The sequence below is a fragment of the Paenibacillus sp. FSL H8-0315 genome, from assembly GCF_038005365.1.
Lineage (GTDB): Bacteria > Bacillota > Bacilli > Paenibacillales > Paenibacillaceae > Paenibacillus_AQ > Paenibacillus_AQ odorifer.
Window position 1 is genome coordinate 3,171,930 of record NZ_JBBOTA010000001.1, and the last position, 115,343, is coordinate 3,287,272.

Consider the following 115,343-nt stretch of genomic DNA (forward strand, 5'->3'; position numbering starts at 1 on the left):
TTATAGTTAGCGGAAACAGACAGCTTCCCGGTCCCATTAATCGTTAAATCCGCTTTACTGAAGATAGCCGCACTCGGTTCATCTGTAGTTTCATCGGCATACACGTAAGTTGCTCCATCAGATACGGAGTTCTCCGTCCCGTCTTCCAAGGTAATGATCACTTTCCCCGCTTCTTTAATATCAATTGCTGCACTATCGCTGTTCGTGATGTTCACACCGTTCAGTACCAAGTGCACAGTACCTTCATCCTGATTATTAACTACAATCTGTCCATCACTCAACTTACCAGACAGCACATAAGTTCCTGCTGCAGTAATTGTCACTGAGCCATCCTTGGACTCAGCCCCGGTGCCGTCAACAAGCGCACTTGTTCCAGCCAAAGCAATTTCCGTCGATTGGTCAGCCGTCCAAGTTGTATTAGAATCCTCTTCATCGAACGTCACCAGATCGGACAATTTGGCGCTTGCCAGTTGTACTCCCGTAGCAGCCCCATTCTGAGTTATCGTTGTTCCCGAGGCTGCTACTGTACCCGCCGCCGCTTCAGACTGTGTTGTTGTGGCATTGGTACTGCAAGCCGACATAAGTAATGCACACAATAGCAAGATTCCTACTTTACTTCCGGTTATATATTTATCCATTTTTCATCCATCCTTTCGTTATCTTAATAGTCATTAGCAGTTGGAGTCATGGTCAGAGACAGGTCTAAATTACCGTTCCGGGTACGAATCGCATCCAAAAATTCCTTCTGGTTTATAGCCTCACCCAGCGTTACAGCGTAGACCAGTTCATATAAACTGCCAAGCTCAGTCGTTCTAATCTTTTTAAGCTCATACCCAACGTTATATTTATTGAATACTTCAGCGAAGGCTTCCTCATATCCCAGACTCTCCGGGATGGTTACCTTTAATGTTTTTTGCGACGTTGTTCTTACACCAAAGTTAGTCCGGTTAAGGATAAACATAAGGGCGCATAGGATAAGGGTGAAAAAAACTGCATATCCAAAGGAACCCACTCCACAGGCAAGTCCAGAAGCCATGGTGAACAGAACAAATGTGATATCCTTCGGATCGCCCGGCGCACTTCTAAACCGAATGATGGAGAACGCCCCGGCAAGACTGAAAGCTCTGGCAACATTACTTCCGATAAGCAAAATGATGATGGCCACAATTACGGGCAGCAGTACCATTGTTAGTGTGAAGCTTTGCGAATAGCCGCTTGCATTGGTCTTCATATAGGTGTAGCTAATGATCCCGCCAAGAGCAATAGCTATAAAAATAGTTAGCAGTGCGTTGGTAAACGTTAACTCTGTACTAGTTGCTACGGTAAATAATGAATCAAGCATAGAGGGCACTCTCCCGTTCTGTTTTACTGTTCTTCAGCATTTTTTTATATTCGTTGCCGTACTTGGAGAAGCTTGTACGGTACATTTGATGCTCTGAGAGCATTTTGGCCAGCCAGACCGGAATCGTGTTCTCAGCCTTTACTTCCATAAGCCACTGCCCCGGCTCCAGCAAGGGTTCGCCATGAACACCGTGCTCCATCTTCAGATCGTACCGGCGGCTGCGAATATTTGTATCGAATGTAATTCTTAGATCGCGATTGTTTTTACAGAACAACGCTTTTCGGTCATAAGACAGATACACCTTGGGCTGCAAATCATAGCGTGTCAGAAAATATTTGATCTCTTCAATCACCTGTTTATTCATGTAATCCTTGAATTCCGGTTCCATGCCGGTGGCGACAAAATCATAAGCCTCGTTTAATTTGAGCGACGTTCTTCTTTTATTAACAAGACCAAATACCTTCTTCTTGATTTCCAGATACACCTTCGTATCTTGATTTGGAACACCGTAAGCTCTTAAACGAAGCTTCTCTTTGTACTTGGGCTTCGCAAGACTGTTACGAATCAGGGTGTTGTGCTCCGTGTCATAATATAAGTTGGTTATGGAGTAAAACTCATGTTGCTTGTTGAAATCGTCTAGTTCCATGTATTCAAGCAATTGGTTATAAAATTTATAGTAGGCTTCGTTGTCCAACAAATATTTGTTCTCATAACGGTTGAATACCTCAATCGCCATATGTGATCAATCCTTTCTGTTTATCGTTGTCTCGTGTGCTTATGAATGTATCTTAGATCCCAAACCTTTAATGAATCTTAAATGGTTTTACAAATTATTGATTATCTTTTACATTCCCTTAACACAGGTGTAAATCGTAACTGCGGTGAATGTTGTTCTTCCGGCCGCTGTTGTCTGCAGATTTCTTGATTTCAAACTGCTGTTCGCAGTCACTTCTATCTCAACCTTCATTAAGGTTCAATAAAGGTAATCCTGATATAATGACCTCAATAACAAATACTGGTTCTATGTAGGGGATGGCAAAACCATGAGAATATTAATAGTAGAAGACGAGCTTCATCTCGCTGAAGCCTTAACTCAAATATTAAAAAAACATAATTATTCGGTGGATGCAGTCCATGACGGCAGGTCGGGTCTGGATTACGCACTGAGTGGAATCTATGATTTGCTGCTGCTCGACATCATGCTGCCTGAGATGGATGGGGTCAGCGTCCTCAAGACGCTGCGGAAAAAGGGGATACCCACTCCCGTTATCCTGCTTACCGCAAAGGGTGAAATTACAGATATGGTCACTGGGCTGGACTATGGGGCTGACGATTATATCGCCAAACCTTTTTCCTCGGAGATCTTATTGGCAAGAATAAGGGCTGTACTAAGACGTAAAGGCGAGGTGATACCAGATGATGCTTTAAAGTTCGGGGATATTGAACTGAATACATCCAATCTGAAACTTACCGTGGGTGGCAAAGAGATCAAGCTCAATCTAAAGGAATGCGAGCTATTGGAGCTTCTGATCTTGAGGAAACAAGCTGTAACCTCCAAAGAACAAATTATTGAGAAGCTGTGGGGCTTTGATTCAGATGCTGAGCACAATAATGTAGAGGTGTATATTTCTTTTTTGAGAAAAAAACTGACCTTCTTAAATTCGACCGTACGCATTAGTACGATCAGAAACGTAGGGTATGTATTAGAGGTGACGACCTAATGTTCACAAAGCTCAGAAATCGGTTTCTTATTGTTAACTTAGTCACCATCTCGGTGATCATGCTTGTGGCCTTCATCTCCATATATGTAATTACGTACCGGGATGTCCAAAACGATATTCAGATGGATCTTCACAGAATCATGGAAAACTACAAGTCTCCCGGTGGTGACACAGGACGATTAGGCAATACCAAAGGGGGAGCCACGTTACCACGTGTGGATAATAAACGTACGGATAACGGAACACCTCCTCCAGAACGCTCAATCTCATTTATGCTGAAAATAGATACAGCGTCCAACCTTACGGGGAAAGATTCCAAATTTACTATGGACGATGAATTTTATAATACGGCTCTGCAAGAAGCACTAAGCGCCGGTAAAGATACCGGAAGGTTCACCTTGGATAGCAGCAAATGGATCTTCAACATCCAGCATACGAATGATGGGGCGATGCTTGTATTTCTGGACATCACTGCAGAGCAAAAAATCCTCACCAATCTAATCTATACCTTCTCTGTAGTTGGCTCAGTGATGCTGATTATCTTGTACTTCGCTAGCCGCTTTTTTGCTAATCGTTCAATTGCGCCGGTAAAGGAGGCTTTTGAGAAACAGAAACAATTTATTGCGGATGCTTCCCATGAGTTAAAGACGCCGTTGACTATTATTAACACCAATGCGGATGTTCTCCTGTCCAACAGTGATGACACCATTCACAATCAGTCCAAGTGGCTGCACTATATCAAGTCGGAAACAGAAAGAATGACCAGCCTGACCAATGATCTGCTGTACCTGACCGAGATGGACGATTCCAGATCGAGAATGATTTATTCGAAATTCAATCTGAGCGACGTGGTTGAAAATATCATTTTAACGATGGAAGCTGTAATCTTTGAGAAGCATATCTCCCTTGAATATGACATCGAGCCTGATCTGACAGTGCTAGGCAATAGTGAACAGATCAAACAAGTGATTATGATCCTCTTGGACAATGCTGTAAAATATTCGAACCCTAAAGGTTCAGTCACCTTATCCCTTAAAAAACAACATAATGACATGGTGTTAGCGGTCACCAATACGGGGGAGGGCATTGCGCCGGAGCACTTAGCGAGCATCTTTGACCGATTCTACCGTACAAATGCTTCCCGGGCGCGTAAACAAGGGGGATATGGCCTAGGGCTGGCGATTGCCAAATCGATTATTGAACAGCATAAGGGAAAAATTTATGCCAAAAGTTTTGTCGGCGAGTCCACCACGTTTTACGTACATCTTTCATAACTACAAGTAAAAAAGACTCAAACCCTGTTATCTCTAAGGTTTGAGTCTTTTTATTTACTTTACACTTCGCCCCAATAAATTTCGGTCTTATAATCAAAAAACACTTGCCCACCCTGGTTATTTCGTTCAAAAATATTCCGCAGCTCGGCCATCATATTCTCATAGCTTGGATCTCCGGGGACCGGAGTGTAGGAAGACGATCGAAGCCGACCGCTTAAGCCCTCCAAATCAAATACCTGCTGATTGCTAAAATGCGCTACTTGCATCTGTCCTTTCTTGAAAAAGGAACTAAGAATCTCAGGGGTAATGTTCTTATGATTAACTTGAGTGTAGTTCGTCCCGAAGGTCTGCAGCAGCTGCTCATATTCCTCCAGAAATGGGGTACCGTAAGTAAGCCGGGAATTCCATATCAGAATAACTTTTCCACCCGGTTTTAGAATCCGCTTGAATTCCAATTGCGTTGCGTCCCTATCAAACCAGTGAAACGCTTGGGCGCATACGATAAAGTCCATGGACTGGTCGGATAATTGTGTATGTTCAGCAGACCCCGGCGATACAGAGAAATGGTTATCCTTTGCGAAATTCTCTTCCGCAGCTCCACGCATTTCCGGATTGGGTTCAACGGCAGTCACACGACTCCCGCGCTCCAGAAGTAATGCTGAGAAGATTCCTGTTCCTGCACCAATATCAGCAATATCACAATTGGGTTGGAGCCCAATAGTATTGTACAAATAATCAATGGCTTCTCCAGGATAGCTCGGCCGATATTTTACATACGAATCCACCCGATTAGAAAATATTTCTTTGCTATTCATCCTTCGTCTCCTCCTAGGCGCTCAGGTTCATATTCACTTAATTTACCTTGGTAAACCAAACGCAGCCGATCACTTTGGCGAAAATCATCCGGAGTAACGAGTGCGGGCAGCTTATTCCATAACTTAATGCCCGACCGCTCTAGAATTTCCGCTACAAATTGCGAACAAAAATAAGAGTTGCTGAATTCGACAGGCTCCTTCAGGGCAATGCCAATTACGCCGAGAATATTATAGAGATACTTTTGACGGCTTCGGATAAAGACTTGCAAGACCCGCTCCATTTTCTCCACTTCGCGGGCTGTAACTTGAAGTTCATATAGGACACATGTTGTATTAGGGTATTTGCTGAACGTACCTGTCTTAATATCCTCCTTCACAAACCCTCCATTCAGGGGGTTGCTCGGATGCTTTCTGCCAAAGCTATACAGCTCGGAAAGCTCCCGATTAAAGGAGATCGAAGCATGATTATAGGGTGCTTTTGTATAGCCTTGAATGAGCTTCGTAAAAAGCGTCCCGGTATTCGTCAGTAATATAAAGACCGATGGATCTGCTGCCATTTACAATTTTCCCCTTATCAAGTTTGAGCGTTTCCTTCATAATAACATATGAACCCATTAATGGAATCTACTCTAGGACAAGTTGGTGATCAATTATCGACCGCTCTTTATTAACTATAATTCTTATCTTTGCGGCCTTATCGGCCATTCACTTGATGTATGTAGTTATAGGGAAGCTACAGCCAAATAAGGATTATACGGGCATTGGCTTTCGTATCAAGACGTGGTGGGGAATGCTTTTTATCTTTTGCCTAGCTACCCTATTTAATCCCGTCGTCTCTCTGCTGTCTCTCATGGTGCTCTGCTTCTTTGCACTGAAAGAGTATTTCTCTATGATGAAATCACGAAAATCCGACCGCAGGCTATTTCTGTGGGCGTACTTATCCATTCCGTTGCAGTTCTACTGGATTTATATCGAGTGGTACGGAATGTTTATTGTCTTCATCCCGGTATATGTATTCTTGCTCCTACCGCTGCCCAGAATGATTAATAAAGGCACGGTTGGTTTTATGCGTAGTGTCAGCTCCACCCAATGGGGGCTTATGCTGATGGTATTCGGACTTAGTCACTTGGCCTACTTTCAATTTGCTACACCGGAGTATGGAGCGGGGCTTGTGCTTTTTCTAGTAGTGCTAACGCAGCTCAATGATGTGGTCCACTATCTGGCATCACTCTATGTAGGAAAGCGGAAAATAGTTCCCACCGCCAATCCGTATTTGACTTGGGAGGGTTTCGCTTTTGCATTTGTCATCACGACAGGAGTTTCCTATCTAATCTATCCCTACCTGACGCCGCTCAACCCAATCTTCGGGTTATTGTCAGGCATGTTGATCAGCTTGAGCGGCTTCTTTGGCAGTTTAACGGTTTCCGTGTTAAAGCGGGATCTGCTAATCGGCGATGGCGATAAATTCGTGGCATTGAAGCAAAGCCATTTAAGCCGGATCGATAGCTTAACCTACACTTCACCGGTCTTTTTTCATGTCATTCGTTATTTTTTCGACTTCATGTAGATCATCTGATGGGAAGCTTGAATCAGCCCCTCCATGAATGATTATGCAGTATCTTCACCATTTGTTCTTGCTGGCTGGCGAACTGCTTATATCGATGTCCGTTGGCGCCCGAGGGGTGGGGAAATCCCCATAAGCAGCGTTGTTTATCAAGCTCACCTGCGGACACAAGGAGTTGAAGTATACTTTCCACTGTTTTTCCTAAGGGAATAATTAAGGCCCGGCTCAGTATGTTCAGCTCCTCACGCAAGGAAGATAATGCCTGCGCCCTGAGGAATGAATTTGAAAGTAGCTTGGGCTGGGCCCCACTATAATTTTTCTTATCCACGAACACGGGAAAATGTAATAAAGAGCTGGTGTGCAGGATCGTCTGCTGCTGCTGAAATAGTTCTTCACAAGAGGTTAGGTTCAAGTGTTGATGCAGTTTAAGTGTATCTAACATATGAATTAACGTGTTCCGCATGGAGCCTGCGAATCTCGCCGCTTCCTTCGCTGTCCTACATACCTCTTCATCTGACAAACCAGCCTCCAGACCTATGATCGCTTCTTGTATCGCTATGCCCATTTGTGTGAACCCGGGCGTTAACCCTATAATGATCACCTTAGCAGAAGGATTAATGTACTCATTATGGGGGGCATAATACATTTCCACCTTGCCATTACGCTCCATTAGAAGCTTATCCACCTGCAGATCCTGTTTAGTTAGCACTGTACCCTTCGGGAGTGAGAGGATCGCCGATTTATACTGTTGCAGATAGGTAGAGAGGAGCATATCATCTGCCTCACAGGTCTCTATTTGTTATCGAACCACTCACCAGTCGGCCTTCGTACCAGACGGCTTGGCGCTGCGCTCTTCGGGCTACTGCTTCAGCCGAACAGCTGGCATGCAGCAGCACAAAGCTAGCAGTGTCGCCAACCTTTGGCCATACCTGCTCGCCTTTTGGATCAAGGGGTGTTAATCCTCCTGTTATAAATCTGAGAGATTGAGATAATGCCAATTCATCATTGCAGCCGTACAACTCCGCGTAACGCCCTGCCTTCTCCAGTTGATCTCCATTTCCAAAAGGGGACCAGTGATCGGTAAGGCTATCTGTTGCCAGCTTCACTTTTACCCCTTGGCTGTGCAGCATCGGAAGTGGCATCATCATTCTTCCAATAGGCACTGTGGATGCAATAGTCATACCCAGTGATGCCATCCGTTTAGCTACCTCTTCTGCCTCTTGCTGCTGAGCTCCTGCGAACCAGAACGCATGACTGACCGTGACCTTTCCTTGCAAGCCAGCTTCTTCCGTCAGATCAGCTAACCGCGTCAGTGTTTTCTTTCCCGCTTCTTTTCCATCATGTAAATGAATATCAATGCCGGCATTACTCATCACTGCTAATTCCACCATCGTCTGAAGTGACTTCTCGATATCTCCATCCACCGTATAAGGATCTACTCCGCCTACAAAGGTTGCTCCCTCTGCCAGAGATTGTTTTACCAGCTGTACAGAATCCGAGCGCAGCAGGCCATGTTGCGGAAACGCCACAATTTCAGATGAAATTTTACCCGCGAATGCATTTAATGCTTGTACAGTCGCTTCTAATCGTTGCAAGCCGCTGACAGGCTCAATATTGCAATGGCTGCGCACATGTGTGGCACCAAACCCCTGAATAAGCGTCAGGATGCTCTCTGCTTGTTGTCTCGCCATGGGCAGCAGCTTAGGCAATAATACCTTCTCTTCCTCAATCCGTTCGAAAACACTGGACGCAGGCTTTACCGCTCTCCAAGGTCCATCGAAATATGTTTTATCTAAATGGATATGTGCTTCTTCGAAAGAAGGCAGCATCAACAACTCTTTACAGTCATATTTCGGGAGCTGGCTCTGAAGCTCGATGTCTGCTCCAACAACTTCTGAAATCTTATCCCCGTCAATGCGGAGATGACAAACCTTCGTATTCGTACCCGCTACTTGCCCATCCTCAATAACATAACCTTGTTCTAATCTTATATTGGTTAACCAGTAAGAAGCATTCAACATGCTACCCCATCCTTTTCTCAACAATTTATATAGGTACGGACCGCTTTACTCTAAATGTTACCATAGCCCTTGCCATATAAAAAATGATTGAGAAATTTCAATAGCTACAGATCAATCTGACCCCGATGTTTGACTCTGGATCTAGCTTCTCTACTATAACTAACTTCCTTGTTCAGCAGTTCATCTATCCGCAGACACTTCAGACCCTTTTTATCCATTTCTTTTAAGACTTCTTCTAATCCAGTGATCATATTCAAGGGCGCTTCTTCATCTGCCCACGGTGTATCTCCGCTGTCGTGTAGAACAATGATTGAGCCTGGTTTTATTTTTTTTATTAAGGCATCCTTTAATTGCTCTGCACTCAGTGACGCTTTCCAATCTCCGACCATAACAGACCACAATACGATTCGATAAGATTCTCTCAGCAAAAAGAAATCCCCTAGATTAAGAAGCCCCCAAGGTGGGCGGTAAAAGATAGGCCGCTCTCCTGTAATTCGCTCAACAATGTCTGCGGTGCGATCTACTTGCTTCCGTCTATTGGTCCAGGGGAACTGGATCCAGTTGGGTGTATGAGTATAATTATGAATGCCGATTTGGTGCCCTTCTCTGTGCATACGCTCGATCAGTTCCGGATATTGCTGCGCCTTTTTGCCCAATACGAAGAAGGTCGCTTTTATGCCATGCTCTTTTAATAGATCTAGAAGTTCAGGTGTATAACAAGGATCCGGACCGTCATCGAACGTAAACGCAATTTCTTTCTCTGCACCTACCTCCGAGTGAACCCCCCATCCCAATATTCGGGTAAGCGCAAAAGGAACGATCATATAAAGAACAATCACATCCACTGCTAAAATTATGAAGGCCCACATTAGGAAGCCGCCTCTGTCTTACGCGGGGCAAACCGCGCTTTCAAGGACTGCTTGCTAAGCACAAGCATCATGGGAGATAACTTCTCTGTGCTGTCCTCTACACGATGTTTCCCTTCCGGATGTAGCATGCGAAGTAAAAAACGAAGGTATATCCCGAACCAGTGCCGCTGCCATTTGGACTTGATGGGGCGCTGCTCAAAACCTATTCCATGAATAATCCCCCGGTGAAGCAGTGTAATCCCGGTTAGCGCGTTTACTTTGCTTAGTTCCGGATTGCTGTCTAGATCACGACTGATCTCCTTCATAGCCTCGCGAAGCATGCGTGCCGTACGAATTCCGGCCCGATCTGCGCCAAGCGTACGTGTCAGCTGCACAATCTGGCGATTGTCCAAATGAAGCTCACCCACCCAATCTCCCGGAAGTATCCGTTGCCCATCTTGGCAGACCAAACTTTCTCCGTGATATTTCAACACTACCAACTTACATATCCCATATCTACGCACGGACTGACTACGAAATTTGGTGATGACAGCAAATATGTTCTCCCACATCATCCAAAGGGATTGTGAGAATAATTTTATAAATGGAACTGAGGTTACCATCATTTTTCCTTCTTCCTGTTTAAGTTTATCTTCTAGCAAAATCCTTCACTAAACGCCGCGTATACCTGCCGATCATCTTTACCAGACTGTTTCCGAGATAAGCACCTATCCATAGAGACACTGCACCTAACAACATGAAGAAAAGTGAGATGTTGAATGTTTTATTTTCAATCCCAAATAGCGATATAGAGGACACATCTAATAAATACAGGACAGGTGACAACAAGAGAATAATAGGGGTCAAGTAAAAAAGAGTGGCACAAATGAGACTGACCATGCCGATTCCAAACTGCAACATCAACCCTAAAATCGCTCTCCAGTTATGTTCATCCAGAAACTCTGCCTTAACCCTTTCCCACAAGCTGCCTTCTTCTTGAGATCGGGTTGGGAGCGTGCGAACCGAGATATCCGTATAGACTTTAGTTCGAATTCGCTCATGCTGTAAAAAAGTCTCGGTAGAACGCAAAACATAATAAAGGATCGGGATCCCCACTAAGGTGAAGGACATCGAAACTCCAAAGGTAATGCCCACCAAATAAAAACAAAAGTAAAATAGCCCTGTGGCAAAAGTAATTAATAAGAAACAAAAATTTCTCACATGTTTCCGGATTATTTGATTCATGTTTTTCTCTCCCTCTCTGCAATAAAAATTGTTCATTTCTAAGTAACTCCTATGCTAGTGCTTTTGGTGTAAAATCGACCAGTGCCATAATGTCATATGACAAAAAAAACACCCTACTGCCTACTCCCACAAGGGAAAGCAAACAATAAGGTGCTCATCAACTTCAAATACTTCGGTCAGGATTAATCCGAAATGCCAAAAGCCTTCTCGACTGCCTCCTCACGGTTTCGTACCCCGAGCTTGGCATAGATGGTGGACGCGTAATTCCTCACCGTTCCATCGGACAGATATAGTTTAGCGGCAATAGATTTATAACGCATTCCCTTCGAGAGGCATTCTAGAATCTCCAGCTCACGCGGAGTCAGTCCATATTCATTACTCTTCTCTGTCGGTGGCGCCTCTGAAGCTGGATGCATCTCATAGTGATCAATTAATACATTCGTAATATCGGGTGTAATCATCTTTACGCCCCGATGTACGAGACGTATTCCTTCGAACAGCTCCTGCGGCTCGGTAGACTTTAACAAGTAGCCATCTGCCCCGTTTTGCAGTGCTTCGACTGCCATATCTGCTTCTTGAAAAGTAGTCAGGATCAACACTCGTACCCCTGGCCACTTTTGCTTAATAAGCTTGGTCGCTTCCGCACCGTCCATGCCCGGCATATTTAAGTCCATCAGCACCACGTGAGGTTGTTCCTGCTCGCAGAAGCTTATCGCTTGTTCACCATTCTCAGCTAACCCATTGATCACAAAATCCGGCTCCTGCTCTAGAATAATTCGCAGACTATCCCGGATATAGGGTTGGTCATCTACCAGCAATAAACGAATCGTTTCCTCCTGTATCTCTTCAAGCCTTGGTAAACTGCAGGTCACTAAGGTCCCTTCCCCTGGCTTAGAGTAGAAATACACTTGTCCTTGCAAGTTGGAGGCACGCTCCTTCATCGCATTCACACCAAATCCTGCTTTTAAATCTTCAGTGCCTAATCCATTATCCTGCACATCCAGCCGAATCAGCTTCTCTTCATAATGTAAGCTGATGACAATTTCACTGGCCTGACCATGACGTACAGCGTTGGTTATCGACTCCTGCAAACATCTGTATAATGTCATTTGGGCCTGCTTAGATACTGTATACGGCTCTCCGAATGTTCTTAAGCGAATCTTAACCTTGGAGAAGGTCTGGAAATCATCCACTAATTTCTGCAGGGACTGCATTAGCGTCAATGAATCCTCCGAAGCGCCCACATGGTGCAAATATCGCCGAACATCATCCAAGCCATTGCGGGTTAACTTTAACAAGGCATCTATTTTGTGCTCCCCTTCAGAAGTATTCACCTCCGAACGTAAAGTCTCTAGCCCCATAATAATTGAAGTATAAGAATGCCCCACCGTATCATGCAGATCTTTGGATAAACGATCTCGTTCTTCCAGAAGTGTCATACGTTCAACTTGCGAGATGTACTGCTCTAAAACAGCATTTTGCTCCTTAATAATTCTGCCCTGCTTGTGATTCACCACCAGTAAATGAAAAGCGAACCCAAGCGTATACACCAAACCCATGTTAACAATCATCGATACAGCATCCATTTGTTGTGACAATCTAGATAACATAATTGGAATCAAAATGACCGTGATCGGAGCTGTCCAACGATAGGACTTCTGTGCACTATTGCTGGCGATCATAAAAGCGATAGGCAGAAAAGTTACGTACGATTCAGGAAACAAAGCAGCCAAATATAAACAAAGCCCACCCGAAAAAAGGATCTCCGCTATCAGATAATACTTGTAATGCAGCTGCAAACAAAACCAAGGCACAGAAAAAGAGACCACGCCCCAAACAAACGCGATCCAGAAAGGAATCGTAAAATCCTCCGAAAGATAACACATGGTGACCAAAAAGGAAGTAGAAAAACAAATCCGAAACAGGAGGACGAGCCAATCGTACCAGAACCACTGTTTGACCAGATTAAACAAGGCATTTCCCCCTATATACTCTGCTGACTTAATCTTTATTATAGTGTAACCCCTTAAGGGCTCACTAGTTACAAAAAGTCATGAGTTGAGATGACATTTTTACTAATGGTGTAATTAGTGAATAGGTAGCCTTGTATACTTAGCATTAACGTAAAAAGGATGCCAACCCATTTAGGGAGGCATCCTTGATCAATCATATTCTTTAATACCAAGACTTAAAACTTAATTCTTGAAAATCCTTTGTCTGTCTTTACATATCCCACGCTATTCCCCACATAATTGAAATTATCCTTCAGCCTGAAAGTATAATCTACTGCGAGCGTTTTAGGATTTAAAATATATGTTGCAGAACCAGGAAAGCTAAGCTCAATATTACCATCCTGTAATTGATATAACGAAACAAAAAATTCCGTCTCATCTTGTAGGGCTACTGTCTTAACCAATCCTTTTACATTATATAAGGACAGCTTACCATTGGCATAAATCCCATATACCTCTCCCAGGGATGATATGACAGCATTACCTGCGACATCTCTACCCCACAGCAATTTACCTTTAGAGTCAAAACCAAATAGTCGGTTCCCTGTTTTGGGAAGATTAGCCCGAATTAGTACGGTCCCATCGGTGAGCACCTCGTTGTAATCGACTTCTGTATACGAATCCGCAGGCAACTGGTATGTAAATACTGAATTTAGCGAAGAATCAAGAGCCTGGATTCGCGAGCCTTTCCCACTTCCGTAATTTGTTTGAATGAGGATACGATTCCCTTTCCCTGCTACCGTCCCTTTGTAAGTTACGTTTTTTATTTTAGTTCCATTTTTATTAATTAAGGTTAGGGACCCAGAATAATTACCGGAACCATCAAACTCTCCTCGAGATGCAAAGACTAAATTGCCGTTATCAAGTCTATACAAGTATCCCTCTGCTTGAGATAAATTCACCTTCCATTTCCGTTTCCCGTCAGCTCCCACCGCGTAGATTTGAGTTGCGTCAGGAGAAAGATTATCTGTAAAAGTTATGTATACCGTTCCATCTGGTGACACTAAATATTCTTTGGATTCACGAAACATCGATGTACCAGGGTCTGCAAAATTAACCGACCACTTCAGCTTTCCAGTCTGTGTGTCATATGATTTCAGCGTATCCACTAACCATATCTTAGTTTGAGTAGCATGCTCTTCTTTGGTGTGTAGATACACTGTGTTTAATTTAGTAACCTCCATAGGATTGCCTTCCACACTCTCCAGCTCTCCCACAACATTCAGCTGACTCCATTGGGCATTCGGTAATTTGGTTACTGCTGCTGCAGCTTCTACAGTGCCAGAGGTCACCGTACTTGTAGTCATCAACAAGAGAGCAACCAACCCTGTAAATATTCCTTTTTTCAAAAATATCAACCTTTCTTTCCATATATAGTATGCATTCTGTTACTTTACTACCTTTTCTAAGGGACAACAAGATTATATTAAGCAGCTTTTTAAATCAAAACACAGACTGTATGATAGTACATATTATTTGTCCATAAAATTGTAGTAAACCAATTGAACCAATAGGACAGCCAATTCTATAAAGTATGAACACTATCGGAGGAATAATAAACTATGTTAGCCGCACTACTTCATGGCATTGCACTGGCCTTTGGATTAATTCTTCCACTTGGCGCACAAAATGTCTTTGTATTTAACCAAGGGGCCTCGCAGCCACATTTTAAAAAAGCCATTCCCGTTATTGTTACAGCCGCTTTATGCGATACCCTGCTTATTCTATTAGCCGTATTAGGTGTTTCAGTCCTTGTGTTTGCCATCCCCGTTCTGCAGACCGCTTTATTTGCTGTAGGACTTTTATTTCTTTTGTATATGGGATGGTCTATCTGGAAAAGTACACCTACATCGTCAGCGCAAGACGCAACGCCTCTATCCTCCAAAAAACAAATCCTGTTCGCGCTGTCCGTTTCTTTATTAAATCCTCATGCGATCTTGGATACTATCGGCGTTATTGGCACTAGCTCGCTTAGTTACACAGGCGTAGACAAAGTTGTATTTGCTGGCGCGACTATCCTAGTGTCATGGATTTGGTTCTTTGGGCTGGCTGTAGCCGGAAAAACCGTAGGACAAATCGACTCAAGTGGCAAAATCATGCGGATTATTAATAAGATCTCCGCGATCATTATTTGGATCGTTGCTGCTTATATTGCCTTCAAGCTTTTTTAAGTGGAGGAAAAAGAATGCTGTACACCAATTTGCCGTATAATTATGTCCAATTTACACCATAATGTACTAGAATTTTGACTTACGGCGCAGAATGAGGTACATTACAATTTGGACGAACAATTAACAAACCAAAATACTATAATGTTCGCATTTAGAGGTGTAAATTATGAAAGAAGTATTCGATTATGAAGATATTCAATTAATTCCTGCAAAATGTATCGTAAACAGCCGTTCGGAGTGTGATACATCAGTCACCCTCGGTGGGCATAAATTTAGATTGCCGGTGGTACCTGCCAACATGCAAACCATCATTGATGAGAAGATCGCTATCTCCTTGGCGCAAAATGGCTATTTCTACATTATGCATCGTTTTGAACCGGAGAAACGTACGTCTTTCATCAAAGACATGCACTCCCGTGAATTAATCGCATCCATCAGCGTCGGAGTTAAAGAAGAAGAGTATGATTTCGTCGAACAATTATCCAAAGAACAGCTGGTTCCGGAATTCATTACAATTGATATTGCACACGGCCATTCCGAAGCAGTTATTCGGATGATCAAACATATTAAACAATACCTGCCTGCTAGTTTTGTTATTGCAGGAAATGTAGGAACACCTGAAGGCGTTAGAGAATTAGAAAACGCTGGAGCTGATGCTACTAAAGTTGGGATTGGACCAGGGAAAGTATGTATCACTAAGATCAAAACTGGATTCGGTACAGGCGGCTGGCAGTTAGCTGCACTACGCTTGTGTGCCAAGGCTGCAAGCAAGCCAATTATTGCCGATGGTGGCATTCGCACACACGGTGATATTGCTAAATCCGTACGATTTGGCGCTTCTATGGTCATGATTGGTTCACTATTTGCCGGTCATGAAGAATCTCCGGGTGAAACCATTGAAATCGCTGGGAAGCTCTATAAAGAATACTTTGGCTCCGCTTCAGAATACCAAAAAGGTGAAAAGAAGAACGTCGAAGGTAAAAAAATTGCGGTTGAGCATAAAGGGGCTTTAGCAGAAACCCTAAGAGAAATGGAGCAGGATCTTCAATCCTCCATCTCTTATGCAGGAGGCAATAAGTTAGAGGCTATCCGTAATGTGGATTACGTTATCGTTAAGAACTCCATTTTTAATGGAGATAAAGTCTATTAATTGAACAAACAGGTGAGCAGGATGACTTAGGTCATTCTTGCTCATCTTTTTTTATGAGAACGAGTTCTGCCGGTCTACTTTGGGGTAATGGTAAGAATAAACTCCTACTAGATCACAATAGAGAGGATTATCCTTATGCGGCAAGCTATGATTATTATTAACCCCTCCTCCGGCAAAGAAGAAGCCAGCCAATATGTCAGATATGCAACAAGAGTTCTAAGTGATAAAGACTACTCCGTTACGATCAAGGAGACGGCAAAAGAACTAGACGCCACTCGTTATTCCATCGCTGCTTGTGAGGAAGGTTATGATCTGGTGATCTCCATCGGCGGGGATGGCACGCTTCACGAGACCATTAATGGTCTTATCGATCAGGAACACCACCCAAAGTTAGGTGTGGTTCCTTTAGGAACGGCTAATGATTTCGCCCGTGCATTACAAATTCCACTGAATCCCGAAATAGCCATTCAAACCCTTGCCTCCTCAAATTTAAAAACAGTAGATATCGGTCGCTTAAATGACCGCCTATTCGGCAACGTGGTTGCTGTAGGTTCAATTGCCGGAGCATTATCCTCTGTATCCTCCGAAGATAAAACCAAACTCGGCTCATTGGCATACTTAAAAGAAGGTCTTAAACAACTTACAAGCCCTACAGCCCACCCCCTTGTCATTCACCATGATGGACAAATGTGGCAAGGAGACTCCTTACTCTTTCTCGCCGTATTAACCAACTCAGTCGGCGGGTTCGAGAATCTAATACCGGATGCTGCGGTTGACGACGGTCTGCTTCATTGTTTTATTATTTTGGACCTCAGTATATTCAATACCATTACAGCCAGTATATCTTTACTGCTGGGTACCCTTAAGGATCATAAAGACGTTGTCTATTTCACAGCCCACAATGTAAGTGTAAGCTCTCCAGAAACCGTAAGAACCAATGTAGATGGCGAAGAAGGTCCAACTTTGCCTATTACGCTAAGTGTTCTCCCTCGTCATATCCAAGTCATTGTGCCAGAAGTGGACTAACAAACAAAAAGCAGTCCGGAACTCAAAAAGTTCCAGACTGCCCTTAATTTATGGACGCCCCGATCCATATCTTACTAATCAAATGACTAAGAAGTTATTTCTATTCCACTACAATAAATTTTTTGCCTAATAACCACATTCCGCCGCTAATCCCTAAGAAATAAATAGGCATCGTCAGTAATGAACCATTATGGAGAGCGCTCATTCCCCACGTCGCCAAGCTAACAAGCAAATAATAGCCCAAGCTGAATATCGCACCTGCTGTTCCTACAACATCCTGAAATTGAACAAGAGCAAGACTTAGACAATTAGGTAAAGCAATCCCTGCACCCATTAATAGGACAAACAGCGTTATTAGAATACATACGATCACTATCATATCCGGCAGCGAGTCAAGACTGCTTGCGATTGTTAATAGCAAGGCTCCGCTCGCCATTACAAGGCAGCCGATATGGATTATTTTTTCTGGGGCATAGAGGGTTAATAATCTTTTGGAGATCATTGCGCCTACAATCGACGCCAAAGCCACAATAATGCCGAGAAAACCATAGACTCCTGGCGAAATCTGAAAGTGTTCAATAAATATAAAAGGAGCTTCAGCATAATAGCTGAACAAGATTCCGTTAATGCCTCCAATTAGTAATCCAAACACCAATACACGTGGCAATGCGAGCATTTTTTTGACTATAGGCAGAATAGCCACCTTTTTTCTCATGGAAACATCAGTGGTTTCTGGCAGCTTCCAAAAAGCATACATAAATAACAACACACTCATCATTACTAATGTAAAGAAAACCGCTCGAAAACCAAAAGCTTGATCCACCCATCCGCCAATTAACGGACCTACTGCGGGAGTAAAAGCAATGACCGCCGAGATTTGGGCAAACATAACATGCCGTTTATTCCCGGAGACACTCTCACGAAGAATGGTTTGGGTAATAATCGAACCTGTTGCTGCTCCAAACGCTTGTATAAACCGGCTGACTAACAGCAAATGAATGGATTCTGAGTAAAAACACATCAAGCTTCCCATACCGTATACAAGAAGTCCAGCCAGCATGGAAGATCTCCGCCCGATGAAGTCAGACAACCAACCCCAGCTAAAAACTCCTAAAGCAAATCCAATAAAATATATACTTAACGTTAACTGTACATAACTATTGGTGGCCCCAAGTGCTACTGCGATATCTGGTAACGATGGGGTGTAAATCGTCTCACTAATTTGCGGAAAAGCCACAAGAACAATCATTAAAAGTAACGATGGTGCTGCATATTTTTTCATCTTATTTTCGCCCTCCTACAAGCTTATATCCTCGAACAACTACAAGAATATGAGCCTAGCTAGGGAAATGGGGGCATCATTATAGCAAGACGACTATAGATCATCATGTTAGAAAATCACCTTTCATTGTTATGCTTTCATTGTTATATAGGAGGGCTTACCCGAAAGATATCGGGCAAAGATTTGAGTTTCAATTATTCAACCAAAACATCATTATACACGGTAATAGAAAAGCTCTCAAACGAATCGCTTCGCCTGAGAGCTTATTTAGGTTAGGAATTTTGTTCTGATAATCCATGTATAGTTACGCCAACAGCGCTGGATTTCTTTTTGTCCTGAGAAGCATGTAGCTTTACCATCACAAATCTTGCAAACGGCTGTATCAATATACTTTCAGCGAACAGTGCAATCAGGAAATTTCTTGGCCAATTGGCTAGGAAGTGATTAAACGTTTGAGAACTCAACCCGTTTCCGATAATGTCTCCAATAAACGTCATACAAAATGACATTCCTAGTACGGTGAATAGGATACGGAATAGGATTTTGGCGTTGAAGCTATCTGTAGGTTGTGTGAATGTAGCTGTCAGCTTTTCGGCAATACGGCCAATAACAACAGGCTCAATAATCATGACAATTACCCAAATGATCGGAAACACCTTAAGAATCGTTAAGGCAACCTCACCATTAAATTCTCCAACCCCTAAAATGATATTTATTGAGGACATAAACAGTACCGTCAGTGTACAAATGATTGCACCATATAATGCCCCCTCCTTGCCGTTTCTTGGTAATCTTGCTTCTTGATTCATGATGTACTTCCTTTCAAAATTGTCGGTAATAGTTTGGCGATAGTTTTTAAGGGAGTTGTGGATTTTTGCGTTAGGCACAACATCATCGCGCCTTCGATCGAAGCCGTCATCCACAATGCCATCTCGGAGGCTGATTCCTGCGAATAACCTTCAGTTACAAGCTTATCGCAGTAAATTCGTTCCATGTTCTCATAGAGCAAGCTACATGCCTGGCGAACAGGTTCACTCACCGTAGCCATTTCACTGACAATACTGCTAAAGGTATATCCGGTAATCGTGCCCTCGGTTTCTAAGTTGTGAATCAACTTGTCGATCATGGATTGTATAGCTTCTAACGTCGATGGATGCTTTTTAAAAATATCCTCAATATCTATCGTAATTGCTTCATTTAAGCCCTTTAAACAAGCAATTAATAGTTCTTCTTTTCCATTTGGAAAATGATGATAAAGCGCTCCTTTGGTCACATTACAGGCTTTTAAAATTTCATTCACGCCTACATTTTTATATCCTTTTTGCTGAAAAAGAAGTGTCGCCGTCTCAATCATTAGCGATTTTGTATCCACAATAACGTACTCCCCCTAACATACCAACCGGTCTGTTTGTTATTATAACAATATAAAAATGAATAATGTAAGTCTTTTTTTGCTTTTTTTCAAAAAATATTTCATTATTTTCATTTATAACTGAAAACAGGATATGATCTAGTAAGTCTAGAAGTTAATGTGGAGTTCAAAACATAATTGTCGTTATGAATACAAAAGAATAGGGTGTATATATGAAAAAAAACGCCTTAGTAATTATGCTGATAAGCTTGATTACTTTAATCTTTATCGCAGCTTGTAATGGTAATCAGAAAAAAGATGACTTTTTGACGCCATACCTTACTCAAGAAAATAAATCTTTTTCAATCCTAATTTTATCGGAGAACGATCGTTTTTTTGAGCAAACTAAAGAGCTTGAGGATATTTACAAGGAAAATATGACTTGTATCAGCAAAGCAGGTGTTATCAAAAAAGATTCGAAAGAGGGCGACCGCTTAAAAGAGGATTTGAAGATCAACACTTATCCTTCATATATCCTATTGGACAATAAAAAAGTGCTGCTTATAAGCGAAAATATTGAGCAGTTTAAAACAGAGTCAAAACAAATCATAGAAGAAATTCTCAACAAATAATGCATAGATATTTAAGTGCCTACAGCAAAAAGGGCTCAGTTTCCTGAGCCCGCAAATACTTACCCTACTATGTTTTTATATCTGAAGAATTGTCCCAACATTCCACGTTCTCCAAACCCTCTATGCTATCTTTATAAAAGACAGGGTCCTTCCCTGCGCGCTTCTGGCGCTTATAATCCTGCAGGGCGGCAAAGGCCACTTTAGATAACAAAAGGATAGCGATCAAATTCACGATGACCATGAAGCCCATAAATAAATCAGCCAAGTCCCATACCAATTGAACCTTAGCTACGGAGCCAAAAATAATCATCGCCAAGACGCTGTATCTATAGAATAGTAATACTTTTTTATTGGAGTTCAAGAATTCTATATTGGTCTCACCATAATAATAATTTCCGATTAACGTACTGAAAGCAAACAACAAAATCATGATCGCTAGAGATCCAGAAGCCCACGAACCAATATGTTCGCTTAATGCCGCTTGTGTCAGCTTAATTCCATCCAGCCCTGGCTGTTTATACGCATCGGATAACAAGATAATAAAAGCAGTACTCGAACAAATAAGTAACGTGTCTGTAAGTACACCCAGCGCTTGCATCAGCCCTTGTTTCACCGGATGACTAGTTGTTGCAGTTGCCGCAGCATTCGGAGCACTACCCATTCCCGCTTCATTGGAGAATAGTCCCCGTTTCACCCCTTGCAGAATAACTGCCCCAAAAGATCCCCCCGCGATTTGTTCAAATCCGAAAGCACTTTTCACAATAAGCGCCAGAATCGCCGGTATTTCCGTAATATTAATTAACATAATAATAACAGCAGCCCCAATATAGATCCCTGCCATAACCACTACAATATACTCGGACATTCTAGCAATACGTTTAACCCCACCAAAGATAACAGCCGCAAAAGCAGCAGCGACTACAAGTCCAAGAATCACCCGATTAGTGCCAAATGAATTCTCAAAGGCCACTGTAATCGTATTGGATTGAACTGCATTAAATACAAGACCAAAAGATAACGTGATCAGAACCGCAAATACCGCGCCCATCCAACGTTTTTTCAGGCCTTGCTCCATATAATAGGCGGGACCCCCACGAAATCCAGTCTTGTCCTTCACTTTATACACCTGTGCCAGAGTACTTTCAATAAATCCGGACGCTGATCCAATAATAGCTATGACCCACATCCAAAAAACAGCCCCTGGTCCACCTATTGCGATAGCAATTGCGATCCCTGTAATATTCCCTGTCCCAACCCTTGCTGCCATACTGATACAGAAAGCCTGAAATGACGAAATGGAATCTTTTGACCTTTCATTGGACTCTTTAAGAACCCTAAACATTTCTTTAAACATGCCAAACTGAACAAACTTCGATCGAATGGTGAAATAAATTCCACAAACAATAAGCAGAACCACCAAAATTTTCGACCAAAGAAAGTCATTTGTTGCACTAATCATACTGTCTAACATTTGTTGCATGTAAATCCGCCTCTCCATTGTGTCGATACCCAGTTGCTGAACCTTAAGTTACATAGTATTTTCAAATATAACAGCCCTTATTTCAAAAGCCAACAAAAAAAATTAGCCAGCAACACCATACCTTACACCGGTGTGAGAGCTATTTCCCCATCTTCATCTGAGCTCATAAGCTCCTTTAGATTAATCTAGGTATTATAAAAAAATGAAAAAGCATCCGGTGGAAGAAATGTATGACAACAATGTATGCGCGTATTTATATCGTGGAGAACATTTGGTTTGATTTGATTTCAAGACGAACGAGGAACGAAGCTATAACATCAGCAGCACAACTAGTGCCCTTATTAGCCGCAAAAGATATTGAAGAAATGGCTGTCCTCTATCATGAGCTAGCCAGCAAAAATAAAATCGTTCTGGCTAGTCAAAAAGATAAGGATCCCACCGTTGTTTTGGACCATCCAACTATGGGATCGCTTGAGACATCCATTCCCCGGGTTATCTCGAATAATCATAGGCAGATATTTTCGAGGTATTAATTAGCCACAGCTTTAAAATATTGGTAAACCTGATTTAACTTCTTATCATGTTTCCCTTTCGGACTCTCCATATTCCCAAACTCGAAAAACTTCACTTTCTTGATGCCACAAAATTGAAATAATGCTTTTCTCATCAGCACTTTATGGGAATTATTCAGCCAATATAAAGGATAAAGGGTCGGCCCCTTCATGCTGGAAATGCAAACCACAGACTTTCCTTTCAGCAGCCCTTCGGGGATGAGGCCACCCTTTTCTCTGTAAGCGAAATTAGAAGCAAACATTTGGTCAATATAACCGAGCAACATCGCGGGAGGACGTCCCCACCAGATTGGATACACAAACACAATTTTATCGGCCTGACGAATCTGCTCCCGATACTTCTCGAGCTTGGGATCGATATGCATGTCTCTTCTACGTTTATTCTCATTAAAGACCAGCACAGGATCAAATTGCTCTTCGTAAAGATCAAGGACCTCTATCTTCGTGATCTTTTGATTCTCATTACTTCCCTGAATGACTTTATTGAAAAAAGCATAACTTAAACTTTTATGATTCGGATGTGTATAGATGACTAAAACGTTCATTGCTCCACCTCTTTAATTATCATTTGATAACAAAATGGTATCACAACCCTCATTTAGTTGTCAAATGATAATTGTATTATGATAATTATTTTGTTAAGGTTTACAATAAGAGGTGATCCTTATGGACAAACAAGCGTTTTTTCAGAAAATTGTTACCTTTACGACAGCAGTCCATGAAGTAACATTTGACTTTACCAAAGATGTAAGACCGGAAGGCATTACGCCCGTTCAATATAGTATTCTGGAATATATTGCGGTTAGCCAGCCTGTTACCCTCAGCCAAATCAGCGATTGTAAAAATATCTCTATGCCGAATACCAGCCGTGAGCTCAAGAAATTAACAGAAAAAAACCTGTGTGAGAAGCTTGATGTCGCCGAGGACCGGCGTAAGCAAATGATCCGGTTGTCTGATGCTGGACAAGCGATGATGAACGAGGCTTTTGAGCAGATCGGTGAACGTTTTCTGAACCGGATTAAAGAGGTTCCCCCAGAGGAATTAGCCGAGATTAACCATGCCCTCGATATCCTGCAATCTAAGGTGTTTAACACCCAGCAATGATCCGAGAAAAAGACAGCAGAGCAGCAGCGGTTCCCCATTAATGGGAGCACCGCTGCTCTGTGTTTTGGGTCGATGATTAGCTGACTCAAGACCGATTATTGGCTAGTTAAAGCCTAACGAAATCGAATCAGCCTCACTTCAGCTAAATCGCCAAATCGCACTCGTCCACTGAGGCTTTCGGACCCAGATGACGTTATTGGCATGTTTTTAGCCTTTTGTGCGTAGTTTCGGACTCCAGCGACGCTATTCCTATGAATCGAGTTCATATTGGGTGTTTTTTATGCCAATAGCTGCTATGCGGTCCGTTGGCATTCCAAATATGCGAAAAAGCTACATTTAAGGTCAGCTGAGTCCGAAAGACGCTTCCCTAATAATCCCCTAATAGAAATAGGCACTCCTCTTAAGGAATGCCTTGATTGGATTATAAGTATTCTTAGCCAGCGAAATAGACTATTTCACCAGTCCGCTGATAAAGGTCTCAAAATTGTCAGCCAAACGTGTGATTTTGTATTTGTTATCCCGATCTACATGAATAACCTCAGGTTCGCCATCATTCCCGAATTCACGGTAATCCAGCATCACCACTTCATTCTCAGAAGGACAATCACAAATCACCACACCAACTTCAGGATAACGTCCATTTTCAATCACAGTCCGGCTGCCTGAAGCCCCACACAGCGACTTATTCTTATCTCGTCCAATTCCGAGGATACCAGAAATCGTAATAAATTCTCCTGTTCCCGGAATCGGATAACGATTGTTATGAGGAATTCCCCCATTATGTAACTTCATCATATCCACATAGGAAGCAGGCAGCTTGAAGACCAGCTCTTCTTGTACAGAAGTAATCAATGCATCTGAAGGCGGGTCAGAAATATATTCTGAGAACGCATACTCGCTGTCATCCCAGAAATTAGTGGTATCCAACGCTATTACAGGCTTCTTAGCAGGTTTGTTTACAGGCTTTTTCGCAGCTTTTTTAGCCAATTTACGTTTGATCCAGCCCAGAAACTCCAATGTGTCTTCATCATCAGGTTCCAGCTGATCGGCAATCGTAAACGCTTTTAAAGCTTCGTCATATCTTTTCAGATAATAATAAGAAACCCCGATACGGTAATGCCAGAGCGGGTCACCTTCACCCTCTTCTTCAATGCTCAAATACTGCTCTAAAGCCTCTTCATATTGCCCGAGATTATTAAGCGCCCTGCCCAAATGACTAGTTAGAACATAATCTCTTTCCTCTTCAGGAATTTCCGTGATTGCATCCACGATTTCTTGAAATTCATCTTCCTCATGCCATTCATCCAATTTTGCCAATAACTCATCACTCATCATTAATACCTCCTATTAACGATCACTCAAAATACCTATTAGAAATTATACCATTTCTAACCTATGCCCAGCCAATAACGCATGTCCTAGCCCTATCAATCAAAAAGCAACTTCCCTTTTTGCTGTGAAAAACAGACCGCAGCGTTTATCTGCGGTCTGTTTTTCGTATACAGAAAACCATTTTAATTATGGTAACTATAATTGCTGCTTTCTATCCTGCCTTTACGACTGCATCCCGTTTTCGATCCTCTGCAGGAACTCTTCAACGGCACTATAGCCAAGCTGTTTAAGGTACCAATTGTTCGCAGCCGCCTCGATCAGGCCAGCCACGTCGCGGCCAGGCTGAAGCTGAATTTCAATATGCGGAATTTGCACGCCAAGATATTCTGTGAACTGGGGTTCGATTTCGAGCTCATTATTCAAGGAATTCTCCCGCCATGGTGACAACTCGATGTCGAGTACAATTCGTGTCTCTTCCTGAAAAGCTCTACGCCCGTACTGCCGTACAACATTGATCAGACCAATACTACGCAGCGCTAGGAATTCACGGGTCGTTTCATTATGCGTGCCGAGAAGCGTCGCCGGTCCCAGCTTCTTAAGCACAACTACATCATCGGCCACAAACCGATGGCCTCTTCTAATGAGCGTGTGAGCGGTTTCGCTTTTTCCGATCCCGGACTTGCCTCTCAATAGGACACCTATGCCAGACACGTTCACACACACTCCATGAATTGAAAGTTCTGGCGCCAGCGCCTTCACCAGATAAGTATCAATCTTTGCGATGAACTCTGACGTCGTCTCTTCCGTCCGAAGTAGTGGTATACCTTCTTGGTCGCAGAATAAAGTCAAATAGGGAATCTCCTGCTGACCCGTCGTCACAATAAAGCATGGGGGATGGTACTTAACGATATTGCCAATATGTAACTTGCGTTGCTCAACGCTTAGCTTTAGCAGATAATTGATTTCTTTACGACCCAACACTTGTACTCGCTTCATGGGGAAAAAGTCGAAGTAACCCACGAACTCCAGGCCAGGTCTATGTGTCTTAGAGCGAGTGATCTCGCGGTCCATGCAGCTAGCACCCGCAAGCACTTCCAGCTTAAACGTTTCCGTAAGGCTTTGAACGGTAATCGATTTCAATGTTGTTCTCCTCCTGTGGCTACGTATTTTGAATACGTAATACGGTTACCGGGATATATTCAACGACGAATAGAATGATTCCTGCAAAAGAAATAGACAGATCATGAGATATTAACAACTATGTTCCTTCAAGAAAATTAATGAGGTATATCTCCGGTTGCGTGAGAAAATCTGCAAAACTACATAAATCCGCGTACGTCTGATGTTCCACGTCGTAACAGCCTATCAGGCCTTTTTTCTTCGGATTCCACATAAGCAGCAGATCAGAGTAATTATCTATGTCGGCTGACAGACGGAGCAGCTTTTGCCGGCCGATTTTTATTTCAATGGTATCAGTTAATGTGAAAAAGTCGATATATCTAATTTCATATTCATTTTGTGTTAGCTCAAGACGCAGTTTTGTTCCAGTAAGAAAGCTAACCAATTCATCAGACAATTTATATTTTCTCAGCTCAAACTTCTTATTCTCGATATCATGAAATTCAGCCGGCTCTAGCGATTTCAAAAAGTCAGCCAAAGCTGTATTCTTATTGCTTACTGCAATGGTGTAAGGACGATCACCATCTTTTTCCGCCAAGGTAACGTCTGCGCCACGTTCAATCAAATATTGTACCATCGCTTGATTACCCATTCTTGTGGCAACTGTTAACGGAGTGGCTTGATAAGGATAGACCATATCGGAATTGTTGTAATTAATGTCCACCCCATGATCCAGTAAATAAGCAACGGTCTTAAGGTCGTGATCTGACACCGCTTTGCGTAATACAGCCCCACCATGCTGCTTAATATCTAATCCTAGCTCATGTATGAGCGGGATATTGTTTTTGTTGCCATAGTAGGCCTGCGAATATGCACCTGACTTGACCTGATTAAGCTTGTCCAGTTTGGCCCCTTGTGCTGCAATATAGCGGACGATATCTTCTTTGCAATAGCGGACCGCGAACAAAAAAGCCGGATTATTCTTCACATTCAGATTTACACCGTGCTGTACCAGCAGCTTTATGACATCCATTCTCTCTGATATAAGCGCCAAAGCTAACGGGGTTAACGTAGTATATTGGCTAAGGACGATTCCCTCTTCAATATCCCAGCCTGCTCTAATGGCAGCCTCTAATTCCGGAATATTTCCATTGTAAATATGCATGGCCATTTGCGGCAGTTCCTCGAACTTCCCTATATCCTTCAGACGGATCATCCATTATCCACTCCTACTTCAAGTATTATGAAGAGTATAGAGAACCGTATAGTAAAAAACAATCCAAACTAAGGATGTTGTTCTAACAAATAGTCCTCATAATGTTCAGATCCGCAAGATTATTGCTGCTATTTCAAAAAAATAAAAAGAAGCTCCGTAAATTCACGAAGCTCCTGTTTACAATTTATGATGGTAAGTAAAGTTGAAGCAGCCTGCTGTTCTCAGCGAGAAAGCTGGATATATCCCTCTTTACCCTTGGATGTCCCGTCTCGCCTCTTGCTCGGCAAGAATCTCGTTATCTTCCGCGTTATCCCGCGTCACTTTCTGAACGCCAATAGCGCTATAAGAAATCAAGAGAATAACAGCTATGTAATACCCCTTTACATTTAATTCAAATGGAGCATTGTAAAGGCCAATAAAAAACATCGCATACCCGATAATCAAACCCACAAAAGCCATAATTGTGAAGGCCCCTGTGTTTCTCATCCTGTGTTTAGGGTTATCCAAACGAAATTCTTTATCCTCTGTATTGTCCCTGACCACCTTTTGCACAACGATACAGGAAATCGTAATTAACACCATACAGAGCAAATAATACCCTTTTACGTTTAGCTCCCAAGTGTCGTTGTACACTCCCAAACAGAATAGAAAAAGTCCTGCCCCCAATGCAAAATACGATGCCCCCGTAAAAGCAGCCGTGTTGCGTTTGCGATATCTCTGATTCATCTGATAATTCCTCTCCCACTACAGACTTGAATGATGATATATCCTTCTCCACTATACCGTGGAACATCGGTAAAATTCTACCATGAATCAGGTTGTTTTAGGGAATTTCAGGAATTTTTTTACTATACAAATATAAAATAACGCAAACACCGAAAGGACGGCCTCAGTCCCATACAATATAGGACAAAAACCGCCTCCCGTGATCTCTGCAACATAAATTAGAAAATGCTACTGCCTTTCCTGATCCACCAATTGCTGCTGTGCGAGACGAATCATTTCGCGGACCATCGATCCACCAATTTTACCGCCGATCTGGCCCACCGATTCTGTGCTCAAATGACCATTTTGACCGTGCTCCAAAGGGACACCCAGTTCTTTTGCGACTTCGTATTTCACATCATCAGGCCGCTCTGGATCTACATCATACCCCTCGCGCCGCATCACTTCCGCTTTAAAAATTTGCATTCCGCGGCTGGCTCCCGGCACTGCATATTTCCTGTTCCTTCTAGACATCCTTATCCCCTCCCAAACCTGTTTTAAATAACATGCCCGGAAAACGGAACCTCCACCCTTATGGACTTGCCCCGATTATTTCCAAGCAGGGCGCCGTTGCAACGCGGCATTCGTAGCACGCAAGGTTAAAGCCCAAAATAAAAAAGCCACAGCACTAACAGAAGCTCCAAGCCAACATACCCCGTTCCAGCCATAGTGAGAATAGATTTGAGTGGAAGCAATCGATCCGGTAGCACTTCCAATGGAGTAAAAAACCATATACCCTGCGGTGAGCCGACTACGTGCCTCCATGCGCAAGGTAAGTATTATACTTTGATTGGTGACATGCACGGCCTGCACAGCCAAATCAAGCAGAACAATACCAATAACCAATGCCAACAGCGACTGCTCGGTAAAACTGATAAACCACCATGAAATCAACAATAGAAGTAAAGCTATGCCTGTCGTTCTCTGTCCATGACCCTGATCCGCTAGCTTTCCCGCCCGCGCAGCAGCTAATGCTCCCACAATTCCCGCCAGACCAAATGCCCCAATTGCAGTATGTGAAAGTGATAACGGCGGAGCACTAAGAGGCAAGACCACAGAAGTCCACAGAATACTGAAAGCAGTAAAAATCAGCAAAGCCAGAATAGCACGGATACGCAATACTCTCTCTTGTACAAACAACATAAACACTGAGCTAAGCAGCTGAGCGTATGACAGTGTTTTTACCTCACGTTCCACATTTGGCAACACTCTAAATAATGTACATACCATACAAAGCATTAAAGCAGCAGAAAAAAGGTATACGGAACGCCAACCTGCAAGATCTGTAAGTATTCCTGAAATGGATCGCGCAAGAAGTATTCCAATCACAATTCCACTTGTGACCATGCCTACGACTCGCCCGCGTTCGGCAGGGGCAGCCATTGTCGCCGCGAACGCAACAAGCGTCTGCGTTACAACAGCGAGTAGTCCCACTGAGGCCATACCTACGAATAGTACCGTGCTGGAAGAGGCAGTACCCACGATAATCAAAGCCACCACAGATAATAACATCTGGCCGATAATCAGGCGGCGCTGATTCAGTAAATCTCCTAGTGGCACGAGCAGTAACAGCCCCACTGCATAAAAAATCTGCGTGATAGTAATAAGAATACCAATGGTTGAATAATCAATACCAAATTCTTTCGACAAATGATCAAGCAACGGTTGAGCAAAGTAGATGTTTGCAACCGACATCCCGCAGACAACGGCAAACAAAAGTGTCATATACCGAGGCATCGAGGAAGCATGAATAGAATCAGATGGCGTATGCGTCTCTTGTGACGAAAGCTTCTCTTTAGTCCCCTGCATTTTGGATACACCCTTTCTCTGTTAAATTTAAATCGCAAACATATTTCATACTGATCAGTATGTTATTGTGCTCAGTAAATTTATCTTACAAAATGGTGTGTGTCAACATAAATATTTGATTCTACCGATTTTGATTTGACAATATAGACGACTAGTTTTAGTATTATAAAATACTGTTCGGTAATAAATTATTGAAATCAAATATAACGAGGGGTGTTAATAATGGCTCGAACCCGCGAATTTGACGAAGAAAAAGTATTAGAATCAGCTATGGAGCTATTTTGGGAGAAGGGATATGAGGCTACTTCATTAAGCGATTTAACTTCCAGAATGGGCATTCAACGCCCCAGTATATACTCAGCTTTTGGAGACAAAAAAGAATTATTCGAAGCTGCGCTACGTAAATACACGATGTCCCATGCTTCCCGTGTCCGAGCCCAACTTCAAAGCAATCCATCCGCGAAAAAAGCCTTTCGTAGTTTTTTTGAAGATGTGGTGGCGGAGGAGTATGCAGGCAGTGTGAACCGAGGATGTTTTTGCATCAATACAATGGTCGAGCTGGCACCTCATGATGAGAAGTTCGAGATTCTTACAAGAGAACACCAAATGTATCTATCGGTTATATTTCAAGAAACTATTGAACGCGGTATACAATCAGGTGAGCTTAAGGGTGGTGTAAATGCGAAGGCCTTGGCACAAGCACTAATCGTATCGCTAATAGGGCTTACTGTACTCTTGAAATCCCGCCCGGAGCGATCCTTTGTTGATAACGCAATAACAGTGATACTTACTTCGCTTGATTAAATTCAGAGTCTTGATTTAAGTCAATGCCCGCCATAGTACTCCTAATTACAATGAAATAAAAGTCCTTTAGGAGGCTATCTTATGGCTATCTCAGAAAAAGACCTATCGAACCAGCGTAAGTCCGCTTTAACAGCTGGAATATCACTGATCATCATGACCCTCGCTTCATTTTTTTCATATGGCTTTGTCCATGGGACTCTTGTTGTGCAAGGCGATGCCCGTGCCACATTTATTAACATTGTATCTTCCAACAATCTTTTCAAAGGGGAAATCTTGGGCTGGATCATCATTATGATTACTGACATTCTGGTCGCCTGGGCGTTTTATGTGTTTCTAGAACCCATCAACCAAAATCTTTCATTACTTGGCGCATGGCTCCGTCTAACCTATTCCGCTATATTGGCAATCTCTATATTAACTTTGATATTTGTGCTGCTGCTCACGGGAAACACAAATGGCTTTTCCTCATTAACAATCGAACAAACTCAAGCATTAATGATGTTATTTCTGGATGCATTTCAATTCATTTGGTCTATGGGGCTGGTCGTTTTTGGCGGGCATTTGTTAATAGTGGGCTATGTGGCTTTAAAATCCGATGTCATTCCTAAAGTAATCAGCATCTTGCTGCTGCTTGCTTCAATAGGCTATATTATCATTCATCTAAGCAAAATGTTTCTCCCACAATATGAGGCAGTCATTACAACACTTAATTTTATTTTTACTATTCCTATGATTGTAGGAGAACTAGGCTTTGGGATATGGCTACTGCTTAGAGGTGGAAAAATCCCCAAAAGTGTATAACGATTTTGCTATTCATCACCGGAATGAACCCGCTTCTTAATTCTACTTAATGACTCTGGCGTAATCCCCAAATAACTGGCTAATTGATGTTGGGGGACACGGGTAAGTAAATGAGGTCTTTTTTGTAACAAGGCTTTGTAACGTTCTTCAGGATTGGAAGCAATAAAGGAAGTCAACTCATCCTGAACCTCACCCAAGTTTTCCTCTACCATTTTGCGTATCATGGTTTCCAGCTGAGCGTGTTTATGGAGCATATCCTGTTCCGCATTAAGATCACCAACCACCAATATGCTGTCTTCTAGGCAGGTTAAGGTGTACGCTGAGGGTCTACTCTCTTGATGCCGATTAAAAATCGAAACCGCTTGCTCTTCCGTATAAAAATTAGATGTGACTTCTTTGCCCGATTCATCTACCGAGGACTGCCTCACACATCCCTTTAACACAAAAAAACATTTTGAGGGAACGTCTCCTTGTCTAAGGAGTACCGTTCCCTTCTTGTATTCCTCAATAGGAATACCTTCAACAATATCCTGCTGTTCCACTTCGTTAAGAGATGTAAATTTACTCATATACTTATACAATATGCTTTTCATTTATCTCTCCAATCTCATTGCACGACCTCATATGAAAATCCCTCTAACGGCTGAATAAAGTGTGACCAATCACCTGTTGTGTACAGCAGAAGCCGATGCATCGCACGCGTACAGGCTGTATAAAAAAGCTTGCGTTCGCTTTCCCGATCATACGTCTGTGTGGAAGCATCATAAATCAGTACGGCGTCGAATTCAACCCCTTTTGCGAGATAAGCGGGAATTACTAAAATGCCCTTCTCAAAAGTGAGCGTCTCCTTCGTAATAAGCCGCAGAGCTTCGCATCCTTGTGACTTTAATTCTTCATAGGCCGCACGGCTTTCAGCTGCAGTCTTGGTAATCACGGCAATAGAGTCAAGCCCTTCAGCCATCAGCGCCGCGAGATCTTCTTTAATTCTTTTCGCCCGCTCTACATCGCTACTAGCGTTCACTAGGAACGGCTTCTTACCCTCTCTTTCAAAAGGTACGATCTCCTCATTAGGCAGTAATGCCTTCGTAAACTCCACAATCTGACGAGTTGAACGATAACTTCGAATTAGACGGATCAGGCTCGTTTCCTCTTCACCATAAAGCCGGATCAAAGGTGAATCCACCTCGTGCAAATTCGTTGCTTGAGGGAAAATCGCTTGGCCGAAATCGCCGAGCACAGTCATGCGCGCGCGGGGAAACAGCTGTTTGAGAAACGCGTATTGGAACGGCGAATAATCCTGGCCTTCATCGATAAACAGATGCCGCACCTCAGTGTTCACACGAGTGCCCTCGACAAGTTCTTTTAAATACAGGAATGGAGTGGCATCCTCGCAAAAGAGTTCATCGCGGCTCAGCTTTTCCTTTGTTTGCTTACAAATTTCCTGCCACTGAGCAGGCACCTCAGTCTCGTTCGTCATTTGCCGATAACTGGCGTCGGCACTAAACAACTGATCGTATAACCCAATCGTATCTATGAACTTGAACCGTTTGACATCGCGTCTCAGCGGTTTAAAGTGCTCCTTCACAATCATGCGGCGCAGCAGTTCTTCTTCCTGCAGACCAAAGTCAAAAACATTCTCTTCCCCTTGATCCTGATTAGGAAAATCCCCATAGTTCTCAAGATACTGAGTCGTAAAATCAAAGACGGCTTCCTCCCGCCGATATTTCTTAAGTATCTCACTGTAGGCTTCGGCATACTGATCGGTATCGAGGTAATCGAGTTCATCTTGAACCCAGAATGCCTCCTGTTCCTGACGCTCCAGCGAAGCCAACTGACGCAGTAGCCATTCACGCAATAAAACGATGCGATTAGCCAAGCGAATGGAGCTATCATAGCTATAAAATTGCGATTTCATCTGCTCCGCAGTAATCAACTCGCGATCCCGAAAACGGATACTATGAAACAACATCCCTTCCTTCCCTAACCACAACGCATAGTTTTGCAAAGCATGCAGAAAAGCTTCTGAAGCTTTATACTGCATTCCAGTTAGCCGTGCTTCATACTCTGGAGAAGCTTTGGACGTCAGTACATATTCAATCTGCTCGAACGGATCCTCTAGACTAAGCGTAGATCCAAGCCAATAATCAATATACTCCTGAAAGGTTGTTTGCTGCATATTCTCCTCGCCAAGCTCGGGAAGCACCGTAGATACATAACTGTTAAACATCGGATTAGGCGAAAAAAGAACAATCTGATCCGCTTTGAGCCTATCGCGGTGTTTATATAGCAAATAGGCTACCCGTTGCAGCGCTGCGGATGTTTTTCCGCTGCCCGCCGCCCCCTGCACAATGAGCATACGGCTACTATCGTTGCGGATAATAGCGTTCTGTTCCTTCTGAATAGTCGCCACGATGCTCTTCATTTGTGAATCCGCACCCTTACCAAGCACCTGCTGAAGTAATTCATCACCGATCGTTAAGCTCGTATCGAACACGTTCTGAAGCTGACCCTGACGGATCTGGTATTGCCGCTTCAGCATCATCGTTCCTGAGATTTGTCCTCCCGGTGTATCGTAAGTGGCGGGGCCTGGCGAATGGTCATAATACATACTTGCAATAGGTGTCCGCCAGTCATATACCAGAAAGTTTACACCTTCTGCATCGATGAAAGACGCCACCCCGATATAGATTTGCTCACTGGAGATCAACCCATCTTCTTGAAAGTCCATTCGTCCAAAATAGGGTGACGGCAGCAGCCGTTTCATGTTTTTATAACGCAGCAGCCGTTGGCGGTGGCTACGTTCCCGTTCAGACAACAACGCTTCTTGCTGTTTTATACTGTAAAAGGTCTCCTCGAAATCCTCATGTGTGCTCGTATTGACCGTAACTTCCTCCCAAAACTGCTTGCGGATGTCCGTCACCTGTTCACGTAATCCTGTCACTTCCGGTTCCAGCTCGCCAATCTTTGATTGCAATTCTTCCGTGACCGAATCTAGCCGTTTCTGTTCTCCCTGCCAATCTTTTTCGTTTAACATTTTTACTAACACGCTCCTTTTCAAGGTTGTTATCAAGAAGCAAAAATACAAATTTGACAAACTGCCAATCCGCGTGGTATTATTAATGTATAAATAAGATGTAATAAATCTGTCTGAAATACGCAGATTAACAGTGGTCTTCTCATAATATCACGTTATTTCATTGCGCGCAAATTATATATTAAGAAGAACCGGCAGCTCATGCCGGTTCTTCTTTTTTATTCCTTTCTGCAAAGAGTAGCCGTTCTCCCTAAGTATCCATCTCCCTAGCAAAAGGGTTGCTGCCTTTTGTTTCTGGTCTGCCTAACGGACCGAGGTGACTTTATTTACTGATTTTCAGCCTTTAAAGCAGACTTTCGGACTCCAGTGCAGCTATTCTTTATCCTGAGCCTCATTCTAGGCGTGTTTTAGGCTAATAGCGACTATGAGGTCCGTTAGTATTCCAAAAGTGCGATAATGCTGCTATTAGGGTCAACTGTGTCCGATAGCGGCTTCACCCGCGGATGAGCCCAATTAAACAGGGAGACCTAACAGCCATTTGATGACTGTTAGGTCTCCCTTATTCTGTAGCTTATTTGTTTGCCAAGAAAGCATCGATTTGAGTTTGCAGTTCGGTTTGGATTTTATCAATGCCCGCGGATTTCAGTTGCTTGTTCAGATCTTCAAGACCTTTGTCGATATCTTTGATTACGCCGTATTCGAGCGGAATCGCATAACGGAGCATTACGTTACCAACGTTGGCAATTTCCGTTTTCACTTTGCTGTTATCGAATACGAAGGTTTCAAGCGCGTAGTGATAGACATTTGCTTCCCAGCCTTTAGCCAGATCGTTTGCTTCTTGCGGGAATGCTTCATTGTCACGGTTAAGTGGCGAGTTGAAGTTCCAGTTAGAGAAGCCAGTATAGTTCGGATTCTTTTCAAGGGCTTTATATTTGTCATCGCCAACCGCTTCGTAATGTACACCGCTAAGGCCGTACATCATCAGGTCGTGCAGTTCTTTATCATTTTGCATCAGATCGAGGAACATCAAGGAACGTTCCACATTTCTGGAAGTAGCGTGGATCGAAGTACCGTTTTGGGTGGAAATCGCCACTGATTTCTTCTTGCCTTGGTTGATGTCAGCCAATGCTACTTCATAAGGGGAATTCTCTTGGCGCATCAAAGCCATAAGTGCTCCAAGTGTTCCGTTGTTGTGCGTAATCGATGCTGTTTTGCCTGCTTTAAAATCGGCCTGATGATCATTTTTACTGTTTAGAACGTTTTTCGACCATGCATTGTTATCAGCGAGATCTTTGTAATATACGAGTAGATCTTTAAACTCTTGCGTTTCATATACGTTAAATACTTGCCCTTTTTCATCCGTCAATTTGAAAGCAAACGGAAGGTCGAGATCAAACATATTCCATTCGTTTTGTTGCTTCAGCAATACACGGTCCAAATTATGATATTTCCAGTCTCCTGTTTCCGGGGTGAACGGTGTAATTCCTTTTTCGTTTTGTGCTATGGTTTTCAAGTAAGTGGCATACGCTTCTGGGCTGTTGATCTCCGGAAGATTGTATTTCTTACGCAAATCCTCGCGGTACAAAATCAGTTTTTCAACGGATTCCCCTCTGTTTTGCGGAACCATATACAGTTTGCCGTTTACCTTAGCTTGATCCCAGCTCACATCAGACATAGCTGCTAAAGTCTGCGGCATATATTTGGTAAGCAGCTCATCGGTCAATTCCAGGAATCCGCCTTTCAGCGCCTGGTCATTGTAACCAGCCCAGTTTGCCGAATAGATGAGGTCAAAATCCTCATTTGCTGCCAGCTTCAGCGGATATTTTTGCGCCCAGTCCGACCAATCCAGGAACTCGCCCTCTACAGTAGCATTGATTTTTTCTTTCAGCTTTTTATTAATCTCAGCAAAAACGCTATCATAGTCTATCGGTTTAGGGCCAACAAAAATCATTTTCAGCTTCACTTCTTTAGAGGTATCAAGGGTGTCTGAGGTAGTTGCAGGTTCTGAGGTGTTCGTAGTGTCGCTTCCTCCCTCTGACGCATTATTTGTAGCCTGTGCAGACGTATTAGCATTGTTATTGCCACCACCACATGCACTTAGAATCATTACGAAGGTTAAAACGAGCGCTAGCATCATCAATCTATTTCTCTTCAGCATCTCAAGCCTTCCCCCTTGTGTTTAATTATATTGATAAACCGAGTTTCCCCGGGTTCATCCTTTCACAGCACCAATCGTCAAACCTTGGACAAAATACCTCTGCACGAATGGATAAGCCAGCAAAATCGGGCCAGTGGCCACAACTGTCATCGCCATTTTCAAGCTCTCGGTTGGGATCGATGTCGTTACGACTGCCCCTGCACCCATCATCGCTTTGCGCATGCCATCCATATTGCCTAGCATTTTATACAAATAATATTGTAGCGGCATCAAGTTTTCATTCGATACAAACAGCAATGCATTGTACCAGTCATTCCAGTAGGCCAGCGCTAGAAACAATCCAATGGTAGCTAACGCCGGCTTGGACAGCGGCAGGATTAGACGAGCATAGATCTTAAAGTCGCCTGCGCCGTCAATTTTTGCTGATTCTACAATTGCTTCCGGAATGCTGCCCATAAAAGACTTCATAACAATGATATAAAAGACATTGAGCATCATTGGAACCACTAAGGCCATCAGCGTATCCTTCATATGAAGGTAGTTGACCATAAGCAGATACCACGGAACCAAACCGCCGCTAAACAAAGTCGTAAAGAAAAAGAAGAATGAAAATTTATTGCGCCACTTAAAATCTTTTCGGGATAGCGCATAAGCAGTCATCGAAGTCAGAAACAAGCCAAGCACCGTGCCGAGTATAGTAACTCCTATTGTCACTATATAGGCTTGAATCATCTGTTCGGGATACTTAAACAAAATGCTGTAGGCCTCAGTTGAGAAGGCAGTCGGTATAAATTGATAACCATCCGTTAGGATTTTGGATTCTTCCGTAAAGGATGAAGATACGACAAGTATAAAAGGAAAAATACATAAAACTGAGAGAAAAATCAGGGATACATAACCAATACCTGAAAATATTTTACGATCAAGCTGCTTCATATCGTTACCTCCATTATGAAAGACTTAACTCCTGATACGATTAGAACAGAGCGCGGTCTTTGTCGTATTTACGGACAGCATAGTTCACTGACATGATCGTCGCGAAGCCAAGAACGGACTGGAAAACACCAGCTGCAGCTGACATGCCGATATCATTCGAAGTAATCAGTGACCTAAATACGAAAGTGTCGATAACGTCTGTCGAGGAGAACAACAAGCCGTTGTTGCCGATCATGTTATAGAACATCCCGAAATCACCACGGAAAATGTTCCCGACTGCCAGCAGCACCAGAATAATAATCGTTGGATACAAATTCGGAATGGTTACTTTCATAATTCGCTGAAAAATATTAGCCCCATCGATTTCGGCTGCTTCATACATTTCTGTATCTATCCCCGTAATCGCGGCCAAGTACATCACCGTTCCGTATCCGAGACTTTTCCATGCAGAAACTATAACCAGAATATACGGCCAATAGGAAGGTGTATTATAAATATCGACAGGCTGGAGTCCGATACCTCTGAGCAAAGCATTCACGGTGCCAATATCATAATTGAGCAGGTTATAAGCAATCGCTCCGACAACGACCCATGAGATAAAGTAAGGCAGGAACAACGCCGATTGTGTGATTTTGCGGAACCATTTACCACCGACCTCAAACAACATAATCGCTGCAAAAATTTGCAAACTGTTATTGACGACGATAAACGCAATGTTATATAGTGCTGTATTTCGTGTTACCCGCCAAGCATCGCCTGATTCAAAGAAAAAGCGGAAGTTGTCGAGCCCGTTCCAGGCACTTCCAAAAATACCGCCCGCATAATCATAATGCTTGAAGGCAATAATAATGCCCGCCATCGGGACATAGGCAAACAGAAGGAAAAAAGCAACCGCCGGAGCCAGCATCAGCAAGAGAACCCTATAATTCTTTAAATCGCTCCAAAATGTATGCCCTTTCATCTTTGCACCCCTCTCTTCTCTATATCTCTTATTATAAAAGGGCACAGGCGCTTAGATAATTCAGCGAAACAACTAAACATAATACTAATTCAACGATTCGACAAAAAAAGGTTAGCCGGCAGACCAAAAACACCCGGCAGCGATTCTCCAATAACCGAAAAATCATCGCCGGGTTTTCATTTTCACCGCTTTTTTGTTAGATTTTATTTTTCTTCCGGTACTCACCGGGTGACATGCCCATGTATTGCTTGAACTGTCTGTTGAAATAAATAATATTTTTATATCCGGCTTGTTCTGCAATCTCATAAACTTTCTTAGTCGGATCTTCGAGCAGCTCACATACCCGTTTCATCCGTAATTCACTTAAAAAATCGCTGAATAAACTGTTGGTTTCAACCTTAAATAAATGACCGAGATAGTTAGGCGTAAAATCGAAATGGGAGGCCACTTCGTTCAGCGTTATTTTTTGATCTAATCTTTCTTTCACATATTCCGTGATTTCATCAATTAACTTCCGCTTTTGTCTTTGCCGTTTCAAATAAAGCAGCTCCGACAACTCAAAAAATCTTCTTCTCAGCCAAGAGAGAATATCATGCACCGTTTCAAACTGAAACAGCACAAAGGGATGATGTGAATCCCAATTCAAAATCTCGTATAGATGCTCGTTCATTTGCTGCAGATCGGCATGAAGCTTGGAGGTAATTCGAATAATGATATCGTAGATGTCATTTTTCTGGGAGAGCGGACTGTCCCCGGCAAACAGCTGCAGCAAACAATCATCAATGGTGGTAAGGTCGTAATCAAGCATCGCTTTAAGCATCCGGTCCACAATAACCTCTAAATCTGAGGCGATTTTTTCCTTCGGGCTCCATTCCGAGGCATCTTGGATGATTCTATTTTTCCCAACAATCCATTTAATACTTAAAGCAGCCTGAGCCTGCCGATAGGAATCATGCAGCTTACCCAGTTCTGTTGTGTACATCCCTCTTCCAATCGTAATTGAACAGGAAAACTCCTGATAGAATGACCGAATGAGCTCTTCCATCAAAGCGGTAAAATATTGTTCCTGAACCGCAGCAAGGATCACAAAATGATAGTCATAGGTTGTGATGACCATGCCTAAATTTTGATCTTGCGCGAACTTCCGGATAAAATGATTGGCTGTGCTGCTCCATAAACTCCGCTCTTCTTCCGTCCAAGTTTGGATTTTCCGTGCCATATCGTCAATCTCGACGATGGCGACCGCCGACGCGCCTTGTAAGTAAGACGTAAGAACGTTGTGAATATGCGTCTCCACCTGCCCCGGGGCAGTCTCATTAAACCAGCGCAGCAGCAGCTCCTGATTCACAAGCGTCAGTGTTTCCGATAAGGAAATATGCTGCTTCCTCTCCTTCTCAATCTTGGCGCAGAGTTCAGTCAGTGTCTTATTTAACTCGTCATCATCGACGGGTTTAAGCAAATAACCGGAGGCATTTAATTGAATGGCCTCTTTGGCATAGTTGAAATCCTGATGTCCGCTAATAAAAAGCAGATGGACCTCAGGGTTAATCTCCTTCGCTTTCCGGGCAAATTCCACGCCCGACATAATCGGCATGCGGATATCGGAGAGAATGATGTCAATGCGGTGCTGCTCCATCATTTTTAAAGCGGCAAAACCGCTCGTTGCCGTTCTCACGCTATGCAAAGGCAAATGATCACTGCCCGCCACCCGCCGTCTAAGCCATTCCAAATCGATCACTTCATCATCCACCAGCAGAACGTTAATCTCCATCGCCATACTATTTACTCCCCCATAACTTCCCGGATTTCCGCATTATCCACCGGTAAGATAATTTGAACGGTCGTTCCTGCCCCAAAGTAACTGCCGATATGAATACCGAAATCATGGCCGTATCTCAGCTTGATTCGTTCCTCCACGTTTCTCAGTCCATAGCTGCTCGAATGGAATGAGCTCGAACGCATATTTCGCAGTGTATCCGCCCGCATACCAATTCCGTTATCGATGACCTTCAGCTCGATGCGTTCACCCAGCCGTTTTCCGGTAATCCGGATCGCAATCGTCTCCCCAAACCAAGCATGCTTGAATATATTTTCTACAAATGGCTGCAAAATCAGCTTAATGATGGGAACCTGTAAAATATCAGGATCAATATCATAATAAACCTCAAACGCATCGGCATACTTTACCCTCTGAATTTCAAGGTACATCCTTACCTGCTCCAGCTCTTTTTCAAGAGAGATATAGACATGTCCTTCATTCAAGGTGAGGCGATAGAATTTAGAAAGACCTTGTACCATCTGTGTAACCTTCTCAACTTCGCCCAAATTGGCCAAGCTGCCAATGGTCGACAATGTATTGTACAAAAAATGCGGACTGATCTGAGCTTGAAGCACATCCAGTTCTGCTTGCTTTTTCTGAATCCCTTGCTCATAGACGTTCTGGATCAGGTCCTGGATACTAGTCGCCATCTGATTAAAACTATTAGCAATGTAGACAAATTCATCATTCCCGGCAAACCCAATTCTTTTATAAAAATTCCCTTCCTGAAAGGACCGGACCAAATATACGATCCGTTTAATTTTTTTGCCTGATATGCGGGCAACGAGGAAGCCGATCACCGCCATGACTAAAAAGCTGATCAGACAAACGGTGGTGATCACCTTCTGCATTCGGCTAGCATCTTTATTCAAGTAGGCATGCGGCACCCGTACCTCGATAGCATAGTCAGACAACGGAATATCTTCACTAATGATCAGATAAGCATCTTGCTTCGCATGTTCATCGACAATACCTTGTTCATAAAGCGTTAATCCACTAACCCGATCCACTAGACGAAGGTCTATGCCCTGTTCAATCGGAAAGGTATCGAAATTGCCAAAAAGCTCGTCAATTCTCGCCGTGACGCGAATATAACCAATAATCGATGGGCCTCCCTTAGAAGAAACCAGCTTGCGGAAATACGAAATATTGCTTAGTTCACTGTCGCTGTCCGCCTGAAGCCACAAGCTGTCTTTGTTATTGGCAACAATCGACTTGAACCATTCCTTATCTTCAATAACCTGATCAGAAAGAATATAATAATCGCTTCTACCGATAGGTACAGACATATCATCACCGGGGATTTCAAGCATCGTCTCATTTGCGGTATAGAGCACAAGTCTCAGATTGTTCCCATACAATTGCAGAGGGGCTTTCATATAAGGAACGATATCATCCCTCATTTTGAGCATGTTTTCCAATGCATCTCCCCTAAACTGCAGAGCATTCTGAAAATTCGTATTGAGAAACAGCGAGTTAGTCATTCGTTTGATTTCATCTGTCTGATATTCGATATTGTTCCTCGTCTGCTTCAAAGCTGTCCGGACATTCGTTTCCGCCATTTCCGTTCTGGACTCTACGAGCATCGTATAAGCTATATAACCCACCAATACATCTGTCAGCAATACTAGAATGAGGTACGGTATCATCATCTTATAGGTGAACGGAATATACTTTTTACTGAATAAAAACCTCTCCATACCCATGCTCCCTTGTATCCGAGTTAATGCTAACGTTGTTTTCATCCATTCTACAATGGAATGAAAGCGGTTACTAGATATTGTGTTTGGAAAATGGGCTTTAGAGCAACACCCTGCTTTCCAATATATTTTTTAGACTGATATGAGATTTTGAAGGTCCAAACTTTATAAGGTTGTCTTGGAATTCAGCTAACTCCTCAATCGACGCGGTTTGCACCTTTATGAGGTAATTATATTCTCCGCTAATCCGATATAAATCGGTAACTTCCTTAGCATTTTTGCAAAAATCCGTAATCTCTTGGCAATGTTCTGTTTTTAATAGAATAAACGTAGTTGTGCCCCGATCCAGATCTCGTAAATTAAAAGCTGTATGATACCCAGAAATGATATTCCTTTCCTCCAGCTTGATCATTCGTTCTTTAACAGAGGGTTGTGACATCGAAACCTCTTTACTGATTTGTGAAATGGACATTCGGGCATTGTACTGAAGTAATTGCATAATCTTTTTATCAATGTCATCCACAAGTTGTTCCATAGCAAGCGCCTCCTAAACCCATTTTATAAAATAAACTTATTCCACTAAAATACCTTAAATTTAATAACCATATTACTACAAAACACTTATCTTATATATATATCTCATATTTTAATACAACTATAATATGTATATATTAAAGTTGGGAGCGATTATAAATGAGTGTAAAAGGCCTTGCACATGTAGCGATTCAAGCCAAAGACTATAAAGCAACTATTTCTTTCTATATTGACGTTTTAGGATTCAAGCTAGGTCATCATTGGAGTCTGCCATCCTTTCAGATCAAAGAAGCCTCCATGCTGATTTCACCTGACCGCAGAACCTGTATTGAGATTTTTGATAATGATGCAGTCATCGCCGCTCAAGGAAAAAAAGCCTTGTCTGATGAAGATATAGCACACGGAGCGTTATTACATCTTGCCTTCTATGTGGATAATGTAGAGGAGATATATCAAAAAGCCCTTGCACATGGGGCAAAGGCTTTTATAGCACCGGACTCTCTGTCTCTGGGCGAACCGCCTCTTCTAATAAAAAACGCGATCATTCATAGTCCCAATGGAGAAGTTATCGAATTTCTTGAAGAGGTTGATTTTGATATGTCCAGTAAAGTTCATGTAGAATAAACGCTAGGGAGGGTTATGAATTATAAAACATACCATTCTCAGTAAAAAGTCGCTTTTCCTCTTAATTTTTTTGATATTTCTTATAGGAACCTACTTTTTATTCTTTGGACTTCCGTGGAAGTCTCTGGCTTTAAAAAAGCAATTTGAAGTCTATTTAGAAGATAAATATCAAATCGATTTCCAGCTGGGTAAGATGGACTTTGATTTTATACATCGCACTTATCTTTCTTATGCCCATCCAGCAAATGATCCCAGTCTGATTTTTTATGTAGGTCAAGATATTGAAAGCAAGGAAATTCAGGATCTTTATCAATATGAAGTTAATAAACGAAATGCTGGGAGAAAGTAAGAGAATTGAATCCTGCTTCTAGCAGATGAAGAAGGAATGATAGTATTGATCGTGATTCAAGTCATCGCTTGGCTCATCGCCTTCGCAGCCTTGTTATCCATGGTGTCGATTGTGCTGGTGAGCTGGAGGAACGGGATATCGCCGATGCCTACGTCAAAATCTGTACGCTCGGCTGTTGCCGTTGAGGTGAATCGGATTCCGGGATATAGCAGCATTGTGGAGGCGGGATCGGGTTGGGGAACACTTGGCATGGATGTTATTCGCCAATGTCCAGGCAAAAGGCTGACAGGCATTGAAAATTCCAGTATTCCCTTGTGGACATCCCAGCTGCTTGCTAGGTTCGGCACACGTATGCTGCGAGCAGACGAAGGCCAGAATCTGCTCCACGGAAGGCTTCGTTATGTACGTGGGGATATCTATAGCAGCTCTTACGAGCATGCGGATATTGTTCTTTGTTACTTATTTCCCGGAGCGATGAAACGGCTGGGGGACAAGTTCAAGCGTGAGCTACTGCCGGGCGCGGTGGTCATTAGCATTTGTTTTGCCCTTCCAGGCATGCAGCCTGTCCGTACCATAACATGCACGGACACACTGCGTACCAAGGTATATGTATACACTTTTTAATTCAGGATTACCCCACTACTTCTCTTCTGATAAGGTGGTAATTCCTGAATTTATTTCAGTTTATCCACTTGAAGTCCCCCCCTTTCTATTAACCTCTCCATCTTTGCCAAAAACAATGAATTGCATGGATTTTATACTACTACCGAGGTAAGTGATTTGTGTAGGAGAATGAATTTTATCCTAAATATAACTTTTTGGATGTCTTCTCCATCTAATTATACAGAGGGCCCTCAAGGAGGAAAAATCATTTGCTGGAAAACGAACTGGATATCAAAAAAGCGCAGAAAGGCGACCACGAGGCGTTTACCCGTCTTTTCAGGCAACTGGAATCCCAGTTGTACAGATTAGCCAAAACCATTCTGCTAAAAGATGAAGATTGCGCGGATGCTCTTCAGGAAACAACACTGAAGGTGTATAAAGGGTTGGCCAACCTTAAACAGCCTAAGTTTTTTAAAACCTGGGTTATACGCATCCTGATTAATGAATGCAATCAGTTACTTCGTATGCGAGAACGAACTATAGCTGTGGCGGAAATTCCCGAGGAACCGGTCGTTTCCTATGTGCATTTTGAAGATTCAGGCAACGTAGACCTGCAAAGCTTCATTAATCAGTTGGACGAATCCCTGCGGCTTGCTATCGTGCTTTTTTATTATGACGATTTATCCATTAAGCAGATTGCAGATGTGCTCGACATCTCCGAGGGAGCGGTCAGGGCACGACTTCATCGCGCACGGAGATTGTTGTCCAAACAGATACATCCTGTGCGGGAGGAGGGTCTTGCTAATGAATAATAACAATTTAGAAAAGCAGATCAGGGAGCTAGGGAAAGCTAATATACAGGAGCTTCCTCCTTTACTACGATCACGGCAGGATTCGATTTATGCATCGCTGGCCACCATTGTCCAGGATCCTGTGGAAAAGGAAAAGAAAAAGCGGATATATCCAAAAATCACAGCTGCTGTGACTGCGGCGATATTGTTAAGTGTTATGCTAACGGCTATCTATCCGCCTACGTTGGCCAATGCGCTCAAGCAGCTTCCCTTGATAGGCGGTATTTTTGAACGGGCAGATGATATAGGGTTACAAGCGGCCCAGCGTCTGGGACTGACTTCCCGTCTAAACAGTAGTGATACGCATGAAGGGATCACCTTGTCTGCCGAAGAGGCTGTATTTGATGGCAGCCGGTTGGCATTCTCGGTGAAGCGTGAGGGAGAAGAACTGGAAGGTAAGCTAGCCGGAGTAACGATTGGAGCGGATGGGAAGCCTTTTTTAGCGAAAGGTGCAATAACCTCTGCAGAAGTATTGATCGACGGCGCTTCCCTGGAGCAATTTTCTGATGGTCTCTGGAAAGCTATGCCGTTTCTAAGCTGGATAGAAGGTGCGGAAAGCAACACAGCTATTTTTAGACTAGTGGATTCCTCGAATTCCGGAATCTCCAACAAACCTTTTCCTGATCGATTTGTATTGACTGTAACCCTTGGCTTAAACGGTATGGATGAACCGTTTGTTCTCCAAATTCCTGCGCGGAAGGCTACGATTAATAAAATTTCCACACCTGATATACGCGCACAAGTTGGAGGATGGAGTTTGATCCTGAAAAAGCTGGAATATAGTCCATTAACGACACGCCTGTCGCTCATGCTGGAACAGGATACAGACGAAGATCATGCAGCATTGAGTTTAGTGGGCTTTGAAGTAAAGGATCAACAAGGACAGGTGCTGAAAGATATTTCACAGAAAGTCCTCTCGACTTCCAATAGGTCACTTAATGTCGATTTGCTTACTGAGCCATTTGAGAAACACCCTAATATGCTCACAATCCGTGGCTATCTTTATGAGTTTGAGAACCCACAAAGTAAGAATGGAGCATTTAAAACAGACAGTTCTGGAAACCCAGTGAAGCATTATATTGACGGTCTAGAGATAAACGTGCTAGTTAAATAAAAATTAAGGAGCTTGATAATATCATGAAAAAAATGACTAAGAAGATGTCTGTAATTTTAAGTGCTGCTGTATGCCTAGGAGCGTTGGGAATGCCAGCTTTAACCCAAGCATCCAGTGCCCAACCCGCTGTTGAAGCTTCCCTGAATACAACAAAAGTGGCCGATTCACACGATCAGCTTACTTTAAAGGGCAATGCGCAGTTTGATGGTAACTATATTAAGATCGACCTGAGCCGTGAGGGATCGCTATTTTCAGGAATGCTCGCAGGAGTAACTTTAAATGATAAAGGTGAGCCCTATCTTGCAGAAGGTACTATTGTGGGAATAGACGCTAAGCTCACTCAACCAGGAGGCATTGATTTAAAAACACCACGCTGGATCAGTGACGGTGATGCCAACAAGGCGGTTGTTGTATTGCAGACCGGATGGTTAACTGAGCAACAAAAGGCAAACCTGGCTTCCTCTGAATTGAGTATCCATGTGAAACTTAACGGAATCGAAGACCCGTATGTACTTAAATTTTCTCTCAAGCAAGCAGGATTAGTGCATAACATTCAGCTGCCTGCTATAAAGAAAGACAACCAATTTGAAATCAAAACCACCCGTGTTGCTGCGGGAGAGACTTCTGTGCGTATCGCTTTAGCGGTTAAAGGGGTTGCCACCCAAGCACAGGCTTTAGGATATGACATTTATGATAATCTGGGAAATGAATTAGAATTTATTGCAAGGGATTCTGTTGCAGCAACTCAAAATACGGTTTCTGAAGATTTATTGTTCGAAGCACCTAGCTCAGCGGCAGAATATCTGATTATCAGACCGTATCAAGCCGTATTTGAAAAAGGCAACACCGGGGCTTATAAAGTAGATGCCAAAGGCAATGTAGTTAAAAATTATAACAAGCAACTGGAGATCAAAATCCCTCTAAAATAATCGTTAGCGCAGCAAACATAAACATATTTATCTAGGAAAAGGGGATTACCTCTCCGGCCGAAGGCTTGAGGTAATCCCCTTCTTTCAACGGAAAGAATGTTCCGTTTTACTGGTCATTTATAGCTAAAAAGCGGATAGTAGCTGTTGTCCCCTTACCTACAGAACTACTATAATAAATTTCGCCGCCGTACTTTTCTACGATATTAAAGCAAATCATTAATCCTAAACCTGTTCCATTACTTTTTAATGAATAAAAAGGAGTCCCTAGCGACTTAACCTCAGCTTCCGACATCCCGCTTCCTTCATCGATGATTGTTATCTCAATAAAATTATTGTTCCTATTCGCCATAATAGAGACAGATTTACCAACATCCGAAGCCTCTAAAGCATTTTTTATTATATTAATAAGCAGCTGCTTAAATTCAATTTTATTAATAGAGATCTTGCAGTCTTCTTCTACATAGGTAACAATTTGATTATCAGATAACATTGCGTAGGAATGGAGCAATCCTGTGACACTCTCAATAACATCCTTCACATCTACTTTTTCTAGTTTTTGTTCTCCATTTGGCTTTGAAAGGGTTAGAAATTGCGAGATAATCTGTTCTACTGTGTTCAATTCATCAATCATTAATTTAAATTTTCTTTTCATAGGATCATCAAATGAAGGATCCTCATCAAAAAACTGTAAAAAACCTCTAACCACTGTCACTGGATTTCTAATTTCATGCGCAACGGCAGCTGTCAATTGTCCAACCATCTTTAAGCGCTCAGATTGCTGTAATTGTTCATAATAAAGCTGCTGTTTTTTCATCCGTTTAAATGATATTTGAAAAATGAAAAATAATAACACTTGAACCGCTATTATATTAATGAAATTCCCTAGAATATCATAATGTAAATATGTATATAGATCCCCTCTATCAATCAAGAGGATATAGCCAAATGTAATTACCATCAGTATTCCATTTATAATGAAGGAAAAATAGAACAATTTTAAATCAAAAAATAGAATAGAGAGTGCAGGAATAAGACAAATGAGGATATAGGTAGTCCAAGTTTGAGGATATAAAAAGAATAGCGTATAAAAATACGCAAATCCAAATAGAATGATAATCTTTCTAAAAGTATGTGTCTCATGCTTAGGGTAAATCCATAAACAAACCGTTAGAAACGTCACACATAAAAAATGAATGATATAACCAAAATCAATTCCATCTAACTCTAGAGTAGATAGTATTAATCCAGACATCATAAGAACGATGATCATTAACATTAATATGTAATAGGTTTTTCGATTCACCCGACTGTAGAACTCTCTCATGAATTCACCACTTTTAAATTGATTGTCGAAATAAGAATTATATCAGCTGAAATAGTAATAAACAATAACTGAAAAAAACTGTAAACTCGATGATATTATAGTTTGTAAAAAACTAAAAAACCGGGAGATACCATTTTAACAGTATCTTCCGGTTTTCTGTTTAACTTTGCATATTCTTTAAGCAAACGTCCATGTAGGAACGCTTGAAACCGGCAAGGGCTCCCTGCCCAGTCGCGGTTGAATATAACCACGGCTTCTGCGCCGGTTAAAGCTTTCCTCATAAACTAGAGAGGTGTTTCGGTCCTGATTATTTTATTATCTCTTTCCCTCTTTCTTCTATTTATCGAATACAAAACAAATAATAATATAAACCATAAAGGCGTCAACAATAAGGCCGGACGAGTTTCATCAGCAAATAGCATAATTATGAGTATGATTGCAAACAAAGCTAGAACAACATAATTCACAAAGGGTGTAAACGGTGCTTTGAATTTTGATTTGGCCTGCAATTCCGGCTTCGTCTTTTTATATCGCAAATGGCAAATTAGAACGACGCCCCAAACCCAGATGAAACAAATGGCACTAATTGTTGTCACGATGCCAAAAGCCGTCTCCGGAATCAGCTTACTCAACAAAGCGCCTACAGATAAGACAAGCGTGGATATGAATAAAGCATTACTTGGTACATGATTTTTATTAAGCTTTGCAAAGTTGGCTGGAGCCTGGTCATTTCTGCTTAGATTGTATAGAATCCGGCTTGTTGAGAACATCCCGCTATTACAAGCGGACGCAGCTGAAGTTAATACAACGAAGTTAATAACCCCCGCGGCAATCGGAATCCCCACTAAACTAAATGTTTTAACAAAAGGACTTTCTGCCGGGTTTAGTTCTGTCCAAGCGTTGATGCATAATAAGGCAATAATAGCACCCACGTAGAAAAATAGAATTCGTAAAGGTATTTTATTAATCGCCGATGGGATAGTTTTTTCTGGATTGGAGGTCTCTGCTGCCGATACGCCCACCAATTCCACACCCACAAAAGCAAACACAACCATTTGAAATGAAAGTAGGAACCCTGAAATGCCGTTTGGAAATACTCCCCCATGTGCCCAAATATTACTGAGCGCAACGGTTCCGGTAGTTGTTTTGAATCCAATCACCAGTAAGACTACCCCGATAGCAATCAATGCGAGAATAGTGATTACCTTAATTAAAGCAAACCAAAATTCCAATTCGCCAAAGCTTTTTACCGTTAATAAATTGAGTCCTAATAAAATAATTAAACAAATGACTGCGGGTATCCATTGCGGGATATCAAACCAATATTGTACATAGACCCCAACAGCTATAATATCGGCCATAGCCGTCATGATCCAACAAAACCAATAGGTCCATCCGGTTACAAACGCCGCCCGCGGTCCAAGATAGTCTTCGGCAATGTCTGTAAAAGATTGATAACCTGCTTTAGACAACAGAAGTTCTCCTAATGCCCTCATCACAAAAAAAATAGCGATACCCACAATTAAATAAGCAAAAATGATGGATGGTCCTGCCAGCTGTATAGCTTTACCTGATCCTAAAAATAATCCGGTACCGATGGTTCCACCAATCGCAATGAGCTGAACATGCCGATTCTCTAAATCTCTCTTTAATTCTTGTACTGCCATTTCAAACTCCCCCTTATGTGAAAAAATGTACAAGTAAAAATGATAACAAAAAAGAGATTGGATACGCTCCAATCTCTTAGGTCTAAGAATAATAAATAAAATACATTCCTTTATTCTGACGATGATCAGAATAACAAATGAATTATCTAGTACTCTTCTGTCCTTTTGCCTGAGATTGTGAACCCTTCGGCGCCGGGGGAATCCCCCACGGTCTCTCCAGAAGCTGCTCCTGCTATAGTGTGATCCATAGCAATCATAGCTTGCGAATTATTTAATTGTTATGCCGCTAACTTCATTTTTAATATTTTTCAATACTAATCATTGTCAAATATTTTGTCAATAACATTAATTACCGCTTTATTATTGTTCCATTAACTTTTATTGCACTCAATTAAGGGCTTGTTAGCCAAGCTGCCAATTCTTCTGTCTGCAGGCACAACCTTCAATAGGCGCTCCTTAGCACTCCATGATTGACTAACACCTTACATGTTTTCGTTTGAAGCCGAGCTGCGATTTATCAACTGCCTTTTGAATATTAATTGAAGCATTCAAAATCTTGCTTTTTGCACTACCGGTATGGACTTCCACCGGGCCAACTTCCTTTGCAATCTCAACCGCTTTATCATGAAGCGGCAGATAGGATACGCCCACAGTGTAGATGAAATTGTTCATTGCGTATTTCGTTCGCTCAGGAGCATCATGAATCGTGTTTTTTGCAAGCTCCAACATAGCGGCCAATTTTTCTGCGGAAAATTCACTGTCCGGGCGATTTCCGAGCAGCCAGCAGTAACAGTTCCAGCCCGCCGACATTTTCAGCTCTATCTCACTTGCAATCCATTTATCAGAAACCTCTTGCGCAATATCCGTCTCCGCCAACGTTACTGCCACCACAAAGTCCGATAGCATATAGAAATAAGCCCCAGCAATCCACCGCTCAAAATCCGACTCGGTCATTGCTTTAGGCTCCGCGATCACCCCGGCAAAATACATAGCGTCGTAATTTCCCGTAGCATAAAGCTGCTCGGCCAAGGGTTGATTATGTTTTATTTTTCTGAAGATGGGCTTCATCTGGCCTGTGGCCACACCAAAAAGCGGTTCGTGCGCGCCATTGGATAGATATATTTTCTTGGTGCGTTCCTTGCCGAGAGCTTCAAGCTCTTGCATGACCGTTTCTAAATCCATTGTTCGCACTTCCTTTTTAGATTATTGGCTAGGGACTCAAACTTTACTTGAATATATCATAAAAGCCCTTATAAATACCTTCTTTTATACATCAAGGTAATTTGCCCCGCTATGTATTCAGCGCTATATTGGTTGCCATCCTTAATCCACCACATAATAATCCCCAGTAGTGAGGCTGCAATAATATCAACGGAGACTACCTCCTTAGTAAGGTCAATGTTCCTCGCGTTTCTTCGTTTTTCGACAGTACTTTTTAACAGGTTGGTCAAGTGTTTTTTGAAGCCTTTATGCTCAATCAATACAGCAAAAACTTTCCGGTATTCAAAAAAATAATTTAAAAAGGTGACCAGCTGCTCCTGTTCGTTGTTGCTCTTCATTTGTAATAGCGGTTCAACCTTCATGGACAGGTCATCGAAGATTTCATGTACGATCTGGCGCAATAAATCGTTAATATCCTCATAATGCAAATAAAACGTTGCACGATTTAGTTCCGCGCGGTTGGCGATTTTTTGGACGGTCAATTGCGAAATCTCCACATTGTCGGCCAATAATGAAAAAACAGCGTTCTTAAGCATCTTTTTTGAGCGAATAGCTCGTGGGTCAACTCTTTTATGTTCAGTCATTTCATCCCTCTATTATCGTTTAAATGGCATTTCATCAACTAATTTACCTATTCTGTCGATTAGTCGACATTTTCAATAAAATTGCAAATAGGAATACTTTTTAAATCCTGATATGATTTATTTTATTGACACTATGTCGAAAAAGCAATGAAGAGAGGACTGCAACATGCAAGAAGACACTAAGAAAATAAATAAAGGGATCTTACTAACCATCTTAATCTTTGGTTGTTTCTTATCCACACTCAATCAGACGCTTTTAAATGTCGCCTTAAGTAGTCTGATGGATGTATTTGATGTCACGGCAACAACCGTACAATGGATTTCAACAGGATTTATGCTGATCAACGGGATTTTGATTCCGATTACGGCCTATTTAATGAAACGTTTTACAACACGGCAATTATTTATAAGTGCCATGTCATTTTTATTAATCGGTTCTATAATTTGTGCAGCAGCGCCGAGCTTTAGTCTACTCTTAATCGGACGAATGATCCAAGCTGCCGGTGCTGGCATTATAATGCCGCTCATGATGAGTGTTGTGCTGGCGATCTTCCCCGTTGAAAAACGTGGCAGCGCTATGGGACTGCTTGGACTGGCGATGATATTCGCTCCGGCTATTGGGCCAACACTGGCGGGATTTGTTGTCGAATACCACTCTTGGCGCTGGTTATTTATCGGGCTTATTCCACTTGTCCTCATTGTTATAGCGTTGGCACTCAAGTATTTAGTGAATGTATCTGAGACGTCTAAGTCGAAGCTTGATGTCATAAGTGTTCTTTTATCAACCGTCGGATTTGGCTTAATTTTATACGGCTTCAGTAGTGCAGGCAGTAAAGGCTGGGATGATGTAATCGTGATCCTGACCTTAGGGATTGGGGTCGTGGTAACAGCCGTATTCTGTCTTCGACAAATCAAATCGGATGATCCGCTGCTAAACCTGTCGGTCTTCAAAAATAAAGTGTTTACGATGACGTCTCTTATTAACGTATTAATCACGATGATGATGTACGCAGATATGATCTTATTGCCTATTTATCTGCAGAATGGCCGCGGGTTTACAGCATTTGATGCAGGACTACTATTGTTGCCGGGCGCACTCGTAAATGCGTTCATGTCACCCGTCACCGGTAAACTATACGACCGTTTCGGTGCGAAGCCGCTGTTCATCATTGGTCTATTGTTTATTATTCCATCTATGTGGGCGGTAACAGATTTATCTGAATCAACTACGTATACGTATCTAATGATTCGTACCATTGGCCTGCGAATTGGATTAAGCTTCATTACTATGCCACTCAATACAGCCGGGCTAAATGCGTTGCCCAAACAACTTGGCACTCATGGTACAGCTGTGAACAATACCGTTCGCCAAATTGCCGGGGCCATTGGTACTGCTGTCGTAATTACAATTTATACAGTGCAGGCAACAAGTCATGCAACTACAGTGATGCTGAACAATCCCTCCACTACTCCTGAGATTCTTAAATCCCTTACATCAATTCTTGGGGCAAGTGACGCCTACTACTTCATGATGATTTTATCCATTGCCGCATTTGTTATAACCTTATTTATGCCCACGAAAAACAAGCTCATGATTGAAAAGAAAGCAAACCTAGTTAGCAAGGAAGAACCTCAGTTGTAACTAGTAATTACAGAGTAAATGAAGAAAAGCCATTCCTTAGCGGAGTGGCTTTTGTTATGAATGGCTTGCTTTGGATCATTGGAGCACGTATTCCTACGAGCATCAATATTTCCTTATCCATATCAATATCCCCCTCTCCATATCAAATGTGTAGACTCTATTATAAAAACGAAAAAATATTTAAACTTTACACATAAGTTAATATATGGTATTTTAATAGTGTTATTAAAAGGAATATTAATCCATAATAAGGAGCTGATTCCATTCATGAAATTATCTTTAAAAAAGAGATTGATGCTTGTTGGAACCTTTGTTTCAGTCTTTCTTTTTTCTTTTGTTTCCCAAGCATATGCGACTAATTTAATTGGCTACCCTACAGCTACACAAGCTAAGAATAATTGGTGCTGGGCTGCGACTAGCGTTACCATACTTCAATATTACGGAATCTCTGTAAGCCAATGTTCTTTTTATGATCATGTGAAGGGAACCTCCGGCTGTACAACAGACGAGAGTGAATCTTATGGAACTGTTCAAGAAGGCATTCATGATTATGGTGTCTCCAGTTGGAATCATACAGGAGCACTATCTTACAGCGATGTAAAAAACCAGATTGATAATGTTGGCAGTCCTATATATGTAAGCTGGAAATGGAATAGTGCTACCGGTGGCGGGCACGCAGTAGTTATCTATGGGTACGACACATATAGTGGAAATGATTGGATTCAACACATGAACCCGAGTGGGGGCACAAAAACCTCCATGTTATACACCAACGTTAAAGGTGGCTCCAGCTACGATAGAACCTGGAGATGGGGACTTCATGGCTTCAACAAATATATTTAAGGAGGGCTTCCCATTAAGAAAACGCTGCTGTTAACTGTAACTTCATTCGTTTTATTTCTGACTTTTTTCTCACCTGTATGGGCTCAGACCGTAACTGAAGATGTTGTTTCTTTTGCAAATACAGAAGGATTAACATTGATTAAAGAAGGGCTATCTAAAGATCCTGAAGGGTATGGTTACAACAATGAAGCAGAGATTAGTGAAATTACCGTAGGTCAAGGAATGCAGATTCATTTTATTGATGGCGCTAAGCTTAGGGCGGCTTCCGATAGTCTGATTGAAACGGTCACACCCCAAGACAACTGGGAGTTTCTTATTTTATCGGGCGGAATACCCAAATCTAAAATGATCATTCAAAAGGATTCAAACGGGTCCTATCAAGTTACTGAGTTTGGAGGAAATCCTAATACTTTGGCCTATGCTATTCATTCACTAGAAGCTGAGGGTGAAGTGAGTGAGCCTACACTTATCCGTGAGCGGGACGAATATATAGCTGCCTTCAAGAAAGACAATCAGGAACTAATCATCGCCCCACAACAAGCCTCATCAGCAGAAACAAAAGGACTAAGCAATATTTCGGAGCCTCAAGCACCCGGGCATTTAATTGATGTGTTACAAACGATGCAGAACGATTCTTCCGATGACGAGCAGGATGGGTCGGGAACCATTGCTTCCGCATATTATGCGGACGATAATAATCATCTAACAAGGTCTATCACCATTAGCGCCATTATTGCTCTAGTAGCGGTATTTGTGTTCTGGGCCTATCTCAGAAGACGTAAACAACCTAAATAAATGTAAAAATAAGTAGGCCGCCCTCCTTCATTGGATTGCGGCCTACTTTGATAGATAGTACCTCTAAAAAGCCTCCCTCTCCCCATATGATTAGGACATAAAGGCTGCCAAAGACCTCGTTAGCATAACACCATTTGTAATGGTATCTTGCGGCTAAACATCTCGTCCAGTACCCATGCCCCTTTTATACATTTTTTCTGCTTCAATAGGACTTTCTTTTGCCGTGATATGATACGGAATTACCCGATAAACTTGAACCGGACCGCCAAATACAGCCGATCTATACTTTTCCACATGCTGCTTGGACAAGGGGCGATTATAATAACCCGGTACGTATTTATTGATCAATTCCTGAAGTACGTGTGTGGCTTCATCCAAATCTGAAATTGGTTCTGCTTGTCCAAAAATCATTACGCTCATATAAGCTGTATCCGTTTTGGCTGGTACCGGATCTGTAATAGTTCCATATTCCTCACATACCGTAAAACATACCTCCGGATTATCACGCATGACCTGATTACGTCTTCCATCTCCAGCCCCATGAATATACAGTTTCCCTTCAGTCCATACATAATTAAGTGGCACAACATAAGGGAGGTTCCCATCAACCAACCCCAGATAACCTAATCTCGTTTGGTGAAGGAACCTTTCAATCTTCTCTTGATCTAGGCATTCCCTGGTCTTGTAACGAACCGAATTCATATCGAATCTCTCCTTTTATTTAAATTGCGGATACCTGCGTTGTTACGGTAGTATATCAATGAATGGATTGCATTAAAATATCCATAATTCGCTGTTTAGAGCAATCCATAATCAGCTTTTTATGATTGGAGTTTCTATTTGGAGGTATGTACGATGATGAAAGTAATTCGTAATGATAAGAGACCGATCTGGCAGCAATTGCTTGATCAAGCGATCCATAATATTACTAGCGGAGTCTGGGCACCAGGAGAACTACTGATTCCTACCCGCGAACTTGCGCACATCGTAGGTGTCTCCCGCTCAACTATACAGATCGTCTATGAGGAATTGTTAAGTCGGGGTTATACAGTTACCTCCCGCCGGGGAGGGACGCGAGTTAGTACATGGAAGCAAGTCGCTATATCAACGAAGGAAATAGAAACAGAGGGCCCCACACCTCCTTCACTCTCCTTGCTAGACTCAGCTGTTGATCAATTACATGACTGGTTCAGAGGTAAAGAGCCGCTAGAAGTGGATATTGATTTCAGTCCCCATGAACCCTATTTGGACGAACAATTCCAAAAAAACTGGCGGCAATCGCTGCTCCAGGCATCCGCTGAAATGGATTTATCAAGCTGGGCTTACGGTAACTGCTACGGGTACACACCATTACGTGAGCAAATACAGCGTTATTTATCACTTGAACGGGGCATACATGTCCAAACCAATCAGATTCTGTTGACCTCAGGAGCTCAGCATAGTATTGACTTAATCGCACAGTCACTTTTAGCTGATGGGGACACTGTCTCAGTAGAAGATCCAGGTTTCCCAGCTGCTTGGATGGCAATGAAATACCGCCGTATGAATGTGGTACCCGTTCCTGTTGATGAGTATGGTCTAGTGGTTGAGCATATTCACCCGCAATCCAAACTGGTCTTTGCCACCCCTTCCCACCAGTGCGCAGTAGGGGTCGTTATGTCGGAGCCCCGCCGGCAACAATTGCTGCATAAGGCCGTTCAAGAACGATTTTGGATCATTGAAGACGATTATGATAGTGAATTTCGATATCGTGGGGAGCCGCTGCCAACGCTGTTTAGTCAGGCATCTAATAATACTTTGTATCTCATGAGTTTCTCTAAAATGATTGCACCAGGCATTCGTATTTCGGCTATTGTTGGATCAGTCGAGGCAATTGCTCAGCTAGCGAAGGTGCAGGAGCTGACTTACCGTCATCTTCCGATTATGGATCAGCTAACACTAACCCACTTCATTAAAAATGGTCATTTTATGCGCCATATGCGAAGAGTCAGAAACGTGTACCGGCGAAGACACGAGGTCATGGCAAAAGCTATTATGGCTAGCGGTTTAGGGGAGCGCTTCACGCTCAGTGGAGTAGAAACTGGATTACATATGTTATTAGAAGCTGAGGAAACATTCGACGAAGAAGCTGTGACAAAGTTAGCCCTACAACATGGAATACGTGTGTACCCTCTTGGACCCTATTGTTTGGATAGCAAAAGAAAAGGATGGGTATTAGGGTTTGCAAAAGTAGATGAGGCAGCGATTGAGCAGGGCATTTATCGTCTTGCGGAGCTGATCCTATAAAATCATCTCCGCAGCACTCACAAAATTTGTTGAACAGTCCATAGACTATTTTAGATTTATGAAACCATTGCTTCCGCGTATTATCCGGACGATAATAATCACCTAACAAGGTCTATCACCATTAGCGCCATTATTGCTCTAGCAGCGGTATTTGTGATCTGGGCCTATCTCAGAAGACGTAAGTAACCTAAGTAAATGTAAAAAGAAATAGGCCGCTCTTTTCATGGAGTGCGGCTTATTTTTCTCTCATCTACGGCTCCCGAGAAATATTCAAACACTGCACTCTAATACTATTAAAAACTTACCAAGAAACTACTAAAAGGCATGTTGATTACTACTTCCGGAGAGTATTTTTTATATGAAGGAATCAATCCTGGATTGGCTCAAACAGGCAATGTAGTATTTGAAATCCCAGAAGATATGACTGGCTTTCTTTTGAATGTCCAAACTGGGTTCTGGGGAACCGAACAAGGACAGATTGAATTGAAATAATACTATATGGATCGTAAACCACCCAACTGGATATTTAAAAATCAATGAAAAAGGCACTACCTTGAGGCAGTACCTTTTTCATTGTTAAGTGAAGAGATCTCCAATTTAGGGGGGGTAATACTCCACATCGACCCAATCAGGTCGTACATTACATAGCTTTTTCAGCCAGATCACTAACTAAATTTCTCATCCACTTACGGGAGTAAATCCGGGCGTAGCCGAAGCCAAAGCGGACAACCTCCTCCAGCGAGATGACGAGATACACAAGGTAGACAGGTTGCTTCCAAATGTATGACAGCAACAGCCCGGATGGGACACCTATCAGCCACGTTGCGGTAGACTCCATGCCGAATACGAACTTGCTGTCTCCTCCGCTGTTTAGAATACCGCCGGCTATAATCATATTGGATACTTTGACCCAAAGAAATCCAGCAAACACGATAACGATATACATGCTCATTTGCTTAGCATCCTCGGAGATATTGAACGCAGAGACATACAGCTTCGAGCCTGCCGCAATGATAACCCCGACAATCAGAGAGATAATGATGCCTAGGCGAATGAACCTTTTCGCATGATCGAGTGCGATATCAGATTCATTCGCACCCAAACGGTTGCCAACCATTACCCCTGCTGCACTAGCCAGACCCGATAATAAACCGATGCAAAGACCCTGAAGTGGGAAGGTAATGGTCATTGCAGTCATTTCCATCGTCCCCATACGGCTATAAATGACCGCATATGCCGTTTCACCCAATACCCAAATCAATTCAGTCAGTAGCAGCGGATAGGTCGTTCCAAAAAACTTGCGAATGAGCGGTTTAGGAACGATGAATAAGTTCTTTAACCCGACAGCTCCCGGTAAACGATACCGGTACACGGCACCAATGATCAACAAGCATTCGAAGACCCTAGAGATAAGAGTAGCAATGGCAGCGCCCTTCAGACCAAGCGCAGGAGCACCGAAATGACCGTAAATAAGTACGTAATTCAGTATAATATTCAAGCCAACTGCAATTAGACTTACATACATCGGCCATTTGGCATGGCCAGTACTGCGTAAAATCGCGGAATACATCATCGTGAGCATGACAGGTACAAAACCGATCGACATTATCTGGAGAAAGATATAACCCTCATCTATTACATTCACGTCTGTAGTGAATAGGCTCAAAAAGAGCGGCGAGTCGATAAAGACAGCCGCAGAGAACAGGAACGAGAACGCAAAGCCGGTGATCAGTCCGAGACCCAGTACTTGAGAGACGCTTTTGGAATCTTTATTTCCCCAAAACTGGGCTGCATATATGGATACACCCGTCGATAAACCGGCCAAGACAACCGCGATGATCCCGTATATTTTAGTCGACATCCCCACCGAGGCAATTGCCACATCTCCCAGCTGCCCAACCATCAATTGATCCGTCAAATTAAGCAACGCCATCAGCAAGCTTTGAAGCGTAACGGGCACAGCGATTTTATAAACACTTTTGTAGAAATCTTCTTTCTCTGACATGTATCGTTCACAACCCCCATATTCTCGATTTTTCCAGAACTTATAGCCATTCGCAGTCTATGACTTAGTGTGAGGTTAGATCACCTTTTTGTAGCGCATGAGCGTGTAGTTATCTTTTGGTTGAATTTCTACAACCTTGAACTTTTTCGCAAAGTTCAATTGCTGATACCCGTCTCCATCCACTAAAGTAATGTTTGTGGAGCCGCCTATGATGATTGGAAGCTGCATTAGAATAATCTCATCGACGATATCCTGATTGAAAATATGCCAGTTTAAGAATCCGCCGCCTTCGACCATCAGACTGGTAATCCCATAGTTCTCCTCCAACTGACGTTCAAGCTCCACAAAATCTACTTTATCCTCGCCGCAGATAAGGCACTCCTTCCCTCTTTGCCGGATCTGTTTGATTTTTTCTTCATCCCGTCCTTTCTCGGTCGTGACAATAATCGTCTTCCCTTGGTCCGAGAGTACATTGCAATCTAGCGGAATATCCAAGGTAGTTGTCGGAATGATACGAATTGGATTTTTATTTTCCTCATACCGATTAGTAAGGAAGGGATTGTCCGTCAAAATTGTATTTTTGCCGACCATAATTCCCTGCACCTTCCCCCGGAATAGATGAATAAATTCCATATCCTCACTGGAAAATAAAGAAAAAAGCTCTTTACTCGAATTACCAGCGCCCATAGTGAGCTTTCCATCAATAGAAATTTGGCTGAATATCGTTGTTTTCATTTGGCTCTCCCCATCTCTAATTAGCTTTTAAATGCGCCCCAAGAGGCTTGAATAGTCTGTTCTATTTTGTTCAATGCTTGTTCAGGATTGCTCAGGGGCAGCTCAATAAGACCCGCATTTAACGCCTCCCATACATGGATCATGAAGGGATAAGTCGGCATCGGCCGTGAATGATCCAAAAGCGATAAAATCATCTTTTTGTTAGGCGCAGCAGAGGCAGCTAGACGGTTTAGCACCTCTTCCTGAGCCGGAATCCGCTGTACACCCAGCGTCCACATCGTTTGGCATTCGTCACTCAGCATAAAGCGCGTGAATGATATAATATCTTCCCGCTCCTCGGACGTTAATGAATGATTAGGGTAGATCAGGCCGATAGAAGAAGACATAGATAACGATTGCCGCCCTTCGATGCTCGGAAGCTGGCAAACCGCAAGCCTATTGTTCATATGCTTATCTAGATGGTTATAAATCCACTCGCCACAAATAATGGCGCCGATCTTACCGTCAATGAACTGCTCAAGCAGTCCTGTGGAGCCGTCGAGACTAACGAGCACGCCTTGATCCATCTTGTCGCTAATAAACTGAAGCGCCTGCTTCATTTCAGAGGTGACGATATTCGGCTTTCCATTCTGTACAGGCCAGCCGCCGAAAGCTGTAAGGAACGGAATAAACCAATAGCCTTGCTGTAAGTCAGCTCCAATCGGTACGATACCTTGGGCGGATAACCTTTCTGCTGCCTCTTCGAACACGTCCCATGTCGTCGGCGCACTAGGGTAAATCGACGGGTTGTAATACACAACCAGATGATTGCCCCGCAATACCGGGATACCATACTGAACACCATTCATTTGCATCGTTGAAAGGGCACCCTCAGTCAGCGTATCGCCAAATAGCCCGCCCGGCACTTCAGAGTAAAGACCGTTCTCAACATAGGAGGACATGTCGGCAGGAACCATCGCCAGATGCGGACCTTGCTGGGTGTCCTTAATTTGGTTCAGGCGCGCAGTCAGCTCCGTAATATTCATGACTTGTGGCGTAATTTGTACCCCAAAGCGCTCTGTATACAGCTTACAAATTCCCTCCAGCACCTCAATCGAGGTATCTCCCGGACCATCAAATTCATGCCATACCACGACTTCCTTATTGTTCTTTTCCATTGCAGCCTCTCTCCCTTACCTAAATTGTCTATGATTGTTTACGAGCACTAAAGCCTGATTAGGCGCAAGCAGCAAGCAGTCTAACGCCTGACCTACGCTGCTACCCGTTAAGGAACTATCCAGTGTTACCGTCATTGGGCATCGGCCAGGCACGGCTACCTTCAAATCAACTTGGCAGAAAGCATCAGCACTCAAGTTAAAGCAGCACAGCAGCGTTTCATCCCCTTGCATATACCCGTAAAGAACAATACCTTCCGGGGATTGAGCCACGAAAAAGTTTTCCGGCTTCACTAGGTAGCGCCAATCTCTCTTGAGTTCACTTAGCTCCGCCAACAATGGCAGCATCGGTGTAGGATTGGTCCAATTAATTTGCATGACGTTAAAAAAAGCTCGGGAAATCTCCTCTCCGTTCGTGTTATCTCCAAGACCACAGTTGAGGGGCTGCTCCTCGTTCATTTCATAACCCGTCGTCACGTATGGAATCGCGTTTGGAAGAAATTGATTAAATACCGCAATCATCCGAGCAACCTCAACACCGCCACGGCTGGTGATCCGAGGAGTATCTGCTGTTTCTGCACAAGCAAATACATGAATATTCAACTCAGGCAGCTCTTCTAAGAATGAAACGAGATTGTCTTTAGTAATTTGTGTCATGACGTTCCACCCACTGCCAAGCATAATGTTATAGCCGGTGTTTGCCGCCTTCTTGTGGTTGCGATTGAACAAATCTTCGCTGATTAAGATCGCATTTGGATTCATCTCTTTAATCGTGTCAAAAATACGAGTCAACAACGGAATAGGAAGCACGTGTCCGATGTCGATGCGGAAGCCGTCAATCCCATATTTTTCGAGATTAACCCGTACTGCCTCCTCCAGAACATCCCACAGCTCCAGATTCGGCTCCTCTCCCGGGTAGTCATTACATTTAATCGTATCAAAAAGGACATATGGCGCCTGATCCGGACTTATAAGATGTCTCACTTGCGGAGAGAAATCCTTGTAGAGGCGTAAGAACGTAATGTCTGTCCAAATCGGCTGCACATCATTTATCCAATCCGAATGCGCTGGAGCAGTCGTTATCCCCATCTCTTGCTCCACCAAAGTTAATAGCTCATCTCCAGTTTTAGCAGCTTTCTCCTTTAAGTGCTGCCAAAGAATTGGATGGAGTTCATTGGGCGGTGGCGTGAACTTCCGCAGAAATACTGCTGTCTCCTGGCTGCGGTAGACCGTCTCCAATTTGTCCGGCGTACACTCCTCAAAAAATCCAAGCTGGGGAATTGCGGGCGGCGCAAAGCCTTCTAATTCGTCCATTTTGATCCAATATACCCATTCAGGATGCTCGGTAATGAACACACTGTTTTTCGCCGTCACACGGGGAATGAAATCAACAACAGTCTTAATATCAAGTAAATGACAAGCCTCTACCAAAGCGCTGAGCTCATCGTGGATCGTAAACTCCTCCATATCATCCAATAGGCTATCGTGCAGGTTCTCGTCCAAATGGAATAACGATTGCACTGCGTAAGGGGACCCAATATCCCCCTTCAGATTCAACTTGCTGTACTGGTTAACTGGAAGCATGTACAGAATATTGATGCCCATTTTCTTTAGCAGAGGCAGAAGAATAAAGAATCTTAAAAAAGTACCCGATTCAATTTTTCCGTCATGGTTGTAATCCCAAGCCGTAGAATAGCGAAGAAGCGAAGAATAGATCGCGCTATCGTCCAGATTTATGCGTTCCTTAAGCAGATATCTCCACGAAAGCCTGTCCACATAATTCAAATGATCAGTCAAAAAATCATACGGGTGTACACAAATTTCACCCTCTTTTTCTAAGAGAACACGTTCATATTGGCACTCATTCCACACTGCGGGTATCCAAATTGGCTCTACCTCTTTGGCCTTTTGTGTAGACAAGTAATCTTGAATTAATCTGAATTTGCTATCATTGCTCATCAACAGTGCCACCTCTCATTGATTGTAGTCTTACGTTTAGGGAACAAAAACCGTCTTTACGGTTTCACTCCCAACCACCTTCAAAGAGTTCAATTCATAGCCGATTAACTCATCTATCGCTGCTTCATGCTGACTGAGCTTAACTTTTCTAGTTACTAGTTTCTCCATTTCAGGAGTTTCAGCGGCAAACCGCAAAGCTTCCTCGAACATGTAGCGGTATTCACCTGCTGCTATAATTTTTATTGCATGCTGCACGAATTTGGTAGGGGAAAAGGTGTAGCGATACTTCGCATTAATACCAAAAGGAACGATGCGGCCTCCACGTTCAATCCACTTTTCCGCCATTTCGAGTTGAGTGCCCACCGTATCGATAATCACATCAAACTTATGTCCCGCACAGATTTTGTCTACGGTAGCTTGATTTAATTGGGCAGGGGTTAGAGCAAAATCTGAGATCTCTTTGGCAAAAGCTAACCGATAGGGATTAACTTCAGTCGCTACCGTGAGCGCAGATTTCGACTTGCTCACAATTTGGCTTAACAATCCCATTGGACCCGATCCAAGAATAAGTACCTTGTCGTCTGCTGTGACATTGGCTTCTTTGAAATTGTGCAGTACACAGGCAAGCGGCTCAATCAAAACCCCCGTCTCCCAGCTCATATGATCGGGAAGACGGTGTGCAAACGTTTGTGCAGTTGAGTAAAAAAAAGTGAATGTCCCATTTCGATTCAAACCCGCAATAGGCATCCCATTTCCATCGATGCCCGTACAGAGGTGCGGCTGTTTCTTCAAGCAAAAATAGCATTCATCACAGCTTTGATTCGGATCGATAACTACGCGGTCGCCTACCTTAACACGGTCAACGTTGCTGCCGATTTGGATTACAGTCCCTACTGCCTCATGACCACGAATGACGCCTGGAACCCCCTCCTCTTTCCCAGTTATGACTGCTAAATCTGTTCCACATACACCTGTCATCTCAATCCGGATCTTGACTTCATCCGGTGCTGCAATCTGCGGCTCTTCCCATTCGCAGAGCTCCAGCTTATGATTAGATGTCCACACCAACGCTTCCATACTCATTCCCCTTTCACTTTTTTGTTATCCATATTCGCCCAGAATATATCATAACTACCATGTAAAAGTAAGGTGAATGTTGTCGAAAAATGTTAATAATTACATTTTTTAATAAACACTCACGAGTAAGCGCTTTAATTTTCTTTCGCTTATTATGCGGAGTGCACTGTCTCAAACGGCAAGTTTAAGGGCCATCCCTTGTGGGATGACCCTTGAATACTATCGTGATCAATCGAGCACCGCACGGGAATAAATCCCGAATCAACGTCTCCTATTTTGCAGCTTCCGCTTCCAGCCGTGCAATGACCTCTGAGCCAGCTTGATCTGTGAAGCTAAGCACCCCGTTTTCCTGAACGATCAGTCCTTCCCGTATTCGGCCATCCAGCCAATCGCTGATCCAGCCGGGAGCATACCCGCCTTGGCCGAACTCGCCGCCAAAAGCAATCATTTCTTCATATACATCCAGATATTGTTGACGACTCGTATTTGGATAAGAGCTTGTGTATAGCCAGAACTGCACATCATACATCAGAGTAGAAAGCTCATCCGCATGAAAGGAGAAGTGTCCCTTCTCTTCAACGATTCGGGTACATACTTTACGGATCTTATGCTCAAGCTGATCTACTTCAGACACATGGCTGCACAGCTTCGCAAGTAATGGTGAGAATTGGCCTACGGCTACTTTGCGCAAATCCTCCTCTTTATCTTCTTCAGAGGTGTCGTATTCTTCATCACTCACCAGGCCGCGTATAAACGTCTCGAAGTCTGGGGCCAGAAACGTAATCTCATAATTATCTTCCTGATCCACATGAATCACCTCGGGTTCACCGTCCTTCCCGCAATTCCGGTAATCCAGCATCACGACATCATGACCTGCCGAAGGGCAATCGCAAATTACCACGCCAATGTCAGGGTATCCCCACTCCTCAATCATAAACGGACTGCCGAGATCGCCGCAGAGTGAATAGCTTTTCTCACGTCCGATGCCCATAATGCCCGTAATCGCGATATGATCCTCAGCCCATGAGGTCGCATCCTCCGTAGGAAAACAGGTATTATAAGGCACTCCCCCATTGTGCTGCTTCATCAGACTGATATAAGAGGCAGGAAGCTTGTAACCCAGTTCTTCTTCTACAGAAGCAATCAGCTCATCCGTAGGCGGGGCCGAAACATATTCTTTTAGCGCATAATCGCTATCTTTCCAAAATTCGGAGAGGTCCATCCCTTCAAAAGGAGTTGCAGTCGTCCCCGAATCATTATGTTGCTCTCTGATTGCCTGTCTGGCTGCGGCGTGTTGTTCTTTGCGTAGCTTGCGCTGGCTGAATTTCAGAAACATGGCCGTATTCTCATCATCCGGATCGAGGTCATGGGCAATACCCAGCACTCTCACCGCTTCCTCATATCGATTCAAATAATAATAGGAATATCCCACACGAAAATACCACAGATAATCATTCTGTCCTTGTTCCGCAATCTTCGCGAAGTGTTCAAGGGCTTCTTCATAACGTTCCAAATTGTTATACGCTCTTGCCAGACTGCTGACCATCTCGTAATCTCTGTCCGCTGGAGGAATCTCCATCAGAGTGTCTACAATCTTCTGGTGTTCATCATCTTCATGCCACTGTGTCAGCTGTGCGATTAGTTCTTTGTCCATGGTCTACCTCCCCAAGCTTATAATCAAGTTACTAGAATATAGAGAAATATGGTTTTCCCTATTCTACCAGATGGGATGTAGGTATTGAAAATCGATAATAGAGCCTCACAAAGATTCTTAATTATGGGTACAGCCATATCCCAGAAACCGTCATCACCGCTGGCAGTGCAGCCTCGTCAACCGCTACATTGTCATACCAGCCGCCCACTGCAAGGTTCAGCACCAGATAAAATGACTCGTTAAAGGGCATAACCCCTGGCTCCAAGCAGCGCTCGGCAAAGCAATGTCCGTCTACCAGCCATCGAATCGAACTGGCGGTCCATTCCAGTGCATAATCATGGAATTCATTAATGGTTCCGCTTTCAAAATGGTGCGAGAACTCCTCGACGATTTGATGTTCCCAATCCTTTCCGTAGTGCAGTGTTCCGGATATTTGCTGAGGCAAGCGGCCTTTGGCTTCCATGATATCTATCTCGCCGGAAGCTGGCCAAGGTCCGTAAGCCTGTTCCTGCGGAAGCAACCAGATGGCAGGCCAAACCCCTTGCCCCACCGGCAGCTTTGCACGCACAACTAACTTCCCATAGCAAAAGGAAAAATGGTCCTTTGTATCCAAACGAGCCGAGGTATATGCAAAATTGCGCCCATCCTTTCCAATGGATTCACTGCGTGCGCACAGATTTAAGCCAAATTCATCGATATACAGATTGCTGGAATGATCCGTGTAATACTGCTGCTCTCCGTTGCCCCAACCTGGGTCTATGGGATTACCTTCATTATCTAATAAGTCGTTGCCAAGGCGGATATTCCATAGCTTCAAATCGGCATTTCTATCTAAGAAATTCTGTTCCCATACAGGTTTATTCATCCTTTGCACACTCCCTTCATTTAATCACAGCATACTTAATTTTTGCGGCTGGTCAAACAAATCTAAAAAAATGGGATAGGGTCGATAATCATGGGCTTTTTTTCCTATACGCTTTTTCATACGATGAAATAGAAAGGGGGCACGGAAAATGTTCCAATACAGAACGGAACAAATGAAAGCGCTTTTTAAGCAGTGGCAATTGCAAAGCATGGTTATCCCGGGAATCATCTGGATGTTTATCTTTTGTTATATCCCTATGTTTTGGCTCATTATTGCATTTATGGACTACAGCATCGCCAAACCCTTACTAGAATCACCGTTTGTCGGGCTGAAGCATTTTCAGGATTTTTTGACGGATGAGCGTTTTTGGCGTTCGATTCGCAATACTCTGGGGATGAGCAGCATCAAGCTGGTCTTGGGTTTTCCCATTCCCATCTTGTTTGCCTTGCTGCTGAATGAAATACGGAGTCTTCGTTTTAAGCGAACGGTACAAACCATTTCGTACCTGCCGCACTTTATTGCCTGGACGATTTTTGGCGGCATTGCACTCAATTGGCTGGGCGAGGGCGGTGTGATCAATCAGTTGATGATGGCGATCGGGCTCCAGGAACGCGAAATTCTGTTTAACAGCGACCCTAAGTACTTTTGGTGGATCACCTTTTTCACCGATACGTTAAAAGAAACCGGCTGGAGCGCCATTATCTACATAGCGGCAATATCCGGCATTGATCCGGGGCTGTACGAAGCGGCTGAGCTGGATGGCGCAAACCGGCGGCAACGGATGTGGCATATCACCATTCAGAGCATACGCCCCACCATCGCTATTTTGTTCATCCTCGCTGTCAGCGGGATACTTGGCAGTAACTTTGAGCAGATCTTTATGTTGAAGAACAATATGAACATGAGGATGGCGGAAAGCCTAGACTTGTATATCTACAACATGGGGTTGGTCTCCGGGCGCCATTCCTTCTCAACAGCCGTCCTGTTCGCCCGCTCTATTGTGGCGCTAGGTTTGTTGTTTTTGGCCAATCACACATCCAAAAAACTAACCGGCGACAGCATTTTTTAGAAAGGAGAGGACAGAGGTATGGAAAGACGCAAAAGATTTCGGCAAATTGGAGTATTTGAGGTCTGCAACACCCTGCTGATGCTGGCGGTTTGCTTTTTAACACTATACCCGATGTGGTTTGTATTCATTAACTCGCTTAATGCGCCGCAGCAGGCATCCCTGGGCACCGTCAACTGGTTTCCCAAAGAATTATCGCTGGCCAGCTATAGTGTTGTGTTCAATGATAAGACAATGATGAACGGTTTTTACATTACCACTCTGCGCACAGTGATCGGGACAGCAACGCATGTGTTGTTTACCGCCATTATTGCTTACGGAATGAGCAAGTCTAATCTAATCGGACGCAAGCTGTATCTTAAAATCGCATTGGTTACGATGCTGTTCTCAGGCGGGCTGATCCCTACATTTATTCTGATGACGAAGCTGGGATTATATGATAATTTTTGGATATTCATCATTCCCTCTATGTACACTTTTTTTAATATGGTCATTTTCATGAGCTTCTTCCGCACCATACCTGACAGCCTGGAGGAATCTGCGAAAGTAGACGGTGCTTCAGACTATGGTGTCCTGTTCAGAATCGTATTGCCCAATAGCATGGCTGTCATTGCGACTATATCGCTTTTTTCAGCCGTTTATCATTGGAATGATTATTACCAGGGGGTCATCTACATCCGTTCGCAGGAATTACTGCCACTGCAGACCATGCTGTACAAAATCATTGCGGAGAACTCTATGTCCTTCATGCAGCAGCAAGCTATGGCGCAATTCGGCGCAAGACTTCCCGGCAACTCTATTAAATTTGCATCCATGATGGTGGCCACACTGCCTATTCTGATAGTCTATCCTTTCATTCAACGCTATCTGGTCAAAGGCGTGATGATTGGCGCCATTAAGGGATAAGAGTGTGAGTGTCTAGAAACTGGTATACAAAAATTCAGAAGCAGCAAAGAAAGGATGATAATGTCATGAAACGCAATCTGATTAAGCCGGGGTTGACCCTCGTTCTGGCCGCAAGCCTGATGCTAGGCATAGCCGCGTGTTCCAATTCAGCGAATAGTGAAAATAAGCCAACACCACAGCCTACAGATAGTACACAGCCGCCGCAGAGTGAAGCAAAGCTCAATCCCGATGATCCGGCATGGAAGCTGGATACCAGCCCTGTTGATTTGACCTGGTTCGTAGGTGCTAACTGGTATGCCCACACTTGGGGAGACAGCTTGACCTCCAAGTACGTAACGGAAAAAACAGGCGTAAACATCAAGCTTGAGGTACCTTCTGGTGAAGCGAATGAGCATATTACCCTAATGATGACCTCGGGCAAGCTGCCAGACTTGATATCAATGGGTTCGTGGGAAACCGCTGTCAAAAAGCTGTGGGAAGGCGATCATGTCTACGCCTTAAATGAATTAGCTGACAAGTATGACCCTTACTTCTTCAAGGTGGCGGGGGACGGTACACTGAAGTGGTATCGTCAAGAAAATGGCAATACCTATGGCGTTCCGAATGATTCATATAGCCCCAACCTGATGCATGAAACTGGCATGACGGCCGCCAACCAGACTTTCCTGGTGCGAAAAGATTTGTATGAGGAGATGGGCAGCCCGGACCTTAGCACTCCAGAGGGCTTTCTGAACGCACTGCAACTGGTAAAGGATAAGTACTCCCAATATAAAGGCCAGCCCATCAGTCCCTTTTTTGCACAAGGGAACGTCCCTTACGGGATGACCGAATATCTGCAGAACCTACTGGCCGTACCGCATGAGAAAGACGGAAAAGTATACGACCGCATTACCGATCCCGATTATATTGCCTGGCTAAAAACCTTCCGTACGGCTTACGAGCGCGGGTTGATTAATGTGGATTTCCTGGTGGATTCCGATACTCAGGTCGAGGAAAAAACAAACAACGCCCGCTATTTCATGATGGTCCGTGAGTGGACCGGTATGTCGGCTGTCAATCCTATGCTGGCTGCTAGCGGCAACCCGGACTCTTACTACATCGCAGTCGATGGGCCAAAGAACAGCAAGGGCGATAACCCTAAGTTATTCCCTGGCAACATGGACGGCTGGATGGTGACGATGATTAGCAAATCAACCGAAAACCCTGAACGAGCCATCCGCTTTTTGACCTATCTGGCCAGCGAAGAAGGCCAGCGAGATTTATTCCTTGGCAAGGAAGGCGAAACATGGGAGATGGTAGATGGCAAGCCGCAGCTGAAGCCTGAAATGGTAAAATTACTCGACACTGATATTGAGAAGCTGGAGAAAGAATACGGCATCATGGATACCTATTGGATGATGCGAAACCCTGTAATCGTCAACCAGTGGAGACCGGAGAAATCTCCTGTCATTAAGCAAATGGAAGACTTCGCCAATATGCAGGCCGATATTGATAGCGGTATCTATAAGGGCTTAGATCCACAGGGCGATTCTGATGTGTCGGTAGCCTGGTCCCGTATTTCGCAAAATTGGGAGGAAGTACTCCCTGAGCTAATTACGGCCAAGAATGAGGCTGAATTTGATAAAATCTTCGACAATTTCCTTGACCGCCGCGAGAATTACAGCTTTGGCAAGGTGATGGAATACCGCCAGGCTGAACTGGATGTGCGAAAATCCAAAATGGCAGAGTAATAATGCCCGTATTAAGATTGCTGCCGGCCACCGAAAGGGTGGCCGGTATTCCCTTTTTCGCTTCTTTTAACCATTTAACAAAACAGCCTAGTTACCTACCGGGCAGTTTGTAATATATGGTATATTACAAGGGTAGGAGGCTGCTTAAATGAAGTATCTGCTGACTAAAATGAAGAAGCTGTACCGTAATTCCCGCATCTCCCAAAAATTGTTTTTGGCCTTTAGCATGATGATTGCCATCCCTGCGATTGTGGTATCCTTTTTATTTATCCGCACACAGGAAAGTCAGCTATACAAGGACGCTATGGCTACCGGCAGCAGCCATGTCTCAAGAATTAACGAACAGCTGCGCAGCAAAATGGGCATTCTTGAGAACGCTTCCTCTACTGCGCTGAATCAAAAGGCATTTGTAGATTTTATTCACTCCAATATGCGCGGGGATGGCCTGCGTCTCGTAAAATTTAGACAAAATCAATTTGAGCAAATGCATAATATCATTCAAAGCTACGAGATGATCAGCCAGCTCAGTTTCTATGTCGATAATCCAAACCTATTTGAGATTTGGCCTGAAATCTACCATTATGACAAGTTCTGGCCGAAGGACTACTGGGTGACACTTCGGGAGGAAGGCGGTGCGGCATACCGCTTATTTGCTTTTAAAGATGGAGAGCATACGCTATCCTATTACCGGTTGGTACGTCTTCAGGGGCAACAGCAGAAACTCCCTACCATTATGGAAATCCGCGCCCAGCATAGCGTCTTTTTCAGTGACTTGCTTGAGGATAGCGGGGGGGATTTCTTTTCTGTAGTGATGGATGGAGCCGACTCTTCCCGATCGGTATACAATCCTGAGCATATTTTTTCTCAAAATGCCGGTGAAGAATTGGATAAAATTCTAGGCAGCATTCACCAGCGGTTGGATGTGCTGCAGCAGAGTAGCCCCATTAAGGTAAAGGTAGGCGACCATACTTACTACGCGTTGTATCGCTACATCGCCCCACTGAACGCCTATGTAGTGGATATTGCCTCTCATCAAGCGCTGATGAAAGGCCCACGAAGCTGGTATTTGCTCGTAGTAGCGATCACATTGTGTGTATTGCTGCTGATGTTACTGCTCGTTTCACATACCACTCGGCGCATTTTCCGCCGGCTCGACAGGGTGCTGGTTTCTATGCGCAAGGTGCGGCAAGGCCAACTGGATGCGAAAATTGATACCGGCCTGGATAAAAACGAAACCGGTGACGAAATCGACGAGGTGGCCGTCAGCTACAATAATATGTTGGACGAAATCAAACATCTGATGACCCAAGTGGTAGATAAACAGCTGATCGCCAAAAATGCACAACTGCACTCGCTGCATTCGCAGATCAATTCACACTTTTTATATAACGCGCTGGAATCCATCCGTATGCTCGCGGAGGTTCAGCGACAGCCGGCTATCGCCGAAGCGTTGGTGTCTTTAGGCTCACAACTGCGATACAGTATGCAATGGCGCAGCGATACGGTTGCGCTTAGCGAAGAACTTGCCAACATACACAGCTTTGTCCGATTCATAAACTTTATGGAGGGTGGCAGCATTGAGTTGACGGCGGATCTCCCGCAGGAGGTACTGCGTTATACAATCCCTAAAATGTGCATGCAGCCCATCGTCGAAAATGCCGTTCATCATGCAGCGCCCTCGGGCGGCAGCGTAAGTATCCAAATTACCGTATCGGTAGAAAATGACAGCCTTCTGCTAATTGAGATACGAGATGATGGCGCAGGTATTGACCCGGAAATGCTGTCCAGTCTGCAGGCTGTGCTGCGGGGCGACTCAGATTCACCGATTGTTACCAGCAAAAACGGACTGGGCTTGGAGAACGTGCATAAGCGCATACAGCTTCATTATGGTAAGGACTGCGGTCTTTGGATTGACAGTGTGCAGGGCGCCTATACTTGTGTAACCATACGTTTGCCTTGGGAAAATGTGAATCTTGGAGGATGGTAGGGCATGATCAATATTCTAATTGTGGACGATCAAAAGCATATTCGTGATGGGCTGCAGGCTATGCTGCGCCAATTTGCGCTGCAGCTGGACAATATTTACTGTGCCGTAAACGGAATTGAGGCCTTGGATATATTGAGTCAGCACAACATCCAACTGGTGATTACTGATATCAGGATGCCCGATATGGATGGACTGACGCTGATGGCGCAGAGCAAACAGAAGCACATCGAGGTAGATTATCTGATTATTAGCGGCTATAGTGATTTTGCCTATGCTCAAAAGGCCATCGAACTTGGAGCAAAGGGCTACCTGCTCAAACCTGTTAAACGTGAAGATCTGCAAACCGCAGTAGAACATGTAGCGAATGAGATAAAAACACGGCAGACGCTCTCGCGTAATATGGAGCATATCTCGCGCCGCGCCCGGGAGACAGACCGCAAGGAACTGAGTATGTTCATGCAGGGTGCAATGATTGATGAGGCGTGGGTTATCCAGACCCAGCAACAGAATCCAGGGTTGTGGAGTAATTACCGCCTGTGTCTGCTGCGGGAGGAATTATGGATTAACCAACCGGGGGCTGACAGTAGCCACAGCATGGAATCCCTTGCCTACCGTGTGTATGGCAGACGAGGGTGTATATGCCTGCAACACCGCCCGTACCTGATTCTCGCGGTTGATGCGGCCGTAGAAACGGGAGCCTTCCCGGCCGCCCTCAAAGCAGGACAGATAGATGCCATTACTGCCATGACCAGCCCGCAGCAAGGATTGAAGGAGTTGCCCCGCAGCTATACACAAGCGTTGGAGCTCTATCGCCACAGTTACCTGTTTCCAGAGAAGAACTGCATCTTGCCAACACATATTGAGCGACTGGAGCAGCAGTGGGAGCTTCCCTATGAAGAGTTATATGCCCTGTTCCAGTTAATCGGCACCAAAAACAGCGGTACAATCACCCAAGGCATTTCTATGATATTTCACAAAGATACATTGCAACGCTATCACATCCAATACACACAGCAGCTATGCCGTGCCATTGTACAGATGCTGGAGGAATCTGTACGTGTGATCCGCCCGTACATGGGGGAAGAAGCGCTGGACATCGAATGTTTACGAAATCTATTCGATTATCCGGGTATTCGCGATTATATTCAGGCGCTGCAACAACAGCTGCTTCGGCTGAACCAATTTTATTATGAATATAAGTGCAGCTATCGCAACTCGCAAGATTTGAATGAAGCCATACGCTTTATACACGAAAGCTATCATAAACCCCTGGATCTCGCGATGGTATCGAACCACGTGTCGCTTAATTATGCCTATTTTTCTAACCTGTTCAAAAAAAATATCGGCAAAGGCTTTGCAGAATACTTGCGCGATGTGCGCCTGGATAAAGCCCGGCGGCTACTGGCCGAAACCGATCATAAAATTGTAGAGGTAGCCACCATGGTAGGGTATGAAAGCTACAAAAGTTTTACACGATCCTTTCGGGATGTCATGGATATGCAGCCCACAGAATATCGGCAAATGATGCGCCGGAAGCACGACAGCGGGGAAAAGTACCGTGACACAGCGCTATAAATAATCAAAAGCCAAAAAATTGGGTTAGAACAAAAATAATTGTACCTTTTAGCTGATTATTATATTCGATAGAATAGAGATGTCCCTAAATGTAAGCGGTTTCGTTTCTTCATTATTTTATTAAAGGAGGGCAAGTATGAAACGACTTTACAATACGGAGAGTGGTTTTAAGCAGAAGGTATTTAGTTTGTTCTTAGCAGTAGTACTGTTAGCTGGGGTTGGCCTATTGCCGACTTCAAAGGTGCAGGCAGCAGGAACCACAGTTACCTCTATGTCTTACTTTTCAGCAGCAGACGGTCCTGTCATCTCAAAATCAGGGGTTGGGCAAGCTAGCTATGGTTTCGTCATGCCTACATTTAATGGGGGCTCTGCCACCTGGAATGATGTTTCCGATGACGTCGGTGTAAAAGTAAAAGTTGCTGGAAACTGGGTGGATATTGACAATGCAGGCGGCTATACCTACAACCAAAACTGGGGACACTGGAGCGACGGTGGCTTGAATGGCTATTGGTTCACTCTCTCCGCAACAACGGAGATTCAGCTATTCTCCAAGGCTAATGGAGTTACACTTGATTACACCCTGGTATTTCAAAACATAAACAAAACGACCATTACTGCTATGGCCCCTACACAAGGGCCGCAGATTACAGCAGGATTTACAGGAAGTGCAGGCTTTACTTATCCTACCTTCAACAATGATCCGGCTGTTACCTATGAAGCCGTAGCTGAAGATCTGAAGGTATATGTAAAACCTGTAAGCAGCAGTACATGGATTGATATTGACAATAATGCAGCCAGCGGCTGGATCTACGATAACAACTTCGGACAATTCACCGAAGGCGGCGGTGGCTACTGGTTCACCGTAACAGAGTCTATCAACGTCAAGTTAGAATCGAAAACCTCAACGGCTAACGTCGTTTATACCCTCACCTTTAATAAACCGGTAAGAAATTCATACGTCTTAACTCCTTATGAGGGAACGACCTTTACCGCAGATGCAAAAGGTGTAATAGGTGTCCCGCTACCCAAAATTGATGGGGGCGCTCCAATAGGCACTGAGCTAGGAAATTACGTTTACCAAATTAACATCAACGGACAATGGGTTGCTATGAGTGATTCCAGCCAAAGCGGATTTGTATACGCCGGCAATGGCTATAACAACATGTCCGATGCCAACCAGTGGGGCTATTGGGCTGACTATATCTATGGGCTTTGGTTCCAGCCCGTCCAAGAGGATGTGCAAATCCGTATTGGCTATCCATTAAATGGACAGGCGGGCGGAAGTGTCGGCAACAATTACGTCAACTATACCTTTATCGGTAATCCAGATGCCCCACGTCCGGATGTATCCGATCATGATGACATTGCCATCGGAACACCAAACGACACCACGATAGAGGGTATGAATCTCATTTGGCAGGATGAATTTAACGGAACAGCGCTCGATACGAGCAAATGGAGCTACGAACAAGGTTATTATATTACTGACGATCCGAATAGCTGGGGCTGGGGCAACGCGGAACTGCAGCACTATACAGACAGTACACAAAATGTATTTGTACAGGACGGAAAGCTGAATATCAGAGCTTTGAACGATTCAAAATCCTTTCCACAGGACCCAAGCCGGTATGCCCAGTACTCATCCGGCAAGATTAACACCAAAGATCACTTGTCCTTCCAGTACGGCAGAGTAGATATTCGTGCTAAGCTGCCTACAGGTAACGGCGTTTGGCCAGCACTTTGGATGCTTCCGGAAGATGCCGCTTATGGAGCGTGGGCCGCATCCGGAGAAATTGATATTATGGAAGCCAAAGGACGCTTGCCCGGCACGACCAGCGGGGCCATACACTTTGGCGGACAATGGCCTGTAAACAGATATATTGCTGGTGAATATCACTTCCCTGAAGGCCAGACCTTCGCCAATGATTATCATGTGTACTCCATGATCTGGGAAGAAGATAATATGAAATGGTATGTGGACGGCAAGTTCTTCTTTAAAGTCAGTAGAGATCAATGGTATTCCGTAGCTGCACCTAACAATCCGAACGCCCCATTCGATCAACCCTTCTACATCATTATGAATCTGGCGATCGGCGGGCACTTCGACAGCGGCCATACCCCAGATCCGTCCGATATTCCTGCAACAATGCAAGTGGATTATGTTCGCGTCTATAAAGAAGGCAACAGCGAGAATCCGGTAAATGTACCGGTTACCGGTATTTCTCTGAATCAAACTACTGCGCAGGTGGAGGTCGGACAGACTGTGCAGTTGAACGCCAATATTGCCCCGTCTAATGCAACCAATAAGCAGGTCACTTGGAACGTATCAGGTACCAGCGTCGCTTCCGTGAATCCGAACGGTCTCGTGACGGGACTCACTCCAGGCACAACAACCGTAACTGCTACAACAGCCGACGGCAATAAAACAGCCCTCTCCACCATCACTGTTGTACCGGCATCATCATCCGGTGTTATCATCGTCGGCGATGAGGTGCGGGGTCTGAAGAAAATAGGTGACGACCTGCTGTTCTATGTGAACGGCGCAACCTTTGCCGACTTACACTATAAGCTAAATAACGGTGGGCAGCTAAACGTAGCCATGACCCCGGCAGGAAACGGAAACTATACCTACCCTGTAAATCACCTGCAACACGGGGATACCATCGAGTACTCCTTCACCTATAATCCGGGACAAGGGGCCGTCGATTCCCCAACGCTCTCGTATATCCATGGGGTAACCCAAGGAACACCAGAGTAAAGTAGTTGAACGCTAAGCAACTGCATGAACACGAATAGGCGAGGAGGAAGTGTTGAAGCTTCCCTCTCGCCTATTTTGTTGTTTCTACCGTGTTGCTGGTCTCCTCGGTGGAAGCTCAGCTAGCCTCATGATTATGGGCCGTCAGTTCATCACCTGACGCTTTCCGCACCTTCGCTCGCTTGCCTAAATTAACGCGTCGAAATGACCCTCCGCGTCCACCGTCGCCGTCCGGGGATCAGTCAGGCCGATGCCCTTGAGGCCTCCCTTTCCTTCAATTCCCCAAAGGGGGAGGTGATCCTGAAGCGGAGAAGCAGGCACAAAATTTACGGAGGTGCTGCTCCCGCTTTTCTGTACCAGTTGGGACTCCAGCAGCCGGATTTGCCGCTGCAGCTGCTCCCGGCGATAAGGCGTCTGCATCTCACTTCCTTGTGCCGCATTCACTTTATCCAGTTCCATCATCAGTCGGTTTCGCTGTTTCTCCAGAGAACTGACATCACTCTGTGTACCGCCGTAGGCCGCAATGGTCTGTACGGAGCTGATGCCTGATACTGTCTGTGCCGCCATGATCTTTCCCCCGTTTCCTTGGCTCCCAATCCAAAATCAGCCAAATTTGAAAGTTCTAATCATCTTTATTACCCGGCAGGCCCCGTCATGACAACATCACAGCCTCAATTGGAAAATAATCGTCGTATAGTCTCAGTCGGCCGCGTGTTTCAACCCTACCAAAGACCCACCGAAGGCTGGCTAAAGTCCCTTCAGAGCTCCCTTACTCGTCCTTCAACCGCCGCTGATACAAAATGACAGACACTACTGTTAGCACAACCGTCCATACCAAATTAATGAGGAGTGGTTTCAATACATCGCCCGTCGTATAACCTGTATTGCTTAGACCCAGCAGATGCACAAGCTGACTGCTCGGCATGTAATCCAGCACTTTGAAGACCGGATAATCCTTCGCTAGTACTTCTCCCCACGGTGCCCCCATAAATATGAACGCCACAGGGAGTATAGATAATGAGGCTTCAAGCAACGTCTTAGAGAATAAACCGCAGATCGTCCCGGCTGCAGTGTACAGAATAATCGAAAGAATGATTACTGCCACAAACGCCCATATATTAGCTGGCTCATAGCCAAATAATAATGTGGAAATAGCGAGAACAACAGCAGACATGACAAAGACCAAACTGCTTTTACCGATTAGTACATCCATGGTCGTAGCCGGTGTCATCATTAATGACCGTAAAGTGTTACGCTCCTTCTCTTCCGCAATCAAGCAGGCTTGTGCGAAACATGTTAGCAATACAAACGAACTATTAAAAAGAAAACCGCTGGCTCCAGGTAAAGACGCACCTGCCCTCTTGAAAATCAGAGCGATAATAATAGGAAAAATCAGCATAATGGACAGCGCGTAGTTACGTGAAAACTCTTTGTAATCCTTCACAAATATCGCCCGGGCACGTTTGTATGAGATACTCATAGTAGCTCACTTCCTGTCATTTTAATAAAGATATCACCTAGACTTGGTTCTTTCATCTCTAACCGGTCAATTAGCCCCCGCTTCATCCAATCCGCGATTTGATCAGCCGCCCCCTCATCGATCGGGAGCTCGTAGGTTTCCCCATTGATTAAGTCCACACAAATTACGTTCTCCCGGTGCTGTCGTTTAAGTTCCTTTGGAGAGCCTATGGTTTGGATTTGTCCCTGATACAGAATCGCTACACGGTTGCATATCAATTCTGCTTCAGACATATCATGCGTAGTCAGAAAAATCGTTGTTCCTTTCTCATTTAAGTAGCGTAAGCCTTTATAAATATGTGCTGTGTTTACCGGATCTAAAGCCGAAGTTGGTTCATCCAGAAATAATAATTCCGGCTCATGGATAATCGCGCATGCCAGCATGACACGCTGACGCATCCCTTTGGATAAGAGGTTGGCTTTCTTTTTGCGCTCTCCGCTTAAGTTTACAAACTGCAGCACCTTGTCGACCGCAGATTTGGGAAGATCATATAGCTTACGATACAGCTCCAGATTTTCCTCAATACTTAACCTCTCATATAGACCACTGTTATCCGTCAAAATGCCAAAACGCATCTTCTGAGCAGACTGCTGCATCATCTCCGCTGGCTGGTCAAATACACTTGCCTGTCCACTTGTCGGATTTAATTGTGCCGTTAGAATCTTGATTAATGTTGTTTTGCCTGAGCCACTCGGGCCAAGGAAACCAAAAATTTCACCCTTAGGAATTGAAAAAGAAACATCTGCTAACGCATCCTTTTCTCCAAATCTCTTACGGATACGTTCTACCCGGATAACATTCATTAACTCCACATCCTTAGTGTTGATGGCTTAAACATATACAGATTACATGCTTCCTGCCATCAAAACGCGCCGAAATGTAGCTGTAAGCGCCTGAATGGTACCCTTTAAATGTTAAGAAGAGCTTTTAATTCAGACAATTTTGAACGGGATAACGGAACCACGGCATCTTGACCTGTATTTAATCGCAAGCTGTAGCTATTTTTCGTCCATGTAATAATCTCTCTTACTTTTTGCAGATTAACAATATAGGATCGGTGACACCTAAAAAAACCGAAATTTAATAATCTCTGCTCGAGCTCGGTCAGCGTTAGCGCACAGTCATAATTTTCACCGCACACATGAACAAGGATTGACCCCTCTACACTTTCTATAAAATCAATTTCAGGCGGATTAAATAAAATCACTTTGTCATTTCTTTTGGTAGAGATCTTCTGCAAGGTTATATTGGCCTCGTCTTGTTTCTGTACTTCCTGCTTATCCTCGTCGAAGTCCCGAATATCCAATGGATGAAATCCCGATTCGTTCAACCGATAAATGGCATCACAGGAAATAAGGGCATCCTCTAAATTCGAAGTTAAAATTAAAATCTGCTTTTCTTGTGAAAGATCATCAAGAATCCGTTTGAGTTGACGACAATCTTGCTCTTCCAAGTAAAAATAGGGTTCCTCCAGTACAAGTGTAGGCTGATGCGCAAAAAATACACGCAGCAATGTCACATACATTCTTTTCGATGAGCTTAGATCCTTGATCTTTACCTTCCGTTCTTCCTTTAAAGCAAAATAATCTATCAACGAAGCGGCACGCTCATACCTCTCCGTTATTCTGATTAGAAAAGTGATTAGTTCCTCCACCGATAAACGCATATACTCGTTTTGCCCAGCCCGAAATAAATAATATTGGGAATGATCACCTAATTGATTCATTAAAAGCTGCTTTCGCTTCAAGTCCGTTATGATGCCAACCGATTGATTCGGTGTCATATTTAATTCGATCTTCGGTAGAAATAATTCCCCATTATAATAAATTGGTTGAAATTGCATGCCATCCTCCCGGTCAGTGCTGCTATAGGGTATACTTTTTCAATTTAGTTCCTGTTATTTCCTGCTCGATAAATACGATTTAGGTAATATTTAATGCAAATATAAGTCAAGGCATCTTCTAGTCATTTCTGCACATAAAAAAAGCCCAAGCAGCTTCTCCGCTCGGTGCAAGAGTAAATTAATTAGTAATACGGTTCAGCGCAATTTCTGTAACAGCAAGTTTTGAATAAAGACCATCCCGATAAAAGGATAGTCTTTAGGGTCACTAATTTATTTTAATTGCCTCAATACAAAGCTCGATCCTCACTTCATTTCCGACTATAATTCCACCCGTTTCCAGAGGCGAGTTGAATTTCAATCCAAATTCATTACGATCAATACTGGCTGTTGAATGAAATCCTACACGTTCCCGTCCGCGGGGGTCCTTGTTTAGTCCTTCAAAAACAGTATGAAAAGTAACAGATTGGGTTACTCCATGCAGAGTTAGATTGCCTGTAAGTTCATATTGCCGCTCACCAGCAAAGACACAGTTGGTGCTTTGAAATGCAATGGTTGGATACTTGGCAGCATGAAGGAAATCGTCGCCCCTCAAATGTTCATCTCGTTGCGCTTGGCGAGTTGTGATGCTATTTGCGTCTATGGAAGCCTGAATACCCATGGTCGTTAACTCGTTGGGATCAAAACTTAAAATCGCCTGGAAACGCTCAAAGACTCCTTTGATTTTATTAATCATTAAATGCGTCACCGAAAACTCGACGGAGCTGTGGTCCGGATCCACTTCCCATTTGATATTACTCATGAACAGATTCCACCTCTATAATAAGATTATGAGCAAGGTCACCCTATATCCAAAACAATGCGCTACTCGCTATACACCTAATATACAAAAACGCTACTGACAACGTTGTGTCAGTAGCGTTTTAGCATTTTTGCGGCTTCCTCGTAAATCCGATTTCAGAATGGTTCCCCATTGAATCCGTAATTCCTTTTACCCGAATATCCACCATGGCAATAAACAACGAACTGTGTGTGAACAGTCATAATCTGCAACTAGTCGAATCTTTGCAGCGATTCAAATAAACGCCTTAAGTTATTCAATAAGCTGTTTTTTTCCTCCAGAGTCCAGTCATCCAAAGCTTCATGCAAAATTCGTTCACGGGTGAGGCTAATCATTGCATTGATTTTCTCCCCGCTTTTCGTCAATTCAGACACACGAATGCGGGAATCTGCACTTGATGGATACGTATGAACCAACCCCGCGTTTTCTAACTTATCGATTTGCCGGCTAACACTCGAATAGTTTTTTCCCATCATGGCGGCCAAATCACCAACACTAGTCGGTTGGAGATGCACGATGCCCACAAAGACACGAAAGGTTGCTGCCTCCAAATTTACGCCAGCATTAGCAATCATCTTCTTATCGCGGTCTGGCCTATTGATAATGGAAACTAAATCGATCAGCGCTTTAAAAATATCGTTTTCCATTTTATTTCAACCTTACAACAGGACGAGGCATTAGCGGGGCATTCCAGGCCTCTTCAATATCTTCTAGAGCGAACTCTTTTGTGTTAATTTTTATCTTCCCCTCGGCGGCCATTTCAAAGACACCTCTAACAGCGGATAGCATATCAGCTTTGGAAACACTCTTATCTCCGCTACCTACGAGTTCGATTGTTGATGAGCGTAAAAGAGATGAAGGTAAATGAATGCTTTCTTGGCCAGATGAAGTTCCAATGCTTACAAAACGGGTTGAACGATCCGTTTTCGCCTTAGCAAGAGCTGACATGATGGCGAGTGCGCTGTCGCCCCAAAGATAATCCAATATAACATCAACACCTTCAGCAATAACTGGCATTAGGGCGTTTTCAAACATTTTTTGACCGTTGTCGGCTGTCATATCAAATGCAATGGCCTCATCAGCTTCAAGTGCTTGCAACTTCAATTCGTTGCGTCCTGTTACAATGACCTTCTTGGCCCCCAGACCCTTAGCAATCTGAACTGCTAAACTACCGGATGTACCAGTAGCGCCATTAATCAATACAGTTTGACCGGATTTAAAATCAGCTCGAAATACCAATGCAGCCCATGACGACATAGCAGGGTTGGCGATAGCGGCAGCAGTGAGATCATCAATACCATCTGGTAAACGGACAGTCAGCTTTTCGTTGACAATTGTTTGCTCAGCCAAACTGCCATATGGTGCAGTAGGCAGCGCAAAGTAAACACGAGACCCATCTTTCAAAGTTCCTACACCGTCGATACCGGCTACAATTGGAAAGTTATCTTCAGAAGAATAGTGCATACCCATTGAACGGAACTTGCTAACTCGACTCAAGGCTGTGGCCGTAACGTTAATTATAACTAGCCCCTCTGTCCCAACGGGGGAATCAAAATGACCCATTACGGGAATCGTCCCCTTAACCTTTACGATTGCTGCCTTCATATTTACACCCTTCTTCCACCCCATATTATGTGCATATTGCACATAATAAAGTATAACATAAATTATGTGCAATATGCACACTTTATTTGGAATCCATATCCAAACGCACGCCCATTAGCTTATTTCCAAAAGAAACGGCTGGTCAGGTTCCCCTGATCCAGCCGTTTTTTGATTACTTTAATATTACATTATCGATTAGTACCGCCGTATCGTAGATACTATCTCCTTGGTCCCAAACATGGAACCGAAGGACAATGGAGCCCTTGCCGGCAAATTGGCTTACATCAAATTGTACATGCTTCCAATTCGTCATGTATGTTGTATGATCCCCGCCGTAGAAATCAATCGCTACTTTGTTCTCTTCAATCCAATAGGCCGTGGATTCATTAATCGATTCAGCCCCGATAATAACAGAATCATTACCATAGACACTGGACGTCACTGTATTGCCGCCATTTATGTGAGAAGTAATGAGGGAAGCCGTATTAATGTATACACTGGAAGTTACCGTTGCTCTGAAGGTGTCATTGAATTTGCTTCCAACGAATTCCTTAGGCTCCTCAGAAATGAAATTGTAATCGAACGATAGGGTTGTTGCACCCGCCGGAACAATGAAACTTTGCTCGATATAACTGTCTGAATTGTAGTCATATCCTCCTTGATCATTGTTTTCATACCCAAGGCCAGTGCTGATAATAGCCATGTAGTTCCCCTCTGTCGGTTTAAGCGGTCCCAGCTTGGAGATCACCCGAACATCGCCGTTTCCATTCCAGCCGGTCCAAGTTCCGTTTTCAAAGGTTCCGTTGATGACCCCTTCGGTCTTAGTGCCAATGCTGCTTCCTTTCATGAAGAATGCTGCCAACCCATCGTTTGCTCCATGGGCAGCCACTGCTGCTTGAAAGGCTTTTTCGGTTGTCATGTTGTCATCGTTTAAAGCGGTAAATACGGATTTAGCAATAGCTTGATCATATGCAAGCTTTACATAATCGGTATATCCATAATAAGTGCCAGCACCATTGTTGATGAAGGCATCTGCCATGGAATCGTTGTACGCGCTGCGGCAGCTGCCATTATATACGATGGTATCAGGTAGCATATCGTTGTACCGTGTAATAAAAGACGGTGTAATAGCATAATAACCGGATATAATAGCCAGTCGTCCCTTTTTCAAGTCCAACTCATAGGTCTTTTTGCTCTCTGTCGTTGCCTTTTCTCCTGTCAGGAACATAACTTGCGGTCCAGCGTATTTGAAATCAATGCCGTACTTATTATGGAGCTTTTGAAGCACTTTTTCATCATAGTAAGTATCTCCGTGGGTATCCAAGACCACGACGCCATACTGATTCAGCCCTTTAAAGAAATTAACGCCCGCTGCGGTGTCCTTTACTCTTTCTACAAGGAAAGGGTAACTCGACTGGTCAAAGCTGTGATATACAGCGTCATAAACAGTCGAAGATGGAAGTGTGCCGGAGAACGGAGAAATCACAGCAACTCGCTGGCTTCCTATGGTGGCCACGGTTTGTTCCACATTTTGCGTTAGCGCCTCAGCCGCCAATGTAGTACTGGACGCAGCCTCTTCTACGGTGCTGCTTAACCCTTTTGTATTCTCAGGAGCTGCGGATATCCCCCCTAGAATCCCGTTGTCCAGCAAATACCAGATGCTTCCTCCTTCACCCGAAATCCCAGCATGCTCTACTTCTGCTTGGGTTTGGAGCCAAGCCACAGTTTCTTCCTTTGCTTTTTGCAAATTACCATATGAAGTAGCCAGTTGATCAAGCTTACTCTGTGTATTATTTTCAATGATTTCCGTTTGTGCAAGCTGTTCATCCGTAAGATGCTTCATTACAGATAATTTAAAAACTGTGCTGCTTGGCACATCTCCCACAAACGCCTGCAGATTTATGTAACCCTCCGTACTTTCAGTCAATACTGCTTTGCCACTGTACAGTCCGTCTGCCTCAAGACTGTCTCCATGGGCTTCCAAACCGTCATCGTACAACGAAATGATTTGCGAAATGACTTTGCCGCTGTCATCTACTTGATAGACACTAGCGATTACCGTTCCTGGCGCATTAATCGATGAGCGGAATATAACTTCTGTTGGCTCTTCCACATAAATGGCATCTGAACTCTCCCCCTTCACCACAACCTGGAGAGCATTTGCCGGTGCCGGGGTTGCCGGTGTCGGTGTCGGTGCCGATGTTGGTGTTGGTGTCACTGGTGCTGGGGTTGCCGGTGCTGGGGTTGCCGATGCTGGCGTTCCCGGACCTGAAGCTCCCGGCGCCGGTGCTGTCACAGATGTCCCGCGGTCAGTTGTTGCCGGGGTGGCAGTCGGTGTTACCTCAGGACTCTTGCCCTTATTAACCTCTTCAGCCAGAAGCTGTTTGGATTTCTCGACATATACTGACTTATTGGTTTTGAACTCATAAGCCAGACGAGCCAGAGCCTGGCGCTCCGCATGCTCTTTCGGTTTGAATTTCAGAGTGCCGTCACTGCCTTGGACCCCGTTGATGAAACCATTTTTGAAGGCAAGGGATACTTGCGCTTTTGCCCATTCGGACACCTCTGAGATATCCGACAGCTTGCTATCAACCGGAAGCTTCTTCGCTGTTTCATCCAATTCGAAAGCTCGGATGAAAAACACGACCAGCTCCTCACGGGTGACATTTGCATTAGGACTGAAGGTGGTGGCCGATGTCCCCTCCGTAATGCCTGCCTTTACCAATGCACCTACATAACCGCGATACCAACTGTTCGCGGCAACGTCTTTAAACGGTGCGGCTTGATCAGCATTTGCTTCTAGCCCCAACGACAGGACTATGATTTTCGCCAGTTCGGCACGTGACATAGCCTTTTTCGGTTTAAAAGAGTTATCTTCATAACCTGAGATTATTCCTGCTTCAGTTAATGATTGAATCTCCTTTTGCGCATAAGAGCCTGTGATGTCTTTGAACTGCGCGGCCTCACCAAACACCATATGTGGCGTAAGAGTGCTTAATAATAGGGCAAACACAATCATCAGACTGAGTTTACGGCGTGCTGCTTGGAATAACATTATTTCTTCCCCCTTCTTACTCTAAAAATATCAATGAGTCTGTCGTCCTAGTGAGTTCCAAGGATGGCATTTTACACCATTATTCGACAACTTCTTGATTCTACAATAGGACCAGGGTAATTTACAATGTCTATTACATAAAAAAAATAGATATATTTGTAGACTGGAGATTAAATGGCATAAAAAAAAGACCATCGAGTATAAGCTTGGATTGATGGCGATTTAATATTTTATCGTATTATTCTTCACATGCACTAAGATTTTACAATGATAAGCTTAATCATGTATGCCTTATGACACTTTAGGAGGTAATATAATGAGCAAGTACGACGAAGCCATGAAGCTGCTGGAAGAACAAGCGGGTAACAAGGACGGCCTGATCTCACTATCCACCATCGCACTGGAACCGGGGGCTAATGGCAAAAGCCGTCCCTCCGCCCGCATTGTAGACGCCTATTATGAGGACGGTGCGTTCTACACCGTTACTTACGCGACCTCAGGCAAGATGCAGCAGATCGCCCAAAACCCCGAAGTCGCTGTTTGTATCATCGTCGAAAACTTTACGGCCGATGGTATCGGTGAAAACCTGGGCTGGGTATGTGACGAGAAAAACGCGGAGATGATGACAAAGCTGCGCACAATATTCGCCGGGTGGTATAACGAAGCCAATAACGACGAAGATCCTAACACATGCCTGCTGCGCATTCGCCTGACAAAGGGCCTGTGGAATGACGCCCATAAAGGGATCAGAAATGAGATTGATTTTATCAATAAGACGGCAAATTAAGTGGTCTGAGTGATAGAACAGTCAGCAAAAAAGGTTCATCGCAGCAGTCAGCCACGATGAACCTTTTCATAAGAACCAACTAAATGATAACAGCTACATTAGAACTTTATAAAACCCGTAAGGCCTGGGAATTGACTTCCCGGAAATCCCGGAAAACCTGGAAATCCCGGATTTTCACCTTCTCCACCTTCTCCACCTTCTCCGCTTCCTTCGTCAGGCAAGATAAGCTCATAAGTCACATTTTGTGCCGGCACTAAGTTCATAGCATACTCATCAATTTCCGGTGCCCCGTCTAACGCCTTCCATCCAATTCCAGTCACTCCTAATCCCCAGACAGATTTACTTGGAATCATGAATTGTACGCCGAAACGATAGGTTTCCTCATTGATTAGCTTTTCTTCTTGTGTAAATGGATCAATGTAGATAAATTTCACTTTATACACATTTCTATCATAATATAGCTGGAGCGTCCTACTGCCATCTTCACCCCGGCTAATCTTCTCTTTCTCAAAATACTCGGTAAGCTGCACGCCCAATTCGCGAAGTGAATCTGAGTACGACCTGTATGTCCCGCTGCGAATAGCTTTGCTTAATAACCTCGGCGATTTGGTCTTCCGGCAGCTCTCTTTTTGCAAAAGGCGGCCCCTGTCTCAGTTGCCTAATCCGCACGAGCTTGAATCTGCGGTAGTCCTCTCTGACCCGGCAAAAGCCTATCACATACCAATGGCCGTGGCGAAAGTCAATCCAGCTTGGCTCTACCGTTCGCTCCAGCTTTTCCATATCCCTATTGATATAGTCGAACACCAGCAGCCTGTTATCCGTGATGGCCTTGCTTATGATCCCAATGTATTCTTTATTTTCCTGCTCCATGCTGAAATGGGACATATCCAGAGTCAGCTTGTGCTTATCGGACTCCCGCTTATAGGTATGCTCAACCTTTAACATGATGTCATTAAAAGCTTCGTTCCTGCCAAACAAGCCGTGTAAATTCTTCATTCGCAAGGATACCTCGAAATGCTCGGCAAGCTCCTTGCCCGTTACCGTACCTTTACCGGAGATGATCAGCAGCATGGAGAGCAATCGGTCGACTCGCATGATTGTGTGTGACGTCGGGTAACGTCTCCTCCTCTGGGTGAAGTACGTGAATCATATATTCTCTTGCTTTAATGCATCAATAATATTCTCCTTTTTTACTTTAGCTCCGGAATAAACAACCGCAGAGCTGACAATGACAAATACACACACAATGACAGACAGAATGCTCATCCAGGGCAGGGTGAACCCATAGCTGAATTTGTTCGCAAATGCTTTATAGATCAGAAACATCACGGCGAAACTGACAGGAAGCCCATACAAGAGCGACTTGACCCCATAAAAAACACTCTCATAGTTCAGCATTTTTGCAAACCCCTTTGGCGTCGCGCCTACGGATTTCAGCATCGCGAATTCCCGTTTGCGAAGAGCCAGCCCTGTTGAGATCGTATTAAAGATGTTCGCAACAGAAATCGCAGAGATTAATACGATAAAACCGTAAGAAAAGACGTTCATCAGCAGAATCTGTTGTTCTTCTCTTATTCTGAATTGATATACATTGTAGACATTCAGATTGGTCTCATTCATCGCTTCAATTTCCTGCTGCGTTTTCACCGGTTCCGTGCTTTTCAAATGGAGGTACATCGAAGCGTTAGCCAGCTCCTCGCCGTCTGCCAGCCGATTCATGACGCGTTCCGACACGATCATATTTAACCCGCCTACGCCTACCGGGCTCATCCCCATCGGTGCCTTATCCGTCAATGCGGCAAATATCACTTTATTTGCCTTCGTTTCTTCCCCGCTCGCTTTAATAAAACTCGTTAGCTCGATATGTTGTCCGATATTCGCATATATGGACTTCGTCTGAATATATTTCCCCGTATCTATATCTTTGTAATGAATCGTATCCATCACGATTGCGGCGGGATGATCCAGATCCGTAAGCTGTTCGTAATCTGCGCCAACCGCTCTGGCATAAGCTTGCAGGCTCGAATCATTCATTGCATAGAGCTTAATTTCGTAAGGGTATTTCCCGTCTTGCAGCATACTCTTATCCTGCTTAACCTTCTCTTGCAACTCGTCGGCGATGCTTGCTGCATCGACCCAAGCGTTCCCGACTAACTCATGACTCACGTTGTATTCCGTGACGCCATCCAGAGATACAAGCGATTGCATCAACCGGTCATCTAGTCTTTCGCCATTACTGGACGACACTTCAATATCGTAATTGATGCCTTCCAGCGACAATGCCAGAGATTGTGTCAGGCCAGTCGTGAAAAACGATATCGTCAAAAACAAAACGATGCTGATGACAAGCGAAAAAAGAATAACATGATGTCTTCGTTTGTTCCTTTTTAAGTTTTTCAGCCCGATTTCTGCTTCGATTCCGAAGAGCTTACGAATGATCTTCGACGTCTTCACTGCTTTGGCCGTAAGCTTTACGTCAGTGGTTTGGCGAATCGCGTCCACGGGAGATACCCTAGATGCTTTAACCGCCGGGAGATACGCCGAAACGAAAATCGTCAGCATCGAAACAAGACAAGTAATCAAGAGCAATAACGGCGTGACGATAAGCCTCAGCTTTTCACTAGTCCATAAGGCCCCTTCAATCATTGTGTTCATGAACAAAAAGGCGATTCCGATTCCGGCAAGACCGCATAAGATGCCAATGGGAATGCTGATCAAACCAATGACGATACCTTCAAAAAATACGGAATTTCGCTTCTGCCTTTTCGTCGCCCCCACGCTAGCGAGCATCCCTAAATGGCGGGAACGTTCCGAGACGGATATCGCAAAAGCGTTATAGATGAGTCCAACCGAGCCAATTATAATAGTCCCTATAATGACTGCCGATAATGAGAACATCATGCTGGATGAGGCCCCGCTGCTGGACAAGCCATAATAACGAAGCAAATCGTTATTATATTGGACAGTGTCAATTTGGTTTTTCTCAGCCAGCTTCTCCGCATGTGCGAACAAGAACGGATTGACCCGCTGCAAGACCACCGACGCATCGACCCGATCATCCCCCCCGATGATATGATCATCGACATAGCTAATGATCGTATAAGCCGGGGCCCAAGCCGTTTCCGACACCGGACGTTTAATGAAGCCTACCACCGTATAATCCCTAATTATGCTATGCTGTAATGTCTCGGTCAATGTGCCGTCTTTCCTGCGCAGCGGTTCCGTCTGATCCAGGGGATGATCGCCCCCTTGTTCGAATCGGTCGCCGACGCGAAGCGTTAGACGGTCGCCGATTTCGTACTTCACTTTGCCATTTGTTGCAACAGACTCGGAGATCACAACCTCCTTGTCCGTGTGCGGAAGACGTCCCTTGCTTATTTCAATCTGAAATTGTGTGAACCCTTGCACATCATATTCCTTAATGAACAAGTACGGCTTATTGGAATTTTGTCCCCCTTCTAATGGGGCATACCCAAGGTCTCTTGTGATTGCAACCGTTTTGGTTGCATCATCGCCCTGTATCGCCGCAAGCTGTTTCTTGGTTATATCTTGATACTGAATATGCCACTCCCCTGTATCTGTGATAGTTTGTCTGATCATTAAATCCGCAAAGGAAAAAACAAGCGTAATGACAGCGGTCATCATGGATACCGAAATAATTACGCCAAAAATAGTCACAAGTGTTCGTCTCTTGTTCTGCTTCAGATGCCGGATGGTTAATGTATTGACAATATTCATCGCCTTATCACCTCGTTTTTGGCAATCCTCCCATCTTCAATCGAAATGATTCTGTCGGCTTGCAGGGCGATCCGTTCGTCATGCGTGATTACGATCAGTGTCTGATGATAGGTCTTATTCAGTATTTTCAATAAAACGACGATCTCGCTGCTATTCCTGCTGTCCAGATTCCCGGTGGGTTCGTCGGCCAGCATGATCGCAGGATTGCCGATGATCGCCCTGCCAATCGAGACACGCTGCTGCTGTCCACCGGATAGCTGATTCGGCAGATGGTTTAATCGATGCTGCAAATTCAACGTATTCACAAGATCAGCCAATTGCTTTTGATCTACCTTTTGTTGATCCAGCAAGAGCGGCAGCGTAATATTCTCTTCCACCGTCAGGACGGGAATCAGATTGAAAAACTGGTAGATCAGCCCGATTTGCCTGCGTCTGAAGATGGCCAGCTGCGTTTCGTCCAAGGTATACATATCCGTATCCTGAACATACACTTTCCCGCCAGTCGGTCGATCCACACCGCCCAGCATATGAAGGAGTGTCGATTTCCCCGATCCGGAAGGTCCGATAATTGCGACGAATTCACCTTTTTGGACCGAAAAGGAAACATCATCAAGCGCCTTCACCGCCGATTCGCCTGTGCCGTATATTTCGGACAAATTTTCAATTGTTAAAATCTCCATTGCCATCCCTCCTTCCCTAGATGCTCAATTCCAGGTATATACCATCTCTCTATATCCAACATCCCAAAGGGTTTCATTCCCCTCAATGGTTATCTTAAGCTCATTAGCCCCGGTGAGATAAAGGATCCTCATATCCGGCTCATGGAGCTGATCTTCTGCAGATACAGACAGGAGCTCATGCCCGTCAACGGTAACCTTAATGCTGCCCTGAAAATCCTTATGATCAGGAATTCCATAATTCAAGCTAAGATACAGATCTCCCTTATTGCCTAGCGAATACGTATATGTTTCCTTCTTTTTACCTTCGATGCCATACACATTATATTGGGGTGTCACGTCTTGACCGCCAATCTTAAGACTGTCCTGTTTGGTTCCCGTTAATCGATTTCCGGTACTATCTTCCCATTCGTTTATCGCTACAAAAGGGGCCAACTCTTTGGTGAACACTTGATCAACTACTCCTAAGACCCCCCACACGCCGAGCATTAAGACAGCACTGGCAATTCCCGTAGCAGTGATATTTCTCCAGTAGTTTTTTGTACGGAAGCCAATCTTGTAGGCCCCGAATCCAATAGCAGCGCCCAATGAGTTCTTTATGACGTCGTTCGTGTCAAAGCTGCCGAGGAATGTTAGTGCCTGGATGGTCTCCACCACAAGAATGGACAGGATAAACCCTGTCATGAAGCGAACAAAGCTGGTGCGGTATAACAACGGAAACAGTATGCCAAAAGGTATGAAGGCTGCAATGTTTCCAATACCCACCAAGTCCATCAGTGTCGGATGTAGAAGATCGGAAAGACCCGGCACCCTAAAAAAATCGTCCGGCAAAAAAATAAAGGTGTACTGACTGGTTAGATCTACCTTATCCACTCTGCCGAAAGCAAAAAACATAAAATAAAGAATAATCAGGGTGTAGCCTATCGTGATAAAAAAAGTAATCTTGCGATGCTGCTTCATTTGCATGGTTGTACCTCCATCGTTCATCTGATGAATATCATTTTATCTGTCCAAAATGACTTTACAGTGACATTGGAGGTGACAGTTTAGTCACTTATGGAGTGCTGTTAAATCACATGCTTATAAAATTTGATCCGAAACTCTGTACCAGTCCCGCTGTCGCTCGTTACATCAATCACGCCGTTCTGGCTTGCAATGATGCTGTGAGCCATCGCAAGCCCTATACCGATGGTTCCTTCATTAGCATTCTTTCCTTTATAAAAACGTTTGAATATATAAGGCAAATCCTCTTTCGGAATGCCCTCTCCGTTGTCAGCAATAACGATTTCCGTAAATAGCACGTTGTCGGAAAATGTGATGGTAATCGCACCGCCCTCAGGTGTATGCTCCACTCCAATCTTCAAAATATTGATAACCGCTTCAGCAGTCCAATGGAAATCGCCGTCAAAAGAGACGTTGTCATCCCCTGTGATGGAAACGGTCTGTCCCTTAATATCCATCGGAATCATAACCGGCTCCAGTGCATTTAGGATTAGGGTTTTCATGTGTATTCGATCTTTTTTGAACGGGATAGTCCCCCATCCATTTTCGCTAGCTTTAATAAAGATGAAACAAGCCAATCGATCCGTTCAAGTTGAATGTGAATATGATGAGTGAACTCCGTTCTTTTGAGTGGAGGCAGATCAGGGGCGCTTAACAGATCTGCCATGACTGTCATAGAGGTGATCGGTGTTTTGAGTTGATGTGAAATATCGGAGATGGCATCGGTCAGTTGAAGCTTATCCTGCTGCAATAGAGAACGATGCTCGGAGAGCATGCGTGTCACCTTGTAAATATCATTCTTTAAGATGCTAAGCTCACCTTCTTGATTATCGCGAGGGTCAAGGGAGGCCTGGCCGCTGCTAATCTCCCGTAAATAGATGGACAGCTTCTCTAGCTCGTAATAGTGAACTGATCGATGTCTTCGGCGAGCACCTTTCGGGCTGAAGCGACATTATGGCAGAGAACAGTCCAATAACCCTCTTGCTGCAGCGAATATTCCAGTCCCGACGCGATCGTCTTATCATCTTCAACTAATAATATTTTCATCTGAAGTTCATCCTTAGGATTGGATTGAATTGCACCTGTCTCGGATTTACTTATAGTATTCCCCAAGATTTTAGAACATTTAATGAATTCCACGACTACACAATCTCTTTATTAAAATGTCCTCTTGTGTCTGTTTCCTGATTAAAGACAGCATTATTCATAGAGCCATTTAATTTGCCTGACGCCATATTAATGACTTTCACAACCTGCTCTTTGGATTCAACTGTGAAGTTTAATCTGAGCGCCTCGATTCCTTTGATGTTTGGTAGCTCATCCAACAGATTAAGCGTCTTCCCATTAAGGAGAGTCGTTGTACAATCATTATGGGAAATGATAGGGAACGTTCCGTGCTCATCTTTTAACTCATAGCTCTTCGTTTTGCAAATTCTGCATTGATTCATTTTTTTCATCGGACAATATTTTGTAAACATCAAAGGAACCTTGCCATATACAATCATTTCCAGTGCAGGATAGCCGTCATTTTCTTCATAATAGGCATTCCTTAAATCTTCAATTTGGCTCTTATTCAATTCATAAGATAAAGTGACTCGTTTTGCACCTAATTTATATAATTCATAGCAACTAGTAGCATTAACAACATTTAGAGAATAGTCCGTAACAAACGGATTCGTTTCTCTGTAGTGATAAATTCCGCCATATCCTCCGATTAGTAGCTGCCCTTCTTTTTCCTTATAACGATTCTGATTTCTTCTAACAACATTTTCATAATAGATTTCCTTAATTCCACAGCTCACGCAAGCATCATACTGCTCCTTAGTCGTTACAGAGGCCGTAAAGTATGGTTTTTCAGGGGCAAAGCTTATTTTTTCTTTTGCTTCCAAAGCCTTGGTTCTTTTCTGCTGGCTGTTAAGCTTTAAGTCATATAAGCCCAGTACAATATCTCTTCTTGCTGCATTTAACAGTTTAGCTGGAATAAAAGCATTGCATTCCTCAAAATCCACATGATTAAGTTCGAATATCGTATCATTTAATCTTGAAAATTGCTTGATTACCTGGTCTTTTGTTGTTGGATTATTAATGGCTTCGCCTAGTATTTCCTCGCTTTCATATGAATAATGACAGCCTAAGCCCTCCGCATCTATGACAAGCTTTGAATCTGGACGTGCATATACTCTAATATCGAGGTTAAACCGCTTAAATTCTTTTTCCAGTGATAATTCTAATTCTTTGTTATAGAAATAATCCTTCGTTTTATATACTAAATCTCCCGTAGACATCTTTTCTTTGATTTTGATATAGCAGACATCCTCTGCTTTGTTGATTAATTCGCCCTCTTTATCGTACAGTTTTGCAACCGTTAAATTAACATCTTCATTGTTGTGACTGATTCGAATGGTATCGTTCTGATTTAAAGGTCGTGTAAGTGTTATTTCATACCTATCTTTAACAATCTTGCTGATTGTTCCAATTTCATAACCAAAGTGATTAGGTCTTAAAATGTTTGTAATATTTCTCCTATCTTCGTGAAACAAATATCCTTTAGTAAATGTTCGATTGAATGTTTTTTTCAGATTTTCTTTGTCTTCTTCGGTTATTTTATGATCTAAGGCCTTGCGATATTTGGATACAACATTAGCAACATACGTAGGCACTTTCATTCGGCCTTCTATTTTTAAAGAATCGATTTCTTTTAAATCCTCGATATAGTCGATTGTGTTTAAGTCCTTGGTAGATAGAATATGGTTTTTCCCTAAAGATGTACCTGTTGTCTTATCCATGAGTTCATACTCCTTACGGCATGAACCCACACATCTTCCGCGATTTGCGCTTCGATTACCCATTAATCCTGACATTAGACAGTTTCCCGAGTAAGATACACATAAAGCACCGTGAACGAAAATTTCTAAAGGTATCTCAGCTTTTCTTTTGATCTCTTTTACTTTTTCAATCTCAACCTCACGGGACAGAACAACTCTTTTGGCACCAAGTTCTTTTAATAATAAAGTTCCGTCTAAATCGTCTATTCCCATTTGAGTTGAACAATGTGCTTCCATATCAAGAAAGTTTTTAACGATATAATCGAACGCAGTCAGATCCTGGACGATAATGCCATCCACACCGATTTTATTTAATTCGTGGATCTGCTCTTTCATCTCTTCAACTTCGTTTTCAAAAACGATGGTATTCATTGTAACATAGAGTTTAACGTCCCTCAGGTGCGCATACGTAACCGCCTCTTGTAACGATTCTAGATCAAAATTAGATGAGTATGCACGCGCACCAAATTTTTGCATTCCTAAGTATATGGCATCACAACCATTAGAAATTGCAGCTTTTAAAGCTTCCATATTTCCTGCTGGAGCTAGTAATTCAGTCATTTCTTCCTCCTTATGATCCATAAATAACGGCAATGCTAGTTTGTCCAAAGGTGTTCTTAAAAGTACATCGTCAGGACTGCATGGTATTGAAGAACGGTTAAAGGTCGTTTTCACGCTTTTGTTATTGCTTTTCTTAACAGCAGGTTTCCGCTTGCCGTACTGCGTCATCTCTTCTTCTTAGTCCCCTGCTTCATCCCAGTTAAGATGGATAATACGATAATAACTACTATAAATCCGATAAATGACGACATGGCCGCTCCCGTTTAAATTAATAAGATTATTAGAAAATCAAATTTCAGACTATTACCATTAATCATAAAATAAGAACTATACTTAAGCTGCAGCAAAACGCACAAGCCAATGGCTTGTGCGCTTGTTTTAAATGACCTCATTTGCTCTGAGGGACGTATCTCATAATAATTCTTTAAGTACATTTTTCGCCACGCGTATCTTCTCATCATTAGCGTCACGAAGCATACCTACAATATCCTGAATATCGCTCTCAGCTGAGGTAACCATAAACTCTTCACTCCTCATGTATAGAGAATTATTTGGCTCCTGGAGCCAAAATTGAGCAGGAATTATGGGTGCCTATCATTGCCAAGTAGCAAACATTTATTTTTACATAAGTATGAGCGAGCATCTGGCGCATTGATTAGCAGCCTTAAAAGAGCCTCCACTAAAATCGAAGTGGAGGCTCTTTTTACATTTTTGTTATTTCAATTGTATTGGCTTTCAACCGTTATGCTGTGCAGTTCAAGTCATTTAAACTAATATTGAGTTCTGTTCTCCGCTTTACCACTATTTGTGATACGGTTCCCCCCGATTGATCTTCACCGCGCGATACACCTGCTCCACCAGCACCAGGCGCATGAGCTGATGAGGCAGCGTCATGCGCCCGAAGCTCATGCGCTGCTGCGCGCGGCGCATGACCTCGTCGGAGAGCCCGTGGCTCCCTCCGATGACGAACACGACATGGCTCGTCCCGTAGGTGCCGAGCCGGTCAATTTCTGCGGCAAGCTCTTCCGAGCTCCACAGCTTGCCCTCGATCGCGAGCGCAATGACATGCGCCTCGCTCTTAATCTGCGCGAGGATGCGTTCGCCCTCGCGTCCCTTCACCTGCACGACCTCTGCTTCGCTTAGAGAATCGGGTGCTTTTTCATCTGCCACCTCAATGACCTGAAACTTCAGGTATGGTGTCAGCCGTTTTGCATACTCCGCGATGCCATCGATCAAGTACTTTTCCTTCAACTTTCCTACGCCAATAATTTGAATAAGCATAAGTGCCTCCTGTCATAATCCTCTATAGAAATAGCAAAAGGACGCGCACTGGGCGTCCCTTGTAGTTTTAGTAAGTACCTTCTGTTCTATCACATATTTGGTGGAAAAGAAACGACAATTAAAACGGCCTACTCTTGCGCAGTCCCTAAATGTCCTATTTTTCATGCAATCCCTGGATCTGATCCCACGTATTCCTAGATTGCCTGAATCTAGAATTTCATGTATTCCCCGTCCTCAGCAGGTTCAATCTACTTCTACTTACTCTCCCCCTGCTCCTCCATCACAAAATCCGGTTTCTCCCCAGCTTCATAAGCACTCAATATAGAGTCCAGCAAGCCTGGGAAACGTGCATTAAGATCCTCAGTCCGCAGGGACAACATGCGCTGTGTTCCTTGAACTCGTGTAAAAACAACCCCTGACTCGCGCAAAGTACGGGCATGGTGAGACATGGTGGATTTTGCGATAGGGACGTTGAAGCAGTTGCAAGCCTGTTCTCCATTTAAGTGAATATCCGATACGATATGTAAGCGAATCGGATCGCTGAGTGCATACAATACGGAGGCAAGCTGAATGTCCTTGCGGTCCGGATGAAATAGTATTTTCACGGATGATTATCCCCTTTTGTCGTACGATGAATGCGAAAAAAATATTGGTGTTCCTAATTGCATTTTATATCAACGCATGCTATATTTCAATTGTTCGTAAGTAATCGAACTATTAAACAATAATAAAAGGAGTGCTTCGCACATGACTTCTGTAAATAACCTCTCCGCGAATGCGGATCATGAAGCCTCCGTTCCGGAAGCGCCTCTTCCACGAGAAGGCCTGCTGACCCTGCTGTTCAGTGTCGCTGTGGTTCTCGTCATCATGAATACGGCTATGTTCAATCTGGCGCTGCCTGATGTGACCGAAGCCTTTGGGATTACGGCTGCGTCCGCTTCTTGGATTGTCACCGGGTATTCCATTATGTTCTCGATTACCTCAATCACGTACAGCCGGCTTTCTGATTTTCTGCCGATTCGCCGTCTGTTGGTTATAGGCTTGTTGACGCTGGGCCTCGCGGCTGTTGCCGGCTTTTTCAGCACCAACTTTATCTTCCTGCTTATCGTTCGCATTCTCCAGGCCTCGGGCGCGGGCGCGGTAATGTCCTTATCTCTTGTCCTGTTTACCCGCTATATCCCGCAAGCCCGCCGCGGCAAAGCAATGGCGACAATTATGTCAGCCGTCTCGCTGGGTCTAGGGCTTGGGCCGGTCGCGGGCGGAGCCATCGTCGAATATCTCGGTTGGATTTGGTTATTCTCTGTAACGGCAGCTATTCTGCTTCTAGTGCCGCTGTTCCTTATTCTGCTGCCCAAAGAAGTACCCACCCGTGGCTCCTTTGATGTGCTTGGCGGGCTGTTCTTGGGCGTCGGCACGACCGGGCTGCTGCTGTTCCTGACCAGCGGGCTGTGGATTGCCTTGATCGCCGGAATTGTCGCCATTGCTTTATTTGTTGGCCGTATCCGCAGCACACCTGATCCATTCGTGATGCCGGAGCTTTTCCGTAACCGCTCATATCTCGTGTTGGCTCTGATCGGAGTTGCCTCCTACCTGTGCAGCTTTGCCACGTTATTCCTGCTGCCGCAGATTTTGACTCACCGTTTCGGCTTCAGCGCAAGCCATGCCGGGCTTGTGATCTTTCCGGGTTCGCTGCTCGCCATCTTTGTCTCCCGCTCCGTGGGACGAATCATTGACCGTTATGGCAATGCGGGGATTTTACGTTTTGCACCATTGCTCGTATTGACCGCTACCATCCTATTCGCTTTCTTTGCTGGGCGGTCATGGATTGCCGTCATGTTCATCTATATGATTATGAGTCTGGCCTTCACGACACTGTCCAGTAGTGTATCCAATGAAATCTCTCGGATTCTGCCTTCCTCGCAAATCGGCTCTGGGATGGGCCTGTTCCAGCTGCTGCAATTCTTTAGCGGCGCCTTCAGCGTAGCTATGGCCGCAAGCGCTCTGGAATGGCAGCGCGGACTGCCGCTTTCTGCAGCCTACTCCAATATCTACTGGGGACTCTCTATTGCAGCATTGATCGCCATCATCTCAGCTATTCTCTACCGCCGAGGCAACCGAAGTAGCTCGCTGACCGACATAGTAGATGCAGCAGATGCATAAGACCTAATCGGCTAACACATATATTATTTCATGCAAAAAAACACCCTGCGGCCCATTTCCGGGACTGCAAGGTGTTTTTAATAAATTTTAACAGTCCTTTAGACCACTAAATATTCCGCATTCTTCTCACATTCCGCACATTTGGCCGGCGGGTCCCAGTCCGAGAACTCGGTCTCCTTCAAGTCCACAATATCAGGTGCATCCTCATACTCGTCCACAAATTTGTCGATGGCTAACTCTACATGTTCTTTACATACTACATACATTCAACCAAGCATCCCTTTCTGTGCCGCTGCGGCCTAATACTCCTTCTATTGTTCTACCATACTTCCCACGAAAATGGAACTCCTATCTATCCATTCCAGCAATCTGTTCATCCATTGTCTATATTCTTGCCCTACCGAAAAAAAAGATTCCTCCCACCCCAAACGGGCAAAAGGAATCTCTTCACTAATATCTCTCTATTTTCTATAAATGTTATCTGCAAACTCTCCATCCTACCCTAGAAACTCCACTGGACGATCCAGCTCATACAATCTGCGGTAACGTGGTTCTTTTTCCATCAGCTCTGCATGGGTTCCACGCATTTCTACCGAGCCATTTTCCATAAAAATCACTTCATCCATCTGCTCCGCACCAACCAAATGATGCGTTACCCAGATCAGAGATTTACCGTCCATAGCTTCAAACATCGTCTGCAAAAGATCACGCTCCGTGCTTGGGTCCAACCCTACGGTCGGTTCGTCAAGAATGACGACAGGTGTATTTTGCAGCAAAATACGAGCTAACGCTATCCGCTGACGCTCTCCACCGGAGAAACGTTGCCCCGCTTCACGGACAAAGGTACTGTATCCATCTGGTAACGAGGAGATCAGCGTATCCATTTTGGCTAATGCGCCAGCTTCTTTAATCGCTTGTTCGGAAGCCTTCGGATCACCCATACGAATATTGTTCGCTACCGTAGTATCAAATAAGTGTGGGCTTTGATTTAGCACCGCTATAATAGACGGAATGTTATCGCCATAGGCAGCAGCCGCGATTCCATTAATCATAGCCGAACCTGCAGAAGGTTGGATAACCCCTTGAATAGCCTTTAACAACGTCGATTTCCCTGCCCCGCTACGGCCGATGATGGCAATTTTTTTGCCTTGTGGGATGTCGAGGCTGAGATCACGAACCGACCAATTATCCTCTGATCCATAGCGGTAACCCACATTTTCGAGCTTGATATGAGCACTTTTTATGGCCTGAGGTAGAACATCGACTACAGATGCCTGTTCGGAAACTATATTCTGCTCTTCTCCGACCACTCCAGACAACCGCTCCAGCGAGTTACGGTACTGCGGGATTTTCTCCACTGCTTCGGATACTGGCAAAAAAGCATCTGCTACAGGAAAAACAACCAAGACAAACGCCGCAATCAAAGTACCTGCAATAGCACCATCCGCATACTCTCCGGCGGCCCAATATAACATCGAAAGTACACCAACCCCAACGACTGCTTGCCCGATAAACGCACGTAGACGCGCCCAGCTGCGCAGCGCTGCATCAGTTTTGGCCACTTTTTTCTCATCTGCTTCGTAGGTCTCCACGAACTGGCTTTGCCGTCCACTAATGACCCAATCGCCCATACCGAGAACGGCGTCCGTCAGCTTTTGATAGAGGCGATTACGCTCTACCTTCACTTCACGTTGACGTTTCTGGGTGAACAACAAAGATATAAGCGGCAATACCACGACCAACACCAAAATATACAAAGCCATTAATAACGCAAAACCGATATCAAAGGTGCCCAACGCAATCACTGCAACCCCGTAGATTAATAAAGCAATAACACTTGGAAATACGGTTCTCAGATATACATTTTGCAAATATTCGATGTCATCAGCTAACATCCCGAGAATATCCCCAGTACGGAAACGCGACGATAGGAACAAGGCCTGTGGCTCCAAAATATTGTACAGGCGCACACGCATTTTAGAAAGAATCCGTAAAATGGTGTCATGCCCAATCAGCCGTTCCACGTAGTGAATGACTGCCCGGCTTGTTCCGAACGTACGTACACCGACAATCGGCACGTAGATCATCAGGATATTTTCGACTGGTGTAGACGCTTTTGAGATCAGAAATCCTGAAGTATACATCAATGAAGAGGCAGTAAAAATCGTCAACGCCCCAAGCACAATAATTAGCACAAAACGCCAAAAATACGACGATACATAGGGAGCAAACCATCCTTCACGTTTCAATGGATTCCCTCCAATTGCGACCCAATCAACTCATAATACGCACCCTTGCGGGCAAGTAACTCCTGATGGGTACCGATTTCTGCCACTTGGCCTTGCTTCATTACTACAATAATGTCCATATCGAGCATCCAGTGCAGGCGATGGGTAGCCAGAAAGACCAGCTTTCCTTCAAAAAGGGGCACCATCGTCTCCTTCAGCTCATATTCCGTTTCAATATCCAGATGCGCCGTTGGCTCGTCTAGAAGCATAATCGGACGGCTGCTAAGCAGTGCCCGGGCTAATGCCACCCGTTGCTCCTGGCCACCGCTGAACGAACGGCCGCCGCCACCAATCATCTCATCTAAGCCATGCGGAAGAGTATCCACCAAACCCGATAAACCCGTAGCTTTCACTGCCGCGGCAACAGCCTCCATAGAAGCCTCAGGGTAATAAAAACGTATATTATCAGCTAACGTACCGCTAAAAATATACGGACGCTGCGGGATATACGAGGTCTGTTTTCGCCAAGCCTCATCCGTTAATGCACTAACCGTAGTACCGTTAACCGTGATACTTCCTGAAGTAGGGTGTAAGAAGCCCCCTAATATATCCACTAAAGTAGATTTACCGGCCCCGCTCTCTCCGATAATCCCAATTTTGCTAGCTCCTTTAAATTGCAGGTTCAGCGCTTCCAGCGAAGAAAGCCCTGCTTCCTCATACTTCACGCTAACGTCATTTAATGTGAGCACGCTATTCTCATGCCAAGTGAATATTTGTTCCGATGTTTTTGCTGCAGAACCGACAGATAGATCACCGTTAGGGACGATTACTTCAGCCTTCACCTCATTTTGATCTATAATGCTCTTCATTGCTTCAGCGGCTTCTTTCCCATCCAAAGTAGCATGGAAATCTGAACCTACCAATCTGACAGGCAGGAAATATTCCGGAGCCAAGATTAGAATCGTTAAGCCCGTAACCAATGTCATTTGTTCATTTACAAGCCGCAAACCAAGACTTACCGCTACAGAAGCTACTGACAGCATAGTGAAGAAATCCAGGGCGAACGATGACAAAAAGGCCACTCGCAGCGTACGCATGGTCGCCGAGCGATAACGATCGCTGACAGCAGCAATGCTGTCGCTATGACTACGGCTGCGTCCTAGGAATTTTAATGTTTCTAGCCCACGTAATGAGTCTACGAAATGATTAGATAATGTGCGATACGATTTCAATTGCCGATCCATTTGCTTACGGGCCGTCATCCCAATCAAAATCATAAAAACAATAATAATCGGCATAGTTACCGTAAGAATAATCCCGCTCGTAGTGTCCATCGTAAAGACGTAAATAAGCACCAAGATCGGTGTAACAGACATCCCTACCATTCTAGGAATGATCACTTCCAGATACGTGCGGAATTTAGTTACCCCTTCCAGCACCAGTGTAACAAGATCCCCGGTTCCACGCCCGCCCACCATTCTAGGGCCAAGCTGGAAGAGCTTGTCCATCATTTCCCTCCGCATAGTGCTGCCCGTTGCTTCCGCGAAGCGGTAAGAGACACGGCTCATCAGCATAGCACAAGCATGGCGCACAAGAAATGCAAGAAGGAACAATAGCGCAGTGCCCCATTGTTCCTTCAGAGGTTCTCCCGCAAATAGCGCAGAGATGACTTCTGCCAGCGATTTAGCCAGCAGAAGTATGGACAAGCTTTGCACCAGGGTAAGGAAGCCTACAATCAGAAAGACTGGCTTAACTCCTTTATACCCAAGCAAGTTTTTATCCATTAGTATTCAAGATGCTCCTTCTCGTGAACCCGTTTATGAAAGACAAAGTAACTCCAAATTTGATATCCCAATACGAACGGAAGGATAGTCAGTGCCACAATCGTCATTACCTTCAAAGAGTAATGGCCCGAAGCCGCATTAGTGATCGTCAAATTAAAAGCTTGATCAATTGAACTAATCATAACACGCGGGAACAATCCTACAAAGATAGAAGTTACCGAAAGCGCCATTACCGCTCCTGTCATTCCAAAAGCGTAGCCATCCTTCCTCTTCGTCATGAAGTAACCGGACAGTACAAAGGCGATAACTCCCAGGGCTACAATAATCATAAGAATCGTTCCACGTTGCTCGAAAATATCCGTCATATTATAAGTCATAATCACAAAAGCAGTAAATAAAACTGCGAGCGGGATTAGCAATTTTTGAGCCAACTTGCGAGCGCGAGCCTGTAGATCCCCCACTGTACGCAGTGTTGTGAACATGAGACCATGCACCAGGCACAGAAGGACAACAGTAAGCCCTGCTACTACAGTGTACACATTCACGATATCTGTGAACCCTGCATACATTTGCATCTCCCCATCAATAGGCAATCCTTTGATAAAGCTTGCAAATACTACTGCCAAGAGGAATGGTGGAAGGAAGCTGCCGATAAAGATACAAGCATCCCAAGTTCTTTTCCAAGCCAATGAATCACGTTTACCTCTGAATTCAAAAGCGACACCACGCGCTATCAAAGCTAATAAGGCAAATACAAAAGGAATATAGAATCCACTAAACAGCGTTGCATACCACTCAGGGAAAGCCGCAAACATTGCACCCGCAGCTGTGATAAGCCATACCTCATTCCCATCCCAGAAGGGTCCGATCGAGTTAATCAGAACACGGCGCTCTGTATCATTTTTAGCGAGAATTTGTGTTTCCATCCCTACGCCGAAATCGAAACCCTCCAGGAAAAAGAACCCTATAAACAGAACTGCAATCAGCACAAACCACAATTCATTAAGAGATATCATGGGAACCCTCCTCGTTATATGGATCATTCGAATCGCCGTGATCGTTATCCATCGCATAAGGACCTTTTTTAATCACTTTAATAAACAATCCGACCAACACTAATCCTAGAATTAAATAAATCGTTGTAAAAGAAATCACGGAGAACAGAACTTGACCACTTGTAATATTAGGCGACACACTGTCTTCCGTTGTCATCAGTCCGAATACCGTCCATGGCTGACGCCCGAATTCGGTCATAACCCAACCGGCTGTATTCGCAATCGGAGGAAGCAACAAGCCCCATAACATAAACCGCATAAACCAAGTGTTCGGACGGTCCATTTTTTTGCGCCACATTAAGTACATAGCGTACATTCCCAATACAATCATTAACGTTCCTGCTAGAACCATGATCCGGAAACTCCAGAATGTCGTACGTACAGGTGGAATATAGTCACCGGGGCCATAGGTTTGCTCATACTCCGCTTGCAGCTCAAGCATACCTTTAACTTCACCGGAAAATTTACTGTATGAAAGGAAACTCAGCATATAAGGAATTTGAAATTCTCCACTACTAATTTGATTCTTTGGATCAATGTTTGCCCATACGGTCCAAGGTGCCGGGTCACCACTCTTACCCCACAGTCCTTCGGAAGCTGCCATTTTCATTGGTTGAGTTTCAACCAAATATTGCGCTTGGGCGTGACCAGCAACAGCTACACCAATAGAAGAAATAATCCCTACGATGGCTGCAATCTGAAAAGACTTCTTAAAGAAAGAAACCTCTTGTTTCTTCAATATTTTATAAGCACTAATACCAGTTACAAGAAAAGCACCTGTTGCATAAGCAGCCAGTACTGTATGTGGGAATTCAACCAGCAATTGTCCGTTCGTAATAAGCGCGAAGAAATCATTCATTTCTGCACGTCCATTATTTATCTCAAAACCCACAGGATGCTGCATAAAAGAGTTAGCCGCTAGAATCCAGAATGCAGATAACATCGTACCGAATGCTACCAGCCAGATGGACAGTAAATGTACTCGCTTGGACACCTTATCCCAGCCGAATATCCATATCCCAATAAAAGTAGACTCCAGAAAAAAGGCTGCCAATGCCTCAACTGCAAGCGGAGCCCCGAATACATCACCCACAAAACGTGAATAATCGGACCAGTTCATCCCGAACTGAAATTCCTGCAAGATTCCTGTAACTACCCCTACTGCAAAATTGATGAGGAATAGCTTTCCCCAGAACTGCGCCATTTTTTTGTACTCTTCATTACCTTTTCTAACGTACATTGTCTCCATGATTGCAATCAAGAGCGCTAGTCCGATTGATACCGGTACAAAGAAATAGTGGAATATTGTCGTCGACGCAAATTGTACACGCGACAGCATTACTGTATCCATATTTGTCCCTTCCTTCTCCCCTTTTCGTTAATTATATTCTGTCAAAAATTTAAACTTCTTTTTGTGATAAATGTCACATAAAGATAGTCATTTAACGGTGAAATTCAAATGATTTGTGACAAAGATCACAATTTAGCATAAAGAAAGCAAAAAAAATAAGACGGTTTACCCGTCTTGAGTGGTTCGTCGTTCTATTAAATGCTTGACTCATTTAGGTATTGGTTAGATGGAAATACCCTTCTTCAGCGATTTGAGATCGCCATTCGAATTAAGCAATTGGGGTAGCATCTTCGTGCTGCGAACCATTGGAGAGTCACATAGACGGCAAGAAGGCGCATGTTCAAATGCGAAATTATCCCTCATCCATCCGTTGCATCCCTCATTGGTACATGCCCAAATTGCGGTATTTTCTTCCGGTATTTCTTCCAAAGGTTTCTTCCGGTAGTTCATTGCCGTTCCTCCCATCCTGTAAGTCAAATAGTGAGTAACTAGATATAAAAAGACCGTCCCAACTTTCACAAGCTGGGACGGTTTCTTCTATTATTACAGTTTTACAACGTTTTCGGCTTGTGGTCCACGGTTGCCTTGAACAACGTTGAATTCAACGCGTTGGCCTTCGTCCAAAGTTTTGAAGCCGTCGCCAGTGATTGCGCTGAAGTGAACGAATACGTCGCTTCCGCCTTCAACTTCGATAAATCCGAATCCTTTTTCTGCGTTGAACCATTTAACTGTACCTGTTTGCATGTGTGTTACCTCCACAAATTTAAATTAATATGTTCTTTTTATCTTCAAACAAAGAAAAAATTCACACATTGAAAAAGGTTGTATTACCAAATATGACAGCCCTTTTCAATGCGAGAATTAGGGACTAAATGTATGATTGATATCATATTACCACACCTGATTAGCAAAGGCAAGCAAGCATCCGAATATATCCGTTTTTGCCCTAATAAGTATTACCTTCCAATGTAAGGGCTGCCACTTAGTGTTTATTCCCTAAATAGATCCTTTTTTTGGCATAATTATCATGGTTTTAGAAAAATAGCTTTTCCAAAAACGTTACTTTTATCCGCTTTTTCAAGAAGGTACCCCCTCGGAATCGAAGGGGTAGTCCGCTCTACTTGTCGTAACTGCTATATCATTATATACCGACTTCCAGCATATTATTCCTGTGGTTTTTCAAGAAGTTTAACTGTTGCCTGTTTGGCCTCGCCGTTTCGATAGTAAGTAATTTTCAGATCATCACCGATCTTCGTATGATTATATAAGTACTTGCGAAGAGAAAGGGTAGATATGATTGATTGATCATTAAATTTGGTAATGACATCATTGAATTGCAGTCCAGCTTCCTTCGCAGGGCCAACGGCTTCTAGAACAACTACTCCATCCTTAACACTGTTCGGCAGGTTCAATTCATTGCGTTGATCTTCTGCTAGTGGAACGTACGGATTGTTCAAATCAACTGAATATACACCCAAGTACGAACGGGCAATATGTCCTTTTTCAGCCAGCTCATTAGCGATATCTATCACATGATTCGCAGGAATTGCAAAACCCAGACCCTCTACACCCGTATCTGAAATCTTCATTGTGTTAATTCCAATGACCTTGCCATCCAGATCCACTAATGCGCCGCCACTGTTTCCTTCATTAATCGCCGCATCGGTCTGTATCACTTCTTGTTCCCAGTCATATACTCCATCCTGATTAAGGGATACGGGAACCATCCGTTCAGTATAGCTAACAATCCCCGAGGTCAATGTATCACCAAGTCCTAGCGGATTACCGATAGCAATGACCGTTTCACCTAGACGAAGCTTAGAGGAATCACCGAGCTGCGCGATGGTATCGATTCCTTTGGCATCAATAGAGAGTACCGCAATGTCGCTTACTTTATCCGTTCCAACGAGTGTTGCCTTACGAGTCTCTCCGTTCACTGTAACTACTTCGAGATTACCGGAGTCTTCGATGACATGATTATTGGTAATGATAAATGCTTTATTCCCTGTCTTTTTATAGATCACTCCTGAGCCTAGTGCAGACTCATCCAGAATGTTTAATTCTTCATTATCTTCTTTATGATTGATAATACTTACTACTGCAGGGCGAACCGTGGCAGCAGCTTGAATAATCCGGTCAAATGGATCACTGCTGCTTGGGGCAACATTTCCAGTTGCTACAACCGGCTTCTGAGCAGTCTCATGACTCATCTGGCCTGTAAACATACTGAATAACAAAACTGCCACCACAGCGCTGACTAAGGAGCAAACGGCGGATATTTGCCAAGTAGATAAACCCTTACGCGATCTGCGTACAGAATGTCTACGATTAGCAAACGATCCCTTTGATGCTTCATCCCCTCTGGACCGCGAAACCTTAGTTGAATAGAAATCATCATCAAACAATCCCACCGAAAATCTCCCCCTTCTATTGCCAAGCGTTCACTGTTGGTAAGACCTGAACCTATAGCAACCACGTCCGAACCAAACCTCTGTAACCATTAGACTCCAAATATCACTAAAAAGTTTCACTTTATCCATTAACCCCACAAGAGTTTCGATCAATCGTTAGATTATGATAATCTTTTAATATATCTTCTCTATTAGGAATATTTTGCAACTTAAAAGACTACAATAAAATAGAAGTGTCCCTAAAATTTTAGCTTTGCTCATCACGCTTTTAATTGTATCACAGGCAACCTGCAATTCGGGATTTTCCTCAGCTAAAACACCTGCGAATTTTTTACAGTTTTCAGTTCTAATTACACTATATATTCACACTATTAAAGGAGGATTAATTATGAGTTCTTTTTCAACAAGTATGGATTTAGTCGAGTTTATCGGTAAGCTAGGTGACTTAAAGGATGAACACTACCACATGACCCTTGCCTTTAGCGCAATGATCGAATTGATGATTGAAAAAGGCCTAATCTCCCGTCAAGAATTAGATCGCAAGACCGCTGAACTTGATCAGCTTATGACTGGCTCAGCTTATCCCATGGCGTAGGTTGATCATAATACGTATCACACAGTCTGAACTCACTATCTTTGAAAAAACAGCCCCGATCCTCCATTGCGCCGCGTACCGACATTTTTGCCAAATCCATCATATTGTGATCCCGGCTTAAATGCGCCAAATAGGTCCGTTTGGTCCGCCCTGTAAGAATTTCGCTAAGCGCAGCTCCAGCTGCCTCATTGGAAAGGTGACCCATGTCGCCTAGGATGCGCCGTTTCGTATTCCACGGATAACGTCCCATTCTCAGCAATTCGATATCATGATTCGCCTCCAGCACCAATACATCTGCATCTGAAATTGCATCTCTTACCTTATCACTAACATAGCCCAGGTCTGTAGCTACACATAACTTCTCTTTTCCATCATAAAAATTGTAACCCACTGGCTCCGCCGCATCATGAGAAATCGCAAAGGATTCTACTCGCATACTACCGAAATCCTTGTGCTGGCCAGACTCCATGATCATACGGTTATACTCCGGTATTTTACCAATTCCCTTCTCGATAGCTCCCCAGGTATTGGTGTTCGCATAAATCGGAAGATCGTATTTACGGGCCATGGCCCCGAGTCCCTTGATATGATCGGAATGTTCGTGTGTAACTAGAATCCCGTCTATATCATTACCCGTTAGTTCACGCATGGCCAACAGCTCATCGATCCGCTTGGCACTAAAACCTGCGTCAATCATAAGTGTTGTCTCCCCGTTTCGTACCACCGTTACATTGCCGGTAGACCCACTGGACAGTACTGTAAATGAAATCCCCATTTTCCTTACTCCTTCTACTCTGTTGTCTTAGGACTGATGATGTCCGCACTAATAGCATCCACATAATAGGCATTGCCGTTCTCCAGCATAAACCGCCACATCGGCGAAGCTACCTGACTTTCCGAGTTGAACAGCTCACCGTAATACCCCAGCTCAATCTCCTTCACTACGGAATCTGCCGGGAAATACTTCTCTATCAAACTACTAAGTGCTTGCGATGCTGGAAGCACCTTCTGTTCTTTATCGCTGCTGCTTGTCCCTATTTCAATCTTCGGCCAGCGGTAAGCTACGATTTTTTGATCACTGTTAATCAACTCTAGCCTAACACGGAACAACGACCACTGATTTTGAACCAGCGGATGAAGAACGAACTTCCCAACCTCACTTTCCTGTGAATCAAAGCGATAATTGGAAATGTCCGGAATCTTATCCTCAAGCGCCTTGCTAAGCTCTGAGAAGGAGGAATAGATCAGCTTGCTGTCTATAGGTACATCTAATTTAATTGGTGGTTCAGTCTGCTCTTCAGCAGAATAACGATAAGTAATGTTAGGAAGCTGCGGGGTAGACGCCGGAATGGGACACAATACACGAATCCCTTTCTGCTCCATTACGGCTTGGGTCTCAGCAGACAGGGAAGTAAAATCAAGATTAGCACTAACCTGATCGCGCAAATCGACCCACAGCTGGTAACATAGCAGCAGATTCAGACCTAAAAAGGCGCAAATCAGTACATTTTTAGCTCTTCCCCAATCCATACCCGAACCTCCTAATTGTTATATGAACCACTTATCCATTAATTTAAAGTAAGTACGCTGCCATCACTAAGTGTAACTTTCCAGACAGGTATCAGCTCCAGATGATCTTCCTTCACCTCAGGCACATAAGCAGGCGTTAAATCCTTCACTGCCGAAGTTTTACTGACCAGAGACAACCTATACTCCAGATCCGCACCTCCAGATAGCTCCACTACTTTTTTTACGGCCTTACTTTCATCTATATAGATTAGAGAACGTTCATAAGAGGATACTGTTCCCTGCTGCAGTTCCAGATTTATTACACCATACTGTAATGATGAATGGCTCATTATCGGATAGGAGCCGTACGGATAGGAGCCATAATATTGTTGAAAAGAGACCTTTCTCTCCTGTCTCCCTTCCTCTGTAGCCTCCAAACGGTAAGTCCCATTCCATCCGCCATGCTGGTTAACAAATTCTACAGCTTCCAAAGCATCCTTGGCAGGGGTACTTTCTCCAGCTGGAAGAGCCGCAGGGTCGCTATAGCTCATCCAGTTCTTACCCTGATCCACCTGAAGGCTCCGTTTGCTGTCCGTATAAATCTCTGAGCCGTTTTTCTCCCGGATATATCTAGTGCTTCCAACATCGAAGAAAAGATTACTCTGCATTTGCTCTATGGTGTACATCCCGGAAGGCATGTCTACCTGAACCAGAGAAATCTTACTGTCTGGCACATAATAATCCCCGCTTACAGTCTTGTAAGGCGTCCAGTTCTTACCGAAATCGACATGCTGCTGCACATCCTGAACCGTTAAATCCGCTTTTGCCGCTTCGTATATGATGTCGCCTCTCGTACTGAAGAAAATAGCATGGGCCTTGGAATCGTTCTTAATGTTATAGATCCAAATGCGATCGATGCTTTCTCCTTCAAAAAGGGAATCTGGCGATAACTGCATCACCCGCTGCAATAACGTTACCGGAATGCCCGCTCCGAACGAAAGCTCAATCCCAGGATTCTCATTGCGGATCTTATCCCAATCATAATCCTGTACCGAGTGCCGCTGAAAGCTTTCGAAGCCACGACCTTTTAAGCGATTCATGATCAAGCTATAGAACGTAGAGTCCGGATAAAAAAGCGTATGCTTGCCTTCCCCCATATGGATGATCATTTTGTCAGGGTATAACAGGTTCTCTACCTTCTCTTCCGGACCCATATTATCTGTCTTCACATACAGGTTCTCAGAAAGCACCGCAGAATCAGCACCAGGCAAGCGGTAGATCAAATAATAGCTTTCAACCAGGCTTCCGAGCACGAGCAAGGCTAGAATGCATGATTTGATTCGTTCCTTCACGCCTCACTCCCCCTTTGCTCGTTCAAAGGCAGGGTAAAGGTTACCTTTGAACCTTCATTTAGCTCGGATTGCAGGGAAATGGAGCCTCCATGTGCCTTCACAATTTCCCGGGCAATGGAAAGGCCAAGTCCAGTGCCTCCCATGTTCCGCGAACGTGCCTTATCCACGCGATAAAATCGTTCGAAGATCCGCTCGATATCTTTTTTCGGAATCCCTATCCCCGAATCACGTACAGAAATGGAGAGCATTCCATCCTCATTCTTCAACGCTTCCAATTCAATTGTACCGCCTTCTGGCGTATATTTTAGCGCATTGGAGACCAAATTCCCCAAGACCTGGTCGATTTGATCACGATCAAGCCACGCCGTAGTAACATCTTTGCGGACCCTTGTACTGATATCGATACGCTTTTGCCGAATTTGAAAAGAAAAACGATCCGCAACATCCTCCAGCATCTCGGTAATATCTGTCTGCTGAATTCGAAGAAGAGCTTCCTTGGAATCCAGACGGGAAAGATGCAGTAAATCCGTAACCAGACGAATCATCCGTTCCGTTTCGTTGCGAATCACCCCAACAAACCGAACCGCCAGCTGCGGATCTTCAAGTGCTCCATCATCCAGTGCTTCAACATAGCTTTTAATAGTGGTAAGTGGTGTTCTTAGCTCATGCGAAACGTTCGCCACGAACTCCCGGCGTGATTCCTCCAGATTCTCCTGTTCGGTGACATCCTGCAACACAGCAATTGTGCCGGCAATGCCACCCTCTCGACGATGAATCGGAGTAAACGTCACTCTTACGATATTAGAATCTTCTCCACCCATATGGGTCAGATGAAGCATTGCAGATTGGGCATTACCTTTAGCCAGAGATCCGCTTTGTTCGTAATCTAAGCCCAACAGTTTATCTAGAGGAGCGCCTTCCGGCAACGGACCTTCATTTCCGAGCATCAATGCTGCCCGCCGATTCATCAGAATCACTACTCCGTTCTCATCTGTAGCCACAACACCATCACTCATGTTCGTCAGAATAGAGGTAAGCTTCTCCTTCTCTTCTTCATTCTGCGAGAGTGCCTCACGCAATCTACCGGTCATATAATTGAACGCCTGACTGAGTTGTCCAATTTCATCATTGCCCAATACGGGCATTTTACGATTGAATCGGCCTTCAGCGACCGCCGTAGCATGCCTCGTCATTTCCTTAATAGGCTGCGTGATAGTGTGCGCCAGAATGACGCATAAAACAACCGTTAACGCTAGAGCTAACAGCAAACCTGAGATAAATACACTATTGATCCGGCCCATCGTGGCGTACAGATCCTTCATGTCAGCAGCAATATAGATTGCGCCCACTACCTTGTCCCCCGAGAGCACAGGCTTAGCCACAACCTTTTTCCGCACATTATCATCCGCAATAATATATTCCTCGTTATCACTGATGCCCTGCAAGGCCCGATTCACAACTGTCTGGGTGTTACGCTGCCCGACATAGTCATTCTGCGAGGGAACAGAAGTGGTGATGATTTTGCCGCTGGCATCCAGTACCTGAATTTCAGCCCCGTTAATGTACAGATTATTGACCATCCCGCGCAGACTTTCCACAGCCGTTTCCTCATCAGCCGTTCCAGCCTCACTACCAAATTTATCAGCAGTCAGGATGGACAACATCTCAGCACGTGCTTTAAGGTCCTTGGTGAAATTATCTGTTAACGAGTTCTTCATCGAGCTGACAAAATAAACCCCGATCAACTGCATAGCTATCAGAATCAGCAACACGTAAATTATAATAAGTTTTGCCTGAATTGTCCGGATAAAGGACCGCCACTTCATCACAGTCCTCCATTTTTAGGGCTATGCATCAAATAGCCAAGTCCACGCCGAGTATAAATATATTCGGGCTTGCTGGGGTTCTCCTCAATTTTCTCTCTTAGACGACGGATCGTCACGTCAACGGTCCGCACATCACCGAAATACTCAAATCCCCACACTGCCTGCAGCAAATGCTCCCGAGTCATCACCTTACCGGCATGTTTGATCATATAGTAGAGCAGCTCATATTCACGATGGGTCAAGTCAAGCGGCTCCCCGCCCTTATAGACCATATACATATCTGTATCTATAAACAGATCAAAATGATAAATGCCCTGCTTATTCTCTGCTGGTTCACTCGCCATCCCCTGTGGTGACGGTTTATGCTGTCTCCGCATCTGGGCTTTAACTCGGGCCAGCAATTCACGTGTACTAAAAGGTTTGGTCACATAGTCATCAGCACCAAGCTCCAGGCCAAGTACCTTATCAATCTCTCCGTCCTTGGCTGTAAGCATAATGATAGGAATGTCCAAGTGCGCAGAACGCACCTCGCGGCAGACGTCCATGCCATCTTTGCCGGGCAGCATAAGATCAAGCAGCATAAGATCGGGCCTTTTGGACAATGCCAGCTCCACTGCGCTGTTACCATCAAAAGCACAAATAACCTCGTAGCCTTCTTTTTCTAAATTAAATTTCAATATATCAGCAATAGGCTGTTCATCATCTACTACCAGAATCGTTCCCATCTGCATGTCCCAGCTTCACCTTCCTATCCTTACTTAATGATCATTCCTTTATTTTAACATACCTGTCTAACCGTCACATCCTACGAAATAAGCAATCCCCCTGCCCAGCAAAAAGAAACGGCTTTGCCGTCACTCGTAGATTAAAAAAATAAAAACCGCCCGATTAAAATCGAGCAGTTAAAGGATTAAGTATGAATTATTGCAAATACTTCATTGGATTTACAGCAGTGCCATTCTTCCGAATCTCAAAATGCAGATGTGTACCCGTCGAACGTCCGGTGCTGCCCATTACGCCAATCTTGCCACCCTGCTCCAAGCGTTGGCCTGTAGAAACCGAGATGCTTTTTAAATGACCATAATAGGTCTGGTATCCGTTGCGATGATCCACAATAACTACATTCCCGTATCCATTCTGCACCCCTGCAAAGATTACGGTCCCGGCATCAGAAGCTTTTATATTCCGATTGCTAGATACCATATCAATACCCTTATGGGCACGGCTCCAACGCTCACCGAAGCTACTTGTCAGGGTTGCCCCGCTTACCGGCCAACTGAACATGCCTGTTCCTTCACCAACAACCTTCGTTCCCCGATAGACAACTTCTGGCAGCGAGGCTTTTATAACGGTCTGGCCTAACCATTCTTCTTGAACAACCGTGCCATTTTCCTTTGTTACCCGATACTCCATTTCTTTAAGTCCAGTTTGTCCTGGACGAACCACTTTGCTTTTGCCTGCCGCTAGCTGATCGCTCGAACGCACAACCACTTCCGGCTCAGTCACTATCTGCTCAGTCACTTTTTCCACAGTTACTACTGTAACATCTGGTTGGGGTACCTTCAGCTTCAGTGTATCTCCAATCTTCAACGTCAGCTCTTTCACGTTAGGGTTGTTACTATAAATCTCTTTTTGGGTGATTTCAAACCGTTTGGCAATCCCCGAAATCGTATCACCCTCTTGAACGATATAAAGAAGAGGCGCCTCTTTGCCTTCGGTAAGTGTCTGGACCGCCGCTTCCACATCCAACACTTTATTAGGATCTGCTTTGATAGGAACGATAGAAATATCCTCGCTAATCTCTACCGACTCTACTTGCTCTGGAGCCTTCGCTTTTGCAGCAGATGAGCTGGAAGCAGCCGTTCTTGTCAACTTACTAGCCGTCGTTGCTACTTCTGCTTGTGGGACATAATGATTTTTTACCCCTTCGAGCACAGCATTAGCAGTTTCCTGATCCTTAACTATGCCAACGGCCTTGCCATCTACCATCAATTGCACGCCTACCGCATAAGCTTTCAGCATTCCATCTAGTTTAGTAAGTGTCGCCTCACTATCAACTTCTGGCTTGTATGCCTTCTGCTCTTCTATTGTTATGCCCTCTGTTTGCAGCACCATGGTTGAATTCGGATATTTCTCCTGATATTCTCGTTGTTTCTTATCATATAGCTGGTTAAGCTGCGTCTGATCGGTAAGTCTTCCGACTTCTTCACCCTTCACCAACACTTGATAATAGGTAACCGTGTTAGCGGCTACATACTTTTTCTCTGCTCCAACCAACACCGTAGCTAGAAGCACAAGGCCGACAGATCCCAAAATCCAAGCACGCCGAAATCTGCGAGTACCTTTCTCTTGTTGAAAGTGTTTGGAGTCGTGATCGAAATTGTGGCTCTGTTGAACATTCGCCTCGGATTCTGCTGGATGTCCATCCTGCAGCTTGCTCATC

Annotated in this window: 103 protein-coding genes, 3 pseudogenes and 1 riboswitch (2 of these 107 cut by a window edge); of the genes and pseudogenes, 30 read left to right on the plus strand and 76 right to left on the minus strand. The window is 44.0% G+C overall.

What is annotated here, in order from left to right:
• The 3 genes in view from MHB56_RS13760 to MHB56_RS13770 are tightly spaced (at most 23 nt apart) and all read right to left on the minus strand, a layout consistent with a single transcriptional unit that may run on beyond the window.
• A protein-coding gene (locus MHB56_RS13760; RefSeq protein WP_341143672.1) for a carbohydrate-binding domain-containing protein crosses the window boundary here: on the minus strand, positions 1-638 show its start. Its footprint begins 1,447 nt before the window's first position; 638 of the gene's 2,085 nt are visible here — the first part of the coding sequence; its start codon is at positions 636-638; its stop codon lies off the left edge, out of view.
• Positions 639-661: 23 nt separating this feature from the next.
• Positions 662-1,342, minus strand: coding sequence for a DUF4956 domain-containing protein (locus tag MHB56_RS13765; RefSeq protein WP_341143673.1), 681 nt, complete (start codon positions 1,340-1,342; stop codon positions 662-664).
• A complete protein-coding gene (locus tag MHB56_RS13770; RefSeq protein WP_076105108.1) occupies positions 1,335-2,078 on the minus strand; it encodes a polyphosphate polymerase domain-containing protein in 744 nt (247 codons plus the stop codon). The genes MHB56_RS13765 and MHB56_RS13770 overlap by 8 nt, the downstream gene beginning before the upstream one ends.
• A 307-nt stretch (positions 2,079-2,385) precedes the next feature.
• On the opposite strand from MHB56_RS13770, the gene MHB56_RS13775 reads away from it, so the two are divergent.
• Together MHB56_RS13775 and MHB56_RS13780 are read left to right on the plus strand one after the other, a co-directional pair.
• Positions 2,386-3,063, plus strand: a complete 678-nt coding sequence (locus MHB56_RS13775) for a response regulator transcription factor (RefSeq protein ID WP_076099753.1) — start codon at positions 2,386-2,388, stop codon at positions 3,061-3,063.
• Positions 3,063-4,337 (plus strand): sensor histidine kinase, encoded by a 1,275-nt coding sequence (locus MHB56_RS13780; RefSeq protein WP_076124170.1) that lies wholly within the window; start codon positions 3,063-3,065, stop codon positions 4,335-4,337. Before MHB56_RS13775 ends, MHB56_RS13780 begins: the two co-directional genes overlap by 1 nt.
• 59 nt (positions 4,338-4,396) lie before the next feature.
• Here MHB56_RS13780 and MHB56_RS13785 read toward each other — a convergent pair whose 3' ends face one another.
• Positions 4,397-5,152 carry a class I SAM-dependent methyltransferase gene (locus tag MHB56_RS13785; protein WP_340397568.1) on the minus strand — a complete coding sequence of 252 codons (756 nt, stop codon included), beginning with the start codon at positions 5,150-5,152 and terminating at the stop codon, positions 4,397-4,399.
• On the minus strand, positions 5,149-5,709 hold the full coding sequence (locus MHB56_RS13790) for a hypothetical protein (RefSeq protein WP_036682293.1): 561 nt from the start codon (positions 5,707-5,709) through the stop codon (positions 5,149-5,151). The genes MHB56_RS13785 and MHB56_RS13790 overlap by 4 nt, the downstream gene beginning before the upstream one ends.
• 95 nt (positions 5,710-5,804) lie before the next feature.
• Here MHB56_RS13790 and MHB56_RS13795 point away from each other — a divergent pair, with 95 nt between their 5' ends.
• Entirely contained in the window at positions 5,805-6,719 is a 915-nt protein-coding gene (locus MHB56_RS13795; protein WP_076132799.1) for a phosphatidate cytidylyltransferase, read from the plus strand.
• A 22-nt stretch (positions 6,720-6,741) separates the two neighbouring features.
• Here the strand turns inward: MHB56_RS13795 and MHB56_RS13800 are convergent, their stop codons facing one another.
• From MHB56_RS13800 to MHB56_RS13830, 7 genes are all read right to left on the minus strand, one after another.
• Positions 6,742-7,488 (minus strand): uracil-DNA glycosylase family protein, encoded by a 747-nt coding sequence (locus MHB56_RS13800; RefSeq protein ID WP_341143674.1) that lies wholly within the window; start codon positions 7,486-7,488, stop codon positions 6,742-6,744.
• 10 nt (positions 7,489-7,498) lie between these two features.
• Positions 7,499-8,737 carry an amidohydrolase gene (locus MHB56_RS13805; protein ID WP_076191571.1) on the minus strand — a complete coding sequence of 413 codons (1,239 nt, stop codon included), beginning with the start codon at positions 8,735-8,737 and terminating at the stop codon, positions 7,499-7,501.
• 104 nt (positions 8,738-8,841) lie between these two features.
• Positions 8,842-9,606, minus strand: a complete 765-nt coding sequence (locus MHB56_RS13810) for a polysaccharide deacetylase family protein (protein WP_076124183.1) — start codon at positions 9,604-9,606, stop codon at positions 8,842-8,844.
• A complete protein-coding gene (locus MHB56_RS13815) occupies positions 9,606-10,211 on the minus strand; it encodes a YkoP family protein (RefSeq protein WP_254847726.1) in 606 nt (201 codons plus the stop codon). The genes MHB56_RS13810 and MHB56_RS13815 overlap by 1 nt, the downstream gene beginning before the upstream one ends.
• A 22-nt stretch (positions 10,212-10,233) precedes the next feature.
• Complete coding sequence (locus MHB56_RS13820) at positions 10,234-10,830, minus strand: sensor domain-containing protein (protein WP_076124185.1); 597 nt, start codon at positions 10,828-10,830, stop codon at positions 10,234-10,236.
• A 182-nt stretch (positions 10,831-11,012) separates the two neighbouring features.
• Complete coding sequence (locus tag MHB56_RS13825; RefSeq protein ID WP_248548906.1) at positions 11,013-12,803, minus strand: helix-turn-helix transcriptional regulator; 1,791 nt, start codon at positions 12,801-12,803, stop codon at positions 11,013-11,015.
• Positions 12,804-13,018: 215 nt separating this feature from the next.
• Complete coding sequence (locus MHB56_RS13830) at positions 13,019-14,191, minus strand: hypothetical protein (RefSeq protein WP_143763831.1); 1,173 nt, start codon at positions 14,189-14,191, stop codon at positions 13,019-13,021.
• Positions 14,192-14,404: 213 nt separating this feature from the next.
• On the opposite strand from MHB56_RS13830, the gene MHB56_RS13835 reads away from it, so the two are divergent.
• The 3 genes from MHB56_RS13835 to MHB56_RS13845 all read left to right on the plus strand — a co-directional run bounded on the left by MHB56_RS13835 (position 14,405) and on the right by MHB56_RS13845 (position 17,189).
• Positions 14,405-15,013 (plus strand): LysE/ArgO family amino acid transporter, encoded by a 609-nt coding sequence (locus tag MHB56_RS13835; RefSeq protein ID WP_076124191.1) that lies wholly within the window; start codon positions 14,405-14,407, stop codon positions 15,011-15,013.
• Between the two features lie 166 nt (positions 15,014-15,179).
• Positions 15,180-16,163, plus strand: a complete 984-nt coding sequence (guaC, locus tag MHB56_RS13840) for a GMP reductase (RefSeq protein ID WP_036682307.1) — start codon at positions 15,180-15,182, stop codon at positions 16,161-16,163.
• 135 nt (positions 16,164-16,298) lie between these two features.
• On the plus strand, positions 16,299-17,189 hold the full coding sequence (locus MHB56_RS13845; RefSeq protein ID WP_340011628.1) for a diacylglycerol/lipid kinase family protein: 891 nt from the start codon (positions 16,299-16,301) through the stop codon (positions 17,187-17,189).
• Between the two features lie 100 nt (positions 17,190-17,289).
• Here the strand turns inward: MHB56_RS13845 and MHB56_RS13850 are convergent, their stop codons facing one another.
• The 3 genes from MHB56_RS13850 to MHB56_RS13860 all read right to left on the minus strand — a co-directional run bounded on the left by MHB56_RS13850 (position 17,290) and on the right by MHB56_RS13860 (position 19,843).
• Positions 17,290-18,471: a multidrug effflux MFS transporter gene (locus tag MHB56_RS13850; RefSeq protein ID WP_341143675.1), complete on the minus strand. Its 1,182-nt coding sequence runs from the start codon at positions 18,469-18,471 to the stop codon at positions 17,290-17,292.
• 272 nt (positions 18,472-18,743) lie between these two features.
• The gene (locus MHB56_RS13855) at positions 18,744-19,280 is read right to left on the minus strand and encodes a DUF2798 domain-containing protein (RefSeq protein ID WP_036682312.1); all 537 of its coding nucleotides are present in this window, start codon (positions 19,278-19,280) and stop codon (positions 18,744-18,746) included.
• Positions 19,277-19,843 carry a TetR/AcrR family transcriptional regulator gene (locus MHB56_RS13860; RefSeq protein WP_076301519.1) on the minus strand — a complete coding sequence of 189 codons (567 nt, stop codon included), beginning with the start codon at positions 19,841-19,843 and terminating at the stop codon, positions 19,277-19,279. The genes MHB56_RS13855 and MHB56_RS13860 overlap by 4 nt, the downstream gene beginning before the upstream one ends.
• Positions 19,844-20,055: 212 nt before the next feature.
• Here MHB56_RS13860 and MHB56_RS13865 point away from each other — a divergent pair, with 212 nt between their 5' ends.
• Positions 20,056-20,454, plus strand: coding sequence for a hypothetical protein (locus tag MHB56_RS13865; protein ID WP_076124201.1), 399 nt, complete (start codon positions 20,056-20,058; stop codon positions 20,452-20,454).
• 67 nt (positions 20,455-20,521) lie between these two features.
• Here the strand turns inward: MHB56_RS13865 and MHB56_RS13870 are convergent, their stop codons facing one another.
• On the minus strand, positions 20,522-21,934 hold the full coding sequence (locus MHB56_RS13870) for an alanine/glycine:cation symporter family protein (RefSeq protein WP_036682317.1): 1,413 nt from the start codon (positions 21,932-21,934) through the stop codon (positions 20,522-20,524).
• Between the two features lie 230 nt (positions 21,935-22,164).
• Between MHB56_RS13870 and MHB56_RS13875 the strand changes: the two genes are divergently transcribed.
• Positions 22,165-22,467 (plus strand): hypothetical protein, encoded by a 303-nt coding sequence (locus MHB56_RS13875; protein ID WP_341143676.1) that lies wholly within the window; start codon positions 22,165-22,167, stop codon positions 22,465-22,467.
• Here MHB56_RS13875 and MHB56_RS13880 read toward each other — a convergent pair.
• A complete protein-coding gene (locus tag MHB56_RS13880) occupies positions 22,464-23,051 on the minus strand; it encodes an NAD(P)H-dependent oxidoreductase (protein WP_076124205.1) in 588 nt (195 codons plus the stop codon). The genes MHB56_RS13875 and MHB56_RS13880 overlap by 4 nt on opposite strands.
• A gap of 121 nt (positions 23,052-23,172) precedes the next feature.
• On the opposite strand from MHB56_RS13880, the gene MHB56_RS13885 reads away from it, so the two are divergent.
• Positions 23,173-23,610, plus strand: coding sequence for a MarR family winged helix-turn-helix transcriptional regulator (locus MHB56_RS13885; RefSeq protein ID WP_341143677.1), 438 nt, complete (start codon positions 23,173-23,175; stop codon positions 23,608-23,610).
• Between the two features lie 450 nt (positions 23,611-24,060).
• Here MHB56_RS13885 and MHB56_RS13890 read toward each other — a convergent pair whose 3' ends face one another.
• From MHB56_RS13890 to MHB56_RS13920, 7 genes and pseudogenes are all read right to left on the minus strand, one after another.
• On the minus strand, positions 24,061-24,942 hold the full coding sequence (locus MHB56_RS13890; protein ID WP_076301522.1) for an SMI1/KNR4 family protein: 882 nt from the start codon (positions 24,940-24,942) through the stop codon (positions 24,061-24,063).
• 222 nt (positions 24,943-25,164) lie between these two features.
• Positions 25,165-26,082, minus strand: a complete 918-nt coding sequence (gene hprK / locus MHB56_RS13895) for an HPr(Ser) kinase/phosphatase (protein ID WP_076124211.1) — start codon at positions 26,080-26,082, stop codon at positions 25,165-25,167.
• Between the two features lie 118 nt (positions 26,083-26,200).
• Positions 26,201-27,277 (minus strand): ankyrin repeat domain-containing protein, encoded by a 1,077-nt coding sequence (locus MHB56_RS13900; protein ID WP_076301523.1) that lies wholly within the window; start codon positions 27,275-27,277, stop codon positions 26,201-26,203.
• A 249-nt stretch (positions 27,278-27,526) separates the two neighbouring features.
• Positions 27,527-27,763, minus strand: coding sequence for a YiaA/YiaB family inner membrane protein (locus MHB56_RS13905; RefSeq protein WP_305953524.1), 237 nt, complete (start codon positions 27,761-27,763; stop codon positions 27,527-27,529).
• 57 nt (positions 27,764-27,820) lie between these two features.
• Positions 27,821-28,003, minus strand: a pseudogene (locus MHB56_RS13910) (YiaA/YiaB family inner membrane protein); the annotation flags it as partial.
• Between the two features lie 228 nt (positions 28,004-28,231).
• A complete protein-coding gene (locus MHB56_RS13915) occupies positions 28,232-28,516 on the minus strand; it encodes an alpha/beta-type small acid-soluble spore protein (protein ID WP_036682328.1) in 285 nt (94 codons plus the stop codon).
• 75 nt (positions 28,517-28,591) lie between these two features.
• Positions 28,592-29,779, minus strand: a complete 1,188-nt coding sequence (locus tag MHB56_RS13920; protein WP_076301575.1) for an MFS transporter — start codon at positions 29,777-29,779, stop codon at positions 28,592-28,594.
• 294 nt (positions 29,780-30,073) lie between these two features.
• Between MHB56_RS13920 and MHB56_RS13925 the strand changes: the two genes are divergently transcribed.
• Positions 30,074-30,655, plus strand: coding sequence for a TetR/AcrR family transcriptional regulator (locus MHB56_RS13925; RefSeq protein ID WP_076179252.1), 582 nt, complete (start codon positions 30,074-30,076; stop codon positions 30,653-30,655).
• Between the two features lie 81 nt (positions 30,656-30,736).
• Positions 30,737-31,456: a DUF4386 domain-containing protein gene (locus tag MHB56_RS13930; RefSeq protein ID WP_341143678.1), complete on the plus strand. Its 720-nt coding sequence runs from the start codon at positions 30,737-30,739 to the stop codon at positions 31,454-31,456.
• An 8-nt stretch (positions 31,457-31,464) separates the two neighbouring features.
• Here MHB56_RS13930 and MHB56_RS13935 read toward each other — a convergent pair whose 3' ends face one another.
• From MHB56_RS13935 to MHB56_RS13970, 8 genes are all read right to left on the minus strand, one after another.
• Entirely contained in the window at positions 31,465-32,049 is a 585-nt protein-coding gene (locus MHB56_RS13935) for a Crp/Fnr family transcriptional regulator (protein ID WP_076301525.1), read from the minus strand.
• Positions 32,050-32,063: 14 nt separating this feature from the next.
• A complete protein-coding gene (gene helD / locus MHB56_RS13940) occupies positions 32,064-34,490 on the minus strand; it encodes an RNA polymerase recycling motor HelD (protein WP_341143679.1) in 2,427 nt (808 codons plus the stop codon).
• A gap of 571 nt (positions 34,491-35,061) precedes the next feature.
• Positions 35,062-36,648: an ABC transporter substrate-binding protein gene (locus MHB56_RS13945; RefSeq protein WP_076132834.1), complete on the minus strand. Its 1,587-nt coding sequence runs from the start codon at positions 36,646-36,648 to the stop codon at positions 35,062-35,064.
• Between the two features lie 54 nt (positions 36,649-36,702).
• Positions 36,703-37,584 carry a carbohydrate ABC transporter permease gene (locus tag MHB56_RS13950; protein ID WP_076124225.1) on the minus strand — a complete coding sequence of 294 codons (882 nt, stop codon included), beginning with the start codon at positions 37,582-37,584 and terminating at the stop codon, positions 36,703-36,705.
• Positions 37,585-37,624: 40 nt separating this feature from the next.
• On the minus strand, positions 37,625-38,545 hold the full coding sequence (locus tag MHB56_RS13955) for an ABC transporter permease (protein WP_036682339.1): 921 nt from the start codon (positions 38,543-38,545) through the stop codon (positions 37,625-37,627).
• Between the two features lie 196 nt (positions 38,546-38,741).
• The gene (locus MHB56_RS13960; protein WP_341143680.1) at positions 38,742-40,322 is read right to left on the minus strand and encodes a response regulator; all 1,581 of its coding nucleotides are present in this window, start codon (positions 40,320-40,322) and stop codon (positions 38,742-38,744) included.
• 5 nt (positions 40,323-40,327) lie between these two features.
• Complete coding sequence (locus tag MHB56_RS13965) at positions 40,328-42,064, minus strand: sensor histidine kinase (protein WP_076181799.1); 1,737 nt, start codon at positions 42,062-42,064, stop codon at positions 40,328-40,330.
• A gap of 100 nt (positions 42,065-42,164) precedes the next feature.
• Positions 42,165-42,599, minus strand: coding sequence for an Lrp/AsnC family transcriptional regulator (locus MHB56_RS13970; protein ID WP_341143681.1), 435 nt, complete (start codon positions 42,597-42,599; stop codon positions 42,165-42,167).
• Positions 42,600-42,757: 158 nt separating this feature from the next.
• Here MHB56_RS13970 and MHB56_RS13975 point away from each other — a divergent pair, with 158 nt between their 5' ends.
• From MHB56_RS13975 to MHB56_RS13995, 5 genes are all read left to right on the plus strand, one after another.
• Positions 42,758-43,222 (plus strand): VOC family protein, encoded by a 465-nt coding sequence (locus MHB56_RS13975; protein WP_076181797.1) that lies wholly within the window; start codon positions 42,758-42,760, stop codon positions 43,220-43,222.
• Positions 43,223-43,607: 385 nt separating this feature from the next.
• Entirely contained in the window at positions 43,608-44,195 is a 588-nt protein-coding gene (locus MHB56_RS13980) for a class I SAM-dependent methyltransferase (protein WP_076191549.1), read from the plus strand.
• Between the two features lie 248 nt (positions 44,196-44,443).
• Positions 44,444-44,986 (plus strand): sigma-70 family RNA polymerase sigma factor, encoded by a 543-nt coding sequence (locus MHB56_RS13985; RefSeq protein ID WP_232061486.1) that lies wholly within the window; start codon positions 44,444-44,446, stop codon positions 44,984-44,986.
• Positions 44,979-46,139 (plus strand): DUF4179 domain-containing protein, encoded by a 1,161-nt coding sequence (locus MHB56_RS13990; RefSeq protein WP_076301529.1) that lies wholly within the window; start codon positions 44,979-44,981, stop codon positions 46,137-46,139. The genes MHB56_RS13985 and MHB56_RS13990 overlap by 8 nt, the downstream gene beginning before the upstream one ends.
• A gap of 23 nt (positions 46,140-46,162) precedes the next feature.
• Positions 46,163-47,068 (plus strand): DUF5643 domain-containing protein, encoded by a 906-nt coding sequence (locus tag MHB56_RS13995; RefSeq protein ID WP_341143682.1) that lies wholly within the window; start codon positions 46,163-46,165, stop codon positions 47,066-47,068.
• Between the two features lie 106 nt (positions 47,069-47,174).
• On the opposite strand, the gene MHB56_RS14000 is transcribed toward MHB56_RS13995, so the two are convergent.
• The 4 genes from MHB56_RS14000 to MHB56_RS14015 all read right to left on the minus strand — a co-directional run bounded on the left by MHB56_RS14000 (position 47,175) and on the right by MHB56_RS14015 (position 51,864).
• A complete protein-coding gene (locus tag MHB56_RS14000; RefSeq protein ID WP_339245511.1) occupies positions 47,175-48,392 on the minus strand; it encodes a HAMP domain-containing sensor histidine kinase in 1,218 nt (405 codons plus the stop codon).
• A gap of 284 nt (positions 48,393-48,676) precedes the next feature.
• On the minus strand, positions 48,677-50,059 hold the full coding sequence (locus MHB56_RS14005; RefSeq protein WP_248548896.1) for an amino acid permease: 1,383 nt from the start codon (positions 50,057-50,059) through the stop codon (positions 48,677-48,679).
• Positions 50,060-50,206: 147 nt separating this feature from the next.
• Positions 50,207-50,289: riboswitch (glycine riboswitch) on the minus strand.
• Positions 50,290-50,533: 244 nt separating this feature from the next.
• On the minus strand, positions 50,534-51,241 hold the full coding sequence (locus MHB56_RS14010; RefSeq protein WP_038573880.1) for a DNA alkylation repair protein: 708 nt from the start codon (positions 51,239-51,241) through the stop codon (positions 50,534-50,536).
• 68 nt (positions 51,242-51,309) lie between these two features.
• On the minus strand, positions 51,310-51,864 hold the full coding sequence (locus MHB56_RS14015; protein WP_076124245.1) for a TetR/AcrR family transcriptional regulator: 555 nt from the start codon (positions 51,862-51,864) through the stop codon (positions 51,310-51,312).
• 166 nt (positions 51,865-52,030) lie between these two features.
• Here MHB56_RS14015 and MHB56_RS14020 point away from each other — a divergent pair, with 166 nt between their 5' ends.
• The 3 genes from MHB56_RS14020 (at position 52,031) to MHB56_RS14030 (ending at position 55,144) form a co-directional block, all read left to right on the plus strand.
• Positions 52,031-53,506: a DHA2 family efflux MFS transporter permease subunit gene (locus MHB56_RS14020; RefSeq protein WP_076303518.1), complete on the plus strand. Its 1,476-nt coding sequence runs from the start codon at positions 52,031-52,033 to the stop codon at positions 53,504-53,506.
• A gap of 267 nt (positions 53,507-53,773) precedes the next feature.
• A complete protein-coding gene (locus tag MHB56_RS14025) occupies positions 53,774-54,349 on the plus strand; it encodes a C39 family peptidase (RefSeq protein WP_076124249.1) in 576 nt (191 codons plus the stop codon).
• A 135-nt stretch (positions 54,350-54,484) separates the two neighbouring features.
• Positions 54,485-55,144, plus strand: a complete 660-nt coding sequence (locus tag MHB56_RS14030) for a hypothetical protein (protein ID WP_076124251.1) — start codon at positions 54,485-54,487, stop codon at positions 55,142-55,144.
• Between the two features lie 153 nt (positions 55,145-55,297).
• On the opposite strand, the gene MHB56_RS14035 is transcribed toward MHB56_RS14030, so the two are convergent.
• Positions 55,298-55,846 carry a pyridoxamine 5'-phosphate oxidase family protein gene (locus MHB56_RS14035; RefSeq protein ID WP_036682364.1) on the minus strand — a complete coding sequence of 183 codons (549 nt, stop codon included), beginning with the start codon at positions 55,844-55,846 and terminating at the stop codon, positions 55,298-55,300.
• Positions 55,847-55,999: 153 nt separating this feature from the next.
• On the opposite strand from MHB56_RS14035, the gene pdxR reads away from it, so the two are divergent.
• Entirely contained in the window at positions 56,000-57,430 is a 1,431-nt protein-coding gene (gene pdxR / locus MHB56_RS14040) for a MocR-like pyridoxine biosynthesis transcription factor PdxR (protein ID WP_076301534.1), read from the plus strand.
• Between the two features lie 324 nt (positions 57,431-57,754).
• On the plus strand, positions 57,755-57,922 hold the full coding sequence (locus tag MHB56_RS29860; RefSeq protein ID WP_143766398.1) for a DUF4352 domain-containing protein: 168 nt from the start codon (positions 57,755-57,757) through the stop codon (positions 57,920-57,922).
• Between the two features lie 148 nt (positions 57,923-58,070).
• Here the strand turns inward: MHB56_RS29860 and MHB56_RS14045 are convergent, their stop codons facing one another.
• The 7 genes from MHB56_RS14045 to MHB56_RS14075 all read right to left on the minus strand — a co-directional run bounded on the left by MHB56_RS14045 (position 58,071) and on the right by MHB56_RS14075 (position 66,879).
• A complete protein-coding gene (locus MHB56_RS14045) occupies positions 58,071-59,435 on the minus strand; it encodes an MATE family efflux transporter (RefSeq protein WP_076132870.1) in 1,365 nt (454 codons plus the stop codon).
• Positions 59,436-59,510: 75 nt separating this feature from the next.
• On the minus strand, positions 59,511-60,170 hold the full coding sequence (locus MHB56_RS14050) for a dihydrofolate reductase family protein (RefSeq protein ID WP_036682374.1): 660 nt from the start codon (positions 60,168-60,170) through the stop codon (positions 59,511-59,513).
• A gap of 20 nt (positions 60,171-60,190) precedes the next feature.
• Entirely contained in the window at positions 60,191-61,327 is a 1,137-nt protein-coding gene (locus MHB56_RS14055) for a sugar ABC transporter substrate-binding protein (RefSeq protein WP_341143683.1), read from the minus strand.
• A gap of 15 nt (positions 61,328-61,342) precedes the next feature.
• Positions 61,343-63,283, minus strand: coding sequence for an alpha-amylase (locus tag MHB56_RS14060; RefSeq protein ID WP_339245526.1), 1,941 nt, complete (start codon positions 63,281-63,283; stop codon positions 61,343-61,345).
• Between the two features lie 36 nt (positions 63,284-63,319).
• Positions 63,320-64,360, minus strand: coding sequence for a zinc-dependent alcohol dehydrogenase (locus MHB56_RS14065; RefSeq protein WP_076179262.1), 1,041 nt, complete (start codon positions 64,358-64,360; stop codon positions 63,320-63,322).
• A 271-nt stretch (positions 64,361-64,631) separates the two neighbouring features.
• Entirely contained in the window at positions 64,632-66,014 is a 1,383-nt protein-coding gene (locus MHB56_RS14070) for an SMI1/KNR4 family protein (RefSeq protein ID WP_341143684.1), read from the minus strand.
• Between the two features lie 121 nt (positions 66,015-66,135).
• Positions 66,136-66,879 (minus strand): glycoside hydrolase family 16 protein, encoded by a 744-nt coding sequence (locus tag MHB56_RS14075; protein WP_341143685.1) that lies wholly within the window; start codon positions 66,877-66,879, stop codon positions 66,136-66,138.
• Positions 66,880-67,027: 148 nt separating this feature from the next.
• Here MHB56_RS14075 and MHB56_RS14080 point away from each other — a divergent pair, with 148 nt between their 5' ends.
• From MHB56_RS14080 to MHB56_RS14105, 6 genes are all read left to right on the plus strand, one after another.
• Positions 67,028-67,948, plus strand: a complete 921-nt coding sequence (locus tag MHB56_RS14080; protein WP_076124267.1) for an ABC transporter permease — start codon at positions 67,028-67,030, stop codon at positions 67,946-67,948.
• Between the two features lie 18 nt (positions 67,949-67,966).
• The gene (locus MHB56_RS14085) at positions 67,967-68,851 is read left to right on the plus strand and encodes a carbohydrate ABC transporter permease (protein WP_038573901.1); all 885 of its coding nucleotides are present in this window, start codon (positions 67,967-67,969) and stop codon (positions 68,849-68,851) included.
• 8 nt (positions 68,852-68,859) lie between these two features.
• Complete coding sequence (locus MHB56_RS14090; protein ID WP_139331005.1) at positions 68,860-70,581, plus strand: extracellular solute-binding protein; 1,722 nt, start codon at positions 68,860-68,862, stop codon at positions 70,579-70,581.
• Between the two features lie 148 nt (positions 70,582-70,729).
• Entirely contained in the window at positions 70,730-72,568 is a 1,839-nt protein-coding gene (locus MHB56_RS14095; RefSeq protein ID WP_341143686.1) for a sensor histidine kinase, read from the plus strand.
• 3 nt (positions 72,569-72,571) lie between these two features.
• Complete coding sequence (locus tag MHB56_RS14100) at positions 72,572-74,143, plus strand: response regulator transcription factor (protein ID WP_341143687.1); 1,572 nt, start codon at positions 72,572-72,574, stop codon at positions 74,141-74,143.
• 136 nt (positions 74,144-74,279) lie between these two features.
• The gene (locus MHB56_RS14105; RefSeq protein WP_341143688.1) at positions 74,280-76,901 is read left to right on the plus strand and encodes a family 16 glycosylhydrolase; all 2,622 of its coding nucleotides are present in this window, start codon (positions 74,280-74,282) and stop codon (positions 76,899-76,901) included.
• A gap of 183 nt (positions 76,902-77,084) precedes the next feature.
• Here MHB56_RS14105 and MHB56_RS14110 read toward each other — a convergent pair whose 3' ends face one another.
• From MHB56_RS14110 to MHB56_RS14145, 8 genes are all read right to left on the minus strand, one after another.
• On the minus strand, positions 77,085-77,465 hold the full coding sequence (locus tag MHB56_RS14110) for a FlxA-like family protein (protein WP_076124277.1): 381 nt from the start codon (positions 77,463-77,465) through the stop codon (positions 77,085-77,087).
• Between the two features lie 202 nt (positions 77,466-77,667).
• Positions 77,668-78,378, minus strand: coding sequence for an ABC transporter permease (locus MHB56_RS14115; RefSeq protein ID WP_076191510.1), 711 nt, complete (start codon positions 78,376-78,378; stop codon positions 77,668-77,670).
• On the minus strand, positions 78,375-79,220 hold the full coding sequence (locus MHB56_RS14120) for an ABC transporter ATP-binding protein (protein WP_076278213.1): 846 nt from the start codon (positions 79,218-79,220) through the stop codon (positions 78,375-78,377). Before MHB56_RS14120 ends, MHB56_RS14115 begins: the two co-directional genes overlap by 4 nt.
• Positions 79,221-79,324: 104 nt before the next feature.
• Positions 79,325-80,260: a LytTR family transcriptional regulator DNA-binding domain-containing protein gene (locus MHB56_RS14125; protein ID WP_341143689.1), complete on the minus strand. Its 936-nt coding sequence runs from the start codon at positions 80,258-80,260 to the stop codon at positions 79,325-79,327.
• A 265-nt stretch (positions 80,261-80,525) separates the two neighbouring features.
• Positions 80,526-81,059 (minus strand): YceI family protein, encoded by a 534-nt coding sequence (locus MHB56_RS14130; RefSeq protein WP_076278212.1) that lies wholly within the window; start codon positions 81,057-81,059, stop codon positions 80,526-80,528.
• Between the two features lie 251 nt (positions 81,060-81,310).
• Positions 81,311-81,745, minus strand: a complete 435-nt coding sequence (locus tag MHB56_RS14135) for a MarR family winged helix-turn-helix transcriptional regulator (RefSeq protein ID WP_076124286.1) — start codon at positions 81,743-81,745, stop codon at positions 81,311-81,313.
• 1 nt (position 81,746) lies between these two features.
• Positions 81,747-82,703, minus strand: coding sequence for a quinone oxidoreductase family protein (locus MHB56_RS14140; RefSeq protein ID WP_341143690.1), 957 nt, complete (start codon positions 82,701-82,703; stop codon positions 81,747-81,749).
• A gap of 172 nt (positions 82,704-82,875) precedes the next feature.
• Complete coding sequence (locus MHB56_RS14145; protein ID WP_341143691.1) at positions 82,876-85,758, minus strand: S-layer homology domain-containing protein; 2,883 nt, start codon at positions 85,756-85,758, stop codon at positions 82,876-82,878.
• Positions 85,759-86,074: 316 nt separating this feature from the next.
• On the opposite strand from MHB56_RS14145, the gene MHB56_RS14150 reads away from it, so the two are divergent.
• Entirely contained in the window at positions 86,075-86,545 is a 471-nt protein-coding gene (locus MHB56_RS14150) for a pyridoxamine 5'-phosphate oxidase family protein (protein WP_076191502.1), read from the plus strand.
• A gap of 98 nt (positions 86,546-86,643) precedes the next feature.
• Here MHB56_RS14150 and MHB56_RS14155 read toward each other — a convergent pair whose 3' ends face one another.
• The 10 genes and pseudogenes from MHB56_RS14155 to MHB56_RS14200 form a co-directional block, all read right to left on the minus strand.
• Positions 86,644-87,075, minus strand: coding sequence for a hypothetical protein (locus MHB56_RS14155; RefSeq protein WP_341143692.1), 432 nt, complete (start codon positions 87,073-87,075; stop codon positions 86,644-86,646).
• Positions 87,053-87,640 carry a helix-turn-helix transcriptional regulator gene (locus tag MHB56_RS14160; protein WP_341143693.1) on the minus strand — a complete coding sequence of 196 codons (588 nt, stop codon included), beginning with the start codon at positions 87,638-87,640 and terminating at the stop codon, positions 87,053-87,055. The genes MHB56_RS14155 and MHB56_RS14160 overlap by 23 nt, the downstream gene beginning before the upstream one ends.
• Positions 87,641-87,691: 51 nt before the next feature.
• Entirely contained in the window at positions 87,692-90,283 is a 2,592-nt protein-coding gene (locus MHB56_RS14165) for an FtsX-like permease family protein (RefSeq protein WP_076191496.1), read from the minus strand.
• Positions 90,280-90,963, minus strand: coding sequence for an ABC transporter ATP-binding protein (locus MHB56_RS14170; protein ID WP_339245554.1), 684 nt, complete (start codon positions 90,961-90,963; stop codon positions 90,280-90,282). The genes MHB56_RS14165 and MHB56_RS14170 overlap by 4 nt, the downstream gene beginning before the upstream one ends.
• Positions 90,964-90,987: 24 nt before the next feature.
• On the minus strand, positions 90,988-91,926 hold the full coding sequence (locus MHB56_RS14175) for a VanZ family protein (RefSeq protein WP_076303505.1): 939 nt from the start codon (positions 91,924-91,926) through the stop codon (positions 90,988-90,990).
• Between the two features lie 101 nt (positions 91,927-92,027).
• Positions 92,028-92,866 (minus strand): annotated as a pseudogene (locus MHB56_RS14180) (sensor histidine kinase); the annotation flags it as partial.
• A pseudogene (locus tag MHB56_RS14185) lies at positions 92,863-93,009 on the minus strand (DNA-binding response regulator); the annotation flags it as partial. The pseudogenes MHB56_RS14180 and MHB56_RS14185, both read right to left, overlap by 4 nt.
• 95 nt (positions 93,010-93,104) lie before the next feature.
• Complete coding sequence (locus MHB56_RS14190) at positions 93,105-95,516, minus strand: U32 family peptidase (protein WP_256716457.1); 2,412 nt, start codon at positions 95,514-95,516, stop codon at positions 93,105-93,107.
• Between the two features lie 633 nt (positions 95,517-96,149).
• Positions 96,150-96,629 carry a 23S rRNA (pseudouridine(1915)-N(3))-methyltransferase RlmH gene (rlmH, locus tag MHB56_RS14195; protein WP_076303504.1) on the minus strand — a complete coding sequence of 160 codons (480 nt, stop codon included), beginning with the start codon at positions 96,627-96,629 and terminating at the stop codon, positions 96,150-96,152.
• Positions 96,630-96,883: 254 nt separating this feature from the next.
• Positions 96,884-97,234: an ArsR/SmtB family transcription factor gene (locus MHB56_RS14200; RefSeq protein WP_076181727.1), complete on the minus strand. Its 351-nt coding sequence runs from the start codon at positions 97,232-97,234 to the stop codon at positions 96,884-96,886.
• Between the two features lie 142 nt (positions 97,235-97,376).
• Here MHB56_RS14200 and MHB56_RS14205 point away from each other — a divergent pair, with 142 nt between their 5' ends.
• Entirely contained in the window at positions 97,377-98,789 is a 1,413-nt protein-coding gene (locus MHB56_RS14205; protein WP_339281532.1) for an MFS transporter, read from the plus strand.
• Between the two features lie 98 nt (positions 98,790-98,887).
• Here MHB56_RS14205 and MHB56_RS14210 read toward each other — a convergent pair whose 3' ends face one another.
• The 8 genes from MHB56_RS14210 to MHB56_RS14245 all read right to left on the minus strand — a co-directional run bounded on the left by MHB56_RS14210 (position 98,888) and on the right by MHB56_RS14245 (position 107,618).
• Positions 98,888-99,055 (minus strand): CxxH/CxxC protein, encoded by a 168-nt coding sequence (locus MHB56_RS14210; protein ID WP_063829780.1) that lies wholly within the window; start codon positions 99,053-99,055, stop codon positions 98,888-98,890.
• A 231-nt stretch (positions 99,056-99,286) separates the two neighbouring features.
• Positions 99,287-101,038 carry a thiol reductant ABC exporter subunit CydC gene (gene cydC / locus MHB56_RS14215; RefSeq protein WP_076301546.1) on the minus strand — a complete coding sequence of 584 codons (1,752 nt, stop codon included), beginning with the start codon at positions 101,036-101,038 and terminating at the stop codon, positions 99,287-99,289.
• Positions 101,035-102,801: a thiol reductant ABC exporter subunit CydD gene (gene cydD / locus MHB56_RS14220; protein ID WP_341143694.1), complete on the minus strand. Its 1,767-nt coding sequence runs from the start codon at positions 102,799-102,801 to the stop codon at positions 101,035-101,037. The genes cydC and cydD overlap by 4 nt, the downstream gene beginning before the upstream one ends.
• Positions 102,801-103,817 carry a cytochrome d ubiquinol oxidase subunit II gene (cydB, locus tag MHB56_RS14225; RefSeq protein ID WP_341143695.1) on the minus strand — a complete coding sequence of 339 codons (1,017 nt, stop codon included), beginning with the start codon at positions 103,815-103,817 and terminating at the stop codon, positions 102,801-102,803. Before cydB ends, cydD begins: the two co-directional genes overlap by 1 nt.
• Positions 103,804-105,207 (minus strand): cytochrome ubiquinol oxidase subunit I, encoded by a 1,404-nt coding sequence (locus MHB56_RS14230; RefSeq protein WP_076124303.1) that lies wholly within the window; start codon positions 105,205-105,207, stop codon positions 103,804-103,806. The genes cydB and MHB56_RS14230 overlap by 14 nt, the downstream gene beginning before the upstream one ends.
• Before the next feature lie 222 nt (positions 105,208-105,429).
• Complete coding sequence (locus MHB56_RS14235; protein ID WP_036677829.1) at positions 105,430-105,657, minus strand: cold-shock protein; 228 nt, start codon at positions 105,655-105,657, stop codon at positions 105,430-105,432.
• Positions 105,658-105,750: 93 nt separating this feature from the next.
• Positions 105,751-105,951, minus strand: coding sequence for a cold-shock protein (locus MHB56_RS14240; protein ID WP_019914582.1), 201 nt, complete (start codon positions 105,949-105,951; stop codon positions 105,751-105,753).
• Positions 105,952-106,370: 419 nt separating this feature from the next.
• Positions 106,371-107,618 (minus strand): S1C family serine protease, encoded by a 1,248-nt coding sequence (locus MHB56_RS14245; RefSeq protein ID WP_076124305.1) that lies wholly within the window; start codon positions 107,616-107,618, stop codon positions 106,371-106,373.
• A gap of 388 nt (positions 107,619-108,006) precedes the next feature.
• On the opposite strand from MHB56_RS14245, the gene MHB56_RS14250 reads away from it, so the two are divergent.
• Positions 108,007-108,213, plus strand: a complete 207-nt coding sequence (locus MHB56_RS14250; protein WP_036677826.1) for a hypothetical protein — start codon at positions 108,007-108,009, stop codon at positions 108,211-108,213.
• Here MHB56_RS14250 and MHB56_RS14255 read toward each other — a convergent pair.
• From MHB56_RS14255 to MHB56_RS14280, 6 genes are all read right to left on the minus strand, one after another.
• A complete protein-coding gene (locus MHB56_RS14255; protein ID WP_036677825.1) occupies positions 108,182-108,988 on the minus strand; it encodes an MBL fold metallo-hydrolase in 807 nt (268 codons plus the stop codon). The two genes, MHB56_RS14250 and MHB56_RS14255, sit on opposite strands and share 32 nt — an antisense overlap.
• Before the next feature lie 14 nt (positions 108,989-109,002).
• Complete coding sequence (gene yycI / locus MHB56_RS14260) at positions 109,003-109,743, minus strand: two-component system regulatory protein YycI (RefSeq protein WP_036677823.1); 741 nt, start codon at positions 109,741-109,743, stop codon at positions 109,003-109,005.
• Positions 109,744-109,781: 38 nt separating this feature from the next.
• Positions 109,782-111,074, minus strand: coding sequence for a YycH family regulatory protein (locus MHB56_RS14265; protein WP_076124306.1), 1,293 nt, complete (start codon positions 111,072-111,074; stop codon positions 109,782-109,784).
• Positions 111,071-112,900 (minus strand): cell wall metabolism sensor histidine kinase WalK, encoded by a 1,830-nt coding sequence (gene walK / locus MHB56_RS14270; protein WP_036677817.1) that lies wholly within the window; start codon positions 112,898-112,900, stop codon positions 111,071-111,073. The genes MHB56_RS14265 and walK overlap by 4 nt, the downstream gene beginning before the upstream one ends.
• Positions 112,900-113,631 carry a response regulator YycF gene (yycF, locus tag MHB56_RS14275; protein WP_076124308.1) on the minus strand — a complete coding sequence of 244 codons (732 nt, stop codon included), beginning with the start codon at positions 113,629-113,631 and terminating at the stop codon, positions 112,900-112,902. Before yycF ends, walK begins: the two co-directional genes overlap by 1 nt.
• Before the next feature lie 190 nt (positions 113,632-113,821).
• Positions 113,822-115,343: the 3' portion of a M23 family metallopeptidase gene (locus MHB56_RS14280; RefSeq protein WP_341143696.1), read on the minus strand. It continues 26 nt past the right edge of the window; only the last 1,522 of its 1,548 coding nucleotides appear in the window; its start codon lies off the right edge, out of view; the stop codon is at positions 113,822-113,824.

Coding starts and splice junctions, on each gene's coding strand:
- MHB56_RS13765 (WP_341143673.1), bottom strand. CDS start 1,342: ATGCTTGATTCATTATTTACCGTAGCAACTAGTACAGAGTTAACGTTT.
- MHB56_RS13770 (WP_076105108.1), bottom strand. CDS start 2,078: ATGGCGATTGAGGTATTCAACCGTTATGAGAACAAATATTTGTTGGAC.
- MHB56_RS13775 (WP_076099753.1), top strand. CDS start 2,386: ATGAGAATATTAATAGTAGAAGACGAGCTTCATCTCGCTGAAGCCTTA.
- MHB56_RS13780 (WP_076124170.1), top strand. CDS start 3,063: ATGTTCACAAAGCTCAGAAATCGGTTTCTTATTGTTAACTTAGTCACC.
- MHB56_RS13785 (WP_340397568.1), bottom strand. CDS start 5,152: ATGAATAGCAAAGAAATATTTTCTAATCGGGTGGATTCGTATGTAAAA.
- MHB56_RS13790 (WP_036682293.1), bottom strand. CDS start 5,709: ATGGCAGCAGATCCATCGGTCTTTATATTACTGACGAATACCGGGACG.
- MHB56_RS13800 (WP_341143674.1), bottom strand. CDS start 7,488: ATGCTCCTCTCTACCTATCTGCAACAGTATAAATCGGCGATCCTCTCA.
- MHB56_RS13805 (WP_076191571.1), bottom strand. CDS start 8,737: ATGTTGAATGCTTCTTACTGGTTAACCAATATAAGATTAGAACAAGGT.
- MHB56_RS13810 (WP_076124183.1), bottom strand. CDS start 9,606: ATGTGGGCCTTCATAATTTTAGCAGTGGATGTGATTGTTCTTTATATG.
- MHB56_RS13815 (WP_254847726.1), bottom strand. CDS start 10,211: ATGATGGTAACCTCAGTTCCATTTATAAAATTATTCTCACAATCCCTT.
- MHB56_RS13820 (WP_076124185.1), bottom strand. CDS start 10,830: ATGAATCAAATAATCCGGAAACATGTGAGAAATTTTTGTTTCTTATTA.
- MHB56_RS13835 (WP_076124191.1), top strand. CDS start 14,405: ATGTTAGCCGCACTACTTCATGGCATTGCACTGGCCTTTGGATTAATT.
- guaC (WP_036682307.1), top strand. CDS start 15,180: ATGAAAGAAGTATTCGATTATGAAGATATTCAATTAATTCCTGCAAAA.
- MHB56_RS13845 (WP_340011628.1), top strand. CDS start 16,299: ATGCGGCAAGCTATGATTATTATTAACCCCTCCTCCGGCAAAGAAGAA.
- MHB56_RS13850 (WP_341143675.1), bottom strand. CDS start 18,471: ATGAAAAAATATGCAGCACCATCGTTACTTTTAATGATTGTTCTTGTG.
- MHB56_RS13855 (WP_036682312.1), bottom strand. CDS start 19,280: ATGAATCAAGAAGCAAGATTACCAAGAAACGGCAAGGAGGGGGCATTA.
- MHB56_RS13865 (WP_076124201.1), top strand. CDS start 20,056: ATGAAAAAAAACGCCTTAGTAATTATGCTGATAAGCTTGATTACTTTA.
- MHB56_RS13870 (WP_036682317.1), bottom strand. CDS start 21,934: ATGCAACAAATGTTAGACAGTATGATTAGTGCAACAAATGACTTTCTT.
- MHB56_RS13875 (WP_341143676.1), top strand. CDS start 22,165: ATGACAACAATGTATGCGCGTATTTATATCGTGGAGAACATTTGGTTT.
- MHB56_RS13880 (WP_076124205.1), bottom strand. CDS start 23,051: ATGAACGTTTTAGTCATCTATACACATCCGAATCATAAAAGTTTAAGT.
- MHB56_RS13885 (WP_341143677.1), top strand. CDS start 23,173: ATGGACAAACAAGCGTTTTTTCAGAAAATTGTTACCTTTACGACAGCA.
- MHB56_RS13890 (WP_076301522.1), bottom strand. CDS start 24,942: ATGAGTGATGAGTTATTGGCAAAATTGGATGAATGGCATGAGGAAGAT.
- MHB56_RS13900 (WP_076301523.1), bottom strand. CDS start 27,277: ATGATCCGTCTGAAGGATATAGGGAAGTTCGAGGAACTGCCGCAAATG.
- MHB56_RS13905 (WP_305953524.1), bottom strand. CDS start 27,763: ATGAGAAACACAGGGGCCTTCACAATTATGGCTTTTGTGGGTTTGATT.
- MHB56_RS13915 (WP_036682328.1), bottom strand. CDS start 28,516: ATGTCTAGAAGGAACAGGAAATATGCAGTGCCGGGAGCCAGCCGCGGA.
- MHB56_RS13920 (WP_076301575.1), bottom strand. CDS start 29,779: ATGCCTCGGTATATGACACTTTTGTTTGCCGTTGTCTGCGGGATGTCG.
- MHB56_RS13925 (WP_076179252.1), top strand. CDS start 30,074: ATGGCTCGAACCCGCGAATTTGACGAAGAAAAAGTATTAGAATCAGCT.
- MHB56_RS13930 (WP_341143678.1), top strand. CDS start 30,737: ATGGCTATCTCAGAAAAAGACCTATCGAACCAGCGTAAGTCCGCTTTA.
- MHB56_RS13935 (WP_076301525.1), bottom strand. CDS start 32,049: ATGAAAAGCATATTGTATAAGTATATGAGTAAATTTACATCTCTTAAC.
- helD (WP_341143679.1), bottom strand. CDS start 34,490: ATGTTAAACGAAAAAGATTGGCAGGGAGAACAGAAACGGCTAGATTCG.
- MHB56_RS13945 (WP_076132834.1), bottom strand. CDS start 36,648: ATGCTGAAGAGAAATAGATTGATGATGCTAGCGCTCGTTTTAACCTTC.
- MHB56_RS13950 (WP_076124225.1), bottom strand. CDS start 37,584: ATGAAGCAGCTTGATCGTAAAATATTTTCAGGTATTGGTTATGTATCC.
- MHB56_RS13955 (WP_036682339.1), bottom strand. CDS start 38,545: ATGAAAGGGCATACATTTTGGAGCGATTTAAAGAATTATAGGGTTCTC.
- MHB56_RS13960 (WP_341143680.1), bottom strand. CDS start 40,322: ATGGCGATGGAGATTAACGTTCTGCTGGTGGATGATGAAGTGATCGAT.
- MHB56_RS13965 (WP_076181799.1), bottom strand. CDS start 42,064: ATGGAGAGGTTTTTATTCAGTAAAAAGTATATTCCGTTCACCTATAAG.
- MHB56_RS13970 (WP_341143681.1), bottom strand. CDS start 42,599: ATGGAACAACTTGTGGATGACATTGATAAAAAGATTATGCAATTACTT.
- MHB56_RS13975 (WP_076181797.1), top strand. CDS start 42,758: ATGAGTGTAAAAGGCCTTGCACATGTAGCGATTCAAGCCAAAGACTAT.
- MHB56_RS13980 (WP_076191549.1), top strand. CDS start 43,608: ATGATAGTATTGATCGTGATTCAAGTCATCGCTTGGCTCATCGCCTTC.
- MHB56_RS13990 (WP_076301529.1), top strand. CDS start 44,979: ATGAATAATAACAATTTAGAAAAGCAGATCAGGGAGCTAGGGAAAGCT.
- MHB56_RS13995 (WP_341143682.1), top strand. CDS start 46,163: ATGAAAAAAATGACTAAGAAGATGTCTGTAATTTTAAGTGCTGCTGTA.
- MHB56_RS14000 (WP_339245511.1), bottom strand. CDS start 48,392: ATGAGAGAGTTCTACAGTCGGGTGAATCGAAAAACCTATTACATATTA.
- MHB56_RS14005 (WP_248548896.1), bottom strand. CDS start 50,059: ATGGCAGTACAAGAATTAAAGAGAGATTTAGAGAATCGGCATGTTCAG.
- MHB56_RS14010 (WP_038573880.1), bottom strand. CDS start 51,241: ATGGATTTAGAAACGGTCATGCAAGAGCTTGAAGCTCTCGGCAAGGAA.
- MHB56_RS14015 (WP_076124245.1), bottom strand. CDS start 51,864: ATGACTGAACATAAAAGAGTTGACCCACGAGCTATTCGCTCAAAAAAG.
- MHB56_RS14020 (WP_076303518.1), top strand. CDS start 52,031: ATGCAAGAAGACACTAAGAAAATAAATAAAGGGATCTTACTAACCATC.
- MHB56_RS14025 (WP_076124249.1), top strand. CDS start 53,774: ATGAAATTATCTTTAAAAAAGAGATTGATGCTTGTTGGAACCTTTGTT.
- MHB56_RS14035 (WP_036682364.1), bottom strand. CDS start 55,846: ATGAATTCGGTTCGTTACAAGACCAGGGAATGCCTAGATCAAGAGAAG.
- pdxR (WP_076301534.1), top strand. CDS start 56,000: ATGATGAAAGTAATTCGTAATGATAAGAGACCGATCTGGCAGCAATTG.
- MHB56_RS29860 (WP_143766398.1), top strand. CDS start 57,755: ATGTTGATTACTACTTCCGGAGAGTATTTTTTATATGAAGGAATCAAT.
- MHB56_RS14045 (WP_076132870.1), bottom strand. CDS start 59,435: ATGTCAGAGAAAGAAGATTTCTACAAAAGTGTTTATAAAATCGCTGTG.
- MHB56_RS14050 (WP_036682374.1), bottom strand. CDS start 60,170: ATGAAAACAACGATATTCAGCCAAATTTCTATTGATGGAAAGCTCACT.
- MHB56_RS14055 (WP_341143683.1), bottom strand. CDS start 61,327: ATGGAAAAGAACAATAAGGAAGTCGTGGTATGGCATGAATTTGATGGT.
- MHB56_RS14060 (WP_339245526.1), bottom strand. CDS start 63,283: ATGAGCAATGATAGCAAATTCAGATTAATTCAAGATTACTTGTCTACA.
- MHB56_RS14065 (WP_076179262.1), bottom strand. CDS start 64,360: ATGGAAGCGTTGGTGTGGACATCTAATCATAAGCTGGAGCTCTGCGAA.
- MHB56_RS14070 (WP_341143684.1), bottom strand. CDS start 66,014: ATGGACAAAGAACTAATCGCACAGCTGACACAGTGGCATGAAGATGAT.
- MHB56_RS14075 (WP_341143685.1), bottom strand. CDS start 66,879: ATGAATAAACCTGTATGGGAACAGAATTTCTTAGATAGAAATGCCGAT.
- MHB56_RS14080 (WP_076124267.1), top strand. CDS start 67,028: ATGTTCCAATACAGAACGGAACAAATGAAAGCGCTTTTTAAGCAGTGG.
- MHB56_RS14085 (WP_038573901.1), top strand. CDS start 67,967: ATGGAAAGACGCAAAAGATTTCGGCAAATTGGAGTATTTGAGGTCTGC.
- MHB56_RS14095 (WP_341143686.1), top strand. CDS start 70,730: ATGAAGTATCTGCTGACTAAAATGAAGAAGCTGTACCGTAATTCCCGC.
- MHB56_RS14100 (WP_341143687.1), top strand. CDS start 72,572: ATGATCAATATTCTAATTGTGGACGATCAAAAGCATATTCGTGATGGG.
- MHB56_RS14105 (WP_341143688.1), top strand. CDS start 74,280: ATGAAACGACTTTACAATACGGAGAGTGGTTTTAAGCAGAAGGTATTT.
- MHB56_RS14110 (WP_076124277.1), bottom strand. CDS start 77,465: ATGGCGGCACAGACAGTATCAGGCATCAGCTCCGTACAGACCATTGCG.
- MHB56_RS14115 (WP_076191510.1), bottom strand. CDS start 78,378: ATGAGTATCTCATACAAACGTGCCCGGGCGATATTTGTGAAGGATTAC.
- MHB56_RS14120 (WP_076278213.1), bottom strand. CDS start 79,220: ATGAATGTTATCCGGGTAGAACGTATCCGTAAGAGATTTGGAGAAAAG.
- MHB56_RS14125 (WP_341143689.1), bottom strand. CDS start 80,260: ATGCAATTTCAACCAATTTATTATAATGGGGAATTATTTCTACCGAAG.
- MHB56_RS14130 (WP_076278212.1), bottom strand. CDS start 81,059: ATGAGTAATATCAAATGGGAAGTGGATCCGGACCACAGCTCCGTCGAG.
- MHB56_RS14135 (WP_076124286.1), bottom strand. CDS start 81,745: ATGGAAAACGATATTTTTAAAGCGCTGATCGATTTAGTTTCCATTATC.
- MHB56_RS14140 (WP_341143690.1), bottom strand. CDS start 82,703: ATGAAGGCAGCAATCGTAAAGGTTAAGGGGACGATTCCCGTAATGGGT.
- MHB56_RS14145 (WP_341143691.1), bottom strand. CDS start 85,758: ATGTTATTCCAAGCAGCACGCCGTAAACTCAGTCTGATGATTGTGTTT.
- MHB56_RS14150 (WP_076191502.1), top strand. CDS start 86,075: ATGAGCAAGTACGACGAAGCCATGAAGCTGCTGGAAGAACAAGCGGGT.
- MHB56_RS14160 (WP_341143693.1), bottom strand. CDS start 87,640: ATGCGAGTCGACCGATTGCTCTCCATGCTGCTGATCATCTCCGGTAAA.
- MHB56_RS14165 (WP_076191496.1), bottom strand. CDS start 90,283: ATGAATATTGTCAATACATTAACCATCCGGCATCTGAAGCAGAACAAG.
- MHB56_RS14170 (WP_339245554.1), bottom strand. CDS start 90,963: ATGGAGATTTTAACAATTGAAAATTTGTCCGAAATATACGGCACAGGC.
- MHB56_RS14175 (WP_076303505.1), bottom strand. CDS start 91,926: ATGCAAATGAAGCAGCATCGCAAGATTACTTTTTTTATCACGATAGGC.
- MHB56_RS14190 (WP_256716457.1), bottom strand. CDS start 95,516: ATGACGCAGTACGGCAAGCGGAAACCTGCTGTTAAGAAAAGCAATAAC.
- rlmH (WP_076303504.1), bottom strand. CDS start 96,629: ATGCTTATTCAAATTATTGGCGTAGGAAAGTTGAAGGAAAAGTACTTG.
- MHB56_RS14205 (WP_339281532.1), top strand. CDS start 97,377: ATGACTTCTGTAAATAACCTCTCCGCGAATGCGGATCATGAAGCCTCC.
- MHB56_RS14210 (WP_063829780.1), bottom strand. CDS start 99,055: ATGTATGTAGTATGTAAAGAACATGTAGAGTTAGCCATCGACAAATTT.
- cydD (WP_341143694.1), bottom strand. CDS start 102,801: ATGGATAAAAACTTGCTTGGGTATAAAGGAGTTAAGCCAGTCTTTCTG.
- cydB (WP_341143695.1), bottom strand. CDS start 103,817: ATGATATCTCTTAATGAATTGTGGTTTGTGCTGATTGCAGTTCTGTTT.
- MHB56_RS14230 (WP_076124303.1), bottom strand. CDS start 105,207: ATGGATACAGTAATGCTGTCGCGTGTACAATTTGCGTCGACGACAATA.
- MHB56_RS14235 (WP_036677829.1), bottom strand. CDS start 105,657: ATGAACTACCGGAAGAAACCTTTGGAAGAAATACCGGAAGAAAATACC.
- MHB56_RS14240 (WP_019914582.1), bottom strand. CDS start 105,951: ATGCAAACAGGTACAGTTAAATGGTTCAACGCAGAAAAAGGATTCGGA.
- MHB56_RS14250 (WP_036677826.1), top strand. CDS start 108,007: ATGAGTTCTTTTTCAACAAGTATGGATTTAGTCGAGTTTATCGGTAAG.
- MHB56_RS14255 (WP_036677825.1), bottom strand. CDS start 108,988: ATGGGGATTTCATTTACAGTACTGTCCAGTGGGTCTACCGGCAATGTA.
- yycI (WP_036677823.1), bottom strand. CDS start 109,743: ATGGATTGGGGAAGAGCTAAAAATGTACTGATTTGCGCCTTTTTAGGT.
- walK (WP_036677817.1), bottom strand. CDS start 112,900: ATGAAGTGGCGGTCCTTTATCCGGACAATTCAGGCAAAACTTATTATA.
- yycF (WP_076124308.1), bottom strand. CDS start 113,631: ATGCAGATGGGAACGATTCTGGTAGTAGATGATGAACAGCCTATTGCT.